Annotated in this window: 101 protein-coding genes and 1 rRNA gene (1 of these 102 running past the window's edge); 47 read left to right on the plus strand and 55 right to left on the minus strand. The window is 52.4% G+C overall.

Annotation, left to right across the window (positions count from 1 at the left end; all coding sequences use genetic code 11):
* Positions 1-10: 10 nt before the first annotated feature.
* Both OGY33_RS22090 and gmhB read right to left on the minus strand, forming a co-directional pair.
* Positions 11-1,552: ribosomal RNA gene (locus tag OGY33_RS22090) — 16S ribosomal RNA — on the minus strand.
* A gap of 369 nt (positions 1,553-1,921) precedes the next feature.
* Positions 1,922-2,488 (minus strand): D-glycero-beta-D-manno-heptose 1,7-bisphosphate 7-phosphatase, encoded by a 567-nt coding sequence (gene gmhB / locus OGY33_RS22095; protein WP_003829138.1) that lies wholly within the window; start codon positions 2,486-2,488, stop codon positions 1,922-1,924.
* Between the two features lie 189 nt (positions 2,489-2,677).
* Between gmhB and metN the strand changes: the two genes are divergently transcribed.
* From metN to proS, 6 genes are all read left to right on the plus strand, one after another.
* Positions 2,678-3,709, plus strand: a complete 1,032-nt coding sequence (gene metN, locus OGY33_RS22100; protein WP_048227055.1) for a methionine ABC transporter ATP-binding protein MetN — start codon at positions 2,678-2,680, stop codon at positions 3,707-3,709.
* Positions 3,702-4,355 carry a methionine ABC transporter permease MetI gene (locus OGY33_RS22105; protein WP_003018471.1) on the plus strand — a complete coding sequence of 218 codons (654 nt, stop codon included), beginning with the start codon at positions 3,702-3,704 and terminating at the stop codon, positions 4,353-4,355. The genes metN and OGY33_RS22105 overlap by 8 nt, the downstream gene beginning before the upstream one ends.
* Before the next feature lie 44 nt (positions 4,356-4,399).
* On the plus strand, positions 4,400-5,215 hold the full coding sequence (metQ, locus tag OGY33_RS22110; RefSeq protein ID WP_003829145.1) for a methionine ABC transporter substrate-binding lipoprotein MetQ: 816 nt from the start codon (positions 4,400-4,402) through the stop codon (positions 5,213-5,215).
* A gap of 116 nt (positions 5,216-5,331) precedes the next feature.
* A complete protein-coding gene (gene rcsF / locus OGY33_RS22115) occupies positions 5,332-5,736 on the plus strand; it encodes an envelope stress sensor lipoprotein RcsF (RefSeq protein ID WP_003018477.1) in 405 nt (134 codons plus the stop codon).
* Positions 5,733-6,440 carry a tRNA (N6-threonylcarbamoyladenosine(37)-N6)-methyltransferase TrmO gene (gene tsaA / locus OGY33_RS22120; protein ID WP_191238844.1) on the plus strand — a complete coding sequence of 236 codons (708 nt, stop codon included), beginning with the start codon at positions 5,733-5,735 and terminating at the stop codon, positions 6,438-6,440. Before rcsF ends, tsaA begins: the two co-directional genes overlap by 4 nt.
* A 113-nt stretch (positions 6,441-6,553) precedes the next feature.
* Positions 6,554-8,272, plus strand: coding sequence for a proline--tRNA ligase (gene proS / locus OGY33_RS22125; protein ID WP_003829149.1), 1,719 nt, complete (start codon positions 6,554-6,556; stop codon positions 8,270-8,272).
* Positions 8,273-8,316: 44 nt separating this feature from the next.
* Here proS and nlpE read toward each other — a convergent pair whose 3' ends face one another.
* From nlpE to OGY33_RS22140, 3 genes are read right to left on the minus strand one after another with little or no spacing between them, the layout of a single operon-like run.
* Positions 8,317-9,015, minus strand: a complete 699-nt coding sequence (gene nlpE / locus OGY33_RS22130) for an envelope stress response activation lipoprotein NlpE (protein WP_085951559.1) — start codon at positions 9,013-9,015, stop codon at positions 8,317-8,319.
* Between the two features lie 30 nt (positions 9,016-9,045).
* The gene (arfB, locus tag OGY33_RS22135) at positions 9,046-9,468 is read right to left on the minus strand and encodes an alternative ribosome rescue aminoacyl-tRNA hydrolase ArfB (RefSeq protein ID WP_032942412.1); all 423 of its coding nucleotides are present in this window, start codon (positions 9,466-9,468) and stop codon (positions 9,046-9,048) included.
* On the minus strand, positions 9,465-10,010 hold the full coding sequence (locus OGY33_RS22140; protein ID WP_003018497.1) for a YaeQ family protein: 546 nt from the start codon (positions 10,008-10,010) through the stop codon (positions 9,465-9,467). Before OGY33_RS22140 ends, arfB begins: the two co-directional genes overlap by 4 nt.
* Before the next feature lie 188 nt (positions 10,011-10,198).
* Between OGY33_RS22140 and OGY33_RS22145 the strand changes: the two genes are divergently transcribed.
* Positions 10,199-10,399, plus strand: coding sequence for a YaeP family protein (locus OGY33_RS22145; RefSeq protein ID WP_048214883.1), 201 nt, complete (start codon positions 10,199-10,201; stop codon positions 10,397-10,399).
* Positions 10,386-10,646 carry a Rho-binding antiterminator gene (gene rof, locus OGY33_RS22150; RefSeq protein ID WP_003018503.1) on the plus strand — a complete coding sequence of 87 codons (261 nt, stop codon included), beginning with the start codon at positions 10,386-10,388 and terminating at the stop codon, positions 10,644-10,646. Before OGY33_RS22145 ends, rof begins: the two co-directional genes overlap by 14 nt.
* A 42-nt stretch (positions 10,647-10,688) precedes the next feature.
* Here rof and tilS read toward each other — a convergent pair whose 3' ends face one another.
* The 20 genes from tilS to rpsB all read right to left on the minus strand — a co-directional run bounded on the left by tilS (position 10,689) and on the right by rpsB (position 34,236).
* Positions 10,689-11,984, minus strand: coding sequence for a tRNA lysidine(34) synthetase TilS (gene tilS / locus OGY33_RS22155; protein WP_191238845.1), 1,296 nt, complete (start codon positions 11,982-11,984; stop codon positions 10,689-10,691).
* A gap of 61 nt (positions 11,985-12,045) precedes the next feature.
* Positions 12,046-12,435: a VOC family protein gene (locus OGY33_RS22160; protein ID WP_003829160.1), complete on the minus strand. Its 390-nt coding sequence runs from the start codon at positions 12,433-12,435 to the stop codon at positions 12,046-12,048.
* A 66-nt stretch (positions 12,436-12,501) separates the two neighbouring features.
* Positions 12,502-14,640, minus strand: coding sequence for a lysine decarboxylase LdcC (gene ldcC / locus OGY33_RS22165; protein WP_149607637.1), 2,139 nt, complete (start codon positions 14,638-14,640; stop codon positions 12,502-12,504).
* 99 nt (positions 14,641-14,739) lie between these two features.
* Entirely contained in the window at positions 14,740-15,699 is a 960-nt protein-coding gene (gene accA / locus OGY33_RS22170) for an acetyl-CoA carboxylase carboxyl transferase subunit alpha (protein WP_003829164.1), read from the minus strand.
* A gap of 12 nt (positions 15,700-15,711) precedes the next feature.
* Positions 15,712-19,194 carry a DNA polymerase III subunit alpha gene (dnaE, locus tag OGY33_RS22175; protein WP_032942408.1) on the minus strand — a complete coding sequence of 1,161 codons (3,483 nt, stop codon included), beginning with the start codon at positions 19,192-19,194 and terminating at the stop codon, positions 15,712-15,714.
* Positions 19,195-19,218: 24 nt separating this feature from the next.
* Entirely contained in the window at positions 19,219-19,815 is a 597-nt protein-coding gene (gene rnhB / locus OGY33_RS22180; protein ID WP_048214887.1) for a ribonuclease HII, read from the minus strand.
* Complete coding sequence (lpxB, locus tag OGY33_RS22185; protein ID WP_003829168.1) at positions 19,812-20,960, minus strand: lipid-A-disaccharide synthase; 1,149 nt, start codon at positions 20,958-20,960, stop codon at positions 19,812-19,814. Before lpxB ends, rnhB begins: the two co-directional genes overlap by 4 nt.
* Positions 20,960-21,748, minus strand: coding sequence for an acyl-ACP--UDP-N-acetylglucosamine O-acyltransferase (gene lpxA / locus OGY33_RS22190; RefSeq protein ID WP_003018525.1), 789 nt, complete (start codon positions 21,746-21,748; stop codon positions 20,960-20,962). The genes lpxB and lpxA overlap by 1 nt, the downstream gene beginning before the upstream one ends.
* A 3-nt stretch (positions 21,749-21,751) precedes the next feature.
* Positions 21,752-22,207 (minus strand): 3-hydroxyacyl-ACP dehydratase FabZ, encoded by a 456-nt coding sequence (gene fabZ / locus OGY33_RS22195; protein WP_003018528.1) that lies wholly within the window; start codon positions 22,205-22,207, stop codon positions 21,752-21,754.
* 103 nt (positions 22,208-22,310) lie between these two features.
* On the minus strand, positions 22,311-23,336 hold the full coding sequence (gene lpxD, locus OGY33_RS22200) for a UDP-3-O-(3-hydroxymyristoyl)glucosamine N-acyltransferase (RefSeq protein WP_003018531.1): 1,026 nt from the start codon (positions 23,334-23,336) through the stop codon (positions 22,311-22,313).
* 3 nt (positions 23,337-23,339) lie between these two features.
* Positions 23,340-23,825: a molecular chaperone Skp gene (gene skp / locus OGY33_RS22205; protein ID WP_016151765.1), complete on the minus strand. Its 486-nt coding sequence runs from the start codon at positions 23,823-23,825 to the stop codon at positions 23,340-23,342.
* Between the two features lie 122 nt (positions 23,826-23,947).
* The gene (bamA, locus tag OGY33_RS22210; protein ID WP_103014362.1) at positions 23,948-26,365 is read right to left on the minus strand and encodes an outer membrane protein assembly factor BamA; all 2,418 of its coding nucleotides are present in this window, start codon (positions 26,363-26,365) and stop codon (positions 23,948-23,950) included.
* A 29-nt stretch (positions 26,366-26,394) separates the two neighbouring features.
* The gene (gene rseP / locus OGY33_RS22215) at positions 26,395-27,747 is read right to left on the minus strand and encodes a sigma E protease regulator RseP (RefSeq protein ID WP_048227062.1); all 1,353 of its coding nucleotides are present in this window, start codon (positions 27,745-27,747) and stop codon (positions 26,395-26,397) included.
* An 11-nt stretch (positions 27,748-27,758) separates the two neighbouring features.
* Complete coding sequence (gene cdsA, locus OGY33_RS22220; RefSeq protein WP_003829174.1) at positions 27,759-28,616, minus strand: phosphatidate cytidylyltransferase; 858 nt, start codon at positions 28,614-28,616, stop codon at positions 27,759-27,761.
* A gap of 12 nt (positions 28,617-28,628) precedes the next feature.
* Positions 28,629-29,387: a (2E,6E)-farnesyl-diphosphate-specific ditrans,polycis-undecaprenyl-diphosphate synthase gene (ispU, locus tag OGY33_RS22225; RefSeq protein WP_008786266.1), complete on the minus strand. Its 759-nt coding sequence runs from the start codon at positions 29,385-29,387 to the stop codon at positions 28,629-28,631.
* Positions 29,388-29,574: 187 nt separating this feature from the next.
* Positions 29,575-30,771 (minus strand): 1-deoxy-D-xylulose-5-phosphate reductoisomerase, encoded by a 1,197-nt coding sequence (gene ispC / locus OGY33_RS22230; RefSeq protein WP_191238846.1) that lies wholly within the window; start codon positions 30,769-30,771, stop codon positions 29,575-29,577.
* Between the two features lie 183 nt (positions 30,772-30,954).
* Positions 30,955-31,512, minus strand: a complete 558-nt coding sequence (gene frr, locus OGY33_RS22235; RefSeq protein ID WP_003018547.1) for a ribosome recycling factor — start codon at positions 31,510-31,512, stop codon at positions 30,955-30,957.
* 139 nt (positions 31,513-31,651) lie between these two features.
* Positions 31,652-32,377 (minus strand): UMP kinase, encoded by a 726-nt coding sequence (gene pyrH / locus OGY33_RS22240; protein ID WP_003018549.1) that lies wholly within the window; start codon positions 32,375-32,377, stop codon positions 31,652-31,654.
* A 145-nt stretch (positions 32,378-32,522) separates the two neighbouring features.
* Entirely contained in the window at positions 32,523-33,374 is an 852-nt protein-coding gene (gene tsf, locus OGY33_RS22245; protein ID WP_003018551.1) for a translation elongation factor Ts, read from the minus strand.
* Between the two features lie 136 nt (positions 33,375-33,510).
* Positions 33,511-34,236: a 30S ribosomal protein S2 gene (gene rpsB, locus OGY33_RS22250; protein WP_003018553.1), complete on the minus strand. Its 726-nt coding sequence runs from the start codon at positions 34,234-34,236 to the stop codon at positions 33,511-33,513.
* Between the two features lie 324 nt (positions 34,237-34,560).
* On the opposite strand from rpsB, the gene map reads away from it, so the two are divergent.
* The 4 genes from map (at position 34,561) to OGY33_RS22270 (ending at position 39,493) form a co-directional block, all read left to right on the plus strand.
* Positions 34,561-35,355 carry a type I methionyl aminopeptidase gene (gene map, locus OGY33_RS22255; protein ID WP_103014365.1) on the plus strand — a complete coding sequence of 265 codons (795 nt, stop codon included), beginning with the start codon at positions 34,561-34,563 and terminating at the stop codon, positions 35,353-35,355.
* A 113-nt stretch (positions 35,356-35,468) separates the two neighbouring features.
* On the plus strand, positions 35,469-38,141 hold the full coding sequence (gene glnD, locus OGY33_RS22260) for a bifunctional uridylyltransferase/uridylyl-removing protein GlnD (RefSeq protein ID WP_191238847.1): 2,673 nt from the start codon (positions 35,469-35,471) through the stop codon (positions 38,139-38,141).
* 31 nt (positions 38,142-38,172) lie between these two features.
* Positions 38,173-38,997: a 2,3,4,5-tetrahydropyridine-2,6-dicarboxylate N-succinyltransferase gene (gene dapD / locus OGY33_RS22265; protein WP_003829186.1), complete on the plus strand. Its 825-nt coding sequence runs from the start codon at positions 38,173-38,175 to the stop codon at positions 38,995-38,997.
* A gap of 109 nt (positions 38,998-39,106) precedes the next feature.
* Positions 39,107-39,493 carry a DUF3461 family protein gene (locus OGY33_RS22270; RefSeq protein WP_005132126.1) on the plus strand — a complete coding sequence of 129 codons (387 nt, stop codon included), beginning with the start codon at positions 39,107-39,109 and terminating at the stop codon, positions 39,491-39,493.
* 87 nt (positions 39,494-39,580) lie between these two features.
* On the opposite strand, the gene cdaR is transcribed toward OGY33_RS22270, so the two are convergent.
* The 3 genes from cdaR to dgt form a co-directional block, all read right to left on the minus strand.
* Positions 39,581-40,738 (minus strand): DNA-binding transcriptional regulator CdaR, encoded by a 1,158-nt coding sequence (gene cdaR / locus OGY33_RS22275; protein WP_003829189.1) that lies wholly within the window; start codon positions 40,736-40,738, stop codon positions 39,581-39,583.
* Positions 40,739-40,886: 148 nt separating this feature from the next.
* Positions 40,887-42,320, minus strand: a complete 1,434-nt coding sequence (degP, locus tag OGY33_RS22280; RefSeq protein WP_003829191.1) for a serine endoprotease DegP — start codon at positions 42,318-42,320, stop codon at positions 40,887-40,889.
* A gap of 129 nt (positions 42,321-42,449) precedes the next feature.
* Positions 42,450-43,967, minus strand: coding sequence for a dGTPase (gene dgt, locus OGY33_RS22285; RefSeq protein ID WP_048214893.1), 1,518 nt, complete (start codon positions 43,965-43,967; stop codon positions 42,450-42,452).
* 83 nt (positions 43,968-44,050) lie between these two features.
* Between dgt and mtnN the strand changes: the two genes are divergently transcribed.
* The 3 genes from mtnN to OGY33_RS22300 are packed head-to-tail and all read left to right on the plus strand — an operon-like array spanning position 44,051 to position 46,202.
* Positions 44,051-44,749 carry a 5'-methylthioadenosine/S-adenosylhomocysteine nucleosidase gene (mtnN, locus tag OGY33_RS22290; RefSeq protein ID WP_048214894.1) on the plus strand — a complete coding sequence of 233 codons (699 nt, stop codon included), beginning with the start codon at positions 44,051-44,053 and terminating at the stop codon, positions 44,747-44,749.
* On the plus strand, positions 44,742-45,542 hold the full coding sequence (btuF, locus tag OGY33_RS22295) for a vitamin B12 ABC transporter substrate-binding protein BtuF (protein WP_003829197.1): 801 nt from the start codon (positions 44,742-44,744) through the stop codon (positions 45,540-45,542). The genes mtnN and btuF overlap by 8 nt, the downstream gene beginning before the upstream one ends.
* 36 nt (positions 45,543-45,578) lie before the next feature.
* Positions 45,579-46,202 carry a TRIC cation channel family protein gene (locus OGY33_RS22300; RefSeq protein WP_003829199.1) on the plus strand — a complete coding sequence of 208 codons (624 nt, stop codon included), beginning with the start codon at positions 45,579-45,581 and terminating at the stop codon, positions 46,200-46,202.
* Positions 46,203-46,321: 119 nt separating this feature from the next.
* Here the strand turns inward: OGY33_RS22300 and erpA are convergent, their stop codons facing one another.
* Genes erpA through clcA form a run of 3 tightly spaced genes read right to left on the minus strand, consistent with a single transcriptional unit; the run spans position 46,322 to position 48,169 of the window.
* Positions 46,322-46,666: an iron-sulfur cluster insertion protein ErpA gene (gene erpA, locus OGY33_RS22305; protein ID WP_008786260.1), complete on the minus strand. Its 345-nt coding sequence runs from the start codon at positions 46,664-46,666 to the stop codon at positions 46,322-46,324.
* Positions 46,659-46,724: a small protein YadW gene (gene yadW, locus OGY33_RS22310; protein ID WP_122973801.1), complete on the minus strand. Its 66-nt coding sequence runs from the start codon at positions 46,722-46,724 to the stop codon at positions 46,659-46,661. Before yadW ends, erpA begins: the two co-directional genes overlap by 8 nt.
* 23 nt (positions 46,725-46,747) lie before the next feature.
* Positions 46,748-48,169 carry a H(+)/Cl(-) exchange transporter ClcA gene (gene clcA / locus OGY33_RS22315; protein ID WP_060682725.1) on the minus strand — a complete coding sequence of 474 codons (1,422 nt, stop codon included), beginning with the start codon at positions 48,167-48,169 and terminating at the stop codon, positions 46,748-46,750.
* A 168-nt stretch (positions 48,170-48,337) separates the two neighbouring features.
* Between clcA and hemL the strand changes: the two genes are divergently transcribed.
* Positions 48,338-49,618 (plus strand): glutamate-1-semialdehyde 2,1-aminomutase, encoded by a 1,281-nt coding sequence (gene hemL / locus OGY33_RS22320; RefSeq protein ID WP_286572343.1) that lies wholly within the window; start codon positions 48,338-48,340, stop codon positions 49,616-49,618.
* Positions 49,619-49,731: 113 nt separating this feature from the next.
* Here the strand turns inward: hemL and fhuB are convergent, their stop codons facing one another.
* The 6 genes from fhuB to hrpB all read right to left on the minus strand — a co-directional run bounded on the left by fhuB (position 49,732) and on the right by hrpB (position 61,181).
* Positions 49,732-51,771 (minus strand): Fe(3+)-hydroxamate ABC transporter permease FhuB, encoded by a 2,040-nt coding sequence (gene fhuB, locus OGY33_RS22325; RefSeq protein WP_220395082.1) that lies wholly within the window; start codon positions 51,769-51,771, stop codon positions 49,732-49,734.
* 14 nt (positions 51,772-51,785) lie between these two features.
* Positions 51,786-52,676 (minus strand): Fe(3+)-hydroxamate ABC transporter substrate-binding protein FhuD, encoded by an 891-nt coding sequence (fhuD, locus tag OGY33_RS22330; RefSeq protein WP_191238848.1) that lies wholly within the window; start codon positions 52,674-52,676, stop codon positions 51,786-51,788.
* A complete protein-coding gene (gene fhuC / locus OGY33_RS22335; protein ID WP_003829206.1) occupies positions 52,676-53,473 on the minus strand; it encodes a Fe3+-hydroxamate ABC transporter ATP-binding protein FhuC in 798 nt (265 codons plus the stop codon). The genes fhuD and fhuC overlap by 1 nt, the downstream gene beginning before the upstream one ends.
* 47 nt (positions 53,474-53,520) lie before the next feature.
* Positions 53,521-55,770, minus strand: coding sequence for a ferrichrome porin FhuA (gene fhuA / locus OGY33_RS22340; protein ID WP_048227070.1), 2,250 nt, complete (start codon positions 55,768-55,770; stop codon positions 53,521-53,523).
* A gap of 305 nt (positions 55,771-56,075) precedes the next feature.
* A complete protein-coding gene (gene mrcB, locus OGY33_RS22345) occupies positions 56,076-58,616 on the minus strand; it encodes a bifunctional glycosyl transferase/transpeptidase (protein WP_048214900.1) in 2,541 nt (846 codons plus the stop codon).
* A gap of 135 nt (positions 58,617-58,751) precedes the next feature.
* Positions 58,752-61,181 carry an ATP-dependent helicase HrpB gene (hrpB, locus tag OGY33_RS22350; RefSeq protein ID WP_191238849.1) on the minus strand — a complete coding sequence of 810 codons (2,430 nt, stop codon included), beginning with the start codon at positions 61,179-61,181 and terminating at the stop codon, positions 58,752-58,754.
* Positions 61,182-61,254: 73 nt separating this feature from the next.
* Between hrpB and thpR the strand changes: the two genes are divergently transcribed.
* The 24 genes from thpR (at position 61,255) to OGY33_RS22470 (ending at position 84,423) form a co-directional block, all read left to right on the plus strand.
* Complete coding sequence (gene thpR, locus OGY33_RS22355; RefSeq protein ID WP_048214902.1) at positions 61,255-61,785, plus strand: RNA 2',3'-cyclic phosphodiesterase; 531 nt, start codon at positions 61,255-61,257, stop codon at positions 61,783-61,785.
* A 15-nt stretch (positions 61,786-61,800) separates the two neighbouring features.
* Entirely contained in the window at positions 61,801-62,505 is a 705-nt protein-coding gene (sfsA, locus tag OGY33_RS22360) for a DNA/RNA nuclease SfsA (protein ID WP_048214903.1), read from the plus strand.
* Positions 62,506-62,682: 177 nt separating this feature from the next.
* Positions 62,683-63,138, plus strand: a complete 456-nt coding sequence (gene dksA, locus OGY33_RS22365; protein WP_003829221.1) for an RNA polymerase-binding protein DksA — start codon at positions 62,683-62,685, stop codon at positions 63,136-63,138.
* Between the two features lie 70 nt (positions 63,139-63,208).
* Positions 63,209-64,105, plus strand: coding sequence for a tRNA glutamyl-Q(34) synthetase GluQRS (gene gluQRS / locus OGY33_RS22370; protein ID WP_191238850.1), 897 nt, complete (start codon positions 63,209-63,211; stop codon positions 64,103-64,105).
* 71 nt (positions 64,106-64,176) lie between these two features.
* Positions 64,177-65,574 carry a polynucleotide adenylyltransferase PcnB gene (pcnB, locus tag OGY33_RS22375; protein ID WP_204528218.1) on the plus strand — a complete coding sequence of 466 codons (1,398 nt, stop codon included), beginning with the start codon at positions 64,177-64,179 and terminating at the stop codon, positions 65,572-65,574.
* Between the two features lie 110 nt (positions 65,575-65,684).
* Entirely contained in the window at positions 65,685-66,176 is a 492-nt protein-coding gene (gene folK / locus OGY33_RS22380) for a 2-amino-4-hydroxy-6-hydroxymethyldihydropteridine diphosphokinase (RefSeq protein ID WP_048214906.1), read from the plus strand.
* 591 nt (positions 66,177-66,767) lie between these two features.
* Positions 66,768-67,352 carry a fimbrial protein gene (locus OGY33_RS22385; RefSeq protein ID WP_076726054.1) on the plus strand — a complete coding sequence of 195 codons (585 nt, stop codon included), beginning with the start codon at positions 66,768-66,770 and terminating at the stop codon, positions 67,350-67,352.
* 460 nt (positions 67,353-67,812) lie between these two features.
* Positions 67,813-68,400 (plus strand): fimbrial protein, encoded by a 588-nt coding sequence (locus OGY33_RS22390; RefSeq protein WP_048214908.1) that lies wholly within the window; start codon positions 67,813-67,815, stop codon positions 68,398-68,400.
* Positions 68,401-68,478: 78 nt separating this feature from the next.
* Positions 68,479-69,213 (plus strand): fimbrial chaperone, encoded by a 735-nt coding sequence (locus OGY33_RS22395; protein WP_048214909.1) that lies wholly within the window; start codon positions 68,479-68,481, stop codon positions 69,211-69,213.
* Positions 69,214-69,242: 29 nt separating this feature from the next.
* On the plus strand, positions 69,243-71,846 hold the full coding sequence (locus OGY33_RS22400; RefSeq protein ID WP_080250723.1) for an outer membrane usher protein: 2,604 nt from the start codon (positions 69,243-69,245) through the stop codon (positions 71,844-71,846).
* Between the two features lie 16 nt (positions 71,847-71,862).
* Positions 71,863-72,435: a fimbrial protein gene (locus tag OGY33_RS22405; RefSeq protein WP_048214911.1), complete on the plus strand. Its 573-nt coding sequence runs from the start codon at positions 71,863-71,865 to the stop codon at positions 72,433-72,435.
* 16 nt (positions 72,436-72,451) lie between these two features.
* Positions 72,452-73,042 (plus strand): fimbrial protein, encoded by a 591-nt coding sequence (locus OGY33_RS22410; RefSeq protein ID WP_048216356.1) that lies wholly within the window; start codon positions 72,452-72,454, stop codon positions 73,040-73,042.
* A 6-nt stretch (positions 73,043-73,048) separates the two neighbouring features.
* Positions 73,049-73,624 (plus strand): fimbrial-like protein, encoded by a 576-nt coding sequence (locus OGY33_RS22415; RefSeq protein ID WP_079945043.1) that lies wholly within the window; start codon positions 73,049-73,051, stop codon positions 73,622-73,624.
* 19 nt (positions 73,625-73,643) lie between these two features.
* Positions 73,644-74,912, plus strand: a complete 1,269-nt coding sequence (locus OGY33_RS22420) for a fimbrial protein (protein ID WP_149607628.1) — start codon at positions 73,644-73,646, stop codon at positions 74,910-74,912.
* A gap of 110 nt (positions 74,913-75,022) precedes the next feature.
* The gene (panB, locus tag OGY33_RS22425; protein ID WP_048214913.1) at positions 75,023-75,817 is read left to right on the plus strand and encodes a 3-methyl-2-oxobutanoate hydroxymethyltransferase; all 795 of its coding nucleotides are present in this window, start codon (positions 75,023-75,025) and stop codon (positions 75,815-75,817) included.
* Between the two features lie 11 nt (positions 75,818-75,828).
* Complete coding sequence (gene panC / locus OGY33_RS22430) at positions 75,829-76,683, plus strand: pantoate--beta-alanine ligase (RefSeq protein WP_048214914.1); 855 nt, start codon at positions 75,829-75,831, stop codon at positions 76,681-76,683.
* A gap of 95 nt (positions 76,684-76,778) precedes the next feature.
* A complete protein-coding gene (gene panD / locus OGY33_RS22435; RefSeq protein ID WP_003018640.1) occupies positions 76,779-77,159 on the plus strand; it encodes an aspartate 1-decarboxylase in 381 nt (126 codons plus the stop codon).
* A gap of 279 nt (positions 77,160-77,438) precedes the next feature.
* Complete coding sequence (locus tag OGY33_RS22440; RefSeq protein ID WP_048214915.1) at positions 77,439-78,044, plus strand: fimbrial protein; 606 nt, start codon at positions 77,439-77,441, stop codon at positions 78,042-78,044.
* Between the two features lie 78 nt (positions 78,045-78,122).
* On the plus strand, positions 78,123-78,875 hold the full coding sequence (locus OGY33_RS22445) for a fimbrial chaperone (protein ID WP_191238851.1): 753 nt from the start codon (positions 78,123-78,125) through the stop codon (positions 78,873-78,875).
* 67 nt (positions 78,876-78,942) lie between these two features.
* Positions 78,943-81,540, plus strand: a complete 2,598-nt coding sequence (locus OGY33_RS22450) for an outer membrane usher protein (RefSeq protein WP_191238852.1) — start codon at positions 78,943-78,945, stop codon at positions 81,538-81,540.
* A gap of 22 nt (positions 81,541-81,562) precedes the next feature.
* On the plus strand, positions 81,563-82,147 hold the full coding sequence (locus OGY33_RS22455; RefSeq protein ID WP_082193789.1) for a fimbrial protein: 585 nt from the start codon (positions 81,563-81,565) through the stop codon (positions 82,145-82,147).
* A 26-nt stretch (positions 82,148-82,173) separates the two neighbouring features.
* The gene (locus tag OGY33_RS22460; RefSeq protein ID WP_048214919.1) at positions 82,174-82,731 is read left to right on the plus strand and encodes a fimbrial protein; all 558 of its coding nucleotides are present in this window, start codon (positions 82,174-82,176) and stop codon (positions 82,729-82,731) included.
* A gap of 18 nt (positions 82,732-82,749) precedes the next feature.
* Entirely contained in the window at positions 82,750-83,349 is a 600-nt protein-coding gene (locus tag OGY33_RS22465) for a fimbrial-like protein (protein WP_103014376.1), read from the plus strand.
* A gap of 12 nt (positions 83,350-83,361) precedes the next feature.
* Positions 83,362-84,423, plus strand: coding sequence for a fimbrial protein StkG (locus OGY33_RS22470; protein WP_048214921.1), 1,062 nt, complete (start codon positions 83,362-83,364; stop codon positions 84,421-84,423).
* 1 nt (position 84,424) lies between these two features.
* Here OGY33_RS22470 and OGY33_RS22475 read toward each other — a convergent pair whose 3' ends face one another.
* From OGY33_RS22475 to OGY33_RS22490, 4 genes are all read right to left on the minus strand, one after another.
* Complete coding sequence (locus tag OGY33_RS22475) at positions 84,425-85,654, minus strand: polysaccharide deacetylase family protein (RefSeq protein ID WP_048214922.1); 1,230 nt, start codon at positions 85,652-85,654, stop codon at positions 84,425-84,427.
* 61 nt (positions 85,655-85,715) lie between these two features.
* Complete coding sequence (locus OGY33_RS22480) at positions 85,716-86,156, minus strand: PTS sugar transporter subunit IIA (RefSeq protein ID WP_048214923.1); 441 nt, start codon at positions 86,154-86,156, stop codon at positions 85,716-85,718.
* 103 nt (positions 86,157-86,259) lie between these two features.
* On the minus strand, positions 86,260-87,030 hold the full coding sequence (locus OGY33_RS22485) for an ABC transporter permease (protein WP_191238853.1): 771 nt from the start codon (positions 87,028-87,030) through the stop codon (positions 86,260-86,262).
* Entirely contained in the window at positions 87,027-87,953 is a 927-nt protein-coding gene (locus OGY33_RS22490) for an ABC transporter ATP-binding protein (RefSeq protein WP_003829469.1), read from the minus strand. The genes OGY33_RS22485 and OGY33_RS22490 overlap by 4 nt, the downstream gene beginning before the upstream one ends.
* Positions 87,954-88,061: 108 nt before the next feature.
* Between OGY33_RS22490 and can the strand changes: the two genes are divergently transcribed.
* Positions 88,062-88,724, plus strand: coding sequence for a carbonate dehydratase (can, locus tag OGY33_RS22495; protein ID WP_003018654.1), 663 nt, complete (start codon positions 88,062-88,064; stop codon positions 88,722-88,724).
* A gap of 70 nt (positions 88,725-88,794) precedes the next feature.
* On the opposite strand, the gene hpt is transcribed toward can, so the two are convergent.
* The 3 genes from hpt to cueO all read right to left on the minus strand — a co-directional run bounded on the left by hpt (position 88,795) and on the right by cueO (position 93,038).
* On the minus strand, positions 88,795-89,331 hold the full coding sequence (gene hpt / locus OGY33_RS22500) for a hypoxanthine phosphoribosyltransferase (RefSeq protein ID WP_003018658.1): 537 nt from the start codon (positions 89,329-89,331) through the stop codon (positions 88,795-88,797).
* 251 nt (positions 89,332-89,582) lie between these two features.
* Positions 89,583-91,238 carry a methyl-accepting chemotaxis citrate transducer gene (tcp, locus tag OGY33_RS22505; RefSeq protein WP_057067421.1) on the minus strand — a complete coding sequence of 552 codons (1,656 nt, stop codon included), beginning with the start codon at positions 91,236-91,238 and terminating at the stop codon, positions 89,583-89,585.
* Between the two features lie 183 nt (positions 91,239-91,421).
* Positions 91,422-93,038: a multicopper oxidase CueO gene (cueO, locus tag OGY33_RS22510; RefSeq protein ID WP_048214925.1), complete on the minus strand. Its 1,617-nt coding sequence runs from the start codon at positions 93,036-93,038 to the stop codon at positions 91,422-91,424.
* Between the two features lie 153 nt (positions 93,039-93,191).
* Between cueO and OGY33_RS22515 the strand changes: the two genes are divergently transcribed.
* Positions 93,192-93,539, plus strand: a complete 348-nt coding sequence (locus OGY33_RS22515; RefSeq protein WP_032941691.1) for a YacC family pilotin-like protein — start codon at positions 93,192-93,194, stop codon at positions 93,537-93,539.
* Between the two features lie 30 nt (positions 93,540-93,569).
* Here the strand turns inward: OGY33_RS22515 and OGY33_RS22520 are convergent, their stop codons facing one another.
* From OGY33_RS22520 to acnB, 6 genes are all read right to left on the minus strand, one after another.
* A complete protein-coding gene (locus tag OGY33_RS22520; RefSeq protein ID WP_008786221.1) occupies positions 93,570-94,337 on the minus strand; it encodes a DeoR/GlpR family DNA-binding transcription regulator in 768 nt (255 codons plus the stop codon).
* A 9-nt stretch (positions 94,338-94,346) separates the two neighbouring features.
* Positions 94,347-95,330 (minus strand): D-threonate 4-phosphate dehydrogenase, encoded by a 984-nt coding sequence (locus tag OGY33_RS22525; protein ID WP_103014378.1) that lies wholly within the window; start codon positions 95,328-95,330, stop codon positions 94,347-94,349.
* Positions 95,320-96,591: a D-threonate kinase gene (gene dtnK / locus OGY33_RS22530; RefSeq protein ID WP_191238854.1), complete on the minus strand. Its 1,272-nt coding sequence runs from the start codon at positions 96,589-96,591 to the stop codon at positions 95,320-95,322. Before dtnK ends, OGY33_RS22525 begins: the two co-directional genes overlap by 11 nt.
* Positions 96,588-97,541: a 2-keto-3-deoxygluconate permease 1 gene (locus OGY33_RS22535; RefSeq protein ID WP_048214928.1), complete on the minus strand. Its 954-nt coding sequence runs from the start codon at positions 97,539-97,541 to the stop codon at positions 96,588-96,590. Before OGY33_RS22535 ends, dtnK begins: the two co-directional genes overlap by 4 nt.
* A 180-nt stretch (positions 97,542-97,721) precedes the next feature.
* On the minus strand, positions 97,722-98,084 hold the full coding sequence (gene yacL / locus OGY33_RS22540) for a protein YacL (protein ID WP_020996227.1): 363 nt from the start codon (positions 98,082-98,084) through the stop codon (positions 97,722-97,724).
* Positions 98,085-98,258: 174 nt separating this feature from the next.
* Positions 98,259-100,856 carry a bifunctional aconitate hydratase 2/2-methylisocitrate dehydratase gene (gene acnB / locus OGY33_RS22545; RefSeq protein ID WP_286572367.1) on the minus strand — a complete coding sequence of 866 codons (2,598 nt, stop codon included), beginning with the start codon at positions 100,854-100,856 and terminating at the stop codon, positions 98,259-98,261.
* A gap of 448 nt (positions 100,857-101,304) precedes the next feature.
* On the opposite strand from acnB, the gene OGY33_RS22550 reads away from it, so the two are divergent.
* Both OGY33_RS22550 and OGY33_RS22555 read left to right on the plus strand, forming a co-directional pair.
* Positions 101,305-102,891: a DUF3300 domain-containing protein gene (locus tag OGY33_RS22550; protein ID WP_191238855.1), complete on the plus strand. Its 1,587-nt coding sequence runs from the start codon at positions 101,305-101,307 to the stop codon at positions 102,889-102,891.
* Positions 102,892-102,901: 10 nt separating this feature from the next.
* A complete protein-coding gene (locus OGY33_RS22555; protein WP_032942377.1) occupies positions 102,902-103,696 on the plus strand; it encodes a DUF2950 family protein in 795 nt (264 codons plus the stop codon).
* A gap of 63 nt (positions 103,697-103,759) precedes the next feature.
* On the opposite strand, the gene traT is transcribed toward OGY33_RS22555, so the two are convergent.
* The 5 genes from traT to pdhR form a co-directional block, all read right to left on the minus strand.
* A complete protein-coding gene (gene traT, locus OGY33_RS22560) occupies positions 103,760-104,491 on the minus strand; it encodes a conjugal transfer complement resistance protein TraT (RefSeq protein WP_103014382.1) in 732 nt (243 codons plus the stop codon).
* A gap of 195 nt (positions 104,492-104,686) precedes the next feature.
* The gene (lpdA, locus tag OGY33_RS22565; protein WP_003829486.1) at positions 104,687-106,111 is read right to left on the minus strand and encodes a dihydrolipoyl dehydrogenase; all 1,425 of its coding nucleotides are present in this window, start codon (positions 106,109-106,111) and stop codon (positions 104,687-104,689) included.
* A gap of 175 nt (positions 106,112-106,286) precedes the next feature.
* Positions 106,287-108,176, minus strand: coding sequence for a pyruvate dehydrogenase complex dihydrolipoyllysine-residue acetyltransferase (aceF, locus tag OGY33_RS22570; RefSeq protein ID WP_003829487.1), 1,890 nt, complete (start codon positions 108,174-108,176; stop codon positions 106,287-106,289).
* A gap of 14 nt (positions 108,177-108,190) precedes the next feature.
* A complete protein-coding gene (gene aceE, locus OGY33_RS22575) occupies positions 108,191-110,854 on the minus strand; it encodes a pyruvate dehydrogenase (acetyl-transferring), homodimeric type (RefSeq protein WP_032942374.1) in 2,664 nt (887 codons plus the stop codon).
* A 163-nt stretch (positions 110,855-111,017) separates the two neighbouring features.
* Positions 111,018-111,782, minus strand: a complete 765-nt coding sequence (pdhR, locus tag OGY33_RS22580) for a pyruvate dehydrogenase complex transcriptional repressor PdhR (protein WP_003018699.1) — start codon at positions 111,780-111,782, stop codon at positions 111,018-111,020.
* Positions 111,783-112,346: 564 nt separating this feature from the next.
* Between pdhR and aroP the strand changes: the two genes are divergently transcribed.
* The 3 genes from aroP to OGY33_RS22595 form a co-directional block, all read left to right on the plus strand.
* On the plus strand, positions 112,347-113,720 hold the full coding sequence (gene aroP / locus OGY33_RS22585) for an aromatic amino acid transporter AroP (protein WP_191238856.1): 1,374 nt from the start codon (positions 112,347-112,349) through the stop codon (positions 113,718-113,720).
* A 158-nt stretch (positions 113,721-113,878) separates the two neighbouring features.
* Complete coding sequence (locus OGY33_RS22590; protein ID WP_191238857.1) at positions 113,879-115,285, plus strand: glycoside-pentoside-hexuronide (GPH):cation symporter; 1,407 nt, start codon at positions 113,879-113,881, stop codon at positions 115,283-115,285.
* Positions 115,285-115,343, plus strand: partial view of a glycoside hydrolase family 43 protein gene (locus tag OGY33_RS22595; protein WP_191238858.1) — the beginning only. 892 nt of this gene lie beyond the right edge of the window; 59 of the gene's 951 nt are visible here — the first part of the coding sequence; the start codon lies at positions 115,285-115,287; its stop codon lies beyond the right edge, outside the window. Before OGY33_RS22590 ends, OGY33_RS22595 begins: the two co-directional genes overlap by 1 nt.

Consider the following 115,343-nt stretch of genomic DNA (forward strand, 5'->3'; position numbering starts at 1 on the left):
TTCTTTAAGGTAAGGAGGTGATCCAACCGCAGGTTCCCCTACGGTTACCTTGTTACGACTTCACCCCAGTCATGAATCACAAAGTGGTAAGCGCCCTCCCGAAGGTTAAGCTACCTACTTCTTTTGCAACCCACTCCCATGGTGTGACGGGCGGTGTGTACAAGGCCCGGGAACGTATTCACCGTGGCATTCTGATCCACGATTACTAGCGATTCCGACTTCATGGAGTCGAGTTGCAGACTCCAATCCGGACTACGACATACTTTATGAGGTCCGCTTGCTCTCGCGAGGTCGCTTCTCTTTGTATATGCCATTGTAGCACGTGTGTAGCCCTACTCGTAAGGGCCATGATGACTTGACGTCATCCCCACCTTCCTCCAGTTTATCACTGGCAGTCTCCTTTGAGTTCCCGGCCTAACCGCTGGCAACAAAGGATAAGGGTTGCGCTCGTTGCGGGACTTAACCCAACATTTCACAACACGAGCTGACGACAGCCATGCAGCACCTGTCTCAGAGTTCCCGAAGGCACCAAAGCATCTCTGCTAAGTTCTCTGGATGTCAAGAGTAGGTAAGGTTCTTCGCGTTGCATCGAATTAAACCACATGCTCCACCGCTTGTGCGGGCCCCCGTCAATTCATTTGAGTTTTAACCTTGCGGCCGTACTCCCCAGGCGGTCGACTTAACGCGTTAGCTCCGGAAGCCACGCCTCAAGGGCACAACCTCCAAGTCGACATCGTTTACGGCGTGGACTACCAGGGTATCTAATCCTGTTTGCTCCCCACGCTTTCGCACCTGAGCGTCAGTCTTTGTCCAGGGGGCCGCCTTCGCCACCGGTATTCCTCCAGATCTCTACGCATTTCACCGCTACACCTGGAATTCTACCCCCCTCTACAAGACTCTAGCCTGCCAGTTTCGGATGCAGTTCCCAGGTTGAGCCCGGGGATTTCACATCCGACTTGACAGACCGCCTGCGTGCGCTTTACGCCCAGTAATTCCGATTAACGCTTGCACCCTCCGTATTACCGCGGCTGCTGGCACGGAGTTAGCCGGTGCTTCTTCTGCGAGTAACGTCAATCGCTGCGGTTATTAACCACAACGCCTTCCTCCTCGCTGAAAGTACTTTACAACCCGAAGGCCTTCTTCATACACGCGGCATGGCTGCATCAGGCTTGCGCCCATTGTGCAATATTCCCCACTGCTGCCTCCCGTAGGAGTCTGGACCGTGTCTCAGTTCCAGTGTGGCTGGTCATCCTCTCAGACCAGCTAGGGATCGTCGCCTAGGTGAGCCGTTACCCCACCTACTAGCTAATCCCATCTGGGCACATCCGATGGCAAGAGGCCCGAAGGTCCCCCTCTTTGGTCTTGCGACGTTATGCGGTATTAGCTACCGTTTCCAGTAGTTATCCCCCTCCATCGGGCAGTTTCCCAGACATTACTCACCCGTCCGCCACTCGTCACCCAAGGAGCAAGCTCCTCTGTGCTACCGTTCGACTTGCATGTGTTAGGCCTGCCGCCAGCGTTCAATCTGAGCCATGATCAAACTCTTCAATTTAAAAGTTTGATGCTCAATGAATTAAACTTCGTAATGAATTACGTGTTCACTCGTTGAGACTTGGTATTCATTTTTCGTCTTGCGACGTTAAGAATCCGTATCTTCGAGTGCCCACACAGATTGTCTGATAAATTGTTAAAGAGCAGTTGCGACGCGCTTTAGCGCTCTGTCGCGAGGTGGCGTATATTACGCTTTCCTCTTTCAGAGTCAACCCTCATTTTCAGGTTTTTCTCTTCAACCGAACCGGCTGTTTGTGTGAAGTGATTCACATCCGCCGTGTCGATGGAGGCGCATTATAGGGAGTCGACTCAGGAAGACAAGCGGAAAAATGCATTTTTGTTTCAACCGCTCACCTTTTATCCACAACGCTTACTTTTGCTGCTTTTTTATCGCCATCGGCAGGTCTGCCAGACTATTTATGACCAAATCTGCCGCATTTTCTGCTTCTGGCGTGACGGGTTTGCCTGTGCGCACCAATACCTTCGTGCCAACATTCGCAGCTGCCGCCGCCTGCATATCTTCAATTTTGTCGCCTACCATATAAGAAGCGGCCATATCGATGTGCAAGAAGTCTCGGGCGGAGATAAACATGCCAGGATGTGGTTTACGACAGTCGCAGACCTGACGATACTCTTCTACAGTACCCTGCGGGTGATGCGGGCAGTAGTAGATGCCATCCAGCTCAACGTCGCGATCGGCCAGCGACCAGTCCATCCATTCGGTCAACGTTTCAAACTGCGCCTCAGTAAATTTACCACGCGCGATACCAGACTGGTTCGTCACGATAATAAGCGCGTAACCCATCTTTTTAAGTTCACGCATGGCATCAATAACGCCGTCGATAAACTCAAACTCGTCGATCTCATGTACATAACCGTGGTCCACATTAATGGTACCGTCACGGTCGAGAAAAATTGCGGGTACAGACTTTGCCACCTTTTATAGCTCCTGAATAAGGCATGTGACTCTAGTATCGCATGTTTCAGCGGGCAAGAAAGTGCTCATCGTGCAAAGCCCGATTGATTTAGACGTCTGGATGCCTTAACATCCATCTTGTTGACGGCTTCGACCGTACCTGACAGACGAAAATGCCACGGCTAACTTAATTACGATAATAAATAACCAATGATTAAACTTTCGAATATCACCAAAGTGTTCCAGCAGGGGACTCGCACCATTCAGGCGCTAAATAATGTCAGCCTGCATGTTCCTGCCGGGCAGATTTATGGCGTTATTGGCGCCTCCGGTGCCGGTAAAAGTACGCTCATCCGCTGCGTTAACCTACTCGAACGCCCTACCGAAGGCAGCGTTCAGGTTGGCGGTCAGGAGCTGACCACGCTTTCTGAGTCGGAGTTGACTAAAGCTCGCCGTCAAATCGGCATGATTTTTCAGCACTTTAACCTGCTCTCTTCCCGTACGGTGTTCGGTAACGTCGCACTACCGCTGGAACTGGATAACACGCCAAAAGAAGAGATCAAACGCCGCGTAACAGAGCTGTTGGAGTTGGTTGGTCTTGGCGACAAGCACGATAGCTATCCGGCCAACCTTTCCGGTGGACAAAAACAGCGTGTGGCGATCGCCCGTGCGCTGGCAAGTAATCCCAAAGTGTTGCTGTGCGATGAAGCCACCAGCGCACTCGATCCGGCAACGACCCGCTCGATTCTGGAATTATTGAAAGATATTAATCGTCGTCTGGGACTCACCATTCTGCTGATTACCCACGAAATGGACGTTGTAAAACGTATTTGTGACTGCGTGGCGGTCATCAGCAATGGTGAACTGATTGAGCAAGACACCGTTAGTGAAGTGTTCTCACATCCGAAAACGCCGCTGGCACAGAAATTTATCCAATCCACGCTGCACCTGGATATTCCGGAAGATTATCTGGAACGTTTAAAAGCGGAGCCGGAAGCCGACAGCGTGCCGATGCTGCGTATGGAATTCACCGGCCATTCGGTCGATGCACCGCTACTTTCTGAGACGGCCCGTCGCTTTAATGTGAATAACAACATTATTAGCGCGCAGATGGATTACGCCGGCGGTGTGAAGTTCGGCATCATGCTGACTGAAATGCACGGCACACAGGAAGATACACAAGCAGCCATTAGCTGGTTGCAGGAACACCATGTAAAAGTAGAGGTACTGGGTTATGTCTGAGCCGATGATGTGGCTGCTGGTTCGCGGCGTATGGGAAACGCTGGCAATGACCTTTGTGTCCGGTTTTTTTGGCTTTGTGATTGGTCTGCCGGTCGGCGTGTTGCTGTACGTAACGCGTCCGGGGCAAATTATTGAGAACGCGAAGCTTTACCGTACGCTCTCTGCGCTGGTGAACATTTTCCGTTCCATCCCGTTCATCATCTTACTGGTGTGGATGATTCCGTTCACCCGCATGATCGTAGGCACCTCGATAGGACTGCAGGCAGCTATCGTTCCGCTGACCGTCGGTGCCGCGCCGTTTATCGCCCGTATGGTGGAAAACGCGCTGCTCGAAATCCCGACCGGGCTGATAGAAGCCTCTCGTGCGATGGGCGCCACGCCGCTGCAAATTGTACGTAAGGTATTACTGCCAGAAGCGCTGCCAGGACTGGTCAATGCGGCCACCATCACCCTTATCACGCTGGTTGGTTACTCCGCGATGGGCGGTGCCGTCGGTGCCGGTGGTCTTGGACAGATTGGCTATCAGTACGGCTATATTGGTTACAACGCTACCGTAATGAATACAGTACTGGTATTGCTCGTCGTTCTGGTTTATTTAATTCAGTTATCCGGCGATCGCATCGTCCGGGCTGTCACGCACAAATAACGTTGCACACAACACTAAAAACTCATTAAGAAAAGGAAATAAGCATGGCGTTCAAATTCAAAACCTTTGCGGCAGTTGGAGCCCTGATCGGTTCTCTGGCACTTGTGGGTTGCGGTCAGGATGAAAAAGATCCTAATCACATCAAAGTGGGCGTTATTGTTGGCGCAGAGCAGCAGGTTGCAGAAGTCGCGCAGAAAGTGGCAAAAGAAAAATACGGTCTGGACGTTGAGCTGGTCACGTTTAACGATTACGTTCTGCCTAACGAAGCGCTGAGCAAAGGCGATATCGATGCTAACGCCTTCCAGCACAAACCATACCTGGACCAGCAGATCAAAGATCGTGGTTACAAGCTGGTTGCTGTAGGTAATACTTTTGTTTACCCGATTGCGGGCTACTCCAAAAAAATCAAATCACTGGATGAGCTGCAGGACGGTTCCCAGGTTGCGATTCCAAACGACCCGACTAACCTTGGCCGTTCCTTGCTGCTGCTGCAAAAAGTGGGCTTAATCAAACTGAAAGACGGTGTTGGCCTGCTGCCAACCGCGCTGGACGTGATTGAAAACCCGAAAAACCTGAAGCTGGTTGAACTGGAAGCACCGCAGCTGCCGCGTTCCCTGGACGATGCACAAATCGCACTGGCGGTCATCAACACCACCTACGCCAGCCAGATCGGCCTGACTCCGGCAAAAGACGGTATCTTTGTTGAAGATAAAGATTCCCCGTACGTAAACCTGATTGTAACTCGTGAAGACAATAAAGATGCTGAGAACGTGAAGAAATTCGTTGAAGCATACCAGTCTGACGAAGTGTACGAAGCAGCAAACAAAGTCTTCAACGGCGGTGCTGTTAAGGGCTGGTAATTTTAGGCTGTTTACAGAATCTGTAATATCATCAGGACGGGCGCTTGCCCGTCTTGTCATTTATGCAAGCACCTGATTCAATATCTGACGTTTAGATCATTCATTGAGGAAATATTATGCGTGCTTTACCGATCTGTTTAGTAGCACTCTTGCTGAGCGGCTGTTCTATGTTAAGCAGATCCCCTGTTGAACCCGTTCAAAGCACCGCAACCCCGCCGAAAGCGGAGCCGGAAAAACCGAAAGCACCGCGCGCTACGCCGGTAAGAATCATTACTAACGCTGAAGATTTAGTAGGCAAACCGTTCCGCGATCTTGGCGAAGTTAGCGGTGAATCCTGCCAGGCTTCAAACCAGGATTCCCCTCCGAGCATTCCAACCGCACGCAAACGCATGCAGATTAACGCATCAAAAATGAAAGCTAATGCGGTATTGCTGCACAGTTGCGAAGTGACCAGCGGAACGCCGGGTTGCTATCGTCAGGCGGTTTGCATCGGTTCTGCACTGAACATTTCGGCGAAATGAGCCATTTTCAGTTCGAGCAAATAGGCGTTATCCGCTCACCTTATAAAGAAAAGTTCGCCGTTCCACGCCAGCCCGGTCTGGTGAAAAGCGCCAGCGGTGAACTGCATTTGCTCGCACCTTATAACCAGGCCGATGCCGTTCGCGGCCTGGAAGCCTTCAGTCATTTGTGGGTGATTTTTGTTTTTCACCAGACAATGGAAGGTGGATGGCGTCCGACCGTGCGCCCTCCCCGCCTTGGCGGCAACGCCAGAATGGGTGTCTTTGCCACGCGTTCAACGTTTCGTCCTAACCCTGTTGGCATGTCGTTGGTCGAGCTACGGGGCATCCGCTGCCATAAAGAGCACGTGATCCTCGAACTAGGTGGGCTGGATCTCGTTGATGGCACGCCAGTTGTAGATATAAAACCATATCTGCCGTTTGCCGAATCGTTACCCGATGCTCGCGCCAGCTATGCTCAGGATGCCCCCCAGGCCAGTGTAGACGTGACGTTCAGTGAAGATCTCGCGGAGCGGCTACCGAAGCTCGAACAACGTTACCCGCATCTTCGTCAGTTTATTGCCGAAGTGCTGGCGCAGGATCCGCGTCCTGCCTACCGTAAAAATGAGGAAGAAGGCAAAACCTACGCCGTCTGGCTGCTGGACTTTAACGTCCGCTGGCGCGTCACGCCGTCAGGATTTGAGGTCTTTGCTCTGGAAGCCCGCTAATTTGCGTCGCGTACTCTTTTGACATCCCTTTCTCGCTGGTAAACTAAACCACTTTTGTTTTGTGCCAGGCTCGTTTTGAGCCTGTTCGATCGTTCAACTGGAACCGTAACAACATGCGTACTAGCCAATATCTGCTCTCCACTCTGAAGGAGACACCTGCCGACGCCGAAGTCATCAGCCACCAGCTGATGCTGCGCGCCGGGATGATCCGCAAGCTGGCCTCCGGGTTATATACCTGGCTGCCGACCGGCGTGCGCGTCCTGAAAAAAGTCGAAAACATCGTGCGTGAAGAGATGAACAACGCCGGTGCGATCGAGGTGTTGATGCCGGTCGTTCAGCCTTCTGAACTGTGGGAAGAGAGCGGCCGTTGGGAACAATACGGCCCGGAACTGCTGCGTATTGCTGACCGTGGCGATCGTTCGTTCGTCCTCGGCCCAACGCATGAAGAAGTGATCACCGACCTGATCCGTAACGAGCTGAGCTCTTACAAACAGCTGCCGCTGAACTTCTATCAGATTCAGACCAAATTCCGTGACGAAGTCCGTCCGCGCTTCGGCGTGATGCGCTCCCGCGAATTCCTGATGAAAGATGCATACTCTTTCCACACCTCTCAGGAATCCCTGCAGGAAACCTACGACGCGATGTACGCTGCGTATAGCAAAATCTTCAGCCGTATGGGGCTGGATTTCCGTGCAGTACAAGCGGATACCGGTTCTATCGGCGGCAGCGCCTCTCACGAATTCCAGGTGCTGGCGCAGAGCGGCGAAGACGATGTGATCTTCTCCGACTCTTCCGACTATGCGGCGAACATCGAATTTGCCGAAGCCGTTGCGCCGAAGGAGCCGCGCGCGGCAGCAACCCAGGAAATGACGCTGGTAGATACGCCGAACGCTAAAACCATCGCCGAACTGGTTGAGCAGTTCAACCTGCCTATCGAAAAAACCGTGAAAACCCTGCTGGTGAAAGCGGTTGAAGGCAGCAGCTACCCGCTGGTCGCCCTGCTGGTTCGTGGCGATCACGAGCTGAACGAAGTCAAAGCGGAAAAACTGCCGCAGGTTGCCAGCCCGCTGACCTTTGCCACCGAAGAAGAAATTCGTGCGCTGGTAAAAGCAGGTCCTGGCTCGCTCGGTCCGGTGAATATGCCAATTCCGGTGGTTATCGACCGTACCGTTGCAGTAATGAGCGATTTCGCTGCCGGTGCCAACATCGACGGTAAACACTATTTCGGTATTAACTGGGATCGCGACGTGGCCACCCCGGAAGTTGCTGACATCCGTAACGTAGTCGCCGGCGACCCTAGCCCGGACGGCAAAGGTACGCTGATGATCAAACGCGGTATCGAAGTCGGCCATATCTTCCAGTTGGGTACCAAGTACTCTGAAGCGATGAAAGCCGCTGTCCAGGGCGAAGATGGCCGTAACCAGACGCTGACTATGGGCTGCTACGGTATCGGGGTCACTCGCGTAGTCGCTGCTGCTATTGAACAAAACTTTGACGATCGTGGCATCGTATGGCCAGATGCCATTGCCCCGTTCCAGGTCGCCATTCTGCCGATGAACATGCACAAATCCTACCGTGTGCAGGAGCTGGCTGAGAAGCTGTACGCTGAGCTGCGCGCGCAGGGTATCGAAGTGCTGATGGACGATCGTAAAGAGCGTCCGGGCGTGATGTTTGCCGATATGGAACTGATCGGTATCCCACACACCATCGTGCTGGGCGACCGTAACCTCGACAACGACGATATCGAATACAAATACCGTCGTAACGGCGAGAAAGAGCTGATTAAAACCGGCGACATCGTCGACTTCCTGGTCAAAGCCATTAAAGGCTAATACCAACAAAAAGGCCCTGATTATCAGGGCCTTTTTTCTATCGATTAATTACACGCTTTACCAGGGATAAATTTCGCGTCTTTATCCGCCATCAACGTTTTCACTTTCTCACCCGTATCCGGGTTTGACTCCAGCGTGAAATGTGCCTCAAGCGTCAGCAGTACGGACTGTCCGTTTTCCGCACGAGCGGCTAAATAGTCGCGTTCAAGCTGAGCGTTATTCGCCACCGGCATCCGTTTACCCGTTGCGCAGTCGGTAAAGATTGCCGCGTCAGCCATGTAGAAATACATGCCTCGCATCGGCATTGGCGTCACCGGTAAGCTGGCGGAAACCGGCTGGAGCGTGTAGTTAAACTGTGACTCAATCGGGTTACCTTCACGATCGAGCATTTCCAGCGCCTCGCCTTTAGCCCGGTAGTACGACTTTTCACCTTTACTGTCGGTCAGCACCAGTTTGTCGGCTGTACGCGCCCATGTGCCATAAGAGGCAAACGAAGACGGTTCATCCCGCACGCCCTGATAGCGTTCGTTCATCACCCATGTGCCGTCTTTTTCCAGAAACAGAGAGGTTTCAATCCCTTCGCAGTCCGCGCAAGGTAAGATGCCACGCCAGCTTTGCTGCATCGGTTTTAATTCTGCCGCCCGCGTCGGCTGTAGTACTTCAACTTCAGTACGATTATTACAGCCAATCAAGGAAAAAAGCGTGCATGCAGCGACCACGGACAATATTGCTGTTTTCACTATCAATTCCTTATTAATTTTTATTCCCGCTCGTCAGTCTTGCGTTCGACGAACTCTCCCGCGCAGTGCTTTCACTGTGGATTTTTGCGCCTTCGATGACAACCTGCGCTCTTTCGAGGCGCGCGTAGGGCGAGTTGCCTGTCGGCTTTTTTGCACCGCGGTTAATTCTTTTATCACCGCCACCAGTCGGGAGATTGCCGCTTCCCGATTGAGCTCCTGGCTACGGTATTCCTGCGCCTTAATGATAATAATGCCATCGCCGCTAATCAGATGATGGCTGGCGGCCAGCAGGCGTTCCTTGTAATACTCTGGCAGGCTCGAGGCCCGAATGTCAAAGCGCAAATGGATAGCCGTCGAGGTCTTGTTAACGTGCTGACCACCCGCGCCTTGTGCCCGAATCGCCGTGATTTCCAGCTCATTATCAGGGATAGAGACGTTTCGGGAGAGAACAATCATGAACGCGGCTGCCACGCAGTCAGATGAATTTCCAGATTGTTCTGAGAATCGGACAGCCAAATAGCGCCGTCCTGAATAGTCGCCTGCAGCGCCATTGTACGACCAGCAAAATCACTCAGTTGCGCCAGCTGTTCATCATCCAGATACCACACGGTGAGATTTTTAAACTGCGCACATTTGTTCTGGTTTTGCTGCCACCAGATCTGAGCCGCACGGCTGTTGTAGGCAAACAGAGCAACCTCACCAGACTGGGTACAGGCTTTCTTGATACGGCGCTCATCCGGCAGACCCAGCTCAATCCAAAGATCGATGCCCAGATGGTCGTTACGCAGCCATGCTTCAGGCTCGTCTTCCGCGCTCAGGCCACGCGTGAACTGCAGCCGTTCATCGGCATATTTAATCCAGGCCAGCAGGCGCAGCATCATGCGCTCCTGGGTTTCAGAGGGGTGACGCGCCAGCGTCAAGGCCGCGTCAAGAAACTGGTTGCGGTCAAGATCCGCTACGTTGACGACGGCTTTATAAATTGTCGCTTTAAGCGCCATGGGAGAACTCCTTTCGAATCAGGCGCACATTGTAGCGAAAACTGCGGCAAAAGGCTGCTAACTGCTCATCTATCAAGGCGCTGATATTGCTTGAATGAGTATGGTATAGTCACCTTGCTAAACAGAGTTTATCTTCGTAGGCTTAGACTTGCATCCACGGTTAAGTCAGAGTGCTGACAGGAGGGCATGTGGAAAAATATTGTGAGTTAATACGCAAGCGGTACGCGGAAATCGCCAGCGGAGACTTAGGGTATATCCCGGATGCGCTGGGTTGCGTATTGAAGGTGCTTAATGAAGTGGCGACAGACAGCGCCCTTCCAGAGTCGGTCAGGGAAAAAGCGGCCTATGCTGCCGCGAACTTACTGGTGAGCGATTATGTCAATGAATGAAACGTATCAACCCATCAACTGCGATGATTACGACAATCTTGAACTCGCCTGCCAGCACCATTTGTTACTGACGCTGGCGTTAAAAGATGGCGAAGTTTTGCAGGCGAAAGCGAACGACCTGGTTTCACGCAAAAACGTGGAGTATCTGGTCGCAGATGTCGCAGGTGAAACCCGGGAGCTTCGTCTCGACAAAATTGCCAGCTTCAGCCACCCGCAAATCGGTACCGTGGTGGTCAGCGAATCCTGATTATTTTGGTGCCGGATGACGGTGCAAAGCACCTTATCCGGCCTACTTTCCACGCCAAACCAGACTCACGCCTTCTTCATCTTCCGCCGCTCCCTCACGCGTCACGAAAACACCCGCAGCCGCAATCAACGTTTCGCCGTAAAACAGCAGCGGTGTGGTATCTCGTCGCCAGGGCGGGATCCCCTGTTCCTGCCAGATTTTCTTTAATTTCCGTCCACCCTTACGCCCGACAATATGCAATAACCCTGGTGCTTTGAAACGAATGCTGACAGCTTCATCCGCTTGCGGCATGCGCAATTCACCCGCAGAGATTAACTGAACCGAACCCAATCCGGCAGGCAGCGCCAACGGTGTTTTCCACTCTAGCCATGGGATAACGGTTTCGCTTTGCCCATCGACTGACTTCACCCACCACAGCTGTGACTGATAACGGCGGACCTCGTACTCCCCGAGGCGAAAACAGGGTGAGGCATCTTCCCGCGCCAGCGCCACTTCCTGCCAGATACGTTCCAGTCCATCACGAGAAGGCATCGGCGCATTTAACCCCGCCAGCCAGCGACGAAGCAGCGCGGCACGACGCACGTCGCTCATCATCATTAACGGTACCAGTAGCAGTGTGCCGTGGGCTGTGATGCAATCGGCTAAATCGCTGGCCAGCAGTTCATCCAGTAAACTCTCCTGCTCAGCACACAGCGCGGCGCTGCGGGCTACGGCTTGCGCGAAGTGCGGCCAGCGCTGTTGGAGCAATGGGGTAACGCGCAATCTGAGGAAATTGCGATCGTAGGTATCATCCTGATTGCTTTCATCTTCAATCCAGCATAATTCATGCTGCCGCGCCCATGCTTCAAGCGCCTCTCGCGTTTGCGCCAGCAGAGGTCGAATCAGCTGGGTTCCGGCGAACGGTGAGTTTTCGCCCATGGCGGAAAGTCCGGCAGGGCCGCTGCCGCGCTTAAGCGCCAGCAAAAAGGTTTCACACTGGTCATCGAGATGCTGGGCGGTCATCAGCACCTCGCCCGGTAGTAAGGTCTGCGCAAATGCCTGATAGCGCGCGCGTCGTGCCTGAGCTTCGATGCCCAGGCCATCGTCCTCAAGGTGTACCCGCCCAACCACTAGCGGCACCTGCCACTGCATACATACTGACTCACAGTGCTGCACCCAACTGTCTGCATGTGGGCTTAATCCGTGATGAATATGGATTGCGCGTAAAGCGACCTCAGGATGCTGCGCTCGCCACTGCACCAGCTGATGCAGGAGTACGGTTGAGTCCAGCCCGCCGCTAAAGGCGACCAAAATCGATTGAGAATTCAGCAGTGAAGTGTTCAGCGTGAGTGTCGTCATGATGGTTACTTACAATGGCATTGCCCGGCACGTTACCGGGCTAACGCCACAATGACAAGCCTTACAGCTCGTACAGTTCGAGGGGCAATCCGTCCGGATCGTTGAAAAACGTAAAGCGTTTACCGGTAAATGGATCGATACGTATGGATTCACACTTCACGTGGTGTGCTTCCAGATGCGCGATCGACTTTTCCACATCCTCCACGCTGAACGCCAGATGACGCAAACCGCAGGCTTCCGGTCGGCTCGGACGGCAAGGTGGAAACGGGAAAGAAAAAAGCTCAATCACATACTGGCCGTTCAATGCCAGATCGCCTTTCCACGAATCTCTCTCTTCCCGATAGGCTTCGCTCATCAGTGTAAAGCCAAGCACATCGCAGTAAAATGCCTTACTTGCCGCGTAGTCCGTCGCAATAATGGCAATATGGTGAACCTGTTTTAATCCCAGCATAGCGTCATCGCCTCTTTCATTTTTCTGTCAGCACGTTACTCGTACGTCTTAGGGTCAGGCAAGTCGTTATGCCATTTTTAAGACTCTCACGCGATACACACCATCCTCGCCCAGTTTAGCGCCATGGATATCGGTTTCAAATCCCGGGTAGCGCTGCCCCACTGAACACAGCATCAGAAGAAAATCGAGGACAGCCCGGCTTTTAGCAGTGATCATTTCCCCGGGCATCAAGAGCGGCACGCCAGGAGGATAAGGCAGGATCATATTGGCGGACACGCGTCCTACCAGTTGATCAAGCGCCACGGTTTCCACCTCACCTTTGATCTGCCGCTGCCAGGCCTGGTGCGGTGTCATTTTCATTTCCGGCAAGGTATCAAATGCCCGCAGCATCAGTCCGGAGAGATCGTGCTGGCGGATCAGCTTATGGATCCCCTGTGCCAGATCCTGAATACGCATATTGCGATAGAAATCGGGATCTTCAGCATACAGATCCGGCAGCATATTTTTCACGCGTAAATTCAGATCGTACGAGCGTTTAAATTCCGTCAGGCCACGCAGCAGCCCCATCGCCCGGGTTTTATCTATGCCAATACTGAACAGGAACAACAGGTTATACGGTCCCGTTTTTTCGACGACGACGCCGCGTTCATCAAGGAATTTCGCCACCAACGACGCAGGGATCCCCTCTTCGCTCATATTTCCCTGTTCATCCATTCCCGGCGTCAGAATCGTGACCTTCACCGGGTCGAGGAACATGTGGTCGGCATCAGCATCAACAAATCCGTGCCAGTCTTCACCTGGCGCTACCGGCCAACATTCTGCTTCATCGACCTTTTCCGGCTGCCAGATATCAAAGAACCAGCCATCCGACTCTTCGCGCAGACGCTGCACTTCTTTACGGAAATGCAACGCCCGTTCCACCGAACGATTGATTAACCGCTTGCCGGAATTACCACGCAGCATTGCCGCCGCCGTTTCTATCGACGCCACAATCGGGTAGCTCGGAGACGTGGAGGTGTGCATCATAAAGGCTTCGTTGAACGTGTCTTCATCATAGTCACCCTTAATGTGGATCAGCGAAGCCTGTGACAACGCCGCCAGCATCTTGTGGGTGGACTGGGTTTCAAATATCACCTTTCCCGGTACCCGTTCGCCGCTCATCCCGCTTTTCCCCTGATATATCGGATGAAAATGGGTATACGGCACCCAGGCTGAATCAAAATGGATGGAGGGCACATCCAGGGTTTGCTTGATCCAGTTGGTGTTATAAAGCAGCCCGTCATAGGTGGAGTTGGTGATCACCGCGTGTACCGGCCATTGCGCCTGAGTCGTCTCTTCTACCTTGCGTTCAATACTTCCATGGGTAAATTCCCGACGGGGTATACCGCCGAGGATCCCCAACGCGTTACGCGTAGGCTTCAACCAGATTGGCACCACATCGCTCATCATCAGCAAATGCGCCAGCGACTTATGGCAGTTGCGGTCAATCAGTAGCGTACTTCCTGCAGGCGCAGCATACATACCGACAATCTTGTTCGATGTCGAGGTGCCGTTAGTCACCATATAGCTCTGTTCGGCACCAAAGGTGCGAGCGATGTACTCCTCCGCTTCAAGGTGCGGACCGGTATGATCAAGCAATGAGCCCAGTTCGGTTACGGAAATGGACACGTCGGCTTTCAGCGTATTGCCGCCAAAGAAATCATAGAACAGGCAGCCGACCGGGCTTTTCTGGTACGCCGTACCCGCCATATGTCCAGGCGTACAAAAGGTATACTTCCCTTCCTTCACATAGGTAAACAGCGCCTTGGTGAACGGAGGCGTAATGTTATCGAGGTATTCGTTGGTGTACTGGCGAATGCGGGTGGCAATGTCTTCAGACTGACCCAGCGCATACTCAAAAAACCACAGCGCCATGCGCAGGTCGTGCGCACTGACATCCATCGTCGAATGGGTATTAATAAAGGCATAGAGCGGGAGATACTCGTTGAGCTGGTTGATGTCACTGCACAGCTCCAGGCTATATTCATCCCAGTCAAAAATGACGCCGCAAATTCGCGGGTTGTGTTCGATAAACTTCAGCAGGTCGACACTATTCTGCGGCCAGATAATCTGAAATCCCTGCTGTTGCAGCGCACGCTCAAGTTCCTTGATGGGCTCATCTTTATAAAAGACGCCATGCGGTCCCATGATGGCAATGATATTCATGCGTTCCTCCTGGAAAAACCTTAGTTAATCATAGCCTGGTCAAACCGCAGGTAAAAAAAAGGGCCACAACGTAGTGGCCCTTTTCAGAATAAATGCAGTTTACGCGTAACCGTAGCTCATCAGACGCTGGTAACGACGGTTTTTCAGATCGTCTTTGCTTAACACGTCGAGATCGGCGAGATCGGCCAGCAGCTGTGCTTTCAGGGACGCAGCCATCACTTCCGGATTGCGGTGTGCACCGCCTAACGGTTCCGGAATGATAGAGTCGATAAGCTTCAGCTCTTTCAGACGCGGGGCAACAATTCCCATCGCTTCTGCGGCCAGCGGTGCTTTGTCGGCGCTTTTCCACAGAATGGAAGCACAACCTTCCGGGGAGATAACGGAATAGGTGCTGTATTGCAGCATATTCACTTTATCGCCTACACCGATCGCCAGCGCGCCACCGGAACCACCTTCACCGATAACGGTGCAGATTACCGGTACGCTCAGACGCGACATTTCACGCAGGTTGCGCGCGATCGCTTCTGACTGACCACGCTCTTCCGCGCCCACGCCCGGGTAAGCCCCTGGGGTGTCGATGAAGGTAATGATCGGCATGTTGAAACGCTCGGCCATTTCCATCAGACGCAGCGCTTTGCGATAGCCTTCCGGCGCTGGCATGCCGAAATTACGGCGAATCTTTTCTTTGGTCTCACGGCCTTTCTGATGACCAATGATCATCACCGGACGGCCATCCAGACGCGCGATACCGCCAACAATAGCTTTATCATCCGCATAGGCACGATCGCCCGCCAGCTCATCAAATTCATCAAACGCCAGGCGGACATAATCCAGGGTGTACGGACGCTGTGGATGGCGCGCCAGTTGGGCTACCTGCCATGCGCCAAGATCGGCGAAGATTTTACGCGTCAGTTCTACGCTTTTTTCACGCAGACGATGCACTTCTTCATCGATGTTAATATCCAGTTTCTCATCCTGACGGCTAACCGCAGTCAAAGAATCGATTTTTGCTTCCAGCTCTGCAATCGGCTGTTCAAAATCAAGGAAATTCAGACTCATAGTATTCCTGTATTAGTCAAACTCCAGTTCCACCTGCTCCGAACCAATAAGGCCACGGAGATCGTTTAGCAAACGATCGCTCGGAGAGACACGCCACGTCGCGCCAAAACGCAACCGCGCACGTGCATCCGCCCTCTGATAGTAGAGATGTACTGGAATTGTCCCCGAGCGGTGGGGTTCCAGAGACTGACGGAGTCGGTTTAAAAGCTGGTCATCAATTTGCCTGTCCGTCAGCGAGATAGCAAGCCCGCGAGCATATTTTTCCCGGGCTTCGTCAATATCCATGACTTCACGGGCCATCATTTTAAGCCCGCCGCTGAAGTCATCAAAGCTGACCTGTCCGCTGACGATAAGTATGCGGTCTTTTTCCAGCAATTGCTGGTATTTATCCAGAGCATCGGTAAACAACATAACTTCCAGACGTCCGGAACGGTCATCCAGTGTACAGATGCCGATACGATTGCCGCGCTTGGTGACCATTACCCGCGCAGCAATGACGAGCCCCGCAGCCGTGGTGACTTTACCACGTTCTGTCGGATGCATGTCTTTCAGCCTGTAGCCTCCGACATAGCGCTCAATTTCTTTTAAATACTGGTTGATGGGGTGTCCCGTCAGGTAAAGCCCCAACGTTTCACGCTCACCATCTAATACCACCTGCTCCGGCCACGGTTGGCAACTGGCATAGGATTGTTCAATTTGCTCCGGTTCTTCCGCCAGCACGCCAAACATATCGGCCTGACCAATAGCTTCGGCTTTTGCATGCTGATCGGCGGCTTTTAGCGCATCGTTGAGCGAATTCATCAACGCCGCCCGATGCGGGCCAAGGCGATCAAACGCCCCGGACATGATTAGCTTTTCCAGCACCCGGCGGTTAAGTTTTTTGATATCCGTGCGCGCACAGAGATCAAACAGCTCACGGAAGTAACCGCCTTCGTTACGCGCCTCAATAATAGCTTCAATTGGTCCTTCACCCACGCCTTTTATCGCGCCGATGCCATAAACAATCTCGCCATCATCATTCACGTGAAAATGGTAAAGCCCGGAGTTGATATCCGGCGGCAGGATTTTGAGCCCCATACGCCAGCATTCATCTACCAGCCCGACCACTTTTTCAGTGTTATCCATATCGGCGGTCATTACCGCCGCCATAAACTCAGCAGGATAATGCGCCTTCAGCCACAGCGTCTGGTAAGAGACGAGCGCATAGGCTGCGGAGTGCGATTTGTTAAATCCGTAACCGGCGAATTTCTCCACCAGGTCAAAGATTTTCATCGCCAGTTCGCCGTCTACGCCGCGCTTTTTCGCCCCTTCTTCAAAGGTGCCGCGCTGCTTAGCCATCTCTTCCGGCTTTTTCTTACCCATCGCACGACGCAGCATATCCGCGCCGCCAAGGGTGTACCCGGACAACTCCTGGGCAATCTGCATAACCTGTTCCTGATACAGGATAATGCCGTAGGTCGGCTCCAGTACCGGTTTCAGACACTCATGCTGCCATTGTACGTCCGGGTAGGAAATCTCTTCGCGACCATGCTTACGGTCGATAAAGTTATCTACCATCCCCGACTGTAGCGGACCTGGGCGGAACAGAGCCACCAGTGCGATCATGTCTTCGAAGCAGTCAGGCTGCAGACGTTTGATCAGGTCTTTCATACCGCGGGATTCAAGCTGGAAGACCGCCGTGGTCTCCGAGCGTTGCAGCATATCGAAGCTTTTCTTGTCATCCAGCGGGATAGCCGCAATATCCAGCGGTGGCTCACCGTTCTTTTCACGGCGCGCGTTGATCATTTCCAGCGCCCAGTTGATGATGGTGAGCGTACGCAGGCCGAGGAAGTCGAACTTCACAAGACCGGCATATTCCACGTCGTTCTTATCAAACTGAGTAACCGGGTGCAGCCCCTGCTCATCGCAGTACAGAGGCGCAAAATCAGTAATTTTTGTCGGTGCGATAACCACACCACCGGCGTGCTTACCGGCATTACGCGTGACGCCTTCCAGCTTACGCGCCATATCGATCAGCGCTTTAACCTCTTCATCTGCCTCATAGATTTCTGGCAGTTGGGGTTCGGCTTCAAAGGCTTTTGCCAGCGTCATGCCCGGATCGGGCGGCACCAGTTTCGAAATACGGTCAACGAAACCGTACGGATGTCCCAGCACGCGGCCCACGTCGCGGATAACCGCTTTTGCAGCCATCGTACCGAAAGTAATAATCTGCGAAACCGCATCACGACCGTACATTTCCGCCACGTGCTCGATAACCTGGTCGCGTTTCTCCATACAGAAGTCAACGTCGAAGTCGGGCATTGAGACACGTTCCGGGTTAAGGAAACGTTCGAACAGCAGGTCAAATTCCAGCGGATCGAGATCGGTAATTTTCAGCGCATAGGCGACAAGTGAGCCAGCGCCGGAACCACGTCCCGGGCCTACCGGTACGCCGTTATCTTTCGACCACTGGATAAATTCCATAACGATCAGGAAGTAGCCAGGGAATCCCATCTGGTTGATAACTTTAAGTTCAACTTCCAGACGTTCATCGTAAGGCGGGCGCTTTTGCGCACGAACTTCAGGGTCAGGGAACAAAAATTCGAGACGTTCTTCCAGCCCTTCGCGTGATTTCGCCACGAGGAAATCCTCGGTGGTCATATCGCCGGTCGGGAACTGCGGCAGGAAGTATTCGCCCAGACGCACCGTCACGTTGCAGCGTTTGGCTATCTCGACGGTGTTTTGCAGCGCTTCCGGAATATCCGAGAACAGCTCGCACATCTCATCTTCGCTGCGCATGTACTGCTGCGGCGAATAGTTGCGCGGACGTTTCGGGTCATCAAGGGTAAACCCGTCGTGGATTGCCACGCGGATTTCATGCGCATCGAAATCTCCGGTTTCAAGGAAGCGGACATCGTTAGTCGCTACCACCGGTAGACCACGCGTTTCGGCCAGTTCTACGGCTGCGTGCAGATAATTTTCTTCATCTTGCCTGCCGGTGCGAATCAGTTCGAGGAAATAGCAATTGGGAAAATGTTCTTCGTAAAACGCCACGCACTCGTCAACCAATGCGCTATTGCCGCGCAGCAGGCTGCGTCCGACATCGCCCATGCGACCGCCGGAGAGCAAAATCAAACCTTCTTTTAGCTCAACCAACCAGTCCCGGTCGATAACCGGTCCTTCTGCGCCATAGCCGCGCTGATAGGCTTTCGAAATCAACAACGTCAGGTTCTGATAGCCGGTATTATTTGCGGCCAGCACGGTGAGCTGCGTGAGTTCATCGCCCAACAGCTCACTGCGGACATGAAAATCTGCGCCAACTATCGGCTTAATACCCGCACCGTGACCCGCTCCGTAAAACTTCACCAGACCACACAGGTTGGTAAAATCGGTGATCGCCAGCGCAGGCATGCCTAACGCGGCCGCCTTTTTCACCAGCGGTCCGGTTTTCGCCAGCCCATCGATCATGGAGTAGTCGCTGTGCACCCGTAGGTGGACGAAACGTGGTTCAGACATCTTCAGATTCCTTCGACACAAGAATCAGGACGAGAGTCCCAGTGCGCGTTTGACGGGGCCAAAGCTGCGGCGATGGTGCTCAGTCGCACCATGCAGTGCCAATTTTTCCAGATGAAATGCGGTTGGATAGCCTTTGTGCTGTGCAAAACCATACTGTGGAAAAACCGTATCCAGCGCCGCCATTTCAGCGTCACGGGTCACTTTTGCCAGAATCGATGCGGCGCTAATCTCCGCCACGCGGCTATCACCTTTGACCACCGCCATCGACGGTACCGGTAATGCCGGGCAACGATTGCCGTCAATCAGCACGTATTCGGGCGCAATATGTAGACTCGCAACAGCACGCTGCATGGCCAGCATGGTGGCATGCAAAATGTTCAGCTCGTCGATTTCATGCGGTTCCGCCCGACCAAGGCTCCAGCTTAACGCTTTTTCTTTAATTTCATCAAACAGCGCCAGGCGACGTTTTTCTGACAGTTTTTTTGAATCGTTAAGACCGATAATAGGGCGAGCCGGATCCAGAATGACGGCAGCTGTGACGACTGCGCCAACCAAAGGGCCGCGCCCGACTTCATCCACACCCGCTACTAAATGCGTATGCGGATACACAAATTCAATCATTGCGCTAACTCCAGGACCGCATCCGCTGCCTGCTCATCAGCATTGCAACGGATCTGCTGGTGCAGTTCACGGAATGTGTCGTGCATCGCATGGCTGGTTTTACCATTCGCCAGCAACGGCAATAGCGCTTGCGACAGCGCCTGCGGTTCACACTCTTCCTGCAACAGCTCTTTAACCAGTTCTCTTCCCGCCAGCAGGTTAGGTAGCGAAACGTAATCAGTCTTCACCAGACGCTTCGCCAGCCAGAAGGTGAAGGGTTTCATACGGTAGCCAACCACCATCGGGCATTTTGCCAGCATACATTCCAGCGCGGCGGTACCTGAAGCCAGCAGTGCGGCATCGCTGGCCACCATTGCTTCACGTCCCATCCCATTGAGCAGATGTACAGAAAGCTCCGGTGCAACTTCAGCTTTGATTCGCTCAAACTGCTCGCGGCGTTTGGCATTCACCAACGGCACCACCACTTCGAGATCCGGATAATGCTGGCGTAATAGCTGCGCCGTTTTCAGAAAATCGGCGCTGAGCATCTCCACTTCTGCACCACGGCTTCCTGGCAGTAGTGCCAGGCAGTGAGCGTCATGGGGAATGCCCAGAACATCACGCGCCGCATTTTTATCCGGGTCCAACGGCATGGCATCTGCCATGGTATGACCGATAAAGCGGCACGGGACGTTAAATTTGTCATAAAACGCTTTTTCGAAAGGCAGAAAGGCCAGCACCATGTTGGTGGATCTGCCTATTTTGAAAACGCGTTTCTGTCGCCACGCCCAGACGGACGGACTGACATAATGAATGGTTTTAATGCCCTGTTTTTTCAAGTTCCCTTCGAGGGTAATATTGAAATCAGGCGCATCAATGCCGACGAAAACATCCGGCTTTAAGTCGGTGAATCGGCGAGTGAGGTCGGCACGAATATGCAGTAAACGGCGCAGGCGTCCGAGCACTTCAACAATGCCCATGACCGCCAGCTCTTCCATTTCGTACCAGGCTTCACAGCCTTCGGCCTGCATCAGCGGACCCGCCACGCCAACAAAGCGCGCATTGGGAACGCGAGCCTTGAGTGCACGGATTAACCCTGCACCAAGAATATCGCCGGAGGTTTCTCCGGCGACGAGGGCAATCGTTAAAGGACGCTGTTCAGTCATTAACGAATCAGGCCACGCGTTGAGCGCTCAAAGAAGTCGCTGAAAGCCTGAACTTCGGGGTACTGTTTCGCCAGTTCCGCGATTTCGGGTTTCACTTCTTCCAGCGTTTTACCGCTACGGTACAACGCTTTGTAGGCGTTACGAATCGCGGTAATCGCTTCGCGGGTGAATCCACGACGCTTCAAACCTTCGATATTGACGCCAAACGGCGTCGCGTGGTTGCCCTGGGCGATAACGTACGGAGGCACATCCTGGGCCACACCAGAACAGCCACCAACCATCACATGCGCACCGATGATGCAGAACTGATGCACCGCGGTCATGCCGCCGATGATAACAAAATCATCAAGCGAAACATGTCCGGCAAGCGTGGCGTTATTCGCCAGAATACAGCGGTTGCCTACCGTACAATCATGCGCGACGTGCGCATTAATCATCAGTAAGTTATCGCTGCCCACCTTCGTCACTCCACCGCCCTGCACTGTGCCACGATGAATGGTGACGCTTTCGCGGATGCGGTTGCGATCGCCAATTTCCACACGGGTCGGTTCACCAGCATATTTAAGATCCTGGTTAACTTCACCGATGGAGGCAAACTGATAGATCTCGTTATCGCGACCAATTTTTGTATGGCCATTCACGACAACGTGAGACTTCAGTACGGTACCCTCACCAATTTCAACATGGGGTCCAACAATACAAAACGGGCCAATGTGAGCATTGGCACCAATGCTGGCGCCCTCTTCTACAATGGCGGTCGGGTGAATAAAGGCGGATTTATCAATCACGTATCAGGCCTCCCGGCTACGGGCACACATCATCGTTGCTTCGCACACAACTTTACCGTCGACCAGCGCAACCCCTTTAAAACGGGTCAGGCCACGGCGCGTTTTTTCGAAAGTCACTTCCATGATCATCTGATCGCCAGGCACGACAGGACGCTTAAAGCGTGCTTCATCAATACCCGCGAAATAATACAGTTCGCCTGGTTCCAGTTTTCCTACGCTTTTAAACGCGAGGATACCGGTAGCCTGTGCCATCGCTTCCAGAATCAATACGCCAGGGAAAATAGGTTTACCCGGGAAGTGGCCCTGAAAGAAAGGCTCGTTAACGGATACATTTTTCACTGCGCGCAGAAAACGACCTTCTTCAAAATCCAGCACGCGGTCAACCAGCAGAAACGGAAAACGGTGCGGCAGAAGTTCTAAAATCTCTTCAATATGCAGAGTATGAGTGTTAGTAGTCAAAATACTCTTCCTGTCAAAATATACTAAAAGGCAATAATAACACGGCCTGTCGCAATCGTATGAATGGGACAGGCCGAAAAGTCAGACATGCAAAAACGGTGCTTTAGTCTTGTTGATTAACCTTGCGCTCAATCGCTTTGAGGCGCTTGCTCATATCATCAATATTCATCACCAGTGCAGCTGTTTTACGCCATACCTTGTTGGGTTGTAGCGGAATGCCTGAGGAGTAGACGCCAGGTTCAGTGATAGGACGCATCACCATACCCATGCCAGTTACCGTAACTTTGTCGCATATTTCCATATGCCCATTGATCACGCTGGCACCGCCAATCATGCAATAACGGCCAATCTTCAGGCTACCCGCCATAATGACGCCACCGGCTACCGCCGTATTGTCGCCAATCACAACGTTATGCGCAATCTGGCACTGGTTATCAATGATAACACCATTACCGATCACAGTATCGTCCAGAGCACCACGGTCAATGGTGGTACAAGCGCCGATCTCGACGCGATCGCCGATAATCACGCGACCAAGCTGGGGGATCTTCACCCAGTTACCACGATCGTTCGCGTAACCAAATCCATCAGATCCAACGACGGTGCTGGACTGGATCAGGCAATTTTCACCGATCTGGATGTCGTGGTAAATCGTCACATTCGCCCACAAGCGTGAACCTGCACCGATTTTGGTATTTTTTCCGACGAAGCAACCTGCACCGATAACCACGTTATCGCCCAGTTCTACGCCAGACTCAATGACCGCATTTGCGCCCACAGAGACATTATTACCCAGCTTCGCCGTTGCATCGATCACTGCACTGGGTGCAATGTTCTGTGCAGGCTGAGGCGTGGTATCTAAAATTTGCGCCATACGTGCATAGGTCAGGTAGGGATTCTTCACTACCAGCGCCGCACTCTTAGCAAAAGGAAGATCGTCCTGCGTCATCACAACGGCAGACGCCTGGCATACGCCTAAATGTTCACGGTATTTAGGATTCACCATGAACGTGATATTGCCAGTTTGCGCAGATTGCATGGACGCTACGCCGGTGATGACGATATCGCCATCACCGTGTAATTCTGCATCCAACTGCTCTGCTAAATCAGCCAGTCGAATTGAAGGCATTACTTATTTAACCTGTTTCAGTACGTCAGCGGTGATGTCTTTTACATCGCTGCTGTTGTATGCAACGGTGTTTGCGTCAACGACCAGATCGATGCTCTGGCTGTTAGCAACAGATTTCACAGCTGTCTGGATACGAGTAACCAGTTTGCCACGTTCTTCGTTGGAACGACGTGCACGATCCTGCTCGAAAGCCTGAGCTTTCTGAGAGAAAGTCTGGCGCTGAGCCATGACGTCTTTTTCCAGCTTGGTACGATCGCTACCTGCTTTCATTGATTGCAGACGCTGCATTTTAGATTGCAGATCGGATTCCATACGCTGCAGTTCGCTGGCACGGCCTTTGAACTCGTTTTCCAGCGTAGCAGAAACACCCGTCTTCTGTGCAACCTGTTGGAACAGGCTACCCATGTTGACGATTGCAATTTTGTCAGCAGCCTGTGCGGACGTTGCCATCGCTAAACCGAGACCTGCAGCTAATAACCACTTTTTCACAATTAACTCCTTACCATCCCATTTGCACCCAAAGGTGCAGTTCTTTGCGTGGCCAGGCGATCCCATGCAAGATCGCCTAAAGTCATCGCTACACTACCACTACATTCCTTTGCGAAGAACAGTTACCAGGTTTTACCAATGTTAAACTGGAACTGTTCCGCTTTGTCTCCATCGTACTTCTTGAACGGCTGGGCGTAGGAGAAAACCAACGGCCCCAATGGGGACATCCATTGTAACGCGATACCTGCAGACATACGGATATTGCTCGGATCACCGTAATCTGGAACCCCAATAGCGCGAGTTTGATCGCTATCCTGCCAGTTAGTATCCCAAACGGTACCCATATCCCAGAAGAAGGAGGTACGGACCGAGTTAGCATACTTATCGCTGATAAACGGCGTCGGGGTAATAAATTCCAGGCTGGCTACGGCCATGGCGTTACCACCGACCGCATCGTCTGATTTACAGTACGAACCGTCTTTATTGGTACACTCTTCGTAGCTGTCAGTATCGCCGGCGTAAGCCCCAGGTTTATAGACCGCTTTCGGACCGATGGTATTAGACTGGAAGCCACGCACAGTGCTGGAGCCACCCGCATAGAAGTTCTCGTAGAACGGCAACTCTTTGCTGCCTATACCGTCTCCATAACCTACCTTGGTACGACCCAGGACGACCCATTTATGGTCATCATCGATCGGTACATAGGTCGCGGTATCCAACGTCGCTTTATAGTATTCGTTGTCAGAACCCGGAATGGTGACTTTGCCGTTCAGGTTGACGCGCGTACCTTCCGTTGGGAAGTAGCCACGGTCAAGCTTGTTATATGTCCAACCATAGTTAAAGGTGAAGTCATCCGCAGCAAAGCTGTTAGTATTGGTCTCACCCATTGACTCAAGGTAACGATCCATCGCAACCTGCGGCTGCATATTGGACAGTTTGTTATGTACATAACCCAGGCCCGCACGCAACGTGTTGTATTCGTTGACCGGGAAGCCCAGCGTCACGTCTGTACCATAACTTTTGTTGGTATAGTCGGACAGGTCTGCATCATCCGCTTCAAAGTCGTTATAGAAGACGCGGCCACCAAGGCTCACACCATCAACAGTGAAGTACGGGTTAGTGACAGACAACTCAGTATAGGTCTGGTAGTCGTTTTTGGTGCCGTTAATCCCAACAGAATAACCGGTACCTAACCAGTTATCCTGCTGAACGCCAGCCTGGAAGCTCACGCCGCTCTCGGTACCGTAACCGACGCCGAAGTTAAAGCTACCGGTGTTACGCTCTTTAACCTTGTAGACAACATCAACCTGATCTGGACGGCCTGGAACACGCTGAGTATCAGTATCAACAGTTTCAAAGTAACCCAGACGGTTCAGACGCTCTTTACCCTGGTCGACCAAATCGCTGCCCAACCATGCGCCTTCCATCTGACGCATTTCGCGACGCAGAACGGAGTCTTTAGAAGTGTCATTACCTTCAAAACGGATCTTACGCACATAGAAACGGTTACCCGCATCCACGTTTACACGCAATTTAACGGTTTTGTCAGCGTCGTTGATTTCAGGCTGCGACTGTACGCGCGGATAGGCATAGCCATAGCGACCCAGAAGCTTCTTGATGTCATCTTCCATTTTGGTCACTTTGGTGCCGTTATAGAGTTCACCTGGCTCGATCTTCGTCAGGGTCTCAATTTCGGCGGAGTGCCCGGCCAGGTTACCGCTCACCTGAACCCCAGAAAGCTTGTACTGCTCGCCTTCAGTGATGTTAACGGTGATGTAGATGCCTTTTTTATCCGGCGTCAGGCTGACCTGAGTGGAATCAATATTGAAGCGAGCATAACCGCGATCCAGATAGTAGCTACGCAGGGTTTCAAGGTCGCCCGCCAGCTTCTGTTTCTGGTATTTACGATCGCCCACCACGTTCCACCACGGCACTTCGTCACGCAACTGGAAGTGAGAGATAAGTTCGTCAGTCGAGAAGGCATGGTTGCCGACGATATTGATCTGTTGGATCTTCGCCGAAACACCTTCCTGGAAGACCAGCTTGAGGTCAACGCGGTTACGCGGCAACGGCGTCACCACCGCTTTCACACTGGCGCTGTACTTACCGACGCTATAGTAGAAATCTTCCAGGCCCTTTTCGATATCGGCAAGCGTTGTGCGATCCAGAGACTCGCCAACACGCACGCCAGACGCCTCGAGGTTTTGCTTCAGCATGTCATCTTTCACCGATTTGTTACCGGAGAAAGTGATGCTGGCAATCGTCGGGCGTTCTTTTACCTGAACCAGAAGGGTATCACCATCGCGCAGGACGCGGACATCCTCAAAGTTTCCGGTGGCGAACAGAGCACGAATGGTATTACTGATGTCTTCATCATTAACCGTGTCGCCTGTGCGCACCGGCATACTGAGGAGAGCCGCACCAACGGCGACTCGCTGTAGGCCTTCGAAATGAATGTCCTTCACTACGAACCCTTCAGCACCGTATACGGTGGCGCTGCTAAACAGCAGCGACGCTATGAGCAACTTTTTCATCGCCATCGTTATTATGCGTTCTTCCTAACACTCTCTTACAACCGAGAGAAATCATTGAAAAGTGCAAGCCCCATTAACAACACCAGCAAGATAGAGCCAATGCGATAACTAAAGTCTTGAACCCGCTCGGATACCGGACCGCCCTTCAGCTTTTCAATCGCCAGGAACAGCAGATGCCCCCCGTCAAGAACGGGCAACGGAAACAGGTTGATTATCCCTAAGTTCACGCTGATAAGCGCAAGGAACATCAGGTAATAAATAATCCCGAACTCCGCTGACATCCCAGCCCCCTGGGCGATAGAAATCGGCCCACTGAGGTTGTTCAGTTTTACATCACCGGTAATCAATTTTCCCAGCATACTGACCGTCAGCTTCATCAACTGCCACGTTTTATCCGAGGCTTCGAGGATGGCGCTGAATGGTCCATACTGGCGTACAGTCTTATACTCATCAGGCAGAGGAATAACTTTAGGCACCACGCCCGCAAACCCTTCTGCCTTACCGTTAACCTGTTTTGAATCTGGGGTTAACGTTAAAGACAAGGAACTTCCTTGTCTTTCAATATCTAGCGCTAACGGCGTATCCGGATTATCGCGCACCAGCGTCACGAACGTCATCCATTGCGTCAGCGACTGACCATTGACTTTAACGATCCTGTCGCCAGCTTGCAAACCTGCCTTACTTGCAGCGGAGTTAACCTGCACTTCTGACAGTACCGGTTCAATCTGCGGACCACGCGGACGCATGCCCAAACTAGAGACAGGATCCTCTTTGTCTGGCTCAAATGTCCAATGGCGTAAATCCAGCGTTTTGTCCTGTCGCTGGTTACTGCCAAATTGCGCCACGCTGAGGGTCGTATGCTCATCGCCAATTTTGGATACCAGTTGCAATCGCACGGCATCCCAATCAGGGGTTTCGATGCCATCAACCGCTTTTAGTTCCGTACCCGGCTGAATTTGCGCCTGTGCAGCAATCGAGTTGGGTGTTATTTCACCAATAACCGGACGAACGCCAGGGACGCCAATGATAAACACCAGCCAATAAGCAAAAATAGCAAAAAGGAAGTTTGCAATCGGACCTGCGGCGATAATAGCAGCACGTTGTCCAACCGTTTTATTGTTGAAGGCGTAATGGCGCAATTCCGGTGCGACCGGTTCAGCGCGCTCATCCAGCATTTTGACGTAACCGCCGAGGGGAATCATGGCGATGACGTATTCCGTACCTGATTTATCGGTACGCCGCCAAAGCGCTTTTCCAAAGCCAATGGAAAAGCGTTCGACGCGGACTCCGCAGCGCCGCGCAACCCAGAAATGACCAAATTCATGCACGGTGATAAGCACACCAAGTGCGATGATGAATGCAGCCAAATTCCAGAGAATACTCAGCATAAGACCATCCGTTAGAGCGTCCTGAACACCAGTAACAACAGGCAGGCAAAGACCGGTACCGCAGCCGTCAGGCTATCAATACGATCCAGAATACCGCCGTGTCCTGGAATTAAGTGACCACTGTCCTTAATACCTGCTTCACGCTTAAACATACTCTCGGTCAGGTCACCCAGCACGGAGGCCAGGGCTGCAACGATGGAGCAAATGAGCAAGGTGACAGGCGCAACTTCAAGATTCGCCCACATGCCATAACCCCATGAGATCACGGCCGCAGTGGCGAGTCCGCCAATAAAACCCTGCCAGGTTTTACCAGGAGAAACCTTCGGTGCCAGCTTATGTTTGCCAAACAGCTTACCAAACATATACGCACCAGAGTCCGCTCCCCAAACGAGGATCATGACATACAGCAGCCATAGCGCGCCACTATAATGATTCTCATCATAGTGCCATGCACGTAGCGCCAGCATTCCCCAAAAGAACGGGACAATGGTTAACACGCCGAAAATTATGCGTAATGTTTTGGAATTACGCCAGACCGACGCAGAACCTGGGTAAAACAATACCAGTAACAGCGCTACGACCCACCAGCCCAGCGACGCCCACAGCGATACTTCAACCAGCGGTTGATGGATATCGCGATGGTATTCTGGCAGCAAAAATAGCATCAGTGCCAGCAATAGCCCGCACAAAACCGCCAGCCAGACTCGCTGCGTACGCGTGGTAAAACCGCTTAACTGTCCCCACTCCCAGGCGGCCAACATACAGACGACCAACGTAACAATGGCGAACCCCACCGGCGGCAGCAAAAACAGCGCCGCGATGACAACGGGTATTAAAACAAAAGCAGAAATCAGGCGATACTTCAGCAAAAGCGACCCCCATCAGGCTTTTTCATCACCGGGTTCGGTGCCGCCGAAACGACGCTCACGATTAGCAAAGGCATGCAGCGCACCTTCAAAGTCTTGTTCATCGAAATCGGGCCAGAGAACATCGGTAAAGTAAAGTTCGGCATAGGCAATTTGCCACAACAGAAAATTACTAATTCGGTGCTCTCCCCCAGTCCTTATCACTAAATCCACAGGAGCCAGCTCATGCATACAAATTTGCTGCCCAAGCATCTCTTCATCGATTTGCTCAGGATGCAGCACACCGTCCTGCACCTGTTGTGCCAGTTGCCTGACTCCCTGGACAATATCCCACCGTCCACCGTAATTCGCTGCAATATTCAGCGTCAACCCGGTATTCTGGGCGGTAATCGCTTCTGATTTGCGAATCCGTTCTTGCAAACGTGAGTTAAATCGACTGATATCCCCGATAATACGCAGGCGTACGTTATGGCGATGTAGGTTTTTCACTTCGCTATCAAGTGCCCACACAAACAGTTCCATTAACGCGCTCACTTCCTGCGCAGGTCGGTTCCAGTTCTCACTGCTAAAGGCATACAGCGTTAACGCATCAATACCGTTATTTGCAGCAAAAGAGACAGCCCGGCGGACGGATTTTGCTCCAGCCTTATGCCCAAAGGCGCGAATCTTCCCTTGCTTTTTCGCCCAGCGGCCATTGCCATCCATGATAATTGCGACATGGCGACAACCATGTGCTGGCAAATTTTCGCTTAATGGTTTAGTTGCAGACAACATAACGCGTTATTAGTCCCTGAAAGGATTTACGGTACTCAGGAATACTGAAGCCTATCCACAAAAAAGCCGTGTCAAACCACGGCTTACCCGACCGAAAAAAAGCAAATACCCGCGATCGGGTGGCGCAGACTATATCACTGAAGCCCAACGCTAACAAATAGCACGATTCTCCGTAGAGGGATTATCATCAGCTTGAGAGTCGCATCACTTCTTTTCTGGCGACTTCCCGCGCGATGGCATCGACCTTCAACACGTCGTCAACGCTCTGCGGTTCCTGCAAATCCATCTTATCCAGTACAGATAAATTGAGATCGGCAATATCGGTAAATCGGATCTGCTGCGCCAGGAATGCGGCAACGGTAATTTCATTCGCGGCATTGAGTGCGGTCGTCGCCGCCTGACCTTGCTCAAACGCGTCCATCGCCAGTTTCAGGCACGGATAACGCTGGTAATCAGGTGCGGAAAACGTCAACGCACTGAGTTTGCAAAAGTCGACAGGCTTAACACCGGACGTCACACGTTCTGGCCATGCCATCGTATGGGCAATAGGTGTACGCATATCAGGTTCACCCAACTGCGCCAGAACACTACCATCCTGATAACGGACCATCGAATGAATAACCGACTGCGGGTGAATCAGCACTTCCATCTGGCTTGCACTGGCATTAAATAACCAACGCGCTTCAATGTATTCCAGACCTTTGTTCATCATGGTGGCGGAATCGACAGAGATTTTTCGTCCCATCGACCAATTCGGATGACGGCATGCCTGATCGGGGGTCATAGAGACCAGCTCGCGCAATGGCGTTTCACGGAATGGGCCACCAGACCCGGTAAGCAGAACTGACATGACGCCGTTTTGCTCAAGGTCAGCGTATCCCAGATTGTGTTGGATAGGTTGCGGTAAACTCTGAAAAATCGCGTTATGCTCGCTATCTACCGGCAAAAGCTGCGCTTTGTGGCGTTTCACGTCGTCCATAAACAGACGGCCGCAGGTCACCAGCGATTCTTTATTCGCCAGCAAAATGCTTTTGCTCGCACGAATTGCTGCCAGCGTCGGCAGCAAACCCGCTGCGCCGACAATCGCCGCCATGACCTGATCAACATCATCCAGCGCAGCCATATCACAGGCAGCCTGCTGCCCGCTCATCACCTCGGTACGGCTACCCTGTGCCAAAAGAGCAGCTTTTACCTGTGCCGCGCTTTTTTCATCATCCATTACCGCATAGCGAGGTGCAAACTCCAGGCATTGCTCTACCATACGGGCAACATTTTTACCCGCCACCAACGCAGCAACACGAAATTTTTCCGGGTTATGGCGTACTACATCCAGCGTACTGCAACCAATGGAACCGGTTGATCCCAGGATGGTTAATTGCTTCATCGGACATCCAGAAGAATTTTACTCGTCATACTTCAAGTTGCATGTACGTTGGCTTTACTCGGCCTTTGGCGTCACCGCCTTCCTGCAACTTGAATTATTTAGAGTATGTAGACAGAAAAAAGCAAAACGCCGCCATCCAGCCTTCTCAGGCCTTCTAAGCGGCGTTTTTAGCGTACAGGCGAATCAGAACTGCATCAGTTCTGCTTCTTTCTCTGCCAGCGCCGCATCAACTTTCTTGATTGCTGCGTCAGTCAGTTTCTGTACGTCGTCCTGAGAACGGCGATCGTCATCTTCGCTGATCTCTTTTTCTTTCAACAACGCTTTCACTTTGTCGTTTGCATCGCGGCGTACGTTACGTACCGCAACACGCGCGCCTTCAGCTTCACCACGTACGATCTTGGTCAGATCTTTACGACGTTCTTCGGTCAGCGGCGGCAGCGGAACGCGGATGTCAGAGCCCGCAGAGCTTGGATTCAGACCGAGGTCGGAAGCCATGATTGCTTTTTCAACGGCTGGACCCATAGAACGGTCAAATACGTTGATTTTCAGGGTACGGGAATCTTCAACCGTTACGCTTGCCAGCTGGCGCAGCGGAGTCGGCGTGCCGTAATATTCCACGACAATACCATCCAGCAGGCTAGGAGAAGCACGACCCGTGCGAATTTTGCTGATTTGGTTTTTGAACGCTTCGACGCATTTGTCCATGCGTACTTCAGCATCTTTTCTGATATCGTTGATCACGTTACGAATCCTTGAAAGCTTGTTTCAGTCAGACCATACCCGCCACGCAAGATGTGACAAGTATAGTCTTGATTAATTTTGAGGGACGTATCCCGCGACATTAAAGCGGAATATTACCTGCATTTAGCCGCAACGGGAATTATTCCGTGATTAACGTGCCTTCTTTTTCACCCATAACAACACGGCGCAGTGCACCTGGTTTGTTCATGTTAAAGACACGAATCGGTAATTTGTGGTCACGAGCCAGCGTGAACGCGGCAAGATCCATTACTTTCAGCTCTTTATCCAGTACTTCAGTGTAGGTCAACTGTTCGTACATAGTCGCCGTTGGATCTTTAGCCGGGTCGGCAGTAAATACGCCATCGACTTTGGTGGCTTTCAGAACCACATCCGCTTCAATTTCAATACCGCGCAGGCAGGCTGCAGAATCGGTGGTGAAGAACGGATTGCCGGTACCCGCAGACAAAATAACAACGCGGTTGTTACGCAGCAGGCTGATAGCTTCGGCCCAGCTGTAGTTATCACACACGCCGTTCAGAGGAATTGCGGACATCAAGCGAGCGTTCACATAGGCGCGGTGAAGCGCATCGCGCATCGCCAGACCGTTCATTACGGTGGCTAACATGCCCATGTGGTCGCCCACAACGCGGTTCATCCCCGCTTTCGCCAGACCAGCGCCACGGAACAGGTTACCACCACCAATCACTACGCCAACCTGAATACCCAGCTCAACCAGCTCTTTGATTTCCTGAGCCATGCGGTCGAGGATGCTTGCATCAATACCGAAGCCTTCTGAACCTTGCAGAGCTTCGCCACTTAACTTAAGCAGAATACGTTTGTAGACGGGTTTTGCATTGGTAGCCATGTTTCTTTCCTGAGACTGTCAACGAATGAGATGAGTTAATTCCAGCGACATTGTATGTCGCTTTTCAGCATGACCACTATAGCGGTTCGCTGAATTTACAAGCCAGACACAAAAAGAAGCCGCCCTCAGGCGGCTCCTTTAAAAATTAAGACTGCTTGGACATCGCAGCAACTTCTGCTGCAAAGTCAGTCTCAACTTTCTCGATGCCTTCACCCACTTCAAAGCGGATGAAACCAGTTACGTCAGCGTTATGCTCTTTCAGCAGCTGACCAACAGATTTGCTCGGTTCCATGACGAAAGGCTGACCGGTCAGAGAAACTTCGCCGGTGAATTTCTTCATGCGGCCTTCAACCATTTTCTCTGCGATTTCTTTCGGCTTGCCAGACTGCATAGCGATGTCCAGCTGAACCTGGTATTCTTTTTCTACCACTTCAGCGGAAACGTCTTCCGGTTTAACGAATTCTGGTTTGCTTGCAGCAACGTGCATTGCCAGCTGTTTAACCAGTTCTTCGTCAGCGCCAGTTGCAGCAACCAGAACACCGATACGAGCACCGTGCTGGTAGTTACCCAGAACTTCGCCTTCCAGGGAAGCAACGCGACGGATGTTGATGTTCTCACCGATTTTAGCAACCAGAGCAACACGTTCTTCTTCGAACTGTGCTTTCAGAACTTCAACGTCAGTGATTTTGCCAGCAACGGCAGCGTCCAGTACTTTGTCAGCAAATGCCTGGAAACCAGCATCTTTAGCAACGAAGTCAGTCTGGCAGTTAACTTCCAGAATGAAAGCGATGTTGCCGTCGATTTTGGTTTTGATTACGCCGTCAGCAGCAACGTTGCCTGCTTTTTTCGCCGCTTTGATTGCACCGGACTTACGCATGTTTTCGATTGCCAGCTCGATGTCGCCATTAGCTTCAGTCAGTGCTTTTTTGCAATCCATCATGCCTGCGCCAGTACGCTCACGCAGCTCTTTTACCAGGGATGCGGTAATTTCAGCCATTCTAAAATCCTCGGAAGATTTGATCTGCCCGGCATGAAACCGCACAGATTTAAAAGTGAAAAAGGGGGCCATATACAGGCCCCCTAACCAAACGTGATACTACCTGGTCTATAAGGGCTCTAACGAGCGTGCCTTATTATTCAGCTTCTACGAAGCTTTCTTCCGCCTGGGAAGCCAGATCCTGAGAACGGCCTTCACGAACGGTAGTAGCTACAGCGCCCAGGTACAGGGTCACAGCACGGATTGCGTCGTCGTTACCCGGGATAACGAAGTCAACACCGTCCGGATCAGAGTTGGTATCAACGATAGCAAATACTGGGATACCCAGGTTGTTTGCTTCTTTGATAGCAATATGCTCGTGGTCAGCATCGATTACGAACAGAGCGTCCGGCAGACCGCCCATGTCTTTGATACCGCCCAGGCTGTTTTCCAGTTTCTCAAGCTCACGAGTACGCATCAGCGCTTCTTTCTTGGTCAGCTTTTCGAAAGTACCGTCCTGAGACTGAGTTTCCAGATCTTTCAGACGTTTGATGGACTGACGAACGGTTTTCCAGTTAGTCAGCATACCGCCCAGCCAGCGATGGTTCACGAAGAACTGGTCGCAGCTGTTAGCAGCTTCTTTCACCGCTTCGCTTGCAGCGCGTTTAGTACCAACGAAAAGGATTTTACCTTTACGAGCAGAGATCTTGTTCAGTTCAGCCAGAGCTTCGTTGAACATCGGTACAGTTTTCTCAAGGTTGATGATGTGAACTTTGTTACGCGCACCGAAGATGAACGGCTTCATTTTCGGGTTCCAGTAACGGGTCTGGTGACCGAAGTGAACACCAGCCTTGAGCATGTCGCGCATGGAAACAGTTGCCATGATTAAAACCTCTATATATAAAAGTTGGGGTTAAGCCTCCACGCATCCCATATTACCGACCCCAAAGGGCACCCCGGAATATGTGCCGATACGTGTGTGTTGTTACACAAAGTGAGATTTGTCGCTCCCGTCCATCGTGTGTAGTCTTCGAATGGATCGGAAGTCCGGCGCGCTTTATACCACAAATACGCCACCGACACCAATAATTGTTGGCGGTCTGTGCTGTTAATGATTCTCAATTTGGCAGGGTACACCCCAGACTGATACCATTGACAGCACTTACACAATTATTGTCGAAATAATCGACACTGATGGACAGAATTCATGGCTATCTCAATCAAGACCCCTGAAGAAATCGAAAAAATGCGCATCGCTGGCCGCCTGGCCGCTGATGTACTGGAAATGATCGAACCGTTTGTTAAACCGGGCGTCAGCACCGGCGAGCTGGATCGCCTCTGTAATGACTACATCGTGAATGAGCAGCAGGCCATTTCCGCCTGCCTGGGCTATCACGGCTATCCGAAATCCGTATGTATCTCTATTAATGAAGTGGTGTGTCACGGGATCCCGGACGACGCCAAGCACCTGAAAGATGGTGATATCGTCAACATCGACGTAACCGTGATTAAAGACGAGTACCACGGCGATACCTCCAAGATGTTTATCGTCGGCAAACCTACTATTCTTGGCGAACGTCTGTGCCGCGTCACACAGGAAAGCCTGTATCTGGCGCTGCGGATGGTAAAACCGGGCATTCGCCTGCGCACGCTGGGCGCTGCAATTCAGAAATACGCGGAAGGCGAAGGTTTCTCTGTTGTTCGTGAATACTGCGGTCATGGTATCGGTCGCGGCTTCCATGAAGAGCCACAGGTTCTGCACTACGATGCAGACGACGGTGGTGTGGTACTGCAGCCTGGCATGACGTTCACCATAGAACCGATGCTGAATGCCGGTGATTACCGCATCCGCACCATGAAAGACGGCTGGACGGTGAAAACCAAAGACCGGAGCTTGTCTGCACAGTACGAGCATACTATTGTAGTGACGGAAAACGGCTGTGAAATTCTGACGTTACGCAAGGATGACACCATCCCAGCGATCATCACACACGGCGAATAATGTTTTGCCTGATGGCGATGCATTCGCATCTTATCAGGCCTACAAATTGTACTACTTAGTAGGCCGGATAAGGCGTTCACGCCATCATCCGGCTTTTTAATGGGTGGCGCATAATGAATACTCTTCCTGAACAGCACGCAAATACTGCCCTCCCCACCCTGCCTGGCCAACCGCAAAACCCAGGGACATGGCCACAGCAAGATCTCAACTGCTCCGGCATTAAAGCGCATATCGACACCTTCCAGAACTGGTTAGGCGAAGCGTTTGACAGTGGAATTTCCGCAGAACAGCTCATTGAGGCCCGTACCGAATTTATTGACCAGTTGCTACAACGCCTGTGGATTGAAGCCGGTTTTGGCCAAATTGCCGACCTGGCGCTGGTTGCCGTTGGGGGTTACGGGCGCGGCGAACTGCACCCGCTTTCCGATATTGACCTGCTGATACTGAGTCGTAAAAAGCTGCCTGATGCGCAGGCCGAGAAAGTCGGTGAGCTGTTAACGCTGCTATGGGACGTGAGGCTGGAGGTTGGGCATAGCGTGCGTACGCTGGAAGAGTGTCTGCTGGAAGGATTGTCAGATTTAACCGTCGCCACCAACCTGATTGAAACTCGCCTGCTGATCGGCGATGTGGCGCTGTTTCTGGAGCTGCAAAAGCATATTTTTAGCGAAGGTTTCTGGCCTTCCGACAAGTTTTACGCCGCCAAAGTGGAAGAGCAAAATCAGCGCCACCAGCGCTATCACGGCACTAGCTACAACCTGGAGCCGGATATCAAAAGCAGTCCCGGCGGCCTGCGCGATATCCATACCCTGCAATGGGTGGCCCGCCGCCATTTTGGCGCCACCTCACTGGACGAAATGGTCGGCTTCGGCTTTTTGACACTGGCTGAACGCGCCGAGCTGAATGAATGTTTGCATATCCTGTGGCGGATTCGCTTCGCCCTGCATCTGGTCGTTAGTCGTTACGACAACCGCCTGCTGTTTGACAGCCAGCTCAGCGTGGCGCAAAGGCTAAACTACGGCGGCGAAGGCAACGAGCCTATCGAGCGGATGATGAAAGACTATTTCCGCGTCACCCGACGGGTCAGCGAACTGAATCACATGCTGTTGCAACTGTTCGACGAGGCGATCCTCGCCATGCCCGCCGATGAAAAACCGCGCCCGATTGATGACGACTTTCAACTGCGCGGCACGTTGATCGATCTGCGCAACGACGACCTGTTTATCCGTAAACCCGAAGCGATACTGCGGATGTTTTACATCATGGTGCGTAACAGCGCGATCAGCGGAATTTACTCCACCACGCTGCGCCATCTGCGTCATGCCCGCCGTCATTTAACCCAACCGCTGTGCTACATCCCGGAAGCGCGATCGCTGTTTCTCAGTATGTTGCGTCATCCGGGTGCGGTGAGCCGCGGTCTGCTGCCAATGCATCGCCACAGCGTGTTGTGGGCTTATATGCCGCAATGGTCGCATATAGTCGGCCAAATGCAGTTTGACCTGTTTCATGCCTATACGGTGGATGAACACACCATCCGCGTAATGCTCAAGCTGGAAAGTTTTGCCAACGAAGAGACCCGTCAGCGCCATCCGCTATGCGTGGATCTATGGCCGCGTCTGCGACAGCCGGAGTTGATTCTGATTGCCGCGCTTTTCCACGATATAGCCAAAGGTCGCGGCGGCGATCACTCGGTACTCGGCGCTCAGGATGTGCTCAAGTTCGCCGAACTGCACGGCCTGAATTCCCGCGAAACGCAGCTGATCGTGTGGCTGGTGCGCCAGCATTTGCTGATGTCGGTGACCGCTCAGCGCCGCGATATTCAAGATCCCGAAGTAATTAAGCAATTCGCCGAAGAGGTACAAACGGAACACCGTCTGCGCTTTTTGGTGTGTCTGACCGTCGCGGATATTTGCGCCACCAACGAAACGCTGTGGAATAGCTGGAAGCAAAGCCTGCTACGCGAGCTGTACTTCGCGACGGAAAAACAACTCCGTCGTGGCATGCAAAATACGCCGGATATGCGCGAGCGCGTACGCCACCATCAGCTTCAGGCGCTGGCGCTACTGCGAATGGACAGCATTGATGAAGAAGCGTTGCACCACATCTGGTCACGCTGTCGCGCCAACTACTTCGTGCGTCACAGCCCAAATCAGCTGGCCTGGCATGCGCGCCATCTGCTGCAACACGATCTCAGCAAGCCGCTGATCCTGCTCAGCCCACAGGCCACGCGCGGCGGGACAGAAATTTTCATCTGGAGCCCTGACCGCCCTTACCTGTTTGCCGCCGTCTGCGCCGAACTGGACAGGCGTAATCTTAGCGTCCACGATGCGCAGATTTTCACTACCCGCGATGGGATGGCGATGGATACGTTCATCGTGCTGGAACCGGACGGCAGCCCGCTGTCTTCAGACCGACATGAAGCGATCCGTTTTGGACTGGAACAGGCCATCACGCAGCGCAGTTGGCAGCCACCGCAACCGCGTCGCCAGCCGGCAAAATTACGCCACTTTACCGTCGATACTGAGGTCACCTTTTTGCCGACCCATACCGACCGAAAATCATTCCTGGAGCTTATCGCTCTCGACCAGCCCGGCCTGCTGGCGCGGGTCGGGCAGATTTTTGCCGATCTGGGAATTTCGCTGCATGGCGCCCGAATTACAACCATTGGCGAGCGAGTAGAAGATTTATTCATAATCGCCACCGCCGACCGGCGCGCCCTTAATAATGAGCTGCAGCAGGAAGTGCATCAACGGTTGACAGAGGCCCTCAATCCAAACGATAAAGGGTGATGTTTTTATTTATTATGGAAAGAGTTTAACAATGCAGCAGTTACAGAACGTTATTGAGTCCGCTTTCGAGCGCCGTGCCGACATTACTCCGGCAAATGTAGATACCGTAACCCGCGAAGCGGTGAATCAGGTTATTTCTTTACTGGATTCCGGTGCACTGCGCGTCGCAGAGAAGATTGAGGGTCAGTGGGTCACGCATCAGTGGCTGAAAAAGGCGGTCCTGCTCTCTTTCCGTATTAACGATAATCAGGTCATCGAAGGTGCGGAAAGCCGTTACTTCGATAAAGTACCGATGAAATTCGCCAACTACGACGAAGCGCGCTTCCAGAAGGAAGGTTTCCGCGTGGTTCCGCCTGCGGCCGTGCGTCAGGGTGCGTTTATCGCCCGTAACACCGTGCTGATGCCATCTTACGTAAACATCGGAGCTTATGTTGATGAAGGTACGATGGTTGATACCTGGGCAACAGTCGGTTCCTGTGCGCAAATCGGTAAAAACGTACACCTGTCCGGCGGCGTTGGCATCGGCGGCGTACTGGAGCCGTTGCAGGCTAACCCAACCATCATCGAAGACAACTGCTTCATCGGCGCACGCTCTGAAGTGGTTGAAGGCGTGATCGTCGAAGAAGGTTCTGTTATCTCCATGGGCGTGTACATCGGTCAGAGCACCCGTATTTACGATCGCGAAACTGGCGAAGTGCATTATGGTCGCGTTCCGGCAGGCTCCGTGGTCGTCTCCGGCAACCTGCCGTCGAAAGATGGCAAATACAGCCTGTACTGCGCGGTGATTGTGAAGAAAGTCGATGCCAAAACGCGTGGCAAAGTGGGAATCAACGAACTGTTGCGCACTATCGACTAACAGCGATTTGAAAAAGCGGGCTTAGCCCGCTTTTTTTACATCTGCGAGTGGCATAAACAAGGCTTTTCGTTAATTATTCAATGGTTATAGTGAGCTTAAGGGTACCGCTATGTATGACAATCTGAAAAGTCTGGGCATTACTAATCCTGAAGAAATCGATCGTTACAGCCTGCGGCAAGAAGCCAACAACGATATCCTGAAAATCTATTTCCAAAAGGATAAAGGCGAGTTTTTTGCCAAGAGCGTGAAGTTCAAATATCCCCGTCAGCGCAAAACGGTGGTAGCTGATGGCATCGGCCAGGGTTACAAAGAAGTGCAGGAGATCAGTCCCAACCTGCGCTATGTGATCGATGAACTGGATCAGATCTGCCAGCGCGATCGCAGCGAAGTCGATCTTAAACGCAAGATCCTTGATGATTTACGCCATCTCGAAAGCGTCGTGACCAACAAGATCAGCGAAATTGAAGCCGATCTGGAAAAACTGACGCGTAAATAACCGCACGTGAATGTATTCGTAGGCCGGGTAAGGCGAAGCCGCCACCCGGCATTTTGCCTGATAAGCGTAGCGCCATCAGGCAATTAATCAATGCTGCTCATCTAACTGTAACGCCACATACAGCAGCAGTCTGTCGTCAAAATTCCCCAGATCCAGCCCGGTCAGTTCTGAAATACGATTCAGGCGATATTCCAGCGTATTGCGGTGAATAAACAGTGCCTTTGAGGTGGCCAGCGGCTGGACGTTATGACGAAACCATGCCGCCAATGTCCGACGCAGCAACCCATTGTTATCCATCGCTTTCAGCCTCACCAACGGACGCGCCAGTTCATTGGCCTGCCAGCCGCCGCGCAGGCTGTCCAGCAGTACTGGCAGCATCAAATCCTGATAGAAATAGCTACGGCTTTCCGGCATCCGCTGCTTGCCGACCATCATGGTAGTGCGCGCCGTACGATACGAACGGGCAATGCTACCGGGCCCGGTAAAATAGTTGCCCAGCGATACGCGAAAACGCAGCTGTCCGTTCTCTTTCATACGGGCAATAAGCTGCTCAACGCGCTTACGATGATCTTCAGCGTCCCAGCGGCCAAACTGATTGAGCGCCGGTTTCAGCACCACCATCTCGGTCAGGGAAACAATCGCAATCAGATTATTACGTTCGGGTGTGGTCAACGCATTCTGCAATTGCTGTAACTCCGCCATCGCACTGTCAACGCCAAGCTGGCCACTATCGACCTCCAACACCGCCACCACGCGTGGCTGGTTCAAATCAATGCCTAAACGCTGGGCCCATTCCATCAGCGCTGGCGTATTCTCTTCCGCCTGAATCAGGTTCATCACCAGCTCTTCACGCAGACGGCTATCCTGCGCTAACAGATGCATCAAGCGCGACTGTTCCAGCATCATTTCGGCGGTCATACATACTAACTCGCCGTATTTGCGCAGATGCTCCGGCTCGCCGGTAAGGCCGATAACGCCAACGATTTCGCCTTCCAGACGTAGAGGCAGGTTTATCCCCTGTCGTACACCGTGCAAATGCCGGGCCACCGCATCGTCGATATCGACCACCCGACCCTGCGAAAGCACCAGCAGCGCGCCTTCGTGCAATTCACCAATACGTTCGCGATCGCCGCTGCCGATTATCCGCCCACGGGCATCCATTACGTTGATATTGGTATCAATGATGCGCATGGTACGCGCCACGATATCCTGCGCCATTTTGGTATCAAGATGCCAACCAGCCATAAACCCCTCCTGTGAGCAGAGCTCAAGCATAGGGAAGATAATAAGCGGCGACATTGTGCAAATGCACAAAGCGAAAGGGAGAAGTATGGAGTTGTGGGAAGTATCACAAAAAGAAACCCCTTCCTGTGCAGGAAGGGGTTGAGGGAGATTACTGCATCAACAGATAGATGGAGCTGTCACCGCGCTGAATGTTCAGCGCCAGTACAGCCGGTTTGCTGTCGAGGATTTTGCGCAGTTCAGCGATGTTTTTCACCGGCTGCTGGTTCGCGCCGATAATCACATCCCCTTTCTTCAGGCCAATCTGTGCAGCCGGAGAATTCGGTTTCACGTCGCTTACCACGACACCTTTGTCCTGGCCTTTGTTGCTCATATCGGCACCTTCGATGCCTTTAAAGATAGAACTGGAGTCAACCTGAGTCTGGCTGCTCTGCTGCAATTCCAGGTTCACGGTGACCGGCTTACCGTCACGCAGCAGACCCAGGGTGATTTTGCTGCCAACCGGCATCGTACCGACCTGCGCACGCAGGGCGGCGAAGCTGCTGATAGGTTTGCCGTTCAGGGAGGTAATCACATCCCCGGCTTTAATCCCCGCTTTCGCTGCGGAAGAGTTCGGCATCACCTGGCTGACGAATGCGCCACGCTGGGCGTCAACTTTCATCGCTTTCGCCAGCTCAGAGCTCAGCTCGGTACCCATAATGCCCAGCTCACCGCGTTTAACCTGGCCAAACTCAACCATCTGCGAGGTCAGGTTTTTCACCATGTTGCTTGGGATCGCAAAACCGATACCGATGTTACCACCGTCCGGTGCGAGGATCGCGGTGTTAATACCGATCAGCTCACCGTTCAGGTTGACCAGCGCACCACCGGAGTTACCCCGGTTGATCGCAGCATCCGTCTGAATAAAGTTTTCGTAGTTCTCCGCGTTCAGGCCACTACGTCCCAGCGCAGAAACAATACCGGAAGTCACCGTTTCACCAAGACCAAACGGGTTACCAATTGCCACGGTGTAATCACCCACGCGCAGCGCATCGGAATCTGCCAGCTTAATCGCCGTCAGGTTTTTCGGATCCTGAATTTGGATCAGCGCGATATCGGAGCGCGGATCTTTACCCACGATCTTCGCGTCAAATTTACGACCATCGCTCAACTGAACTTTAATCACCGTGGCGTTATCTACCACGTGGTTATTGGTCACGACATACCCTTTCGCGGCATCAATAATTACGCCGGAACCGAGTGCCATAAATTTCTGCTGCTGGCCGCCGCCATTGTCAGCGCCCGGTGCGCCGCCCTGGCAGAACGGAGAACTCTGGAACGGAGAACCGTCCTGGCAGAACGGTGAATTATCACCGAAGAACTGCTGGAAATTACGCGGCATGCGCGGCGTATTTACCGTCGTGCTCCCCTCGACGTTAATACTTACCACCGATGGCATCACTTTTTCGAGCATCGGGGCCAGGCTTGGCATCTGTTGGGCGGTCATTGCTGAAGACGACGTCTCAGCCGCTGTAGCAGACAGGGGGGACAACGCCAAACCTAAACTCAGAGCCAGTGCACTCATTGCTAATGTGGTTTTTTTCATGTGTTTCGTTCTCGATTAACAGGTAACGCAAAATTGCTGTATACGTCAGAGTCGTTTTATAGCGCTAAGTTCCAGAATTAAGTTTAAGGAAAAAGTAAAATTTTATTGTCCGTCTTTACAAATGAGTATTTATTGTTCTACGGCCATCAAGCGACGATATTCATCCCAGGCATACAAATCCGTCATCCCGCTGATATAATCCTGGATCAACCGGCAGCGATAATAATATTCCAGAACCGAATACTCGGCGCACCCCGTCGATATTTTACTAACCGCCTCAACATACGCAAGACGATGGCGGGTAGACAACTTCTGAAATAAACGGGACTCGATAGGAAAACGTTTTACTCTTTCATTGTCGACCAGTTCAGAAAAATCTGACTGAGACATTTTTAATAACGGCTGATAGATCTCCAGCAACCCGCTGATCACCCGATAGCCCTGTAATTCCAGTTGTTCAACATCCGGATGGCTAAACACATGTTTTACTGCCACATTTTTATAAACGCCCAGTAGCTGGCTGAAGCTACTGGCATCTTCTAGCAGCGCATGATTAAAGCTGCCTTCATAAATCTGCGGCAAATTATCAATAAACCGCTGGGCCGCATACGGCACCAGTTTATTCAGCGTATTGACGCGTAAATACATAAAGAACTGATCTTCGGTACTCCGGCTTAATGTATTTGAACGTGATTTTTCCCAGGCGTTCTCAACAACCTGGATAAACAGGGAACCTTTTTCATGTTGCCCCCACGCCTCATGCAGATGGTGATAAAGCTGCTCGACGCTAAAGATTCTTTTCTCAACGGCATCTTCCAGATCCGCTACGCAATAAGAGATATCATCGGCAGCTTCCATAATCCAGGTTAATGGAAAGCGACTGTAAGGCGCTAATGATAATTCTTTACGCAACCGCTCAATATACGGTTCTTCAGAAAGGTAATAACCCGGCTTCTTCATTAAATAATTGTGTGTTTCGGGTGCACTGCCGCGCCACCACGCTGGACGGGTATATTTTAAAATACCGCCAACCTGCGCCCAGGTAAGGTTCATACGCATCAACGTATGCACAAGGCGAATACCCTGCGCATTGCCTTCAAAATGGCACAGGTCCTGGCGTACCTTACGGCGAATATCATTCAGCGACTCCTCGCCTTCACGCAACCGTAATGCCGCCACCTGGCAGCGGTCATCACTTAGGGGCTGACTTTCTGCGTCTGCGGGATACAGCCGCTGGCGGAACCAGTCATTAATCGCCGCTTCCCCAAAATGGCCAAACGGCGGATTGCCAATGTCATGCATCAGGCAGGACATTTCGACAATACTTTCAAACGGCCCCGTCAGTTCATCCAGGCCATACTGCTCCAGCAACTTTTGCTCTTTTAGTCGGCTGAGGATCTCTTTCGCGATATAGCGGCCAACCTGCTGAACTTCCATTGAGTGCGTTAAACGCGTGCGCACCGCCGCATTACGTTCCAGCGGAAAGACCTGGGTCTTTTGTTGCAGTCGGCGAATGGCCGGTGAATTGATAATACGTCCGCGATCGCTTTCGAAAATACGCAGGATCTCATGCTCAGTCTTCACGCCCTGCGGCGAACGGTAACGACGATGCCAGTTTATTTTTTTTCGGAAATCGATCTGTGCCATGTCCTCTCCCGCCTGAGAAATGCGCTACCCCTTAAGCGCATGATAGACTATGCCCTCAAATCTGGCTTATCGCGAGTAAATCTATGAAAATCGGCATCATTGGTGCAATGGAAGAAGAAGTTACGCTGCTGCGTGACAAAATCGAAAACCGTCAGACCATCGCGCTCGGCGGTTGTGAAATTTACACCGGCCAACTGAACGGTACAGAGGTTGCGCTGCTGAAATCGGGTATCGGTAAAGTGGCTGCGGCACTGGGCGCTACGCTGCTGCTTGAACGCTGCAAGCCGGATGCCATCATTAATACCGGTTCTGCGGGTGGCTTGGCCTCTACGCTGAAAGTCGGGGATATCGTAGTTTCTGACGAAGCGCGCTATCACGACGCCGACGTCACTGCCTTTGGTTATGAATTTGGTCAGCTACCGGGCTGCCCGGCTGGTTTTAAAGCTGATCCTACGTTGATTGCTGCCGCAGAGTCTTGCATCGCCGAACTCAATCTGAACGCCGTTCGCGGACTTATCGTCAGCGGCGACGCCTTCATTAATGGTTCCGTGGGGCTGGCTAAAATTAAGCATAACTTCCCGCAGGCGATTGCCGTTGAGATGGAAGCGACCGCAATTGCGCACGTTTGCCACAACTTTAACGTGCCATTTGTCGTGGTTCGCGCTATCTCTGACGTTGCCGATCAGCAGTCCCATCTCAGCTTTGACGAATTCCTGGTGGTTGCCGCGAAGCAGTCAAGCCTGATGGTCGAAACGCTGGTACAGAAACTGGCGCATGGCTAAATTACTCTCCAGGGCGCTGGTCGCCCTGCTTTTCACTCTCCCGGCGTTCCTTTACGCCGCTCCGCGTGTTGTGACGCTTTCTCCTGCCAATACTGAACTCGCTTTTGCCGCTGGCATTACCCCCGTTGGCGTCAGCAGCTATTCAAACTACCCGCCAGAAGCCAAAAATATTGAGGAAGTCTCAACCTGGCAAGGGATGAATCTTGAACGTATTGTGGCGCTGAAACCTGATTTGGTTGTCGCCTGGCGCGGGGGAAATGCTGAGCGGCAGGTGAATCAACTAACCTCTCTGGGTATTAAGGTCATCTGGGTGGACGCCGTTACCATTGAGCAGGTTGCCGATGCGCTACGCCAATTAGCGGCATGGAGCCCCAAGCCTGAACAAGCTAAACAGGCGGCGCAAACCATGCTTGATGACTATGCTTTACTTAAATCTCAGTATGCCAACAAACCGAAAAAACGCGTGTTTCTCCAGTTTGGTGCCAATCCTCTGTTTACCAGTGGAAAAGGTTCTATTCAGCACGAAGTTCTTGAGGTATGCGGCGGAGAAAACATCTTTGCCGGTAGTCGGGTTCCCTGGCCGCAGGTTAGCCGTGAGCAGGTCCTGGCACGAGCCCCCCAGGCTATTGTTGCCACAGGCGGTCCGGGCGAAACTCTGAAAATTGAGCAATACTGGGGAAACCAGCTAAAAATACCCATTATTACACTTAATAGTGACTGGTTCGAACGCGCGAGCCCGCGTATTATCCTCGCCGCAAAACAACTCTGTAATGCGCTTTCACAGATAAATTAGCGCCTGCCCCACCAGGTCTGTTGTGAGGATTTAAACATGCTCGTCTATTGGCTTGATATTGTCGGCACCGCAGTATTTGCAATCTCTGGCGTATTACTGGCCGGAAAATTACGTATGGATCCGTTTGGCGTCCTGGTACTCGGCGTGGTTACCGCCGTTGGTGGTGGCACGATCCGCGATATGGCGCTGGATAATGGACCGGTTTTTTGGGTTAAGGATCCGACCGATCTGGTGGTGGCGATGATCACCAGCATGCTGACGATCCTGTTGGTACGTCAACCAAGACGCATACCGAAATGGATCCTTCCGGTGCTGGATGCCGTTGGTCTGGCGGTGTTCGTGGGTATTGGGGTCAACAAGGCATTTCTCGCAGGAACAGGGCCGCTGGTGGCGATTTGTATGGGGGTGATTACCGGCGTTGGTGGTGGGATCATTCGCGATGTGTTAGCTCGTGAAGTCCCGATGATTTTGCGCACCGAGATCTACGCCACAGCCTGTATTATCGGCGGGATCGTGCATGCGACAGCGTTTTATACCTTTGATGTTTCACTGGAAAACGCCAGTATGATGGGGATGATTGTCACGCTGCTGATTCGGCTTGCCGCCATTCGCTGGCATCTGAAATTGCCGACGTTTGCGCTGGATGATAACGGGCGTTGATATGACGATACAGAACATGTAGGCCGGATAAGGCGTTTACGCCGCCATCCGGCACATTGCCCGGTGGCGCTACGCTTACCGGGCCTACAACATCAGACCATCAGTATTACAGACAGCAATCAGATGCTGAAAGAAGAACCACACCCGCAGGTGCTTTTCGCATTCGGGTTAGTCACAACGAAGCGGGAACCTTCCAGACCTTCAGTATAGTCAACCGCGCCGCCCACCAGATATTGCAGACTCATCGGATCAACGACCAGACCAACACCTTGTTTCTCGATAGTCATATCACCTTCATTGACCTGATCATCAAAGGTGAAACCGTACTGGAAACCGCTGCAACCACCGCCAGTGATATACACGCGTAATTTCAGATTCGGGTTATCTTCGTCAGCGATCAGGCTTTTAACTTTATTGGCTGCTGCTTCAGTAAATTGCAGTGGCAGCGCTACGTCATCACTCATATTTTGCTCCAAACGACATCGGCAATTGGGTAAATTTCAACCCAATATTTTGGGCCATTATCTAATACCCTGGTATTTCGTTCAAGTATTCTCGCCAGCGGCAGTACCCTGGCTTTTTGCCGCCTGCTCCGCTTCCTGTTTTGCCAGCGTACGAGCCAGGATAGTCGAGTATAGCGGCTTTCCGCCCATAAATTGGGCTAATAGTGTTGCGCCAAGACAGGTAATAATCATTGGCAAAATGAGCTGATAGTTATCGGTCATCTCCAGCACCAGTACAATACCCGTTAGCGGCGCACGCACCGAAGCAGCCAACAAAGCCCCCATTCCGGCAATGGCAAAGGTTCCGGCCTCCAGGTGATACTGCGGAAAAGAGGCTGCCGCAGCCATACCGAACGCCGTACCAAGCAACGTCCCCAACGCCAGCATCGGGGCAAAGATCCCACCGGGCGCACCGGATGAGAAGCACAGCAGCGTGGTGACGACCCGGGTGATAAATATAAACAGCAGTAGACCGACGCTAAAATTGCCTGCTGCGGCAATCGGGATCAGGTTAAAGCCACCGCCTGCCGCTTCAGGTTGAATTAATCCCAGGATCCCACACAGACCGCCGATCGCGCCGCCCATCAGCACCCATTTTTTAATTTCACCGCCGTGAAAGCGCTGGAACATATCCTGGGTGCGCAACACCATGGTATTGAACAATGGCCCGACACAGCCAAAAATAAGCCCGAGCACGAGATACAGCCACAGCGTATTCACCGGCGCATTAGACAGTTTCCCGACTTCAATTATCGGGGCTTCACCGTTGAAAACACGAAACACAATGCTCGACATAATAACGCCGGTAAACACGGCTTTGATCGACACGAGGTTATAGCGAAACTGTGGACGCATCTCTTCAATAATGAACAGGATCCCCGCCAGCGGAGCGTTAAACGCCGCCGAAAGGCCCGCTGCGGCACCGGTAGCCAGCAGGGTATGCCGCGCTTCGGCGCTGCGCATACGGAAAATATCCAGCACCATGCGTCCAATGTTGCCGCCAATCTGCACGGTCGGCCCTTCTCGCCCGAGCACCATGCCAGCACCCAGCGTGCCCATGCCGCCGATAAATTTCACCGGCAGGACACGCCACCAACGCACAGGTCGCAGCTCTTCCAGCGCACCTTCAATCTCAGGGATCCCCGAACCACCGGCTTCCGGCGCAAATTTACGCACCAGGAAATAGCCGACCATCGCCAGCAACGCCGAGAGAATAAACGCCAGCGGCCACAGCAGAATGTCATGGTCCGCAACCTGAGCCAGCGCGCCAATGCGCTGATTCTGCACCCAGGTCACCGCTTTCTCAAATGCCACGCCAACAAGCCCTGTCACAGTACCCACTACTGCAGCCATCAACAGGATCGCCAACGGCGTTTTGTCTCGTTCCAGGAGACGACGAATTTGATCCCTGCGGCGTAAACGCACAATTTGCTGTGCTTCAAAAGAGGGAGTGTCTGTCTTCATCAGATGATCATTAATTGGTAATACAAATACGGAATCGGCATTCTACTCGCACATTTCGCGAAAATCCCCTGCAAATCGCATTGTTTCAAATGCGTAAAACTTTCATAACCTTCTCTGAATAACTAGAATAGCGGGCATTTACTTTTTCTACGAACCAGGACCCCATCCATGAGTAAGTCTGAAAATCTCTACAGCGCAGCACGCGAACTTATCCCAGGCGGCGTTAACTCCCCCGTTCGCGCCTTTACTGGCGTGGGTGGTACTCCGCTGTTTATCGAAAAAGCGGACGGCGCGTATCTGTACGATGTCGATGGTAAAGCCTATGTCGATTACGTCGGTTCCTGGGGACCGATGGTACTGGGTCACAACCACCCGACAATCCGTAATGCGGTGATTGAAGCTGCGGAACGCGGTTTAAGCTTCGGTGCACCGACCGAGATGGAAGTGAAAATGGCGGAGCTGGTCACCGAATTAGTGCCGACCATGGACATGGTGCGCATGGTGAACTCCGGTACGGAAGCGACAATGAGCGCAATCCGTCTGGCGCGCGGTTTCACCGGTCGTGATAAAATCATCAAATTTGAAGGCTGCTACCACGGCCATGCTGACTGCCTGCTGGTCAAAGCCGGTTCCGGCGCGTTAACGCTGGGCCAGCCGAACTCCCCTGGCGTTCCAGCTGATTTCGCGAAACACACCCTGACCTGCACCTATAACGATCTCTCTTCAGTGCGTGCAGCGTTTGAACAGTACCCGCAGGAGATCGCCTGTATCATCGTTGAGCCGGTCGCCGGCAACATGAACTGCATCCCGCCGCTGCCAGAATTCCTGCCAGGCCTGCGTGCATTGTGCGATGAGTTTGGCGCGCTGTTGATTATCGATGAAGTGATGACCGGTTTCCGCGTGGCACTGGCCGGTGCGCAGGATTATTACGGCGTTGTTCCGGACCTGACCTGCCTGGGTAAAATCATCGGTGGCGGGATGCCCGTTGGCGCATTCGGTGGCCGTCGTGATGTGATGGACGCGCTGGCGCCGACCGGTCCGGTTTACCAGGCGGGTACGCTGTCCGGTAACCCGATTGCAATGGCGGCGGGCTTTGCTTGTCTGACCGAAGTGGCCCAACCGGGTATTCATGAAACGCTGAACGAACTGACAACGCGTCTGGCGGAAGGTCTGTTGGAAGCTGCCGAAGAAGCGAATATTCCGCTGGTGGTTAACCATGTGGGCGGGATGTTCGGGATTTTCTTCACCGATGCAGAAACCGTAACCTGCTATCAGGATGTGATGGCATGCGACGTCGAACGCTTCAAGCGCTTCTTCCACATGATGCTGGATGAAGGAATTTATCTGGCGCCGTCTGCCTTCGAAGCGGGCTTTATGTCCGTGGCGCACAGTGAAGACGATATCAATAACACCATCGACGCCGCGCGCCGGGTGTTTGCGAAATTGTAAACAAGAGAACGTGCAGAAATGTAGGCCGGGTAAGGCGAAGCCGCCACCCGGCTTTTTTATTGCCGGATGTCGACTAAAAGTGTCTTATCCGGCCTACATGAAAGGGGTCAGCCTCAGCGACTCTGCTTTCTCAGCAGATAGATAAAGTACGGCGCACCAATAAACGTCGACAATAATCCCGCCGGGATCTGATACGGAAACAGCACCATCCTGCCGCACCAGTCAGCAAAGACCAGCAACACGCCACCCGCCAGCGCCGAAATCAGCATATGCGGCATCGCCCGGCGAAAACCCATCATACGGGCAATATGCGGAGCCATCAGCCCGACAAAGCTCAACGGTCCAATTGTCATGGTGGCTGTCGCCGTCAGCCCTGCCGCCAGCAGCAGTAACCCCACGCGTGATGGCGTGATAGCCATACCGACAGCCCGCGCCGTATCGCCGCCGAGCGGTAAAATTGTTAGCCAACGGCGGCACAGTGGCGTCATCGCCAGCAGAATCACCATCACAATCCCGGTACGCAGTACCTGCTCTCCGCTCGCGTTATAGGTTGAACCGGAAATCCAGGTCAACACGCCCGCCATGCGCGGATCGCCGCTGGCCTGCAGCATCATCAGCAGCATAGTAAAGGCCGTACTGAGCGCCATACCGGCCAACAGCATGCGGTGCGGTGAAAAACCACCGCGCCCGGCGGCAATCATAATGATAAGCAGAGTGCCCGCGGCCCCGAGGCTTCCGGCAGGCAGCAGCCAGCCAAAAGCATTTCCGGGGACCAAAAACAGCATGAGCACCACGCCAAATGCCGCACCGGAGCTAATGCCCAGCACTTCCGGGCTGGCCATCGGGTTGCCCGTCAGACGTTGAATAATACAGCCCGCTACCGCCAGCATCACCCCGGCAATCAGGGCCGCCAGAATGCGAGGCCAGCGCCAGGGCATCAGCTCATCCAGCATCGCGCCGCTGGCCCATGTCCAGCCATGTGCGTCGCGGCCAAACGACAGCGCCACCACGAGGGTTAGCAGCAAGATTGCGCCACCTGCCAGCGCAAACATCAGCACATTCTGACGCTCAGCGGCGATGCGATTACTGGCGTTCATATCCGGGGCGCTCATACTCCTCAAGCGCGGCAACAACCACAGTAGCAACGGTGCGCCAATCAACGCCGTCACTGAACCGGTGGAGACTTCCATCCATACGCGGGTCAGCCACAGAATGATTTGGTCGGAGAGCCAGAGGATCAACGCACCAATCAGCGGGGCAAGCACCAGACGTGCCAGCAAACGACGCGCACCGAGCATTTTCGCCAGCAGCGGTGCAAACAGGCCAATAAAGCCGATAATTCCAACCGCGTTAACCAGTAAGGCGCTGATGACAATGGCCAGCGATAACGCCGCCAGACGTGCCAGCGACAGCGCCAGACCGAGGTTACGCGCCACGCCGTCATCCAGTCCCATCAGTGTCATTGGGCGTAACAACAACAGAGTCAGCATCACACCGCCCAACAGCTGCGGCCACAGACGCTGTACGCCGCTCCAGTCGGTTTGCGTTAACGTGCCGCTGCTCCATAAAAACATGCTTTGCAGCTGATCGTGATGGAAGATAACCATCAACTGGTTAATCGCCCCGCAGTACAGGCTGACCACCAACCCGGCAAGGATTAACGTCACCGGAGAAAGGCGCTTGCCCCAGGCAACGCCAAACACCAGCGCCCCAACGACACATGCTCCCGCCAGCGCCGCAAATTGCGTGGTCAGCGCACCAGGAATAGCCCACAGTGTGGTGACCGTAATGCCCAACTGCGCACCGGTCGCAACGCCCAGCGTGGTTGGCTCCGCCAGCGGGTTACGCAACACCTGCTGAAACAACACGCCGACCAGACCCAGCCCAGCGCCGACCAGTAGCGATATCGCCAGCCTCGGCAGCAGGCTATAGTGAAAAACCATCTGCTCAATGATGTCGATATCCGGTGACCAGATGGCCTGTTGCCACTGGCTGCGCGGTAGCGCAACAGAGAAGTTAACCCAGGTCAGCCAGCAGGCAGCAACAAACAGCACCAACAACAGCAACGCCGGATGGCGGCTTCGCCTTATCCGGCCTACAAAGCGCCCAAACCGTAGGTCGGATAAGGCGCTTTTCGCGCCGCCATCCGGCATTTCAAGTTTCCTGCTCACGCTTTGCCTCCCAACGCATTATCCAGAATACGGGCAAAATGCATGGCCGATAGCGTTGCGCCATAAAACCAAACGGCAGGCACACGTTGAAAACGTCCGCCACGGACAAACGGCATCGCCTGCCATAATGGCGTAGACATCAGCGCAGCCATCTCTTTATCGTTGCCGTGATCAAAGCACAATACATCGACATCCTTATAAGCAGCCAGACGGTCAATACTCACGGCAGTACTGCCCCAGAAGTTTGTTTCTCCCTGCCAGGCGTTAGGGATCCCATATTCGTCCAGTACGTCCTGGAACAGGCTGTTTGAACCAAACACCAGCATATGCCGCGAATCAAGCAGGGATGTCAGGAGCACGGGACGCGCGCCGCGTTGCATAAAGCGCGGTTTCAGGCTGGCAATAAAACGATCGTACTCAGTCAAATGGCGTTCAGCAGAGGCTTGCAGATTGAACAATTGCGCCATTTCCTGCAGCGACTGTCGCGCAACGGCCAGCGGCTTTTTGCCATCGCTGAAATTAAATCCCCGGCCTGGTGCAATCCGCGCCAGCTTTTCAGGGGAAGGACCATAGCCTGCCGACCAGAGCAGAAATGAGGGCTTCATTTCGGTCAGCAGTTCGAGATTGGGCTCCGTACGTAGCCCGACGTCAATTACCGAGTCCGGCAGAGGAGGCTCATTGACCCACAGCTTGTAGTTAGGGATATCTGCGATGCCGTACGGCGTAATACCCAGCGCCAGCAGCAGCTCTACCGGCAGCCATTCCAGCGCTACAATGCGCTGTGGATCAACCGCCGCGGCGTGCGCCGTATTCATCCGCCACAGCAGAGGCGACAGCGCCATCGCCGTAAGCAGCCGCCGACGGGTAATATGATGTAATCCGATCATTAATAGACAAAACTCACGGGTGCGGCACCGGCCGGATGCGGCAAAATGCCCATCGGGATACCGTAAATTTGTTCCAGAGTTTCACTGCGCATCAGTTCAGCAGGCGTTCCTTGAGAAATCATCTCACCGCCGCGCAGCGCAACGAGGTAATCGCAATAGCGGGCCGCCATGTTGATATCGTGTAGCACCGCTACCACCGTCAGCCCACGCTGCTGGCTTAAGCGGTGCACCAGCGCCAGCACGTCAACCTGATGGGCAATATCCAGCGCGGAAGTTGGTTCATCAAGCAGCAGACAACGGCTGTCCTGTGCCACCAGCATGGCAATCCACGCGCGTTGGCGTTCCCCACCGGACAGGCTATCGACCAGACGGTGCGCCAGCGGCTTTAAACCTACCAGCGAAATGGCTTCTTCTACCTTCTCTCTGTCGGCAACGCCAAAACGCCCCAGCGCCCCGTGCCACGGATAACGACCAATCGCCACCAGTTCGCGTACGGTCATCCCTTCTGCCTGCGGCAGCTGTTGCGGCAGATAGGCGACCTTGCGGGCAAACGCTTTACTACTCCAGCTCTCCAGCGGCTGTTCGTCGAGCAGGATTTCACCTTCTGACGGCGGCTGATGACGTCCCAGCATTTTCAATAATGTCGATTTACCGGAACCGTTGTGGCCGATAAGACCCGTCACTTTCCCTACAGGAAAAGTTAATGAGAGAGGATGCAAAAGCGTGCGGCCAGGCACACGAAAGGAGACATTACGCAACGCAAAAGTGGTGTCGGGATGGGATCTGTTTTCCTGCATAGCAGCCAACTTGTAAAACGGGCACGCAAAGCGTGCCCAAAGAGAAATTAGAAACGGAAGGTTGCAGTTGCAACGACCTGACGTTCTGCGCCCCAGAAGCAGCCATAAGTATTGAAGCAGCTGGCGACGTATTCACGGTCAAACAGGTTGTTCACATGCAGCGCCACGTTGGAGCCAGCCATACCAACACGCGCCAGATCGTAACGTACTAACGCATCTACCAGCGTGTAGCTTCCCACTTTGAAGGAGTTTGCCGGATCGCCATAGCTGGAACTAGTATAACGAACACCCGTACCCAACGTCAGCCCGGAAAGCGCGCCATCATAGAGGGTGTAATCCCCCCACAGTGATGCCATATGTTTTGGCACCTGAGCAGGCGTATTGCCTTTGTAGTTGGTGTCGGTGGTGTATTCCGCATCGGTGTAGGTATAAGAACCCACCACGTTAACGCTGGCAGACAGTGCCGCTTTCGCTTCGATTTCCACACCGCGTGAACGAATTTCACCGCCTTCAACTGACCAGATCGATCCATTCGGATCGGCCATCAGGTTGTTGGTTTTGGTCAACTGGTAAACGGCACCGGTCAACACGATCGGACGATCGCTCGGTACGTACTTCACGCCCGCTTCGTACTGCTTACCTTTAGATGGCGCAAAGATATTGCCGCTTTCCCCAACCTGAGAATTTGGTTCAAACGATTCGCTGTAGCTGAAATACGGGGTTACACCGTTATCGAACAGGTAGTTAACACCGCCACGCCAGGTGAACTGTCGGTCATCACGGGAGTCCAGCACACCAGAAACGCGGTTCAGAGAGTCCTGCTTAGCCCAGTCGTAACGACCGCCCAGAGTGACAAGCACCTTATCCCACTGCATCTGATCCTGAGCGTACAGGCCCGTTTGTTCCTGTTTATTCAGAACGCGATAAGCTGCGCCAGGTCCAGGGTGCGAGCCAAAGTCAAAATCGCTACGGTCAAGATTATAGATATCAGACGGCGCTACCGAACCAGCCCAACCGAACCAGGAGTTGATATCGTTACGCATACGCATATAGTCAACGCCGGTCAGCAATGTGTGATCCAGGGAACCGGTGGCGAATGTGCTCTGCAACTGGGTATCAACAGAGAAATTCTGCAATTTTTCATTGTCGTCAACGTACTGACGAGTCAACGTGTGATCCCAATCTGACTGAGGGATGCTGGCGCAAGGACTGTTAGCCGGATCTTTGGTATACAGCGGATCGGAGCACATGCCGTAGCCGTACACGCTTTTCTGCGACACTTTGTTTTGCGCATAACGCAGGTTCTGACGTACGGTAAAGGTGTCGTTAAATTCGTGGTCGAAGCTGTAGCCCACCATCTTCTCGTTACGAGAGTAGGTATTGTTGTCCGCACCTTCGTTGAAATCGGTCGGCAGACGTGAACCATTTGGCAGCTTAGACACGGTCCCCTCTTTCGGCAACCAGCCGTAATAACCGGTTTCCGGCTCGTTCTGGAAGTAGGAGAGGAAGGTGAAATTCGTCTTATCATCCGGACGCCATGTGAAAGATGGCGCGATAGCATAACGCTGTTCTTCTGCGCCTTGCTGCTGCGCATTCGCGGAACGCGCCAGGCCAGTCAGGCGGTATGAGTACACACCATCGTCATCCAGCGCATCGCTGAAGTCAAAACCGGTCTGGAACAGGCTGTCAGTGCCCATTTTGAACTGAACTTCTTTCAGGGGCTCTGTTGTCGGACGTTTGCTGACCATATTCAACAACCCACCCGGGTTGCTCTTTCCGTACAGAACGGAAACCGGACCGCGCATCACTTCGGCGCGCTCCAGCATATAAGGGTCGATGACCGCATCATTGTAGAAGTTGCCCTGCATCTTCAGGCCATTCAGATAGTTATTCTGACTTTGGCCGTCGGCGGCAAATCCGCGAATAATCAGGTAGTCATAGGTATTGGACGCGCCACGTGTACCCACGGCAACGCCCGGGGTGTAGCTGAGCGCCTCTTTGACCGATTTTGGTTGATGCAACGCCATCTCTTCGGCGGTGACCACTGAAATAGACTGAGGAACTTTTTGAATCGGAGTGTCGGTTTTGGTCGCCGTAGCAGACTGTCGTGCAGCGATGGTTGCCGCAGGCCCCCATGCGCTTTCCTGCGGAGCAGGTGCTGCAGTTACGGTGATGGTTTCTTCTTTCGGGTCAACCGCCGCCTGTGCATAGACAGACATGCCGCTAACCGCTGTGGCTACCACTACTGCGATTTTACGCAGTGATGAACTTGGCTGAGCAGTTTTAAGACGCGCCATTGGTATTTCTCTGATGAAAGTGAATGATAACGTAAACGAGAATTATTATTATAACGGCAGCATAATATTCGAAACTCTGGCGAGATAGCAAGCAATACGCGTCCCTACTAAAACTGAGGGGTTAAGAAATAACCAGATGAAAAGAAAGGGTTAATAAATTAGGCTGAAATGTTTTAACGGATAACGTACCGGATGGCTACCTTAATTCCGTAGGCCTGATAAGCGCAGCGCCGTCAGGCAAGGCAAACTAAAACCATATAGCGCAAAAAATGAAAAACCCGCCGAAGCGGGTTTTGAGGCAGGCATTAGTTACCGCCAAACATCTCTTTAATCCAACCGGCTACGCCATCGCCGTCCTTCTTCTCCTGCTGCGGCGGTTGCTGCTGTTGAGGCTGCTGTTGCTGCGGCTGCTGAGAAGATTGATCGAACGGATTACCCGACTGCTGCAACATCTCACCCTGTTGACACAGTGAATCCGGATCGGTGGTCCATACCGGAAGCGTGCGCATACCCCCGCTACAAACGAAGTTACCGTCGTAGTCTACGCCCATATCCACCACATCCTCCGGTGGCGTCAGCACCAGCGGTGTTGGCGTCTGGTTGGCCAGATAACGCTGATAAATCGACATCGCGCCGCTGGCACCGTACAGCTTGGTTGGCTGGTTGTTATCGCGGCCCACCCAGGTGATGGTCACCTGGCTGCCGTCGATCCCGGCAAACCAGGTATCCACGTTGTTGTTGGTGGTCCCGGTTTTCCCTGCCAGATGCAGACCCGGATACTTCGCGCCAAGCTGGCGACCCGTACCACGCTGAACCACCTGCTGCATAGTCCACAGCGTCATATACGCCGCCTGCGCCGGAACAGCACGCTCGGCCTGTGGGAAGCTCTGGTACAGCACGGTACCATCTTCGGCAATCACCGAACGCAGCGCCGACAGCGGCGCGCGGTTCCCACCGCTGGCGATAGTCTGGAACGCCTGCGCCACTTCGATTGGCGTCAGGTTTAACGCACCCAGCAGCATGGCCGGAACCGGGTTAAGCTGATCTTTCGGCGCACCCAGCTTCAACCAGGTATCGGTTACAGCAGGCAGGCCCAGCGCCATCCCCAGATTTACCGTTGGCACGTTCATTGAACGCGTTAACGCATCCACCAGCATTACTTTGCCGCTTTCGCTATAGCGACGGTCATCGTTCTGCGGTGACCACACCTGGCCGTTCGGCTGACGCAGCGCAATCGGCGCATCGGCAATCCAGGTATTCAGGCGGTACAACTTCGGCTGGCTGAGCGCGGTCAGATAGGTTGCAGGCTTGGCCAGAGAACCAATCGAACGACGCGCCTGCATCGCACGGTTATAGCCCGCAAACTGCGGTTCTGCTCCGCCGACCATGGCGCGAACTTCACCACTAAAGCGGTCAACGACCACAATCGCGGTTTCCAGATCGCTCAGCTTACGCTGTTTCTTCAATACCGGAATGCCTTCCACCGCCGCTTTTTCTGCGGCGTCCTGCGCCACGGAATCAAAGGTGGTGAAAATCTTCACGCCGGAGAGATCTTTAACTTTATCGCCCAGCTTCGCCTGGAGCTCCTGACGCACCATCTGCATAAAGGCAGGCTGCGGGGAGATCACCCCACCACGCGGCTGTACGCCTAGCGGACGCGCGCTCAGCATGTCATACAGATCCTGGTCGATAATCTGCTGCTGCTGCAGAAGACGCAGAACCAGGTTACGACGCTCCAGCGCCAGCTTCGGGTTACGCCACGGGTTGTAGATCGACGCCCCTTTAACCATCCCCACCAGCAGCGCCTGCTGGTCGAGGCTCAGCTCTTCTACCGGACGACCGAAATAATAGAGGCTCGCCAGCGGGAAGCCGCGAATCTCGTTATCACCGCTTTGGCCGAGATAGACTTCGTTCATATACAGCTCAAGAATGCGGTCTTTGCTGTAACGCGCATCCATGATCAGCGCCATATAGGCTTCGTTGGCCTTACGCCAGTAGGAACGTTCGCTGGACAGGAACAGGTTTTTCACCAGCTGCTGAGTCAGCGTACTGGCCCCCTGTACCGTACGACCCGCCGTCAGGTTCGCCAGCACCGCACGACCAATGGAATAAAGGCTGATACCGTCATGCTCATAGAAGTGACGGTCTTCGGTCGCCAGCAGCGTATCCACCAGCAGATCCGGGAAGCCGCTACGCGGAACAAACAGGCGCTGCTCACCGTTAGGTGAAGAGAGCATGGTGATCAGACGCGGATCGAGACGGAAGAAACCGAACTGGCGGTTGTTATCCATATTCTCGATGGTGTCCAGATGATCGCCGTCAAAGGTCAGACGCGCACGCACCTGCCCTTCTTTGCTGTCCGGGAAGTCAAACGGACGACGAATCATCTCGATGCTCTTCGCCTGCACGGTAAATTCGCCCGGACGCGTCATCTTCGTCACCTGACGGTACTGCGTGGCCTCCAGCAGCTTCACCATCTCGTTCTTGCCGATAGGCATTTCTGGCTCAAGGTTAACCATACGGCCATAAACTGCCGCAGGAAGCTGCCAGACTTTGCCATCAATACGGCTACGAATTTTTTGGTCCAGATAAACGCCGTAAATGGCGATCAGCACCAAAAAGACAATCGACAGTTTTACCAGCAGCCAGAACCAGCCGCGCTTACCACGAGGCTTACGCCCTTTGCCCTTACCCTTACGCGGCATCGGTTCTTCATCCTCATAGTCATCATCATCATAATCGTCGTCATACTCTTCATCTCTGAGTTGACGACGGCTCACCTTTTGTTTCACCGGACGCGAGGGTTTCCCTTTACGTCCAATTGGCTCGCGGTCATTCCCCGCCATGCTTTTTCTCCGCAACATTCAGGCGCAAGGGCCCGATTCTCTGTTCTTCCGTCCTGCGACAGAAGAAGAAATCTCTCAATTATTACCGCTCTTTCGCCGGATGCGGCATAACGCCTCATCCGGCCTACAGTTACATTACGAATACTTTTTGGTGCGCCGCGTTGGCGCAGTATTCGCCGGATCGTCCGGCCAGACATGTTTGGGATAACGCCCTTTCATCTCTTTTTGCACCTCGCGGTACGATCCCTGCCAGAACGCGCTCAGATCGCTGGTCACCTGTAGCGGTCTTTGGGCCGGCGACAGCAACTCCAGCACCAGCGGCACGCGCCCCTGGGCAATGGTTGGGGTCTTTGCTTCACCAAACATTTCCTGCATCCGAACCGCCAATACTGGAGGATTATCCTCATGATAGCGAATGGCAATCCGGCTTCCCGTCGGCACAGTGTAATGCGCAGGCAGCTCACTATCCAGACGTTGCAACATTGACCAGTCCAGTAAACCGCGCAACGCCTGTCCCACATTGAGTGCTTTTAATGCGCGTAACGAGTGCACACCGCTCATGTGCGGCAGCAGCCAGGTCTCCAGCGACGCCAGCAGAGAATCCTCATCTACCGCGGGCCAGTCATACTCTGGCAACCAGTTTGCCGCACATTGCAGACGCAGTCGAAACTGCTCGGCTTCCGACGTCCAGTTGAGCACACTTAGCCCTTTATCGCGAATGCCATTCAACATCGCCTGATGCAACTCCTCTTCCGAGGGTTTGGCCAATGGCTGTACTTTTACCGTGAGCTGACCAATGCGCGACCGACGCAATGCCTTTAACGTTCCCTGAGTCTCATCCCATTCGATGGTGTCGGACTGTTGCAGCAGCTCAGGACATGCCTGCATCAGCGCCTCAATATCCAGCGGCAGAGCCAGCAAAATACGCGCGTCTGGCGCAGCGCTACCCTGCAACAAAAGTGGCGCTATCAGCCATTCATGGCGTCCTGAAGCGTCATCAGCATCCAGCATTGCGCCCATGCCATTCGCCAGTTGATAGCGCCCTTCCTGCCCGCGTCGACGCGCGATCCGATCGGTAAACGCCCGCGCCAGCAATGAGGGGAGCAACATGCTGTCGGGCTGTCCGCTGCTAACGTTAAGCCGTTTCAGCAACTGTTGACTGCGCTGCTGCCAGGCGGGCTGATTTCGTGAAAACGCCACGGTCAGATCGGTACTTCCGCCGCGCGGCGGCTCTTCCAGAATCGCAGCCAGTTTTGCCGCCGTAGCCGCTTCGGTATTATTTTTGGCACCGACCAGCATCGCCGCTAAACGAGGATCGTTACCCAATGCCGCCATTTTCTGTCCGCGAGCACTGAGCCTGTCGCCCTCAAGCGCGCCCAGCATCTGCAACAGCCGTTTTGCCGCCTGCAGATTGATGGCGGGCGGCGTATCCAGCCAGTTCAGTTGTTCAGGTTCGGTACATCCCCATTGCAGCAACTCCATCAGTAGCCCGGACAGATCGCTCTGCAATATCTCCGCTTCCCCCTGCGCTGCCGCTCTTTCTGCCTGCTCTTTGGCAAGCAGATGCACGCAAATACCGGGCTCCAGACGACCCGCACGTCCCGCGCGCTGAGTCATCGAAGCCTGGCTGATGCGCTGGGTAATCAGTCGCGTCAGACCGGTACGCACGTCATAGCGCGCCACGCGTTCCTGGGCGCAGTCCACCACCAGTCGGATGCCTTCGATCGTTAAGCTGGTTTCAGCAATATTGGTGGCCAGCACCACTTTGCGTTTGCCTTGCGGCGCGGGCACAATCGCCTGACGCTGCTCGGAAAGCGTTAACGCGCCGTACAGTGGACACAGCACAACATCGCTGCCTACACGCGTAGCCAGCTGCTCCTGTACACGCAGGATTTCACCCACACCCGGTAAAAACAGCAGCAGTGACCCACCTTCATGGCGCAATAGCTCCGCCGTCGCTATCGCTACCGCTTCATCAAAACGCAAATGCGCCGCCAACGGCTGATACCGCCGCTCAACGGGAAATGCGCGGCCTTCAGAAACGATCGTCGGCGCATCGGGCAACATCTGCTGCAAACGCCCGTTATCCAGAGTGGCGGACATAATCAACAGTTTCAGCTCGTCCCGCAGCCCTTGCTGCACATCCAGCAATAGCGCCAGCGCCAGATCAGCCTGTAAACTCCGTTCGTGAAATTCGTCGAGGATCACCAGCCCGACGCCTGTCAGTTCAGGATCGCGTTGGATCATCCGCGTCAGGACGCCCTCTGTTACCACTTCCAGCCGGGTCTGCGGCCCTACGCAACTTTGTGCGCGCATGCGATAACCCACGGTTTCACCCGGCTTTTCGTTCAGCAATTCCGCTAATCGCTGCGCCACATTACGCGCCGCCAGGCGGCGCGGCTCCAGCAAAATAATCCGCCCCGTGATACCGCGATGCTCAAGAAGTCGCAACGGCAGCCAGGTCGATTTCCCGGCACCGGTCGGCGCCGTCAGCAGAACCTGCGGCGAGGCATCAAGGGCGGTAAGCAGTTCAGGCACTACGGCGGCAACGGGCAACGACGTCACAAATGGCTCCAGAGGGTTAACATTCTTCGCGCTGCATTGTAGCATCGCGTTAATTCATAACCGAGTATCCATCATGTCTGAGCCAAAAAGGCTGTTCTTTGCGATTGAATTGCCAGCCGGGGTTCGGGAGCAGCTAATCCACTGGCGGGCCGCACAGTTCCCCCCTGAAGCGGGTCGCCCCGTCGCGGCTGATAATCTGCATCTGACGCTGGCCTTTTTAGGCGACGTCAGCGCTGAGAAGCAACAGGCGCTGTCGCAGCTCGCGGGGCGTATTCGCCAGCCGGGTTTTACGCTCAAACTCGATGATGCCGGGCAATGGTTGCGATCCCGGGTTGTGTGGCTGGGAATGCGTCAGCCGCCGCGCGGGTTGCTGCAACTGGCGAATATGCTGCGGGCACAGGCCGCACGCAGCGGTTGCTACCAAAGCCCGCAGCCGTTTCATCCACATATCACGCTGCTGCGCGATGCCGGCCACGCGGTGCCAATCCCGCCACCGGGCTTTGGCTGGTCGTTTCCAGTCACGGAATTTGCGCTTTATTCCTCCTCATTTGCGCGAGGACGCACGCGTTACACGCAGTTGCAACGCTGGACGCTGACTGAATAATCAAAGGGACTGTTTATGCAATTTTCTCCACCTTTACAACCAGCAACGCTCATCCAGCGCTATAAGCGCTTTTTAGCGGATGTGATCACACCAGATGGCACAGAGTTAACGTTACACTGCCCAAATACCGGTGCGATGACCGGATGCGCAATGCCAGGTGACACCGTTTGGTATTCGACATCAGAAAATACTAAACGCAAATATCCACATACCTGGGAATTAACGCAAACTCAATCCGGTGAATTTATTTGTGTTAACACGCTGTGGGCCAACAGATTAACGAAAGAGGCGATTCAGCAGGCGTTAATTTCAGAAGTTTCAGGCTACAGCACTTTGAAAAGTGAAGTAAAATACGGCGCCGAAGGGAGCCGCATCGACTTTTTGTTACAGGCAGATTCCCGACCTGACTGCTATATTGAAGTGAAATCAGTCACGTTGGCGGAAAAAGAGCAGGGTTATTTTCCCGATGCCATCACTGAACGAGGTCAGAAGCATCTTCGGGAATTGATGAGCGTAGCGGCTGAAGGCAAGCGGGCAGTGATATTTTTCGCCGTGCTACATTCAGCCATTACACGGTTTTCACCCGCGCGCCATATCGATGCAAAATATGCGCAATTATTAGTTGAAGCACAGCTTAAGGGGGTTGAAATTCTGGTTTATAAAGCGGAACTTTCTGCCCACGGTATGACTCTTAAAGAGCCGTTGCCCATTACCTTGTAATGGTGTAAATATCTGGTCAATTAGTATTCTGGGCGCGTGGGCAAATACGCTTTTCCTCACAGGGTTGTCAAGTGTTACGTTTAGATAATTGCTATCCGGAAAAGCATCTGCTATTTATAGCGACCTGATTTTTCCCCCGAACATGGGGATCGATAGTGCGTGTTAAGGAGAAGCAACATGCAAGAAGGGCAAAACCGTAAAACATCGTCCCTGAGTATTCTCGCCATCGCTGGGGTGGAGCCGTACCAGGAGAAACCGGGCGAAGAGTATATGAACGAAGCCCAGCTGTCGCACTTCAGGCGTATTCTTGAGGCATGGCGCAATCAACTTAGGGATGAAGTCGATCGCACCGTAACTCATATGCAAGACGAAGCGGCTAACTTCCCTGATCCGGTGGACCGCGCCGCACAGGAAGAAGAATTCAGCCTTGAGCTGCGTAACCGTGACCGTGAGCGCAAACTGATCAAAAAGATCGAGAAGACGCTGAAGAAAGTAGAAGACGAAGATTTCGGCTACTGCGAATCATGCGGCGTAGAAATTGGTATTCGCCGTCTGGAAGCACGTCCTACAGCCGATCTGTGCATCGACTGTAAAACGCTGGCAGAAATCCGCGAAAAACAAATGGCAGGTTAATTCCGGTCATTTTTACCACGTTTACTACAGGCGGGAGCTTCTCCCGCCTTATTATTTGTTAGTCCGCAAAATGAGCGATTCACACTATATAGGCCGCTTCGCCCCTTCCCCTTCTGGCGAACTGCATTTCGGTTCACTAATTGCCGCCCTCGGGAGTTACCTGCAGGCCCGTTCACAGCGCGGAATCTGGCGAGTGCGCATTGAAGATATTGACCCCCCTCGTGAAGTTCCCGGTGCTGCAGATACGATTCTGCGTCAGCTGGAACATTACGGACTGCACTGGGATGGCGATATTTTATGGCAATCCCAACGTCATGATGCCTACTGCGAGGCGCTCGCCTGGTTACATCAACAGGATCTGAGCTATTACTGCACCTGTACGCGGGCGCGTATTCAAAGCGTCGGCGGTATTTATGACGGCCACTGCCGTGAGTTACGCCTCGGACCAGAGCAGGCGGCTGTCCGCATAAAGCAACGCCATCCGGTGATGCAGTTTACTGACCAACTGCGCGGTGAGATTCAGGCTGACCCGCAGCTTGCGAGGGAAGATTTTATTATCCACCGACGCGACGGGCTGTTTGCCTATAACCTCGCTGTGGTGGTTGATGACCACTTTCAGGGCGTAACGGAGATTGTACGCGGCGCCGATCTTATCGAACCCACGGTGCGGCAAATCTCTTTGTATCAGCAGTTTGGCTGGCAAGCGCCTGACTATATTCATCTTCCGCTGGCGCTCAACGAACAAGGCGCTAAACTTTCAAAACAAAATCATGCACCTGCGCTGCCGCAAGGCGATCCGCGTCCGGTGATTATTGCCGCGCTGCGCTTTCTCGGCCAGCGTGCCGATATCCCGTGGCAGGATATGCAGGTTGATCAGATCCTGGAGTTTGCCGTTGAGAATTGGCGTCTGACAGCGGTGCCTGAATCGGCGATCTTAAATCCGGCATTCTCAAATGCATCATGCTGAGCTATGATTAGCCGCTATTTTTACACAGCAACACTTGTTCTGATTGAAGTTTGACACTACCGAGGTGCACTATTTTTACCCGAGTCGCTAATTTTTGCCGCAAGGTGCTAAGCCGCGAGGAGCGCGAGGCTGAGCTCGCCGTCGCCCGTCCACATATGACGGTAATTCCGCGTGAGCAGCACTCTATCTCCCGCAAAGATATCAGTGAAAATGCCCTGAAGGTAATGTACAGGCTCAATAAGGCCGGATACGAGGCATGGCTGGTTGGCGGTGGTGTACGCGATCTTTTGCTGGGCAAAAAACCGAAAGATTTTGATGTCACCACTAACGCAACGCCGGATCAGGTGCGCAAACTGTTTCGTAACTGTCGCCTGGTCGGTCGCCGTTTCCGTCTGGCCCATGTCATGTTCGGCCCAGAAATTATCGAAGTGGCGACTTTCCGCGGTCATCATGAAGGCAGCGAATCCGATCGCACAACATCGCAGCGTGGGCAAAACGGTATGCTGCTGCGTGACAACATCTTCGGCTCCATCGAAGAAGATGCCCAGCGTCGCGACTTCACGATCAACAGCCTGTATTACAGCGTGGCCGATTTCACCGTACGTGATTACGTCGGGGGAATGCAGGATCTCGAAGAGGGCATCATTCGCCTGATCGGTAATCCGGAAACGCGCTACCGCGAAGATCCTGTACGTATGCTGCGCGCCGTGCGCTTTGCCGCCAAGCTCGACATGCGTATCAGCCCGGAAACCGCGGAGCCTATCCCGCGTCTGGCTACCTTGCTTAACGATATTCCTCCTGCACGCCTGTTTGAAGAAGCGCTCAAGCTGTTACAGGCGGGCTATGGGTACGAAACCTATAAAAAACTGCGTGAGTACAGCCTGTTCCAACCGCTGTTCCCAACCATTACGCGCTACTTCACCGAAGACGGTGATAGCCCGATGGAACGCATCATTGCCCAGGTACTGAAGAATACCGATAACCGCATTCACAATGATATGCGCGTTAACCCGGCGTTCTTGTTTGCTGCCATGTTCTGGTATCCGTTACTGGAAGCCGCACAGAAAATTGCGCAAGAAAGCGGTCTGGCCTATTACGACGCTTTCGCGCTGGCAATGAACGACGTGCTGGACGAAGCCTGCCGCTCGCTGGCGATCCCGAAACGTCTGACCTCACTGACCCGCGATATCTGGCAGTTGCAGTTACGTATGTCCCGTCGCCAGGGCAAACGCGCCTGGAAGCTGATGGAGCATCCAAAGTTCCGCGCAGCTTACGACCTGTTAGCGCTGCGTGCTGAAGTCGAACACAACGCGGAATTGCAGCGACTGGCGAAATGGTGGGGTGAATTCCAGGTTTCAGCGCCGCCGGAACAAAAAGGCATGCTGAACGAGCTGGATGAAGAGCCAGACGTACGCCGTCGCCATCGTCGCCCGCGTAAACGCGCGCCACGCCGCGAAGGTTCCGCGTGACCAATTGCGTATACCCAATGGATTTCGGGTTGCATCAAGGCGGCGACACAGCGAACTCCCGGGAGCGTACATCAGTACGTGACTGGGATGAGCGAGGAAAGCCAACACAGATGCAGCCTGAAAGACGACGGGTATATATCGCTATTGGCAGCAACCTCGCCTCCCCGCTGGAACAGGTGAATGCTGCCATACAGGCGATCGGTGAAATTCCCGACAGCCGCATTATGGCCGTCTCTTCATTTTACCGCACACCGCCATTAGGCCCACAGGATCAGCCCGATTACCTGAACGCCGCCGTGGCGCTGGAAACCACCCTCGCCCCCGAAGCGTTGCTGGACCATACCCAGCGTATTGAACTGCAACAGGGCCGCGTGCGCAAAGCTGAACGCTGGGGGCCACGAACGCTGGACCTCGACATTATGCTGTTTGGCGATGAAGTGATTAACACCGAACGTCTGACCGTGCCGCACTACGACATGAAAAACCGGGGCTTTATGCTGTGGCCGTTAGTTGAAATCGCGCCAGAACTGCTCTTCCCTGGCAATACTCCGCTCCGTACTTATCTCGCCCAGAATTACCCTCAACGTCCTGCTCTCTGGTAATAGCACTGATTTCCGGAACACTGCGTGAAGAGGCTCGGCACAATTGATGCCCGTATAACCATTCAACGTTAACCACGCAATCACAACATGGTCATAACCATTTGATATAACATTCAATATTATATTTTTCGACAATCATACAAAGCGTTAATATTTTAAATCACCAATTAACATTGCCCTTGTTATTTTTTTTACAACAATATTGTATTTTTTCTAATCAATAAAAAAACATCAATCACAGTGATATAAAAGATAAACCATATCCAAGCATTCTTTTTTTCTCTACATAAAAACTGTCACAGAATCAATACGTCTAATACAAACATCAACAAGATAAATGCTATAAATGCAAATATCTCCATCCTCTCAACAATCTACGCTTAAAAATCTTACAGAAACAATAATTAGTTGAAAAAATCAACCTCCAATAAATATGAAATTCAAATATCATTTGCGTTAAAAATAATAACATCAAAACAAATAGACTTTATGAATTTTACATTTCATGCTGATGTTTGCTTTAATCCACTCGCAATAATTTATTCACCAGTTATTTTTAAAGTCATTAAGTTCTAATAAGGACATTACGAAATGAATAAGACGCTACTCGCTATAGCATTCTCTACAGCGCTGCTCTCCTCTTCCGCTTTTGCCCTCGATGGTGGTCAGGTAGACTTTGCCGGTCTGGTCAGCGACAACACCTGTACGCCGCACGTGAATGGCGGCAGCCAGGACGGTCAGGTTCAGTTGAACACGGCTGTCACGGCGGATGTTGCGAGCGACAAGGGCGTTCAGGGCAGTGAGCCTGGCGTACAACCTGAACCGTTCTACATCACCGTAGATTGCGGCTCCAGCAACACCAACTCGAAAGCGCACCTGAGCATGGCTTCAACGTTCTTCAGCAACAGCCTCGGTACGCTGAACAACGATGACTCTATCTCCAACCCGGCTACCGGCGTTAACCTGGCCATCCATGCGATCGATGCTTCCGGATCTGCACTGGCCTATACCCAGGTCAAAGTAAACGACGCTGCCGATATTCACGATGCAACTTTTGATGCTGACGGCGTCGCCAAATTCAACTTTGTCGTCTCATATGTAAGGCAGTCCAGCGCCGTTCCGGTGACAGCAGGCTATGTGAAGTCTAATACGGCCTATACTTTAACCTATAATTAATTGTTAATATTCATGGGGTTATCGAAAGCAACAAGATAACTCCATCATTTACCCCTGAAAACCAAATACAGCCGATGATGTTAAATTGCTATTGAGCAGAATATTTTAAGATTTAATTAAACATGCTTTTATTTTTTTTCATCATACATGATGAATGTCAAATAAAAACAAATACACCAAATATATACATGATAACAATAAACCAAAAGAAAACAATAAACCAAAAATATAAAACACGGTTATTTTTATCGCAAACATAATATAAGCAGCATAAATATCATGGTATTTTTAGAGGGTCGGTCATGGCAGAACAAAAGCGAAATCAATACATAAACAAAATATTCATTCCGTGAATACCATATTGAGAAACATCCTTGCTCGGTATTTTTCTATTTCCAGCGCGAGTTTTATAATCTCGGCGGTCTGAAATGACATTTATTTTTAATAAGGATATTTCAACATGAAATTAAAGTTAATTGCTTTATCACTGGTGCTGTCTGCCGCCTCTACAACATCTGCATTCGCCCTTGATGGCGGCCAGGTAGACTTTGCCGGTCTGGTCAGCGATAACACCTGCACGCCGCACGTGAACGGCGGTAGCCAGGACGGCCAGGTTCAGTTGAACACGGCTGTCACGGCGAATGTTGCAAGCGACCCAGGTGTACAGGGCAGTGAGCCTGGCGTACAACCTGAACCGTTCTACATTACCGTAGACTGCGGCTCCAGCAACGCCAACACGAAAGCGCACCTGAGCATGGCTTCAACGTTCTTCAGCAACAGCCTCGGTACGCTGAACAACGATGACTCTATCTCCAACCCGGCTACCGGCGTTAACCTGGCCATCCACCAGGTCGATGATTCTGGCTCCGCGCTGGCCTATACCCAGGTCAAAGTAAACGACGCTGCCGATATTCACGATGCATCTTTTAATGCTGACGGTGTGGCAAAGTTCAACTTCGTCGTTTCTTACGTTAAGCAGTCTGATGCTGTCCCTGTAACCGCGGGCTACGTGAAATCCAACACAGCGTATACCGTAACCTACGAATAATCATTCGTATTTGGCAGGAGGGGCATCGTGTGCTTTATCACAATTTCCCTCCTTATATACCAACATGGAGGAATAACTATGACCAGGATGTGTCGCTCCCTTTCTTTTGCTATTACTGCACTATTGGCTGTCCAACCGGCATTTGCAGATATTGTCCTTTCCGGCACGCGTATTATTTATAAAGCCGCACAAAAGGACACCACCATTCGACTGGAAAATAAAGGCTCGACACCAGCGCTAGTACAAAGCTGGCTGGATGACGGCGATCCAAACGCTGATCCCAGTACCATCAATGTACCCTTTAACGCCACACCACCGGTTTCCCGTATCGAACCGGGACGGGGACAAACGGTAAAATTGACCTATACAAGCAACAGCACGTTACCTAATGATCGCGAAAGCATCTATTGGTTTAACGTGCTGGAAGTTCCCCCCAAAATGAAAGATGCAGAGGTAAAAGATAAAAATATCCTGCAATTGGCTTTCCGCACGCGTATCAAAATGTTTTACCGCCCGGACGGACTGGCAGGTATCGCATCAGAAGCCCCGCAGAAATTGCAGTGGCGCATCCAGCAAAAAGCAGGGAAACCCGTCATTCATGTGACTAACCCTACCGGCTATTTTGTCTCGTTTAATAAAATTGAAGCCGTTGTTGGCGGACGAAAATATGCTGTTTCCGCTTCAATGGTTGCCCCCAAAGGCGAATCCGATTTCACCATTTCTGGCTTAACCGGCACACCCACCAAAACCAGCATTAACTATATTGCGATCAGTGATTTTGGCGGCGCAATTAACGGCAAGGTGAATATTTAACGCTTACCTTTACTCTTTGGGATGCGCCAATGATACTGCTGTCGAAAAATTTCAGGGTTACTTTCCTGGCCCGCTTTATTGTCTGTACTCTATTACCCGGCAGCTTTTGCGCATGGGCTGAAAATGAAACGATGGAGTTTGACAGCTCGTTTTTAATGGGACCGGGATCAAGCCAGGTCGATCTTAGTCGTTATTCCGACGGTAATGCGATCTCCCCTGGCGTCTACGATGCCAGCGGCTACGTTAATAATGATCTGGTCACCACGCTGAAGGTCGAGTTCATCGATATCGCGCATAACGGTAAAACACAGGCATGCATTACGCCCAAGATGCTCAGCCAGTTACATATTCGTTTGCCTGACGATATACCCGAAAAAGCCGTACTGGTGAAACGTGAGGAAAGCATTAACAACTGCCTTGATCTCGCGCTCGCTATTCCCCAGTCAACCAACCACTTTGACGGCGGCGACCAGCGTCTGGATATCGGCGTACCACAAATGTGGGTGCAAAAAGGTTTCGCCAACTATGTTGATCCTTCGCTGTGGGATGACGGCATCCCTGCCGCCATGTTGTCGTACAACGTCAGTGCGTGGAAAAATGAGAACGACTACGGTACTGAAGACAGCGTCTATGCTGGCTTTAATGGCGGTGTAAACCTGGGCGCATGGCATTTCCGCGCACAAGGCAACTACTCAAGGCAAAAAGACGGCGGCAGCAATATTGACTATCAAAACCGCTATATGCAGCGAGATATCGCCGCGCTACGCTCCCAGTTGATCATTGGTGAATCCGGCACCAGCGGTGAGGCTTTCGACACCGTCAACCTACGCGGTATTCGCCTTTATAGCGAATCACAAATGCTGCCACCGCAGCTTGCCAGCTATGCGCCAACAATTCGTGGCGTGGCCAACAGTAACGCCAAAGTCACCATTACACAGAACGGCTACAAAATTTATGAGACCACGGTCCCGCCAGGGCCGTTTGCGATTGATGACCTCTCGCCATCCGGGTATGGCGCCGATTTAGAGGTCACCATTACCGAAGCCGACGGCTCGAAGCATAGCTTTAGTCAGGCGTTTTCATCTCTGGTACAAATGATGCACCCTGGTGTTGGCAAATGGGATCTCAGTGTGGGCCAGGTCAACGACGATAGCTTACGTGATGAGCCGGGATTGGCACAGGGCACGTTCTATTACGGTTTTAACAACACATTCACCGGTTTTAGCGGTATTCAGGCCACAGACAACGGCTATCTTGCTGGGTTATTGGGGTTGGGGATGAACACCCTAATCGGTGCTGTCTCCTTTGACGTCACCCAATCACAGACTAACGTTCCTGACGATAAAACATACAGCGGTCAGAGCTACCGCGTGTCGTGGAATAAATTCTTCGCACCTACGGACACCTCATTGAACATCGCCGCCTACCGCTATTCGACGAAAGACTATTTGGGTCTGAGCGATGCGCTGAGCATTATTGATGATGCCAAACACAGCGACAGTGACACTGCCCACGGCATGAACAACTATTCGCGGATGAAAAACCAGTTCACCATCAGCCTGAATCAAAGTCTGAAAAACGGGGATATCAACTACGGTTCGCTCTATCTGAACGGCAGTTGGGCCGACTACTGGGTAACCAATGATTCCCGCAGCAGTTTCTCTGCAGGCTACAGCAATAGCCTGGGCTGGGCCAGCTACAGCATCAACGTGCAGCGCACCTATGACGAAGACAATCACCGCGATGACTCGGTCTACCTGAGCGTGACAATCCCACTGGATAAATTGCTGGGCACCGACCGGGACAGCGGCGGCTTCCGCACACTGAACAGCAGCGTCAGCAGCGATTTCGACGGTAGCAATCAATTCAACACCAGCGCCAGCGGATACAGCGCCGATAGCCGCTGGAACTACAGCATCAGTACCGCCTACGACATGGAAAAAGAGGACAAAGATCTCTCCACCATTAGTTCCTACGTAAGCTACGACTCCAACTACGGCAATATCACCGCGTCCGCATCGGCCAGCAATGACAGCTCGCGTCAGTATTCATTAAATACCGATGGCGCCTTTGTGCTGCACAGCGGCGGGCTGACCTTCAGCAACCAGAGCTTTAGCGACGGCGATACGCTAGTGCTTATTGATGCCCCTGGCGCGAAGGGCGCGCGTATTGATTACGGCAACAGCACAATCGACCGCTTCGGCTACGGTATCGGCAATTCATTAACGCCGTACCGAGAAAATATCGTCTCACTTGATATTAACGAACTGGATAACGATATCGAAATGAAAAGCACCAGCGCAACCGTGATCCCACGGCGCGGGGCCGTAGTAATGAGCCAGTTCGCAACCGATCAGGGGCGTTCCGCGATTATTAACCTGGTCCGCAGCGATGGTCAGCCGATTCCGTTCACCGCTGAGGTCTTCGACCAGAATAATAATATGCTCGGCACTGTTGGCCAGGGCAGCCAGGCGTTTGTCCGTGGTATCGATGACAGCGGCGAGCTGGAAGTGCGCTGGAGCTTACAGAACCAGGCACAGCGCTGCCGTTTGCATTATCAGGTTGCTTCAGGCAATGAAGACGCGCCAGGTAAGACCCTCGTCCTCAACGCCGTTCCTTGCAAGATGCAATAGATTACGAGGATAAAGGATGAGAAAACACCACGTAGTCAACGTACTGGCGCTCACTTACGCACTGCTGGCGTCGCCAGGCTTTGCCAGTACTCAGGGACTGAGCCTTAACTTCACCGCAGTCATTGAAGAGACCACCTGTGTGATGAAAGTCACCAGCCTCAATAACTCGTCTCTCAGCGGCAGCGACACTCAGTATGCGCTCACCATCCCGAATATCGGGATTTCTGAGCTGCTTAACGTTACCGCCAATACAGAAGGTAGCTTCAGGCTCAAGCCACAAGAGTGTAATAACGACATAGCCTCAATCACGATGACCGTGAAAGGAACAACGCTTTCAAACAGCAACTACATGCTGCAAAACGCGCTGACCAGCGGAAATGCCGAAAACGTCGGTCTTGGCTTTAAGCCGGACGGAGAAGATGACACGGCCCGTCTGAAACTCGACGGCACGGAAAAAACGACCTGGAAACAAAGCCAGATCGCTGACGGTATGGATCTAAGCGCCTTTTTTCGTCGTGCCAGTACCTCATTAATCCCAACGGCTGGAGACTTTCAGGCCAAGGTCACCTTTACTTTTACCTATCAATAGCAGGGAGGCTATGTTGATGCGATATTTATTTCGGCTATGTGGCGCACTGTCGGTTCTCCTCCCCGCATTGCCGGGCTACGCGGGCACAAACTCGCTGGAGATGACGGTTTCCACCACGATTACACCATCAACCTGTCAGGCAGCGCTACACGACAACACCGGCAAAGTAAATGGCATTGTCGATATTGGCGATGTCTATATTCCACAAATCGTGAATAAAACCAACTCACAGGCTTTTTCACTGGTATTCAGCAACTGCGTGGGGCTGGCCAAAAAACAGGCTACCGTCACCCTAACGGCGAAAACCGGTTGCGATGGCGCTTCTGGCGGTGGCAACGGCTTTCGCAACGCGCTAAACGGTAGCGACGACGCTGCCAACGTGTCCGCGGAAATCTGGACGACGTCAACACCAGCCAGCAGCGGCAGCAAACAGCTAAGTTGCGCCAGCCCGGTACAGCAACTGGTCGATCTGGCCCAGGCCAGCGATGAAACCACGGTCGCCATACCGCTCAGCGCCCGCATCGTGCTGTCCTCTGGCAGCACCGTCGCGGATTTACACACTGGCGCCTTCTCTACCCAGGGCCTGTTCACTATTACCTATGAGTAAGACACGATGAGCAAACTATTGCGAAGCGCCATCACCATTGGCTTTTTGTTACTGGCCCCCATGCTCGAGGCCGACACCGATGTAGAAATTAGAGCCAATGTAGTTAATACCAGCTGTGAAGTCTCAGTCGACGATAACGGCCTGGTGGATTTAGGTACAAAAAGCTACGACTATTTTGCCAGCGGTGTAACTGCGGAAGATCCCTACCAGGGCGGCAGCACCTTTTATATCCACGTTAAAGACTGTATGCCGGTCAGCGGCAAAGATCCGTCGAAACTCACCATTCATTTTTCGCCACTATCCGGTAGCTTCGCCCCCGGCTCCGCACAGATTTTTGCCAACGACGCCAGCGACGGCGCGAAAAATGTTGGGGTGGTGATTTTTTCCGTCAACGATGCCAACAATATCTATAACGTAATGAACACCGACGGTACACCGCGTAGCCAATATGACGTCACCGCCGCCGACTACGCCGATAGCCGCTATTCGTTTTACGCCCGGATGCAGAAAGTACAGTCCGGCCAGGCCATCGTCAGCGGCGCGGTGAAGTCCAGCGTGCTGGTGTCAGTTTATTACGAATAAAAATTACAAGGAGATAGCAATGAGAGGGAACACACCTGCGGAATATCGTAAATTTAAAGGACGGCAGACGGTACTTTCCGTTGTTGTGTCTACTTTATTGGTCATATTGTTATCTTTTCCCGCAGCAGGTTATGCGCAGACAGATACCTTTGTGTTAGGCAACGGGGAACATAACTATGAGTATGGTGGCCCATCAAGCGATGGTACTAACCAGTTAATTTATCCGAGTGGGCGCACCGTCTATTTCAGCCGCACAAATGCGCTGGCACCCGCGAACGTCACCATCAACTGGAACGGTGCCCATGGCTCATCATCGGCAAATAACAGTCTTTATTGCTACGTTTCAGATCAAGGTCAGAGCACTACGGGTACCTTATCAGTGGAGTCCGGCCTCGTTTCTGCGGGTAGCTACGGCGGAGTCGATATTTTTAAAACAAACATTACCGGGCTCTATTTCTCGCTGGAGTTACGTAGCTTTAGTTCATATAGCCTCAAAGTCAGTGCCCCAAATTTGCAGATACAGAACGGTATTATGCACAACGTGATTTCAGTCAGCGATAATGGCGGCTGTAAGGGCCCGAACCAATCAGGACCAGGATATTACTATACCTGGGGTGGGCTGGGTTACTATGCCGCGGTAACATTTTACACCGATCAAACTTATACTCCGGGCAACTCAACGATCACGCTGCTCAAAAATGGCGATTATCATGTGCGCTTCTGGAACGAGAACGTAGGGGCCGGTATTAAAAGTTATTATCTGAATGCTACCTTTGATGTCAGCGCAGTAACCGTCGCAGAACCCACCTGCACCACACAACCGGTGGCCAGCGGCAGCAGCGTTAGCGGTACTACCGTCGATCTTGGCCACTACAGCCCGAACGACATTATTAACGGCGCCACGGCGGTGCCGTTTTCCATCAAGCTGGCGGGTTGTAGGGGCCTGCGCAATATCAACGTGACGCTCACCTCCACCACTGTCGCTAAAACCCCCACTCTGCTGGGTAATATACTGACCAGCAACAAAGCCACTGGCGTGGGTCTGGAGATCAGCGGCGCGGCCAATAGCTATAGCCAGCAGATGGTGATGATCCCCAACGATACCACCTCGATCTATAACGATCAGCGCGATACTTCCAGTGATGACAATATCTACGGTAGCAGTGAAAATGGTGTCGTCCAGTCGCAAACCCTCAATTTTTTGGCGACGCTCAAACGTGACGGCACCCAGCAAATCGGGTCAGGGAATTTCAAAGCGAACGGCATATTCACCATCGACTACCCCTAATGTCTGTTTAAGTGGTGGTCGATAAGTTTCCCACAAAGGGCTAACGCTTTTCTGATTCATTCCCCTACAATGCGGCCATTCTATTCATCAATATTATGGCCGGAGAGGTTATGAGCAAACCCACTACTATCGCTGTGCTGCAGAAATGCAAACAAGAGAAAAAGCGCTTCGCCACCATTACCGCGTACGATTACAGCTTCGCCAAATTATTCGCCGATGAAGGCATCAATGTGATGCTGGTCGGTGATTCGCTGGGCATGACGGTACAGGGACACGACTCCACCCTGCCCGTCACCGTTGAAGACATTGCTTACCACACCCGGGCTGTACGTCGCGGCGCGCCCAACTGTCTGCTGCTCTCCGACCTGCCGTTTATGGCTTACGCCACCCCGGAACAGGCGTTTGAAAACGCTGCTGTCGCCATGCGTGCGGGCGCAAATATGGTCAAAATTGAAGGCGGTGCCTGGTTGGTAGATACGGTGAAAATGCTCACCGAACGCGCCGTACCGGTTTGTGGTCATCTGGGATTAACGCCTCAGTCAGTGAATATCTTCGGCGGCTATAAAATTCAGGGCCGAGGCGATGCCGGACAGGTACTGCTGGATGACGCACTGGCCTTAGAAGCAGCGGGCGCTCAACTGCTGGTGCTGGAGTGCGTACCGGTTGAGCTGGCGAAGCGCGTCACTGAAGCGCTGACGATTCCGGTGATTGGAATTGGCGCCGGTAACGTCACCGACGGGCAAATCCTCGTCATGCATGATGCGTTTGGTATTACCGGTGGCCACATCCCGAAATTTGCGAAGAATTTCCTCAATGAAGCAGGCGACATGCGCGCCGCAGTGCGGCAGTATATGGCTGAAGTGGAGTCCGGCGTTTATCCGGGCGAAGAACACAGTTTCCATTAAGGAGTCTTGTCGTGTTAATCATTGAAACCCTACCGCTGCTGCGCCAGCATATTCGTCGTCTGCGTCAGGAAGGCAAACGCGTAGCACTGGTTCCCACCATGGGCAACCTGCACGACGGCCATATGAAACTGGTCGATGAAGCAAAAGCCCGGGCTGATGTGGTGGTAGTGAGCATTTTCGTTAACCCGATGCAGTTCGACCGCCCCGACGATCTGGTGCGTTATCCGCGTACGCTGCAGGAAGATTGCGAAAAGCTGAACAAACGCAAAGTTGATTATGTCTTTGCACCAGCCGTTGAGGAAATCTACCCGCAGGGTCTGGAAGGTCAGACTTTCGTTGATGTTCCCGGCCTCTCTACCATGCTGGAAGGTGCCAGTCGTCCAGGTCACTTCCGTGGCGTTGCCACCATCGTCAGCAAGTTGTTTAACCTGATCCAACCCGATATCGCCTGCTTTGGTGAAAAAGATTTCCAGCAACTGGCGCTGATCCGCAAAATGGTAGCGGACATGGGTTATGACATTGAAATCGTTGGCGTACCGATTATTCGTGCCAAAGACGGTCTGGCCCTCAGCTCACGTAACGGTTATCTGACGGCAGAACAGCGTAAAATCGCGCCGGGCCTGCACAATGTGATGAACGGTATCGCTGAAAAGCTGATTGCGGGTAATCGTGAGCTGCAAGAAATTATTGCCATAGCGGAACAAGAGCTGAATGAAAAAGGCTTTCGCGCCGACGATATTCAGATCCGCGATGCCGACACGCTGCTGGAGTTGACTGAAACCAGTAAACGCGCCGTAATTCTGGCTGCCGCCTGGCTGGGTCAGGCGCGTCTGATCGATAATCAAAGCGTTACATTAGCCCAGTAGACAGGGGTTAAAAATCGGGCAATACTGCCTGAAGATTTCTCAAAGCAGGCCAGTCACGCCTGCTTAGCCAAGGTAAACGACAGGGTATAGACGTTATGATTCGCACCATGCTGCAAGGCAAGCTCCACCGCGTAAAAGTCACGCAGGCGGACCTGCACTACGAAGGCTCCTGCGCCATCGACCAGGATTTCCTTGATGCCTCAGGTATTCTGGAAAACGAAGCTATTGATATCTGGAACGTGACCAACGGTAAACGTTTCTCAACCTATGCGATTGCTGCTGAACGCGGCTCCAGAATCATTTCAGTGAACGGTGCAGCGGCGCATTGCGCTGATGTTGGCGATATTGTAATTATCGCCAGCTTCGTCACCATGTCTGACGAAGAAGCCCGTACATGGCGTCCGAAAGTGGCCTATTTTGAAGGCGACAACGAAATGAAGCGCACAGCGAAAGCTATTCCGGTACAGGTTGCCTAAACTTCAATAATAGGACAACCCTTCCAGAAAACATATTTTGGGGTGGGTTGTCTTTAATTTAATATTACGAATAAATAATATTATTTATTATTTATACCATCATTTAAATAAGGCATTTTAATTTTACTTAAAAGAACGTGAAGTATTTCTAATAAATAACACTATTCCCTTTCACCTTCCCCCTCTATAAAATGCGTTTGAAATATAATATTTCAACAAATAAGATATATGAAAACATATCTTATATTTATGCTTAATACCTAAATATGGACATTAGAAATGTTTTTTAGAAAATATGGCGTAGCAGCTTTTATTGCAATGACTTTGAGTGCGGGTTCTGCAATGGCTGCAGAGCCTGATACAGGTACCATTACTTTCCACGGTCTGGTTTCTAACAATACCTGTAAAATCTCTCTTGATCATAAAATCGATCAAGATGGTAACGATTTTGACGTTACTCTGGATACCGTTTTTGTTAAAAACTTCGCTACCGCACTGGGTGAAAACAGCACTCTGGGCGAAAAACAGTTCACTCTGAATCTGAGTGAATGTGATAACGCAACGGTAAAAGATGCCTCCGCTCAGTTTGATTCCTGGGGCGGTTCCAGCTCAACCTCCGGTGGCCTGTTAGTACCACCGGCGAATCTGCAGGGTGCCGCAGAAAACGTTAACCTGGTGCTGGCTAACAACGGCAACGGCGCTACCGATCTGATCAAAGTTGACCAGACTAACAACACCCAGAAAGCCACTATTTCCGCTGATGGCACCGGTGACCTGTTCTACCGCGTAGCCTACACCCAAGGCCAGAAGTGGAATGCAGACAGCAGTCCGGTAACGGCAGGAACCGTACAGGCGCAAGTTGCCTTCACCGTTATTTATAACTAATCCTTTTATTTAAAAGATTAGCCAATCCCTCAGCGGCTGTGCTGGGGGATTTTAAAGAGTGCCTACAGGGAGGGTAAAATGGTCAATATGGTTATTACAAAGGGATTTAAAGCCACCTGCTTCGCTGCTGCGGCCTTCGCGGCATTTACAACATTCCAGGTAAACGCGGATATCGTCATTTCCGGAACACGTATTGTGTACCCGCAGTCATCAAAAGACGTGATTGTGAATCTGGATAACCGAGGCAATAAACCGCTACTGGTGCAAACCTGGCTGGATGACGGGCGTGACGGTGTTAATCCGCAGGAGCTAAAACTGCCATTTGTCATTACGCCTCCGGTATCTCGTATCGATCCACAAAAAGGGCAATCCTTACGTATTACGTATATGGGTAGCGCATTACCTCAGGATCGAGAATCGCTGTTTTGGTTTAACGTGCTGGAAATCCCGCCAAAATCAAAAGCGAAAGAAGGCGAAAGTTTAAATCAACTTCAACTCGCCTTTCGCACCCGGATCAAACTATTTTTCCGCCCGGATGGTCTGAAGGGCACGCCTGGCGATGCGGCTGCAAACCTGAAATGGTCGCAAAAAAAAGAAGGCAATACGCTTTCGTTGTTTGCCCAAAATGACAGCCCGTACAACGTTTCCGTTTCCAACGTAAAATTAAAAATGGGCGGTAAAGAATATACTGTCGACAGCAAATCCGTTTTGCCCTTTAGTGGAGTCAGCATGTCCGTAAAAGGTCTTTCGAATAATATTAGCGGTACCGTTATCTATAACACCATTAATGATAATGGTGGCACAGATAAGCGAGAAGCAAAAATCGACTAATCACTTATAACAATTACGTACCAATATAGCGGGCAATTATTGCCCGCATTAATTATTCGGAAAAACAATGCTATTTCAACGCTCATTATTATGTCTTGCTATTGGCACAGCACTCCCTTTTTCTGTTTCTGCTGCAAATTCAGAAGCCGAAAAAACCGTTGTTGAGTCGGACGAAGCCGTAGAATTTAACGAGCAATTTTTACTTAATAGCGGTGCGAATATCGATATTAGTCGCTATGCGTATGGCAACCCGGTACTTGCCGGAACCTATCGTGTGAAAGTGAATCTTAACAATGCGTTGAAATCCACCTCTGAAATTACCTTTAATGAAAACGGTACGCCACGCGCCAGTGCATGTCTGACACCGCTTTTACTCACCAAGGCAGGCGTTGACCCCGCGGCAATGCGCGATGACGTCGAGCTCGACGACAACACCACGTGTCTGGATATAAAAAAATACTACCCCGGAGCAACGGCGAATTACGATTCTGGCAAACAGGCTATGGATCTCAACTTCCCGCAGATTTATATCCTGAAGCGCCCCGCCGGGTACGTTGACCCATCACTGTGGGAAGATGGCGTTCCGGCGGCCATCGTCTCTTATGATATGAACGCCTGGCACAGTGAAGGCAATGGCACAACATCCGATACCGCCTACATGGGTCTGCGTTACGGTTTAAATATGGGGCCGTGGCGTTTGCGTTCCCGAGGTAGCCTTAACTGGAACAAAGATACTGGTAGTGAATACAACAATCAGGACGTTTATTTACAGCGAGATATCACCGCGCTGAAAGCACAAATGGTAATAGGCGATTCCTACACCCGTGGCGATGCGTTTGACTCCTTCAGCCTGCGCGGGGCGCGCATGTATAACGATGACCGCATGTTACCGATGGGATCCAGCAACTACGCGCCCGTCATCCGCGGCGTAGCCAACAGCAACGCCAAAGTCACGGTGATGCAAAGTGGCAATAAAATCTACGAAACGACCGTACCACCGGGTGCATTTGAGATTAACGACCTCAGCACCACGGGTTACGGTAACGATCTGCTGGTCACCGTAGAAGAAACCGACGGCAGCAAACGGAGCTTTACCGTCCCCTTTTCTTCTGTCACCCAAATGTTGCGCCCTGGCGCGACACGTTGGGATATCGGCGTCGGCGAACTAAACGATGATTCTTTGCATGATAAACCGCAGGTGGGTTATGCGCAGTTTTACTATGGCCTAAACAACACCTTTACCGGCTATATCGGCGCGCAATATACCGATATGGATTTCTATGCTGGGTTATTAGGCCTGGCAATGAACACCGGCATTGGCGCATTCGCCTTTGATGTGACGCAATCTCACGCCAGTATTGATGATCTCGGCACGCTCAGTGGGCAAAGCTACCGGCTGACCTACAGCAAAATGATCGAGGCGACCAATACCTCATTTAACGTCGCCGCTTATCGTTTTTCTACTGAAGACTACCTCAGCCTCAATGACGCCGCGTCTCTGCAAGACAGCGTTAAGCACCAGCACTATGCCCAGCAAAGTTATCGCTCAGGTGATGAGCTTTATGCTGATTACCAACGTACCAAAAATCAGGTACAGCTCAGCATCAACCAACCCTTAAACCAGGGAGAAACAACCTGGGGTTCTGTATATGTCAGCGGAACATGGCAGGACTACTGGAATGATGCGGGATCAACGGCCAACTATAGTGTGGGTTACAACAACAGTTTTGCCTACGGCAGCTATAGCGTGTCATTACAACGCGCCTATAACCAGAACGGCAGTAAAGACGACAGTATCTATCTCAGTTTAAGTATTCCGTTGAGTATGTTTTCCCACAGTGGGGAACGTTCGGACAGCTTCTCCAATATCAATATGGGCCTGCGTTCTGACATGAAGGGCGGAACTAACGTCAACTCCACCGCCAGTGGCAATACCAAAGATAATGACATCAGCTACTCCGTGAGCGCCGCGTCAAGCAGCGGTAATTACGGCAACCTGAATCAGGTGAGTGGTTTTGGCTCCCTCAACAGCAGCTATGGCCCATTAGGACTTTCCGCCTCGTTTGGCGACGACAATAGCCGGCAATATTCCGCCAGCTACAGCGGAGGTATGGTGCTGCATTCTGGCGGCGTGGCGTTCGCGCCGGGCAGCATTGGCGAAACCGATGCCGTCGCGCTGGTGAAAGCCAGCGGCGCACAGGGCGCAGGACTAGGCTACAGCAGCAGCGAAATCGGCAGCTCGGGATATGGCATTTTGCCGTATATGTCAGCCTACCGCGAAAACCGGGTTTCTCTGGATATCAGCTCGCTGGAGAACGATGTTGAAGTCAAAAGCACCAGTACGGTTACCGTACCGCGCAGCGGTGCCGTTGTGCTGGTGAATTTTGAAACCGATGAAGGCCGCTCACTGATTCTGGAATTACAGCGCAGCGATAAAGGCTTCATTCCTTTAGGCGCAGATGTCCTTAACGAGAAAAATGAAACTGTCGGTACCGTCGGCCAGGCCGGGCAAGCCTACGTGCGCGGCGTGGAACCACAGGGAGAACTTCGCGTGGTGTGGGGCAGTGGCAAAGAAAGCACCTGTACGGTGCGTTACCAGATAACTGAAACCACGGCAAAAGCGGGGCTAACCCTAGTACTGAACAATCAACTTTGCCACATGTAATTACCTGTTTAGGGAAAAACTAATGAGAGTTTATATGAAAAGAAACCGCCTCACTCTTCCCATTGCGGCATTTGTCGCAATGGCAGCCTCTGGAAGCGCGCTTGCCGCTAATTCCACAAACCTTGATGTTAACTTCACGGCCACAATTAAAGAAACCACCTGCGATATGAAACTGGTCGGTGGTACAGGCTCCGATACGATACAAGAATTAATCATTGGTAATAGTAGCGGTGAAGTTCGTATTGATGATGTAAGGGCGGGGACGGCAACGGCAGATTTTAAATTAGTGATTGTTGAATGCCCTGCGTCTCTTCAATCGTTAAAGACATCAATCAACGGAACGCCATCCGGGTATTCAACAAAAATATTAACGAATGGAACTAAAGGCTCAGCCGACTACACAGGGGTGTCAGTAGCGCGCTCATCCAAACCTGATGAACCTTTTGTTATTAATTCCACCGTCGATTCAGAACGTCTGGTCTGGAGTGAGGCAGAAATTAACAGTAAAGAGGTTCCGCTGATCGCCATCATGAAAGAGACCAATGCTAATTCGGCCACAACAGGGGCTTTCTCAGCCGTTGCGACATTCGTATTTACCTACGAGTAATTAACGCGGAACTACGGAGCATCACTATGAAATTTAAATCAGCATTAATCGCATTATCCGTTTCTGCCGTCTTATTCTCAGGAATGGTCAGAGCCGCTATTACCGGTACCGACAGTGTACAAATGACCTTTAGGACCACAATTACAACCGGTACCTGTAAAGCTATCGTCGTTAATGGTGAGGGCCAAAATGTCAGCACTATTGGCTATGGTGAGACATATAAATCGGATCTTAACAAGAAAGCGATGCCGCTGAGCATTGCCTTCAGCAACTGCTCCGGCGTAACAATCGCAGAAGTAGAAGCTAAAGCGGGCACAGGTGGTACCTGCTCCGGTGATAATTTAGACGGAGACTCTTATGCGGCTGGCTTCAATACCGCTTTCGAAATTTGGGGCGGTGATGCAGATACGGGTGTGCAACTGTCTTGTAAAACGCCACCAACTGCACAAGAGGTGACTATTACCAACGGTGCCGGTACCTACCCAATGACGTCACGTATTGTCGTGGCAAACGGTAAAACCCTGAGCGACGTCACCGCCGGTAATGTCACGGCTCCGGTCACCTTTGTTGTGACATACCCTTAATTTTCAGGTGTTTTTCTCATGCAACTATTACCGTTTCTTTTACGCCAGCCCGGTCTTGTGTTGCTTATGGGTCTGACGGGCTGGCTTTGGTCTGGCATCAGCCAGGCGGGTTCCAATTTAGATATCAATCTGACCGCCAGTATTGTTAACAGCACTTGCAAACTCAGTCTGGAAAATGGGGGGGAAGTCTACCTCCCCAACGTCACGCGGGCATGGTTTTATAATAGCGACGGCAGCAGTAAATATGCGCCTACCGACGAGGCGGGTGGCACGCCTTTTAACGTGCGTCTCGAAGACTGTACAGATAACGGTAGCATCAAGCAATTGATATTCAGCTTTACGCCGCAATCCGGTTTTTGGAGCAATCAAAACCAGGTATTCAAAAATGATGCCACGACAGGTGCGGCACAAAACGTTGGTATCGTCATATTCTCTGCGGACCATAAAACTAACGTCTTAAACAGCGATGGCAGTTCTAACGTGATTTACGACGTCAGCGGGAAAAGTAGTTCTCTGTATTTAACGGATTATCAGTTTTACGCGCGCTATCAGAATACGGGCGCAGTTGTCAGCGGCGTTGTCACCAGTAACGTGCTGGTGGATGTGAACTACGAATAAAAGGAATTATTGATGAGACTGAAACACTTTTGGCTCGCGCTTATCGCAATTGGTGCATCGGGCGCAGCGCATGCCGCCATGGAGTGTAAATTTAATGACGGCAACACCCGGACAATTATGCCGGGCATGTCAACGATGATCGTCCCGCTTCCGCCAGGAACCATTTCGGTCCCCACACAGATCAGCCCCACGATCCTTCTTGAATTTGACACGCCTCTGCAGTCCTCCTGTAACGTTGGTAACGACGGTGAAAGTGTCTGGCAAATGACCGATAACGCATTGCTGTGGGGAAACGTAAACGGTCACGCAACGTTTCGTACCAACGTGGAGGGAATTTACTACACCCTGGCGATTTACCCGGACGCCAATACCGTCACTGCGTGGTTTCCCCCGCAAGCGGGCAGTTACTATGAAACAGGCGATGCGAATAACGACGAGGGCGTCGTCAATGCCAGATACTGGCACGCTCGGATGGATATTTATCAGGACCCCACATTTAAAGGGCTTCCTACAAACGTGGAGTTTTTAACGGCAGCAGGCGGCATGCTAGGGCATGCGGTGATTGGCGACCCTCATACCGGAACCGAGAGCGATCACCCCCGCGTGCCGATCAATATCAATGATATGTCGTTCCAGCTCCCGCTGCATGCACCTTCCTGCGTGCTTCGTGCGCCGACCACCGTAGACCTTGGGGACTGGTATCGCTCCGATCTGGAAAACGATAACACAACAGAGGTGTCGTTTAAAATTGAGGGTTCCTGCGCAAACGTCATTGAGGTCGATGCGAAAGTGGTATCGGAACACACCACGTCAGATGGGGCATTATTTACCAATTCCATTACCAGTAATTCCAGCGTTACCGCGGCAAAAGGTGTAGGTGTAAAACTGCGCACTCCCGCATATTCACAGATCCACAATAACCAGTCAGAGACTATCGCTGCGGGCAACCCGATAGGTGCGCCTGTTTATCAGGTTAGCGCCACTTATAACGCAAAGCTGGTGAAAACCAACACCGAAGCCGTGACGCCTGGCGTTTTCGGAACGACCATCACCTTCCAGGTGACCTACCAGTAAATTACCCCTGCGGCTGGTTGCTGATCAGCCGCGACATGGTCTCCAACGAATCCGTGCGCAGAATATACAGCCTTTTGAGCAACATCGGGTTATCGCCAGGCTTCACCTTCCCTTTCACCGTCGTCACCGCCAGGTGAAAACCGGCATTATGCGCCGCTTTCACCGCCGTCGCGTTATAACCGCCAAACGGATAGGAAAGATAGAGCACATGCGGATTAAACTGCCCGAGCGCCCGACGAGAGTGTTCAAAATCAAACAGAATATTGTGATAGTTACGGCTGAGTAAAATTGGCCGCCTTTGGCCATCCACCCGATGCAGGAAATGGGTGTGCGACTGGAAATCGAATACGTCTTTGATCCCTTCCATCTCGGAAATACTCATAAACTGCAGCGATTTCGGATCCCACTTTTGCGGGTGACGCTTGATACGTGAGCTAATGATAAACGCCGTCGCCTTAAAGCCATATTGCTTGAGGACGGGATGCGCATAGCGGCTAACGGACTTCAGACCATCATCAAACGTAATAACGACCGAACGCGCCGGAAGGTTCGCGCGATTATTGAGGTAGTCTTCCAACTGATACATCGTCAGCGTGGTATAGCCCATATCGCGCAGCCAGGTCATCTGGTTACTGAACGCGCGCACTGAGGTGGTGGTTGAGGTATGACGAAAACGCGTGTTCTCTTCATCGCGCAGAATATGATGATAGGTCAGAATCGGGATACCGTTATCCTGCTGGGCATCCAGCGCGCTGATATAGGCCAGCCGCTCGCCGATGCGAATCTGATACCAGGTCTGATTCAGTCTGTCTTTCAACCGACTGAGCACCGGATAACGTAGATTCTCTGCCAGCGTACCAAACGGTGCGCTGCCAACGTCCGGTGCGTTATAGACCGGAGTATCTTTCCACGTGATCAGGTTCTGGTTACTCAACGGTTTATTTAAGTCACCCAGGCCGTCTTCCACACGCTGACGCCCCTGCACAGGTTCCAGGTGCCCTTTGTCGATGTAGCCTTTGCCAAAACCGAAGTTGAAGGTGTAGTAATCCTTTGCATCCGGTTCAACGGCAATAATCTGTCCGGCGCGTAAATTACCGACAGTCTCCGTCTTATTGCCAACATGCGCCCAGATCACCGCATCCTCCGTGGTTTGCATATAGCGAGCGGGCAAGGCCGCACCTACGCCACCAGAGAACAGGAGCAACAAAACAAACAGAACGCGCATAACCATATGAGATAACCGAGGCGAGAAACCTCGGCTATTGTAGCAAAAGCATCATCAATACCAATGATTAATACTCATACAAATCATGCTTCAACACGAAGGGGGGATTTTTTTGTTGTTGATGCCAGAGGCTGGAGACTTCGGGGCCGCCAAGCGCGACGATGCAATCGCGAAACGCAGAACTGCTCAGTAATTCCCGCGACGAAAGCATTCGTTCAAGCAATGGATAGCTGATACCTGAAATCACTTCACACTGGGGATGTTTATGACTCATTAACGAGGCTACACGGTATGGCGCAGCCCCGGCCATATCCGTCAGAAATACTACCCCTTCACCAGAGTCTGTGGCATGCAGGGCATGGCACATCATGCGGCTTAACATATTCGAGCTGAGCCCACGCCAGAAACTTACCGCCTGACATTGCTCCAACGGACCGTACTTTTTCTCCAGACGATGCAGCATATCCTGTGCCTTATCGTCATGACAGGTAATTACCCAACCTAACATTGCCTACCTCCTTAGCAGGCAAGTAGTTTATCAGGGTGATAAATCGGTAATGGTGATAAGCATCAAAAGTCTTCCTCTCCCGAGTCAGGAGAGGAAGAAAGAATTAGCTACGTAGGCCGCGTCCGCGCTGAATCAGGTACCAGCACAGCAAGTAAAACGCCGCAATGAACACCACCAGCACGCCAAACGTGGTGACCAGCGGAACATCATGAATACCCAGGAAGCCGTAGCGGAAGCCGCTAATCATGTAGACAATTGGGTTCAGATGCGAAAGTCCCTGCCAGAACGGCGGCAGCAGCGTTAACGAATAGAACACGCCACCCAGATAGGTCAGCGGCGTCAGCACGAAGGTGGGGATCAGGCTGATATCGTCAAAGGTTTTTGCAAAGACTGCGTTCAGCAAACCGGCCAGCGAGAACAGTACCGCCGTTAACACCAGCGTGAGCGCCACAAAGACCCAGGAATGCACCTGAAACGGCACGAAGAACAGTGAAATAGCCGTCACCAGAATGCCTACGCACAGGCCACGCGCCACGCCGCCGCCGACGAAACCGGCGATAATCACGTGCGTCGGCACCGGGGCGACCAGCAGCTCTTCAATATTGCGTTGAAACTTGCCGCTAAAGAACGACGAGGCCACGTTGGCATACGAGTTGGTGATCACTGCCATCATAATCAGCCCCGGCACAATAAACTGCATGTAGCTAAAGCCATGCATTTCGCCGATACGCGAGCCGATCAGGTTACCAAAGATAATAAAATAGAGCGTCATGGTGATGACGGGAGGCACCAAAGTCTGGACCCAGATACGCATAAAGCGGTGGATCTCTTTCGCCCAGATGCTTTTCAGCGCAACCCAGTAAAGCTGCATCATGCGCGATCTCCTTGTTTTTCATGCACCAGAGAAACAAACAGTTCTTCCAGTCGGTTGGCTTTGTTACGCATACTCAATACCTGAATGCCCTGCGCGCTCAGCTGAGAGAAGACGCTGTTGACCCCTTGTTCACGCAGAACCTCCACTTCCAGCGTGGAAGTGTCGACCAGTCGGTACTGATAACCTTCCAGTTTCGGCAGCGGACTTTTTGGTGCCAGATCGAGGATAAAGGTCTCAGATTTCAGCTTGGAGAGCAGACTCTTCATCGAGGTGTTTTCCACCAGCTCGCCGTGCTGAATAATGCCGATATTACGACACAGCATTTCCGCTTCTTCGAGATAGTGAGTGGTCAGAATAATGGTGGTGCCTTTGTCGTTTAAATCCTTTAAAAAGCCCCACATTGAACGACGCAGCTCAATGTCGACGCCCGCCGTTGGTTCATCCAGAATGAGTAATTTCGGCTCGTGCATCAGCGCACGGGCAATCATCAGACGACGTTTCATCCCACCAGACAGCATGCGCGCGCGCTCGTTACGTTTTTCCCATAAATCGAGCTGCTTTAAATATAGTTCGCTGCGTTTGACCGCTTCTTTATGCTCAACACCGTAGTAACCCGCCTGGTTGACCACGATCTGCTGCACGGTTTCAAACGGGTTAAAGTTAAACTCCTGCGGTACCAGTCCAAGCTGGCGTTTCGCGTTAACCGTATCTTTTTCAAGATCGTATCCGAAGACACTCACCCGCCCGGAGGTTTTATTCACCAGCGAGCTGATTATTCCAATGGTGGTGGATTTTCCTGCGCCATTCGGTCCCAAAAGCGCATAAAAATCACCCGCTTCGACTTGCAAATCTATCCCGCGTAACGCCTGAACGCCACCGGGGTAAGTTTTTTTAAGTTGTTGAAGTTCCAGAGCAATGGTCATGTTTTTATACTTACCTTACGTTCTGACATTTTATATATAGTTTAAATAATGATGGAGTTACCCTATATTAGCCCATCGAATTTATCTGGCTTCGGGTCGTGCTACTCCATGAAAGACATAGATACACTCATCAGCAACAATGCACTATGGTCAAAGATGCTGGTAGAAGAAGATCCCGGATTTTTTGAAACGCTGACGCATGCCCAGAATCCGCGTTTTCTATGGATTGGATGTTCCGATAGCCGCGTTCCCGCTGAACGATTAACCGGTCTTGAACCGGGCGAATTATTTGTTCACCGCAATGTTGCCAATCTGGTTATTCACACCGACCTGAACTGTCTCTCAGTGGTTCAGTATGCGGTGGATGTGCTGGAAGTGGAACATATTATTATATGCGGCCACTATGGATGCGGCGGCGTCCAGGCGGCGATTGAAAATAAAGAACAGGGGCTGATAGATAACTGGTTACTGCACATCCGCGATATCTGGTTCAAACACAGCTCACTGCTGGGCGAAATGCCGCAGGAACGTCGCATGGACACCCTGTGCGAACTGAATGTCATGGAACAGGTCTATAACCTGGGCCACTCAACCATTATGCGTTCAGCCTGGAAGCGCGGTCAGAAAGTGACCATTCACGGCTGGGCTTACGGTATTCATGATGGCCTGCTGCGCGATCTCGACGTCACCGCCACCAGCCGCGAAACGCTGGAACAGCGCTATCGCCAGGGGTTGTCTAACCTGAGTCAGAAACACAGCAACCATAAATAATGTGACATTGCCGGGAGGCGGCGACGCCTTACCCGGCCTACAAACCCGCGCCATCAGGCGCTCCAGCCAATTACTCGTCCAGCAGCACTACTTTGCCAACATACGGCAGATGGCGATAACGCTGGGCATAGTCAATGCCGTAACCGACCACAAACTCATCAGGAATTGAGAAGCCGATAAACTCGACCGGAACATTCACTTCACGACGAGAAGGTTTGTCCAGCAGCGTACAAATAGCCAGGGATTTCGGCTCGCGCAGGCTCAGAATTTCACGCACTTTGGACAGCGTATTGCCGGAGTCGATGATGTCTTCGACAATCAGAACGTCCTTGCCACGAATGTCTTCATCCAGGTCTTTCAGGATTTTAACATCACGCGTGGTAGACATTCCGCTACCGTAGCTGGATGCCGTCATGAAATCGACTTCGTGAGAGACATGCACTTCACGGCACAGATCCGCCATAAACATAAATGAGCCACGTAACAGACCAACCAGCACCATATCGCTGCCGCTGTCCTTGTAACGTTCGTTAATCTGGCGCCCCAGTTCAGCAATACGCGCTTTGATCTCCGCTTCCGGGATCATCACTTCAACAGTATGTTTCATAAACCCTATAACTCACTGATTTTTATCAGTTGACACATCATGCAGATCGAAAGAAAGCGCTTACGTTGATACACCGACTGACAGACGGCGACCCGCTCTAACCACAAAACTTGCGACAGCATACAAACAATTCAGTTGATGAAGTATACCAGTAAAGAGAGCGGGTTCCTCTGATAGTTCACAGGAGAACCCGTTTGCGTCGTTTTTTGTACGCTTATTAATCAAAACCAGGAGCGCACGGCAGCCTGTGGCTAAAACGTTTCCCAGTGCGGGTCTTGTGGCGAACTCCCCGCGGAGGTCGATCGTGGAGTATCCTTAGGTGGTTTTCGATGCTCACTGTTGGAGGCATCGCGAGTGATGCGAAATGCCGCCACGGCCAGGCGTAACTGTTCAGCTTGTTGTTCCAACGAAGCGGCGGCGGCAGCAGACTCTTCTACCAGCGCGGCGTTTTGTTGTGTGACACTGTCCATCTGCGAGACCGCGAGGCTCACCTGCTCAATCCCCCGACTCTGTTCCTCCGAGGCTGAGGCGATTTCCCCCATGATGTCCGTCACGCGGGTGACCGCTGCGACAATCTCTTTCATCGTTTTACCCGCGTCCGACACCTGCTGAGATCCCATCCCCACGCTGTGGGTTGAGTTATCAATCAACGCTTTGATCTCTTTGGCTGCCTGAGCGCTACGGCTTGCCAGGGTACGGACTTCCCCCGCCACAACAGCAAATCCGCGTCCCTGCTCTCCTGCCCTGGCAGCCTCAACTGCCGCGTTGAGCGCCAGGATATTGGTCTGGAAAGCAATACTGTCGATGACGCTGGTGATCTGCGCAATTTGCTGTGAACTACCGGCAATTTCACTCATCGTGTGCACGACAGTATCAACAACCCGCCCACCACGTGCGGCAGTATCAGACGCATTCTTAGCCAGTTGAGTCGCCTGTTTCGCATTGTCCGTATTTTGCTTCACGGTCGCGGTAAGCTGTTCCATGCTGGCGGCAGTCTCTTCAAGTGAAGCAGCCTGCTGCTCAGTACGCGAAGACAGATCGTTGTTACCTGATGAGATTTCCGTTGCGCCGCTATGAATCGTTTCTGAGCTGTTACGCACCGACGTGACTGTCGAAATCAGCGACTGTCGCATTTCATCTAAGCCCGTCGCCAAACGTCCCATTTCATTACGTCCCTGGACGTCGAGTTGATGGGTCAGATCACCACGGGTGATAATACGGATATGCTCCATGATCTGCGCCAGGGGTTTTAGCAGCATATGCTGCAACCCACTCCAGATCATGCCCAGAACGATGAGCACAGCGACGACAATTGCCCCTAACGTCCATTGCATGCGGGTAAAGCTGTGCTGATTTTCCGCCGCCGCGTGCTGGAGCAACGCGTTGTTTTCGTTACGCCACTGGTCATAGCTGGCTTCCATTTCATCCTGCGCCTTCTGAGCATCAAGATCACCATAGGCCTGATAGTTATTCGCGCGCAGATACTCTATCGATAACGCCATCACGTCGTGCATCTGCCGATACTGTTTTTCCATTTCAGATGCAATTTGCGGATTCTGCCCCGACACCTGCGGCAATGACTGATAATGCGCGAAGTATCCCTCAGCCTTCTTCATCGACTCACTCGCCGTTTTTAGCAAAGTATCAATGGCCGCCAGTGAGGCCGGATCGCGTTGATTCTTTAAGAAACGAATTGCTACGCGGGTTACCGTTACTCGGGTTTTAATCAGCGTATTGACGCTGTCACTCAGATTTTCCTGTTGGGCATTCAGGGTGCCTGAGTTCTGGAAATTATGGCGATCATTGTTTACCGCAGAATAAAAAAAGCTTCCTGTCACGACCTGTAGCAAACAGAAAATGGCGAGAACCAGAAGAATGCCGGTAATAACACGCACATTTTTAATCATAGTATTTCATCCATTGAACTCACATTGGGTACCCAATGATTATCGGCTTCAAAGGCGATTACTTTATGTGCAATAGAAGAATTTGCAGGAGGAGGGAGTCGTGCGGTGAAACGCTGTAAAGAGACTGTGTCTTATCCGGCCTACGAGAGATTTCTGCAGGCCGGATAAGCTCAGCGTAATATTTTAGACGGTGAAGCCGAGCATCATCCCGGTATCTTCATGCTCTAACAGATGGCAGTGCGCCATATAGGCATGCTCTTTTGGCGCGTCGTGGTCAAACTTCACTAACACCTCGCTCACACCACCTTCTACCCGCACCGTGTCCTTCCATCCCGCGCGGTGTGCGGCAGGCGCTTTGCCATTCTCAGACAGAATGCGGAACTGTGTGCCGTGAATGTGGAACGGGTGCAGCATCATGTCGCCCTGACCGGAAATCACCCAGCGTTCGTGCTGACCTTTCGCCGCGGCAAACATCGGTTTATTCATATCAAATGCCTGACCATTAATCCGGTTGGCATTATGGAAGTCGAATGATCCATGCTTCATGTTGCCCATGTCGCCATGCTGCATATTCCCCATCTCACCGTGGTTCATATTGCCATGATTCATATTGCCGTGGCCCATATTGTCATTATTCATATGGCCCATCATCTTCCCATGATCCATACCCGCCATGGCCTGACCGCCGTATTTCTTCATCAGCATTTGCATGCCCATCATATCGAGCATCGGATCCATCGACAGCTGCAGCTTGCGCACCGTCAGACCTTCCAGTGATGGCAGCGATGGCATGGATGTCAGCGAATCTGGCAGCGTGCCAGAAGCGGTAATCAGCAACGGTTGAACGCGCATCACCGGGTGCGGCTTATCGAATGGCGCAATCGCCATCCCCATCTGGCTGACTGGTAGAGTGACCAGATCAAAAGCTTTGCCGTCACTGACATCCACCAGCACTTCAAAGCGCTCGCCCATCAGCATAGGAAGCTCGGTCACTTTTACCGGCTCCGCCAACAGTCCGCCGTCGCTGGCAATGACGTACAAAGGACGATTGTCGCTGGCCGCAATGTTCAGTGAGCGTGCGTTACAACCATTCAACAGGCGTAGACGCAACCAGCCACGCGGTGCGGCATGCTGAGGATAAATCGCCCCGTTGGTCAGCAGCGTATCGCCAAACCAGCCGACTGCGGCGGTCATGATGTCCAGTTGATAATCAACCTGCCCATCAGCAGAGAACTGTTTGTCCTGAATAATCACCGGCACATCATCAATGCCCCACTGCTTAGGCAGCATCAGCTTGCGAATCTCTTCATCTTCAATCAGCACCAGTCCGGCCAGTCCCATCGCTACCTGACGGCCGGTCTTTCCATGCTGATGCGGGTGGAACCAGCAGGTTGCCGCGCGCTGATCCGGCGTGAAGGTCACTGAACGTTTCCCGCCCGCCGGGATAATGCCTTGCGGCCCACCGTCGACTTCACCGGGGATTTCCAGACCGTGCCAGTGCAACGTCGTCTCTTCGGCAAGCTGGTTATGGATATCCACAGTCACCGATTGCCCTTTGTTCAGCTTGACCGCAGGTCCGAGTAAATTGCCGTTATATCCCCAGGTCGTCGCTGTTTTACCAGCAAAGCTCGATTTTCCGGCTTGCACCACCAATTGCATACGGTTTGAGGCATCCGCGGTTAGCAGATCAGGAATGGGCAATGCAGGGCGGTCTGCGGCAAATACGCTCCGGCTCCACAGAGGTAATGCTGACGCGACGCCCAGCGCCACGGAGTACTTTAAAAAGTCACGACGTTGCATAATCACTTCCTTATATTCAGCAGCTTAAGCAGGCTATCTTTTAAGCATAAGCCTTCCCCTTACGGGAAGGTCAAGTGAACGGCTAATAATAAAGGTCGTCGCTTCGCTCGCAGTATGCTAACGTTTAAATTCCGTGACGCAGTGGTAGAAGCAATGAAGACGTTTTTCAGAACAGTTTTGTTCGGCACCCTGATGGCCGTATGCGCAAATAGCTACGCGCTCAGCGAGTCCGAAGCCGAAGATATGGCCGATTTAACGGCAGTTTTTGTTTTTCTGAAAAATGACTGTGGATACCAGAATTTGCCTAATGGGCAGATTCGTCGCGCACTGGTCTTTTTTGCCCAGCAAAACCAGTGGGACCTGAGTAATTACGACACCTTCAATATGAAAGCGCTGGGTGAAGACAGCTACCGCGATCTCAGCGGTATCGGCATCCCTACAGCAAAGAAATGCAAAGCGCTGGCGCGTGACTCCCTGAGCCTGTTGGCCTACGTTAAATAACCTCCGGCGCAATAAGTGTTGAGAGTGCCGTTACTCTGGCTGTACCAGCGTCAGGGCAACGGATTGCGCTTTTAATTCAGTCTGCGCGTTTGGCGGTAGATTCACATCGGTAACAACATCGGTAAAGCAACTAAGCGGCGCGACGTTAAATAATGAATGTGCGCCGTACTTACTGCTATCCGCCAGCAATACCTTCCGTTGGGCATTCGCAATAATTTCCTGCTTTAATCCCGCTTTGTCTTCCGTTGGCGTGGTTACACCCTTTTCCATACTCCAGGTGTTACAGCTCATAAAAGCAATATCAGGATAGACGCTGCGCAACATTTTCCGGCCAAACTCACCAATACAGGACTGGCTGCTGTCATCGATGCGTCCACCGACGATCGTCACCTCTATCTGACGGAATTCTGACAAAAACAGGGCAATGTGCAGATCAACGGTAATCACTCGCAGCGGCAAATGCGTCAGACATTTTGCCAGCTCCAGCATTGTGGTACCGGCATCAAGCACCACGGCATCGCCCGCACGCACCATTGAGGCGGCAAAACGCGCAATCGCCCGTTTCTCAGCAGGCGATCGCAGTTGCTTTTCGTTTGTGGTTGGCTGCGCCGCTTCAAAGCGTCGTAACGCAACACCGCCGTGGCTGCGGCTGATCACACCCTGTTCATCCAGCTTGATGAGATCGCGCCTGATCGTTGCTGGAGAGGCGTCAACCGCGTCAACCAACTGTTCCACGGTAACCAGCGTATGATTTTTCAAATACGCCACAATCTTATCCAGACGGTGTTGCCCTTTCATAACAGTAAATTACGCCAGTTGCATTGCCAGTTTGATCGATACGGCCATGCTCTCAGATTTTGCTTTTCCCGTCCAGGCGATATCAAATGCCGTACCGTGATCGGCAGAGGTACGAATAAACGGTAAACCTGCTGTGATATTTACACCATCATAGAAACCCAGCAATTTCAGCGGGATATGCCCCTGATCGTGGTACATCGCCACCACCATGTCATACTGACCTTCATAAGCCTGTAAAAACACGGTATCCGGCGGGCACGGACCGTAAACATCCATCCCCTTCGCTTTCATATTCTCAATCGCGGGTCCGACAATACGAATTTCCTCATCACCAAACAGGCCATTCTCTCCGGCATGTGGATTCACCCCCGCAACGGCAATACGCGGGTGTGCAAAGCCTACGCGCTTCAGGAAGGTATCCGCAATACTAATCACCGTTTCGACACGTTGCCCATTGAGCGTATCAAGGAATTTGCGCAGTGCGATATGCGTCGAAACATGGATAACTTTCAGCTTATCGGTGTACAGCACCATCGCATAGTCACTGCTTTCGGTCAGCGTTGCCAGCAGTTCGGTATGCCCAGGATAATTGTGTCCGCCGAGATGCAGCGCTTCTTTGTTCAACGGCGCGGTCGCGATGGCATGTATATCCCCCTTCATCGCCAGTTCAGTCGCCCGCTTCACACAGCGATAGGCCAGATCGCCCGCCTGTGCCTGCACTGTACCAGGGACCAGTTCGTCAGGCTGCGCCAGTGGTTCATCAATCACATGAATCGTATCTGGCGTGAATCTGGCATCGGCGACCTGTTCAATAGCGCGAAATGTTACTCCGTCAGCCAGCCCCTGAGCCTGTAACCGCTGCAGCGTTTTTAGGCACCCGACCACCACCAGCGGTGCACCATTAAGTTCATCTTCGCGTAGCGCTTTAACAATAATTTCCGGACCAATCCCCGCCGGATCTCCCATCGTAATCGCAATTGTTTTAGTTACCACGGTACATCTCCTCAATAAAATACAGCGCATCGCAAAGGGTCGTATCAGAACCGAATCCACCCGCTTTGGTAATAACCGGCAAGTCGTCAATCTCGCTATTCACAAACGTTCCGCACGGAATACAGGGGGCGACCTCACTGTGGATGCGATACCCTTCAGCACCCAACGCACTGGCGACCGCCGTGGCAATATCGCCTCCGGTCAGGAACAATCCGCCGATACGTGCTTGTTCAATAATGCGCAGCGTTATCTCCCCTAGACGCTGACTCAGCAGTTCTCCCAACTGCTGGCGACTCATCCCCACGTTGAAACACAGCGTGTCGATCATGTCCCGGTCTTCTGCACATCGACTGGTGCGTAAGATCGTGTGCTGCTGCTGGCTCAGTTGCGCGCAAGCCTGTTCAATAACAGAGTCCATTTCCGGTGCAAATGACGATGCAACCAACCGCGCGGCATCGATATCAACGACTTTTGCCCGACCCTGACACACTGCTTTTTCCACCTGACGTCGCGTTGCCTCACTCATTGAGCCAGCCACAACCAACACCGGTAATTCCTGCTTTTCTTGCATAAACGTTGCGGCCGGTAGCACATTGGCCAGCCCTGCCGCCCCTACGAGCAGCGGCATCTGTTTTTGCTCACAAACCGCCTGTGCAATGAGCGCGAGATCTCGCTCTTCCACGGCATCCACCACCACCATACATTCGCCGGCTTTTGCAAAAGCGCTCAGCAGCGCACTCAAGCTTCCCCGACGCACATCCACCAGCGACACCTCATGTACAGGGACATCACTTTGCAGTGCGACCAGTTCAGCAATACGCGAAGAGTGAATAGGCGTTTTTGGATCGCTGGCGAATTCCGTTTCCAGCAGCGGCACACCATGGACCAGGCACAAGCCATCCTGCGTGGTGCGCCCGGCAGCAGGAATTGCCGCCGCAATCACGGCCAGCGTCTGACCGGCTGTACGCATGGCGGCAGTGACTTCAGCCCCCACATTGCCACGAAATGTTGAGTCTATTTTTTTGTATACCAGCGGTGTTGCTTCGCCCTCACACCATGGCGCTAACGCTTGTTGTACAGCCGCGGCGGCCTGCGTTGCCGGCATCGCCCGGCTTTCCGTATTGATGACCAGAACATCGGCGCGGCGCGACGGTTTCTGCGCTGGGGTCAGCATTACTTCGGTACGCGCCCCTTTTTTCGCCAACTGTACGCCGGTATCGTTAGAGCCCGTAAAGTCATCGGCGATAACGATCATTTTCATGCTTTCTTCTCCTGCACGGTCTGACGAGACTGCCTTTTCGCGACCCACGACGTAAGAATTGGCGTCAGAATGGCGGTTGTAATGACCGACGCAGCAATCAGCGGCGCTGCCGCAGCGGCAACCTCTGCCAGCGAGGGATCGGCCTGTGCTATGGCCAGTGGCGTCGCGACGGCGTTCCCCGCCGTACTGGATGCCGCAGCACCAGCAATACCACTCCCGCCTACCAGACGATCGGCACGAATGTTAAAGAAGCCGCCCACAAAGGTGGTCAGCACACCCAGCAGAATGCCCGCCAGACCACCTTGCAGCAGCATTTCCAGGTTAATACCGGCTCCAAGTGCAAACGCAAAGAAAGGAATGAGCAGTGGACCGCCTTTCGTCAGGAAGTCACGCATATTAGCGTCGAGGTTACCGAGGATCATGCCAACCACCAACGGAACAAGAACCGCCACCAGCGCCATGATAGGAATATTTGCCATACCCGCCGCGCCCAGCGCGATCATGGTAAAGAAAGGTCCGTCATTCAGAGACAAAATGGAGATCGCGCCAACATCGCGTTCATTGCCAAACTCGCCAACCAGCGCCGCGTAAAGCCCGCCATTGGAGTTACTCATTGCCGCAATAATGGCAACACCGCTTAAGCCAAAGATGCCTTCCGCGCCAAACAGGTGTTCAACCCCGAGACCAATTGCAATCGCGACCAATAACTTGGTCAGCGTAATCGTGCCGCCTTGTAGCAAAGCTTGCGGCGCCGCCTTTACGCTAATTCCCGCGCCCATACAGAGCAGGAACGCGCCAATCAAGGGAGCCGCGCCATTTTTAAATAAAGCAGTGGTGAATCCACCGATCTGCAACGCCTGCGGGGCAAAAGTGTTGATAATGGCACCGATAACCAACGGCACAACCATCATGCCGCCGGGTACGCGTTCTATTGCCTTCTTGATGTTCATGGTCTTCCCGCCTGTTGTTATGTTGTGATTAAATAAAATCACAACGATTATATTCAATCAAAATAAGATCACAAACGCGGCAGATCACAGTTTTTGAATGATTAATAAAAATCAAATAATCATTCGGATGAAAAAAAAGCCGGGTTTGTCTCACCCGGCTTCATTGATATCTGAAATATCTCAGGATTGATGCACAAATTCGCGGTATGCCGCCACAACCTGAAGAAAGTCCTCTACACCACAGAGCGAAAAACTTTCTTCGTCGTAGTAGCTCATCCCCTCTTCCATCTCATCGCCAGAGAACTCCAGCTGATTAGCGCGAACCATCACTTCTTCGCCATCCAGCCAGAGCGTGTATTCATGCCCTGCTCGCTGCCAGGAGCGCTCACTGCCCTTAACCGCACGCGCTGCCTGTTCCACTTCATCAAGTAAGGCCAGGTTTTCTTTCACTTCCTCATTAAACCAGTGCCCCACCACCTCGTGGCCCATGGACATACGCACTTTTACCACCCCGGTAATGTCGCGCAGAAATTCGTAATCCATAATGTCTTCCTCTACTCCCGGCAATGCGCCAATACCGCATTGCGCCTTGCTGTAATTATCGCAGCAGCGCGGCAGAAAAAAAGCGTAGTGGGTATAAGGAATAGAAATAAAAATGCCCGGAGAAGCAGACTTCTCCGGGCATTGATGCGTTTTTACACAAAATGCTTTAGGGCATTACACCGCAGTCTGGAAAATCACACCATCGGCTTTCTCGGTATACTGAGACAGCTGGTCGAAGTTCAGATAACGGTAAGTATCTACGGCCGTTTTATCTACCTGAGCCACATAGGTCTGGTACTCTTCCGCCGTCGGCAGTTTGCCGATCAGCGCCGCAACCGCCGCCAGCTCCGCAGAAGCCAGGTAGACGTTCGCCCCGGTACCTAAACGGTTCGGGAAGTTACGGGTAGAGGTCGACACCACCGTTGCGCCGTCGGCTACACGCGCCTGGTTACCCATGCACAGAGAGCAGCCTGGAATTTCGATACGCGCACCGCTCTTACCGAACACGCTGTAATAACCTTCTTCGGTCAGCTGTGCCGCATCCATACGGGTTGGCGGAGCCACCCACAGACGCGTTGGCAGTTGGCCTTTGTGCGCATCCAGCAGCTTACCAGCGGCACGGAAGTGGCCGATATTAGTCATGCAGGAGCCGATGAACACTTCGTCGATCTTCTCGCCCTGTACGTCAGACAGCAGACGCGCATCGTCCGGATCGTTCGGTGCACACAGGATTGGCTCTTTGATATCCGCCAGATCGATGTCGATCACTGCCGCGTATTCTGCGTCAGCGTCGGCTTCCAGCAACTGCGGATCCGCCAGCCATTTTTCCATGCCCTGCACACGACGTTCCAGCGTACGGCGATCGCCGTAACCTTCTGCGATCATCCACTTCAGCAGAACGATGTTAGAGCTCAGATACTCAACGATCGGCTCTTTGTTCAGCTTAATGGTACAACCGGCAGCAGAACGTTCAGCAGAGGCGTCGGTTAATTCGAACGCCTGCTCCACTTTGAGATCCGGCAGACCTTCGATTTCAAGAATGCGACCAGAGAAGATGTTCTTCTTACCTTTCTTCTCAACGGTCAGCAGACCCTGTTTGATCGCGTACAGCGGGATGGCGTGTACCAGATCGCGCAGGGTGATACCCGGCTGCATTTTGCCTTTGAAACGCACCAGAACGGATTCCGGCATATCCAGCGGCATCACGCCGGTCGCAGCAGCAAACGCCACCAGACCAGAACCTGCCGGGAAGGAAATCCCGATAGGGAAACGGGTATGGGAGTCACCACCGGTACCTACGGTATCCGGCAGCAGCATGCGGTTCAGCCAGGAGTGAATAACGCCGTCGCCCGGACGCAGCGACACACCGCCGCGGTTCATGATGAAGTCTGGCAGCGTGTGATGCGTGTTCACGTCAACCGGCTTCGGATACGCCGCAGTGTGGCAGAAGGACTGCATCACCAGGTCAGACGAGAAGCCCAGGCACGCCAGGTCTTTCAGTTCGTCACGGGTCATAGGGCCAGTAGTATCCTGAGAACCGACGGAGGTCATCTTCGGTTCGCAGTACGCGCCCGGACGGATGCCTTTCACGCCGCAGGCACGGCCAACCATTTTTTGTGCCAGGGAGAAGCCACGGCTGCTTTCCGCCACGTCTTTCGCCTGACGGAATACGTCACTGTGCGGCAGGCCCAGCGCTTCGCGCGCCTTGGTAGTCAGGCCACGACCGATGATCAGCGGGATACGGCCACCGGCGCGTACTTCGTCGATCAGGACTTCGGTTTTCAGCTCAAAGCTTGCCAGCAGTTCGCCGGTTTCGTGGTTGCGTACTTCGCCTTTGAACGGGTAAACGTCAATCACGTCGCCCATGTTCATGTTCGACACGTCCACTTCAATCGGCAGTGCGCCCGCATCTTCCATGGTGTTGAAGAAGATAGGTGCAATTTTGCCGCCGAGGCACAGGCCGCCGCCGCGCTTGTTCGGCACATGAGGAATGTCGTCACCCATGAACCACAGCACGGAGTTGGTTGCGGATTTACGCGAAGAACCGGTACCGACAACATCACCCACATAAGCCAGCGGGTAACCTTTTTTCTGCAATCCTTCGATCTGTTTGATCGGGCCAACCACGCCAGGCTGATCCGGTTCGATACCTTCACGGGCGTTTTTCAGCATCGCCAGAGCGTGCAGAGGGATATCCGGGCGAGACCATGCATCCGGTGCCGGAGAAAGGTCATCGGTGTTGGTTTCACCCGTCACTTTAAAGACGGTAACGGTGATTTTTTCAGCCAGAGCTGGACGGTTCAGGAACCATTCGGCATCAGCCCAGGATTGCATTACCTGCTTCGCATATTCGTTGCCCGCTTTGGCTTTTTCTTCTACATCGTAGAAGTTATCGAACATCAGCAGCGTTGAAGAGAGCGCTTTGGCGGCAATCGGCGCCAGTTTTGCATCGTCCAGCGCGTCGATCAGCGGATGAATGTTGTAGCCACCCTGCATGGTGCCCAGCAGTTCAATGGCTTTTTCTGGGGTAACCAGCGGGGAGGTGGTGTCGCCTTTTGCGACAGCGGCGAGAAAACCAGCTTTAACATAAGCGGCTTCATCTACGCCAGGAGGAACACGGTTGATCAACAGGTCTAACAGGAATTCTTCTTCGCCCACAGGCGGGGTCTTCAGCAGCTCGACAAGTGCAGCCATTTGGGTTGCGTCTAAAGGTTTTGGCACAATCCCCTGGGCAGCACGCTCAGCTACGTGCTTACGGTATTCTTCTAGCACGACGATATCTCCTCGCTCTCATTGTCATAATGCGGCGCTTTTGTAGATGGGCGATTCTCTTCACGCTCCTGTGAGACAGTAGTTAGTAGGGTAAATGCCCGGTACCGCATAAGGCACAATAACAGGATTTTCATTAAGTGTTAATCCGTTTACAAAAAAGCAACATAAAAAATTGGCTGAATCGTTAAGAATGGTATAGCGACAAGGTGAGGCGAAATTAAGTCAGCTTAAAATCGCCCATAAACGGTTAATTTTCAAGCGCAATCGGCTGAATATTCCAGCGATTTTTCCGCCATCACATATAATTGTGTAATAAATACTCACACTCTTTTTCCGGACGTATCTGGTGAATCAACCATAAAAGTCAAAACTGTCTAACACGGGTGAATAATACTCGCGGCAACAGGAACGCCTCACGGCACAGCGCTCGTCTCGTTGGAGTCATTTTATGAAGTTGCCCCTTAAGCCACATCTGCTTGTCCTTTTGTGCAGTGCCGGGCTGTTTGCCGCCTCTGGCGTGATGTTTGTTAAAAGTCGCACAACGGAGCCTGCTGCTCCGGCCCCCGTTGCGCAGCAACCGTCAACACCGGCCCCAGCTCCCGTAGCGGTCCCCGCCCCGGTAGAGCAAACTGCACCCGCCGTGGCACCAACCTACTCAGCAGCACAAATCGATCAGTGGGTTGCGCCTATCGCGCTCTATCCAGACTCGCTGTTGTCGCAAATTTTGATGGCCTCAACCTATCCGGCTAACGTCATCCAGGCCGCACAGTGGTCAAAAGACAATCCCAAAATGCAGGGCGATGCCGCCATTCAGGCCGTTGCCAGCCAGCCCTGGGATCCCAGCGTGAAATCGCTGGTCGCTTTTCCTCAGTTGATGTCACTGATGGGTGAAAATCCGCCGTGGGTACAAAGCCTGGGTGATGCTTTCCTCGCGCAGCCGAAGGACGTCATGGATTCCGTTCAACGTCTGCGTGTACTGGCGCAACAAACCGGCGCGCTGCAATCAACACCGCAACAGACCGTCACCACCGTGACCAAAGCGGCACCGGCGAAAACCGCCACCAGCACATCGACGACCAGCACTACCACCACGACAAGCCCTACTGTCATCAAGATTGAATCCGCCGATCCGCAGGTGGTGTACGTTCCAACCTATAACCCGAACACGGTTTACGGTACCTGGCCGAATACCGCCTATCCGCCAACCTATCTGCCACCAACGCCCGGTGAGCAATTTGGTAACAGCTTCGTCAATGGTTTAGGCTTCAGCCTTGGTGTCGCCACAACCTATGCCATCTTCAGCAACATCGACTGGGATGACGACGACGACCACCATCATAATGATGACTGGGATAACCATGGCGGCTATAACCGCAACGGTGATAACAACATCAACATTAACGTTGATAACTTCAATAAAATCAGTGGTCAGCGCCTGACAGATGCCAACCGTACCTGGCAGCATAACCCGGCCTACCGTGAGGGTGTGCCTTACCCAAATAGCCAGCTCAATAACCGCTTCCACTCCACTAACACGGCAACCGGGTTAAGTTCGACCCAGCAAAGACCGGTCAACCGTGATAGCCAGCGTCAGGCAGCCCTGAGCCAGATGGAAAAATCGACGGGGAAAACATTCCCGCAAACGGCACGCTCGGGCACGAAAGACGCCCAGCGTCAGGCATCGAATCAACAACTGAAGCAAATTTCCCAACGTAATAACTACCGCGGTTACGATACCAAACCGCAAACCGCGAAGCGGACGAGCACTCAGCAGCGTGAGAATCGCCAGGCAGTCGCCCAGCGACAGGAGAAACGGGTCACGCAACCGGCGCAACAACGCAATGTGCAACAGCGCAATCTTCAACAGCGAACCAGCCAGCCACGCGCCAATGCGCTGAGCGGTAACGACAGTCGCTCCGCCAACTGGCAGGCACAGCAACAGCGAGGTGCCCAGAGCCGGCAGGTCGCCCGTAATCAGCCATCGCGCCAGCCTTCTGGCGGGCGTGCTGAACACCGTGAATTCCGTCATCGTTAAGGGAACCGACATGAAAAATAAACTACTCAGTGGAATGGTGTTGTTCATGGTTTCGGCCACCGCGATGGCACAACAATCCTTCAGCACACCAGACCAGGCAACAGATGCGCTGGCAAACGCTATTAGTGAGCAAAATGAAAGTGCAATGAGCAATCTGCTCGGGGAAAACTGGCGTGATTTTCTGCCGCCAGAAGGCGTCGATCCTGATGCGGTTGATCGCTTCCTGCGTGACTGGAAGGTACGCCATAGCACTGTCATCGACGGCAATACGGCGCATCTTGTGGTTGGGGACAGCGACTGGCAACTGCCAATCCCCGTCGTCAAAAACGCTTCAGGCTGGCAATTTGATATCAAGGAAGCGGCCGAAGAGATCCTGACCCGTGAGATTGGACGCAACGAACTTGCTGCCATCGAGGCGTTGCACGCCTATGTGGATGCTCAGCAGAGCTATTTTGCGATGAACCAGAAATACGCGCAAAAGATTGTCAGTTCTGAAGGGAAAAAGGATGGTCTGTACTGGCCTGTTTCGCCGGGCGAAGCGCCAAGCCCGCTTGGCCCAGCCTTCAGTCCACAGGAGCCGGGCATGGGCTATCACGGCTATCGCTTCCGGATCCTTCCCGATAAAACCAGCGGTTTTGCCATGGTAGCCTGGCCCGTTAGCTACGATCACACCGGCGTGATGAGTTTTATCATTAACGGTGAAGACAAAGTCTACCAGGCCGATCTCGGTGTTGAATCACAGCAGAAAGCACAAGCGTTAACCACATTCCATCCGGATAAAAACTGGCAACCTGTAGCGCCCTGATACCGAGTCGAAAGGTTAGTAGGCCGGGTAAGGCGTAGCCGCCGCCCGGCAACTCAAAACAAATTACAGGATGTTAGCGACAGATTTCGCCAACTGAGCTTCCAACACCGGCTTCGCTTCTTCGAACTTCAGATTCACTTTGTTAGCATTAGACACAACGCGGGTCTGGTATTTTGCGCGATCGCCTTGCGCGCTGCTGGTTTGCAGCTTGATGCCAGATGTCCCTTGACGCAACGCCGCAACGTTATCCGTTGTCACTTTCGCTTTGCTGCGTTCAGAGATCTGCAGGTCAGTGACCATGGTGTAGTTCACGTCTTCCACCATCGCATCCGCAGCCATGCCGATCAGCCCCGCCGCGATACCAACACCCAGCGCCGCACCAGAGGAGTTGCTGTTATAAGCGGTAATACCCGCGCCCAGCGCTGCGCCCATCGCGGCACCTTCATAGCCGGTTTTCAGGAAGCCCTGAGCTTCACGCAGATCCATTTTGTCTGCTTTCAATACGTTCGCCTGCACCCAGTAATAAGCGCTGTCCGGTGAGCTGGTCACTTTATAGCCTTTCGCGGACAGGTCATTTGCCAGCAGGGTTTGCAGGTTACTCATGTCTTTATCAGAGGTATTTTTTACCTGAATGTAGACGGTCTTCTCGCTGGAAGGCTCCAGCCAGATGGTTTCACTCATCTGCGTTTTCACTTCAAGGTTACGTTTTTTAACGGCGGTGGTCATTGCACCACAACCGGTCAGCGTCATTGTCGCGACAACCATGCCAATAACCGCGATTTTTTTTAAAGACATGTATTTTCCTTTTTTTCGTGTAATAGAGAGTCCAGAGTCTCTTCTCCGTGCGGCCAGTAGCCACACAATGGCGAAAAAAGTATCGGCAGTTGCGCAATTTTTTTTAGCGGAAATATCAATGAGATGACTACCAGAACTGGTAGCTTCAGACAAAAAAAACGCCTCCGAAGAGGCGTTTTCACAAAAGCGTAAAAATTACTTTTTCTTCGCTTTCGGGTTTGGCAGGTCGGTAATGCTACCTTCAAAGATTTCTGCCGCCAGGCCAACGGACTCGTGCAGAGTCGGGTGCGCGTGGATGGTCAGCGCGATATCTTCTGCGTCACAACCCATTTCGATCGCCAGACCGATTTCGCCCAGCAGCTCGCCGCCGTTGGTACCGACAATCGCACCACCGATAACACGGTGAGATTCTTTGTCGAAAATCAGTTTGGTCATACCGTCTGCGCAATCGGAAGCGATAGCACGGCCAGAAGCAGCCCACGGGAAGGTGGCGGTTTCGTAGCTGATACCTTTTTCTTTCGCTTCTTTCTCAGTCAGACCAACCCATGCAACTTCTGGTTCAGTGTATGCAATGGATGGGATAACTTTCGGATCGAAGTAGTGTTTCTTACCGGCGATAACTTCAGCGGCAACGTGACCTTCATGAACACCTTTGTGTGCCAGCATCGGCTGACCGACGATATCGCCGATAGCAAAGATGTGCGGCACGTTGGTGCGCAGCTGTTTGTCAACGCGGATGAAGCCACGGTCGTCAACTTCCACGCCAGCTTTGCCCGCGTCGAGGTTTTTACCGTTCGGTACACGACCGATAGCTACCAGCACAGCATCGTAACGCTGAGCTTCGGCAGGGGCTTTTTTGCCTTCCATGGAAACGTAGATACCGTCTTCTTTCGCTTCAACGGCGGTCACTTTGGTTTCCAGCATCAGGTTGAATTTCTTGCTGATACGCTTGGTGAAGACTTTAACCACGTCTTTGTCGGCAGCCGGGATAACCTGGTCGAACATTTCAACCACGTCGATCTCTGAACCCAGCGCATGGTACACGGTACCCATTTCCAGACCGATGATACCGCCGCCCATTACCAGCAGGCGCTTAGGAACAGTTTTCAGTTCCAGTGCATCGGTGGAATCCCACACGCGCGGATCTTCATGCGGAATAAACGGCAGTTCGATCGGACGGGAACCCGCCGCGATGATTGCGTTGTCGAAGTTGATCACGGTTTTGCCGTTTTCGCCTTCAACTTCCAGGGTGTTTGCCCCGGTAAATTTACCCAGACCGTTAACCACTTTCACTTTACGGCCTTTGGCCATACCCGCCAGACCGCCGGTCAGCTGAGTGATAACTTTTTCTTTCCAGGTACGAATCTTGTCGATATCGGTTTTCGGCTCGCCAAAAACGATACCGTGTTCAGCCAGCGCTTTGGCTTCTTCGATAACTTTTGCTACGTGCAGCAGCGCTTTAGAAGGGATACAGCCGACGTTCAGACAAACACCGCCAAGGGTGCTGTAACGTTCTACGATGACGGTCTCCAGACCTAAATCTGCGCAACGGAAGGCAGCAGAGTAACCTGCAGGGCCTGCCCCAAGTACCACGACCTGAGTTTTGATTTCAGTGCTCATCATGACCTCTTAATTTATACCCGTCGTCCAGCGGGTCGTTCTATCCGCCCGTATTTTACAAAATTGTTAACAATTTTGAAACAACAAACGGCAACCGATTTGTCTTTCGCACAATAACCTCACTGACTTCATGAGATTACCAGAAAAAAGCCGGCCGTCGGGCCGGCTTTTTCGCTTACATCACCAGGCGGCGAATGTCAGACAGCATGTTGTTGATGATGGTGATAAAGCGCGCACCATCCGCACCGTCAATTACACGGTGGTCGAAGGAGAGCGAAATCGGCATCATCAGACGCGGCATAAACTCTTTACCGTTCCACACTGGCTCCATAGAGGACTTGGAGACACCGAGGATAGCCACTTCCGGCGCGTTCACAATCGGCGCGAAGTGGGTAGTACCCAGGCCACCGATGCTGGAGATGGTGAAGCAACCGCCCTGCATTTCGCCAGCGGTCAGCTTGCCATCACGCGCTTTCTTGGAGATCACGGTCAGTTCACGAGACAGCTCGGTAATGCTCTTCTTGTTCACGTCTTTGAAGACCGGAACAACCAGACCATTCGGAGTATCAACCGCTACACCGATGTTGATGTATTTCTTCAGGGTCAGGCGCTGACCGTCTTCAGACAGGGAGCTGTTGAAGCGCGGCATCTGTTCCAGAGCTGCGGCAACGGCTTTCATGATGAAGACTACTGGGGTGAATTTCACGTCCAGTTTACGTTTTTCAGCTTCGGCGTTCTGCTGTTTACGGAACGCTTCCAGATCGGTGATATCGGTCTTATCGAAGTGAGTAACGTGCGGGATCATCACCCAGTTACGGCTCAGGTTAGCACCAGAGATTTTCTGGATACGGCCCAGTTCCACTTCTTCGATTTCACCAAACTTGCTGAAGTCCACTTTCGGCCAAGGCAGCATGCCCGGGATACCGCCACCTGCTGCTGCAGCCGGAGCCGCTTCAGCACGCTTGATAGCATCTTTCACGTAAGCCTGAACGTCTTCACGCAGGATACGACCTTTACGGCCAGAACCTTTCACTTTTGCCAGGTTCACACCGAATTCGCGCGCCAGGCGACGAATCAGCGGCGTTGCATGAACGTAAGCGTCGTTTTCAGCAAACTCAGATTTGCCTTCCGCTTTTGCGGCCGGAGCTGCGGCTTGCGCAGGCGCTGGTGCAGCGGCCGGAGCCGGAGCAGCTGCTTGTGCAGGAGCGGCTGCAGGTGCTGCGCCTTCGACTTCGAAGACCATAATCAGAGAACCGGTTTTAACTTTGTCGCCGGTGCTGATTTTGATTTCTTTCACGGTACCCGCGAACGGTGCCGGAACTTCCATCGACGCTTTATCGCCTTCAACGGTGATCAGTGACTGCTCAGCGGCAATTTTATCGCCCACTTTAACCATCACTTCAGTGACTTCAACTTCGTCACCACCGATATCCGGTACGTTAACTTCTTTAGAGCCGGAAGCAGCCGGAGCCGCCGCTGCTGCTGGAGCAGCAGCCTGAGCCGGTGCAGCAGCAGGCGCTGCGCCCGCCACTTCGAAGACCATAATCAGGGAACCGGTAGACACTTTGTCACCCGTGTTGATTTTGATCTCTTTAACGGTACCGGCGAACGGCGCCGGAACTTCCATAGAGGCTTTGTCACCTTCAACGGTGATCAGAGACTGTTCAGCCGCAACGGTGTCGCCCACTTTAACCATGATCTCGGTAACTTCTACTTCGTCGCCGCCGATGTCAGGTACGTGTACGTCTTTCGCCGCAGAGGCAGCAGGTGCTGCTGCCGGAGCTGCTTCTTTCTTCTCTTCTGCCTGAGCAGGTGCAGCTGCTGCTGCACCGTCGGCGGAATCGAAAATCATGATCAGTTTGCCGGTCTCAGTTTTGTCGCCAACAGAGACTTTGATCTCTTTAACGATACCCGCCTGAGGGGACGGAACTTCCATAGAGGCTTTGTCGCCTTCTACGGTGATCAGCGACTGTTCAGCTTCAACTTTGTCGCCTACTTTGACCAGGATCTCGGTGATTTCAACTTCATCAGCCCCGATGTCCGGTACATTGATTTCGATAGCCATTATTCTTTTACCTCTTACGCCAGACGCGGGTTAACTTTATCTGCATCGATGTTGAATTTGATGATTGCATCTGCAACCACTTTCTTATCGATTTCGCCACGTTTAGCCAGTTCGCCCAGGGCCGCTACAACCACGTAGGAAGCATCAACTTCGAAGTGGTGACGCAGGTTTTCACGGCTGTCAGAGCGACCGAAACCGTCAGTACCCAGTACGCGATAATCATCAGCCGGTACATAAGTACGAACCTGTTCGGCAAACAGTTTCATATAGTCAGTAGATGCTACTGCCGGAGCGTCGTTCATCACCTGAGCGATGTACGGAACGCGCGGAGTTTCCATCGGGTGCAGCATGTTCCAGCGCTCACAATCCTGGCCATCACGCGCCAGTTCAGTGAAGGAGGTTACGCTGTAAACGTCAGAACCTACACCGTAGTCGTTCGCCAGGATCTGTGCTGCTTCACGCACGTGACGCAGGATAGAACCGGAGCCCAGTAGCTGAACTTTACCTTTCTTACCTTCGAGGGTTTCGAGTTTGTAGATACCTTTACGGATACCTTCCTCGGCACCTGCTGGCATTGCCGGCATGTGGTAGTTTTCGTTCAGCGTGGTGATGTAGTAGTAAACGTTCTCTTGTTTCTCACCGTACATACGCTCCAGACCATCGTGCATGATGACCGCAACTTCGTACGCGTAAGACGGATCGTAAGAGATACAGTTCGGGATAGTCAGAGACTGAATATGGCTGTGACCATCTTCGTGCTGCAGACCTTCACCGTTCAGCGTAGTACGACCAGAAGTACCCCCTACCAGGAAGCCGCGAGCCTGTTGGTCGCCTGCCTGCCAGCACAGGTCACCAATACGCTGGAACCCGAACATGGAGTAGTAGATGTAGAACGGGATCATCGGCAGATCGTTGGTGCTGTAAGAAGTCGCAGCAGCCAGCCAGGATGCGCCTGCACCCAGTTCGTTGATACCTTCCTGCAGGATCTGACCTTTCTCGTCTTCTTTATAGTAAGCAACCTGCTCACGGTCCTGCGGGGTGTACTGCTGACCGTTCGGGCTGTAGATACCAATCTGACGGAACAGACCTTCCATACCGAAAGTACGCGCTTCGTCAGCGATGATCGGAACCAGACGATCTTTGATCGACTTGTTCTTCAGCATCACGTTCAGGGCACGAACGAAAGCGATAGTGGTGGAGATTTCTTTGTTCTGCTCTTCCAGCAGCGCACCGAAGTCTTCCAGAGCTGGCAGTTCCAGCTTCTCGGTGAAGTTCGGCTGACGAGCTGGCAGGTATCCATGCAGTTTCTGACGCTGAGCGTGCAGATAAGTGTGCTCTTCAGAACCTTCCGGGAAGGTGATGTAAGACAGGTTTTCAACCTGCTCATCGGTCACAGGAACGTTGAAGCGGTCGCGGATATAACGCACGCCGTCCATGTTCATTTTCTTAACCTGGTGAGCGATGTTTTTACCTTCAGCGGTGTCACCCATGCCGTAACCTTTGATGGTATGGGCCAGGATTACAGTTGCTCTGCCTTTGGTTTCCTGCGCTTTTTTCAGTGCAGCGTAGACTTTCTTCGGATCGTGACCACCACGGTTCAGAGCCCAAATCTGCTCGTCAGTCCAGTCAGCAACCAGTGCTGCGGTTTCCGGGTATTTACCGAAGAAGTGCTCACGTACGTATGCGCCATCTTTGGATTTGAAGGTCTGGTAGTCGCCGTCAACGGTTTCGTTCATCAGCTGGATCAGTTTACCGCTGGTGTCTTTACGCAGCAGCTCATCCCAACGACCGCCCCACATGACTTTGATAACGTTCCAGCCAGCGCCCGCGAAGATGCCTTCCAGTTCGTTAACAATCTTGCCGTTACCGGTTACCGGGCCGTCAAGACGCTGCAGGTTACAGTTGATAACAAAGACCAGGTTGTCCAGTTTTTCACGGGTCGCGATGGTGATCGCACCTTTAGATTCTGGCTCATCCATCTCGCCGTCGCCCAGGAAGGCGTAAACGGTCTGTTTAGAGGTATCTTTCAGGCCACGGTGTTCCAGATATTTCAGGAATTTAGCCTGGTAGATAGCACCGATTGGGCCCAGCCCCATAGATACGGTCGGGAACTGCCAGAATTCTGGCATCAGTTTCGGGTGCGGGTAGGAAGACAGGCCTTTGCCATGTACTTCCTGACGGAAGTTGTTCATCTGCTCTTCAGTCAGACGACCTTCCAGGAATGCGCGTGCGTAGATGCCCGGAGAGATGTGACCCTGGAAGTACACCAGATCGCCGCCATCTTGCTCGTTGCGTGCGCGGAAGAAGTGGTTGAAGCAAACATCATATACCGTTGCGGAGGACTGGAAGGATGCCATGTGGCCACCCAGCTCGAGGTCCTTTTTAGACGCGCGCAGTACGGTCATGATGGCGTTCCAGCGGATAGCAGAACGAATACGACGTTCCAGCTCCAGATTGCCCGGGTATTCCGGTTCATCTTCAACGGCAATAGTGTTTACATAATTGCTGGCCCCTGCACCTGCCGCTACTTTCACGCCGCCTTTGCGAGCTTCTGAAAGCAGTTGGTCGATCAGATACTGAGCACGCTCAACACCTTCTTCACGGATGACCGATTCGATCGCCTGTAGCCAGTCGCGAGTTTCGATCGGATCCACGTCATTTGGGAAACGTTCTGACATGGGGGTATTCCTTATCTATCTAATACGTTGAGTTATCTGGAACCTGTCCCATTACGTTCTCGCCAGAGAGCGTAATAAGACAGGTTCTGCGTTTAGTTGCCGCGCACTTTATATGGCGCTTGATTTACAACATCTTCTGGTTAACGTTCTACCAGAAAAATCACTAATTCTTTCGTTGCTCCAGACGGCGTAAGGCGCGTTCACGACGGCTTTCCTCACGGCTTCTGTCCAGCAGGATCTCTTCGATAAACGCCAGGTGACGGTGGGACGCTTCACGCGCCTCTTCCGGCTTCCCGGCAATAATTGCTTCAAAAATACGGGTACGGTGACTGCTAACCAGTGGCAGCATTTCACGACGCGCATACAGCAATTCGAAGTTTTGCCGAACGTTCTGGGCCAGCATCGGCTCCATACACCTTAGCAAATGGAGCAGCACCACATTGTGTGCCGCTTCGGTGACAGCAATTTGATACTGGAGTACCGCATCAGATTCGCCGTCAAGATCGCCGGACTGTTGAGCAAGCTCGATCGCATGGTGGAGTTCACGGATACGCGTTTTGTCTTCATCCGTGCTGCGCAGTGCAGCGTAATAAGCCGCAATACCTTCCAGCGCATGGCGCGTCTCAAGCAGGTCAAACTGGGATTCAGGATGGTCGGAGAGCAGCTCTACCAGTGGGTCGCTAAAGCTCTGCCACAGGCTGCTCTGAACAAAAGTGCCACCGCCCTGACGACGAAGCAGTAAGCCCTTCGCTTCAAGGCGTTGGATCGCCTCGCGTAAGGAGGGGCGGGAGACGTCGAACTGTTTTGCCAGCTCGCGTTCCGGTGGGAGTTTTTCTCCGGGGCGAAGTGTCCCCTCAAGAATTAAAAACTCCAGCTGCTGCTCAATCACATCGGAGAGTTTTGGTTGGCGGATTTTGCTGTAGGCCATGATTTCCTGTCTTAAGCCATTTGCCCGGAGTCAATTGGTCTTACCAATTTCATGTTCTTGACGCTAAAGTAACAAAGTATTCACCTTCTGTCCATACAGGTTTTGATTGAAATCAGTAAAGGAGGCATATTTTAACAACATTACAGAAATAACGTTTCAAACATGTAACTATGCACAAATGTTAAATTTACCCACCTCGTGGTAGTTTTAACGGAATTGAAACGAAAAATTATCTCATCTGAACCGATTCACCTGCTTATTTATCGATATATCAACCACTATTAATGAATAGAAATTCAAAATGGAAATTTTGTGGTAGATAAACTCGCATTTACAAATGGTTTCTTTTTATTCAAGTCGTCATCTTCCCCGCATAAAGCAGGTGCATTCGCGCTCGCATATCATTATTCTGATCAAGACAAAAGTATTAAGGCAACATTTTATCAAAAGCATCTGTAAACAAATTAATACAACAAACGGAATTGCAAACTTACACACGCATTGCTGCGTAGTTCAAAAAATAAGCACTCGAAATATGAAGAGTAAAACCACACACGAGGTTTCATGATGGAAAGTCAACAGCATAGCGATCAGCTCAAGCGCGGCCTTAAGAACCGCCATATACAGCTAATCGCGCTGGGTGGCGCGATTGGTACCGGGTTATTCCTCGGTAGCGCATCCGTTATCCAGTCTGCAGGACCGGGTATTATTCTGGGTTACGCTATTGCCGGCTTTATCGCCTTTTTGATTATGCGTCAGTTAGGTGAAATGGTGGTTGAAGAGCCCGTTGCAGGCTCATTTAGTCACTTTGCTTATAAATACTGGGGCGGTTTCGCGGGGTTCTCTTCCGGCTGGAACTATTGGGTGCTGTACGTATTGGTTGCCATGGCTGAGCTAACTGCCGTGGGTAAATACATCCAGTTCTGGTACCCGGAGATCCCAACATGGGTGTCTGCGGCTGCCTTCTTTGTGCTGATCAACGCCATCAACCTGACCAACGTGAAAGTGTTTGGTGAGATGGAGTTCTGGTTCGCCATTATTAAAGTCATTGCCGTCGTAGCGATGATCCTGTTCGGCGGCTGGTTACTGTTTAGCGGTAACGGCGGCCCGCAGGCCAGCGTCAGCAACCTGTGGAGCCAGGGTGGCTTCCTGCCGCACGGCTTCACCGGACTGGTGATGATGATGGCTATTATTATGTTCTCTTTCGGTGGGCTGGAGCTGGTCGGGATCACCGCAGCAGAAGCGGATAACCCGGAGCAAAGCATTCCCAAAGCGACCAACCAGGTTATCTACCGTATCCTGATTTTCTATGTGGGTTCGCTGGCGGTTCTGCTTTCCCTGATGCCGTGGACGCGTGTCACGGCCGATACCAGCCCGTTTGTCCTTATTTTCCACGAGCTGGGAGACACCTTTGTTGCTAATGCCCTGAACATCGTAGTGCTGACTGCCGCCCTTTCTGTCTATAACAGCTGCGTATACTGCAACAGCCGTATGCTGTTCGGTCTGGCACAGCAGGGCAATGCGCCCAAAGCGCTGATGAACGTCGACAAACGCGGTGTACCGGTGAACACCATTCTGGTTTCCGCACTGGTGACGGCTCTGTGTGTGCTGATCAACTACCTGGCACCGGAATCCGCCTTTGGCCTGCTGATGGCGCTGGTGGTTTCCGCACTGGTGATCAACTGGGCAATGATTAGCCTGGCACACATGAAGTTCCGCAAAGCCAAACAGCAGCAGGGTGTTACCACCCGCTTCCCGGCGCTGCTCTATCCGCTGGGTAACTGGGTGTGCCTGATTTTCATGGCTGCAGTACTGGTGATTATGCTGATGACGCCGGGTATGGCGATCTCGGTGTACTTAATCCCTGTATGGATTGCCATTCTTGGCATCGGCTACCTGTGTAAACAAAAAACGGCCGGCGCGGTTAAAGCGCATTAATCCCCCCTCCCCCCACCTGCGTCAGGTGGGGGTTGTTACCTGCCTCACACTTTCCCACTCACGACTGTTTAGTCCATATCAGCGGCGTTATCCTGCAACGCAAAAACACCGGTGCCGGACAATAATTCTCTCCATATCTCATTAATGGAGTGCAGTTGATGGAAACCAGTAAGCTCACGGTGAAAGAAAAGATCGGCTATGGAATGGGCGACGCCGGATGCAACATCATCTTTGGCGCCATCATGTTGTTTGTTAACTATTTTTACACAGACATTTTTGGTCTGGCACCTGCACTGGTCGGCGTATTACTGCTCTCAGTACGCGTTATCGACGCCGTTACCGACCCTATAATGGGCGCGATGGCCGACCGCACCCGTAGTAAATATGGTCGATTTCGTCCATGGCTTTTATGGATGGCTTTCCCGTACGCGTTATTCAGCGTACTGATGTTTACCACTCCAGAGTGGACCTATAACAGCAAAGTTATCTATGCGTTCGTTACCTACTTCCTGCTATCTATTACTTATACAGCGATCAACATTCCCTACTGCTCGCTCGGCAGCGTCATCACCAACGATCCGAAGGAACGCGTCGCCTGCCAGTCATATCGCTTTGTGTTGGTAGGCATTGCAACCCTGCTGCTGTCCCTCACCTTGCTGCCAATGGCCGACTGGTTCGGCGGGGAAGACAAAGCCAAAGGGTATCAGATGGCAATGGCGGTTCTGGCTTTCATCGGCATGTGTATGTTCCTGTTTTGCTTCGCTACGGTCCGTGAACGCGTACGCCCTGCTGTCCAGACCAATGACGATTTAAAAGCCGATCTGAAAGACGTGTGGAAGAACGATCAGTGGGTAAAAATTCTGCTGTTAACCCTGTGCAACGTCTGTCCGGGCTTTATTCGCATGGCCGCCACTATGTACTACGTGACCTGGGTTATGCAGCAAAGCACGCAGTTTGCCACGTTGTTTATCAGCCTTGGTGTGGTCGGCATGATGATCGGCAGCATGCTGGCAAAGGTGTTAACCGATCGCTGGTGCAAACTGAAAGTCTTCTTCTGGACCAATATCATCCTGGCGATTTTCTCCGGCGCGTTTTACTTCTTCGATCCAAAAGCAACCATGATGATTATGGTGCTCTACTTCCTGCTCAACATCCTGCACCAAATCCCTTCTCCGCTGCACTGGTCGCTGATGGCGGATGTCGATGACTATGGCGAGTGGAAAACCGGTAAACGCATCACCGGGATCAGCTTCTCCGGTAACCTGTTCTTCCTGAAACTGGGCCTGGCGATTGCCGGAGCGATGGTCGGCTTCCTGCTATCCTGGTACGGCTACGACGCAGGGGCGAAAGCGCAAAGCGACTCTGCCATTAACGGTATTATGCTGCTGTTTACCATCATACCGGGCGTAGGCTACCTGATTACCGCAGGCGTGGTTCGTCTGCTGAAAGTTGACCGCGAGTTTATGCAGCAAATACAGACAGACTTAGAAAAGCGCCGCGCCAACTACCGTGAACTGAATGAATACCACGATATAAAAACGACTGAAACCGTAAGGAAAGCCTAATGAATCAGTGGCCAAATCCCTTTATTGAACAGCGTGCCGATCCGTTTATCTTACGTGA

The organism is Citrobacter sp. Cpo032, assembly GCF_030332975.1.
Lineage (GTDB): Bacteria > Pseudomonadota > Gammaproteobacteria > Enterobacterales > Enterobacteriaceae > Citrobacter > Citrobacter portucalensis.

Coding starts and splice junctions, on each gene's coding strand:
- ispC (WP_191238846.1), bottom strand. CDS start 30,771: ATGAAGCAATTAACCATCCTGGGATCAACCGGTTCCATTGGTTGCAGT.
- OGY33_RS22300 (WP_003829199.1), top strand. CDS start 45,579: ATGCTCGTCTATTGGCTTGATATTGTCGGCACCGCAGTATTTGCAATC.
- OGY33_RS22550 (WP_191238855.1), top strand. CDS start 101,305: ATGAAGTTGCCCCTTAAGCCACATCTGCTTGTCCTTTTGTGCAGTGCC.
- rof (WP_003018503.1), top strand. CDS start 10,386: ATGTCAATGAATGAAACGTATCAACCCATCAACTGCGATGATTACGAC.
- hpt (WP_003018658.1), bottom strand. CDS start 89,331: ATGAAACATACTGTTGAAGTGATGATCCCGGAAGCGGAGATCAAAGCG.
- dapD (WP_003829186.1), top strand. CDS start 38,173: ATGCAGCAGTTACAGAACGTTATTGAGTCCGCTTTCGAGCGCCGTGCC.
- panB (WP_048214913.1), top strand. CDS start 75,023: ATGAGCAAACCCACTACTATCGCTGTGCTGCAGAAATGCAAACAAGAG.
- OGY33_RS22455 (WP_082193789.1), top strand. CDS start 81,563: ATGAGAGTTTATATGAAAAGAAACCGCCTCACTCTTCCCATTGCGGCA.
- OGY33_RS22440 (WP_048214915.1), top strand. CDS start 77,439: ATGTTTTTTAGAAAATATGGCGTAGCAGCTTTTATTGCAATGACTTTG.
- pyrH (WP_003018549.1), bottom strand. CDS start 32,377: ATGGCTACCAATGCAAAACCCGTCTACAAACGTATTCTGCTTAAGTTA.
- OGY33_RS22475 (WP_048214922.1), bottom strand. CDS start 85,654: ATGGTTATGCGCGTTCTGTTTGTTTTGTTGCTCCTGTTCTCTGGTGGC.
- OGY33_RS22390 (WP_048214908.1), top strand. CDS start 67,813: ATGAAATTAAAGTTAATTGCTTTATCACTGGTGCTGTCTGCCGCCTCT.
- fhuD (WP_191238848.1), bottom strand. CDS start 52,676: ATGATCGGATTACATCATATTACCCGTCGGCGGCTGCTTACGGCGATG.
- aroP (WP_191238856.1), top strand. CDS start 112,347: ATGATGGAAAGTCAACAGCATAGCGATCAGCTCAAGCGCGGCCTTAAG.
- OGY33_RS22105 (WP_003018471.1), top strand. CDS start 3,702: ATGTCTGAGCCGATGATGTGGCTGCTGGTTCGCGGCGTATGGGAAACG.
- ispU (WP_008786266.1), bottom strand. CDS start 29,387: ATGTTGTCTGCAACTAAACCATTAAGCGAAAATTTGCCAGCACATGGT.
- OGY33_RS22400 (WP_080250723.1), top strand. CDS start 69,243: ATGATACTGCTGTCGAAAAATTTCAGGGTTACTTTCCTGGCCCGCTTT.
- rcsF (WP_003018477.1), top strand. CDS start 5,332: ATGCGTGCTTTACCGATCTGTTTAGTAGCACTCTTGCTGAGCGGCTGT.
- OGY33_RS22555 (WP_032942377.1), top strand. CDS start 102,902: ATGAAAAATAAACTACTCAGTGGAATGGTGTTGTTCATGGTTTCGGCC.
- btuF (WP_003829197.1), top strand. CDS start 44,742: ATGGCTAAATTACTCTCCAGGGCGCTGGTCGCCCTGCTTTTCACTCTC.
- aceF (WP_003829487.1), bottom strand. CDS start 108,176: ATGGCTATCGAAATCAATGTACCGGACATCGGGGCTGATGAAGTTGAA.
- OGY33_RS22450 (WP_191238852.1), top strand. CDS start 78,943: ATGCTATTTCAACGCTCATTATTATGTCTTGCTATTGGCACAGCACTC.
- OGY33_RS22465 (WP_103014376.1), top strand. CDS start 82,750: ATGCAACTATTACCGTTTCTTTTACGCCAGCCCGGTCTTGTGTTGCTT.
- lpxB (WP_003829168.1), bottom strand. CDS start 20,960: ATGACTGAACAGCGTCCTTTAACGATTGCCCTCGTCGCCGGAGAAACC.
- hemL (WP_286572343.1), top strand. CDS start 48,338: ATGAGTAAGTCTGAAAATCTCTACAGCGCAGCACGCGAACTTATCCCA.
- traT (WP_103014382.1), bottom strand. CDS start 104,491: ATGTCTTTAAAAAAAATCGCGGTTATTGGCATGGTTGTCGCGACAATG.
- accA (WP_003829164.1), bottom strand. CDS start 15,699: ATGAGTCTGAATTTCCTTGATTTTGAACAGCCGATTGCAGAGCTGGAA.
- OGY33_RS22415 (WP_079945043.1), top strand. CDS start 73,049: ATGAGCAAACTATTGCGAAGCGCCATCACCATTGGCTTTTTGTTACTG.
- OGY33_RS22445 (WP_191238851.1), top strand. CDS start 78,123: ATGGTCAATATGGTTATTACAAAGGGATTTAAAGCCACCTGCTTCGCT.
- folK (WP_048214906.1), top strand. CDS start 65,685: ATGCAGCCTGAAAGACGACGGGTATATATCGCTATTGGCAGCAACCTC.
- OGY33_RS22395 (WP_048214909.1), top strand. CDS start 68,479: ATGACCAGGATGTGTCGCTCCCTTTCTTTTGCTATTACTGCACTATTG.
- OGY33_RS22420 (WP_149607628.1), top strand. CDS start 73,644: ATGAGAGGGAACACACCTGCGGAATATCGTAAATTTAAAGGACGGCAG.
- OGY33_RS22485 (WP_191238853.1), bottom strand. CDS start 87,030: ATGATGCAGCTTTACTGGGTTGCGCTGAAAAGCATCTGGGCGAAAGAG.
- aceE (WP_032942374.1), bottom strand. CDS start 110,854: ATGTCAGAACGTTTCCCAAATGACGTGGATCCGATCGAAACTCGCGAC.
- OGY33_RS22160 (WP_003829160.1), bottom strand. CDS start 12,435: ATGCTGGGATTAAAACAGGTTCACCATATTGCCATTATTGCGACGGAC.
- yacL (WP_020996227.1), bottom strand. CDS start 98,084: ATGGATTACGAATTTCTGCGCGACATTACCGGGGTGGTAAAAGTGCGT.
- rpsB (WP_003018553.1), bottom strand. CDS start 34,236: ATGGCAACTGTTTCCATGCGCGACATGCTCAAGGCTGGTGTTCACTTC.
- mrcB (WP_048214900.1), bottom strand. CDS start 58,616: ATGGCGGGGAATGACCGCGAGCCAATTGGACGTAAAGGGAAACCCTCG.
- cueO (WP_048214925.1), bottom strand. CDS start 93,038: ATGCAACGTCGTGACTTTTTAAAGTACTCCGTGGCGCTGGGCGTCGCG.
- dgt (WP_048214893.1), bottom strand. CDS start 43,967: ATGGCACAGATCGATTTCCGAAAAAAAATAAACTGGCATCGTCGTTAC.
- sfsA (WP_048214903.1), top strand. CDS start 61,801: ATGCAATTTTCTCCACCTTTACAACCAGCAACGCTCATCCAGCGCTAT.
- OGY33_RS22410 (WP_048216356.1), top strand. CDS start 72,452: ATGCGATATTTATTTCGGCTATGTGGCGCACTGTCGGTTCTCCTCCCC.
- panD (WP_003018640.1), top strand. CDS start 76,779: ATGATTCGCACCATGCTGCAAGGCAAGCTCCACCGCGTAAAAGTCACG.
- OGY33_RS22470 (WP_048214921.1), top strand. CDS start 83,362: ATGAGACTGAAACACTTTTGGCTCGCGCTTATCGCAATTGGTGCATCG.
- proS (WP_003829149.1), top strand. CDS start 6,554: ATGCGTACTAGCCAATATCTGCTCTCCACTCTGAAGGAGACACCTGCC.
- rnhB (WP_048214887.1), bottom strand. CDS start 19,815: ATGATTGAATTTGTGTATCCGCATACGCATTTAGTAGCGGGTGTGGAT.
- lpxD (WP_003018531.1), bottom strand. CDS start 23,336: ATGCCTTCAATTCGACTGGCTGATTTAGCAGAGCAGTTGGATGCAGAA.
- ldcC (WP_149607637.1), bottom strand. CDS start 14,640: ATGAATATCATTGCCATCATGGGACCGCATGGCGTCTTTTATAAAGAT.
- OGY33_RS22460 (WP_048214919.1), top strand. CDS start 82,174: ATGAAATTTAAATCAGCATTAATCGCATTATCCGTTTCTGCCGTCTTA.
- fhuB (WP_220395082.1), bottom strand. CDS start 51,771: ATGCCGGATGGCGGCGCGAAAAGCGCCTTATCCGACCTACGGTTTGGG.
- pdhR (WP_003018699.1), bottom strand. CDS start 111,782: ATGGCCTACAGCAAAATCCGCCAACCAAAACTCTCCGATGTGATTGAG.
- OGY33_RS22405 (WP_048214911.1), top strand. CDS start 71,863: ATGAGAAAACACCACGTAGTCAACGTACTGGCGCTCACTTACGCACTG.
- cdaR (WP_003829189.1), bottom strand. CDS start 40,738: ATGGCTGGTTGGCATCTTGATACCAAAATGGCGCAGGATATCGTGGCG.
- dtnK (WP_191238854.1), bottom strand. CDS start 96,591: ATGAAAATGATCGTTATCGCCGATGACTTTACGGGCTCTAACGATACC.
- clcA (WP_060682725.1), bottom strand. CDS start 48,169: ATGAAGACAGACACTCCCTCTTTTGAAGCACAGCAAATTGTGCGTTTA.
- OGY33_RS22490 (WP_003829469.1), bottom strand. CDS start 87,953: ATGACCATTGCTCTGGAACTTCAACAACTTAAAAAAACTTACCCCGGT.
- metN (WP_048227055.1), top strand. CDS start 2,678: ATGATTAAACTTTCGAATATCACCAAAGTGTTCCAGCAGGGGACTCGC.
- rseP (WP_048227062.1), bottom strand. CDS start 27,747: ATGCTGAGTATTCTCTGGAATTTGGCTGCATTCATCATCGCACTTGGT.
- dnaE (WP_032942408.1), bottom strand. CDS start 19,194: ATGTCTGAACCACGTTTCGTCCACCTACGGGTGCACAGCGACTACTCC.
- OGY33_RS22515 (WP_032941691.1), top strand. CDS start 93,192: ATGAAGACGTTTTTCAGAACAGTTTTGTTCGGCACCCTGATGGCCGTA.
- tcp (WP_057067421.1), bottom strand. CDS start 91,238: ATGATTAAAAATGTGCGTGTTATTACCGGCATTCTTCTGGTTCTCGCC.
- OGY33_RS22480 (WP_048214923.1), bottom strand. CDS start 86,156: ATGTTAGGTTGGGTAATTACCTGTCATGACGATAAGGCACAGGATATG.
- gluQRS (WP_191238850.1), top strand. CDS start 63,209: ATGAGCGATTCACACTATATAGGCCGCTTCGCCCCTTCCCCTTCTGGC.
- bamA (WP_103014362.1), bottom strand. CDS start 26,365: ATGGCGATGAAAAAGTTGCTCATAGCGTCGCTGCTGTTTAGCAGCGCC.
- degP (WP_003829191.1), bottom strand. CDS start 42,320: ATGAAAAAAACCACATTAGCAATGAGTGCACTGGCTCTGAGTTTAGGT.
- OGY33_RS22385 (WP_076726054.1), top strand. CDS start 66,768: ATGAATAAGACGCTACTCGCTATAGCATTCTCTACAGCGCTGCTCTCC.
- mtnN (WP_048214894.1), top strand. CDS start 44,051: ATGAAAATCGGCATCATTGGTGCAATGGAAGAAGAAGTTACGCTGCTG.
- can (WP_003018654.1), top strand. CDS start 88,062: ATGAAAGACATAGATACACTCATCAGCAACAATGCACTATGGTCAAAG.
- OGY33_RS22520 (WP_008786221.1), bottom strand. CDS start 94,337: ATGAAAGGGCAACACCGTCTGGATAAGATTGTGGCGTATTTGAAAAAT.
- lpdA (WP_003829486.1), bottom strand. CDS start 106,111: ATGAGCACTGAAATCAAAACTCAGGTCGTGGTACTTGGGGCAGGCCCT.
- fhuA (WP_048227070.1), bottom strand. CDS start 55,770: ATGGCGCGTCTTAAAACTGCTCAGCCAAGTTCATCACTGCGTAAAATC.
- OGY33_RS22140 (WP_003018497.1), bottom strand. CDS start 10,010: ATGGCGCTTAAAGCGACAATTTATAAAGCCGTCGTCAACGTAGCGGAT.
- OGY33_RS22270 (WP_005132126.1), top strand. CDS start 39,107: ATGTATGACAATCTGAAAAGTCTGGGCATTACTAATCCTGAAGAAATC.
- OGY33_RS22590 (WP_191238857.1), top strand. CDS start 113,879: ATGGAAACCAGTAAGCTCACGGTGAAAGAAAAGATCGGCTATGGAATG.
- tsf (WP_003018551.1), bottom strand. CDS start 33,374: ATGGCTGAAATTACCGCATCCCTGGTAAAAGAGCTGCGTGAGCGTACT.
- tilS (WP_191238845.1), bottom strand. CDS start 11,984: ATGACGACACTCACGCTGAACACTTCACTGCTGAATTCTCAATCGATT.
- erpA (WP_008786260.1), bottom strand. CDS start 46,666: ATGAGTGATGACGTAGCGCTGCCACTGCAATTTACTGAAGCAGCAGCC.
- dksA (WP_003829221.1), top strand. CDS start 62,683: ATGCAAGAAGGGCAAAACCGTAAAACATCGTCCCTGAGTATTCTCGCC.
- tsaA (WP_191238844.1), top strand. CDS start 5,733: ATGAGCCATTTTCAGTTCGAGCAAATAGGCGTTATCCGCTCACCTTAT.
- metQ (WP_003829145.1), top strand. CDS start 4,400: ATGGCGTTCAAATTCAAAACCTTTGCGGCAGTTGGAGCCCTGATCGGT.
- fhuC (WP_003829206.1), bottom strand. CDS start 53,473: ATGCAGGAAAACAGATCCCATCCCGACACCACTTTTGCGTTGCGTAAT.
- arfB (WP_032942412.1), bottom strand. CDS start 9,468: ATGATTGTTCTCTCCCGAAACGTCTCTATCCCTGATAATGAGCTGGAA.
- OGY33_RS22535 (WP_048214928.1), bottom strand. CDS start 97,541: ATGAACATCAAGAAGGCAATAGAACGCGTACCCGGCGGCATGATGGTT.
- map (WP_103014365.1), top strand. CDS start 34,561: ATGGCTATCTCAATCAAGACCCCTGAAGAAATCGAAAAAATGCGCATC.
- thpR (WP_048214902.1), top strand. CDS start 61,255: ATGTCTGAGCCAAAAAGGCTGTTCTTTGCGATTGAATTGCCAGCCGGG.
- glnD (WP_191238847.1), top strand. CDS start 35,469: ATGAATACTCTTCCTGAACAGCACGCAAATACTGCCCTCCCCACCCTG.